The following is a 111,992-nucleotide window of genomic DNA, read 5'->3' on the forward strand; positions in this document are numbered from 1 at the left end:
TCTGCAGCTACCACCTGCAGGAGGCGGGCGCCACGCCGGTCCAGGAGATCGCGTACGCGATGTCCACCGCGATCGCGGTTCTCGATGCCGTACGCGACTCAGGGCAGGTCCCCGCCGAGAAGTTCGGGGACGTCGTGGCCCGTATCTCCTTCTTCGTGAACGCGGGTGTCCGCTTCGTCGAGGAGATGTGCAAGATGCGGGCGTTCGGGCGGATCTGGGACCAGGTCACGCGCGAGCGGTACGGCATCGAGAACCCCAAGCAGCGCCGCTTCCGGTACGGCGTCCAGGTCAACTCCCTCGGTCTGACCGAGGCGCAGCCGGAGAACAACGTCCAGCGGATCGTGCTGGAGATGCTGGCGGTCACCCTCTCCAAGGACGCCCGCGCGCGTGCCGTGCAGCTGCCGGCCTGGAACGAGGCGCTGGGGCTCCCCCGGCCCTGGGACCAGCAGTGGAGCCTGCGCATCCAGCAGGTCCTCGCCCATGAGAGCGATCTGCTGGAGTACGAGGACATCTTCGAGGGCTCGAAGGTCATCGAGGCGAAGGTCGCGCAGCTCGTCGAGGACTCCCTCGCCGAGATCGACCGGATCCAGGAGATGGGCGGCGCGATGGCCGCCGTCGAGTCCGGCTACCTCAAGTCGCAGCTGGTCGCCTCGCACGCCGAGCGCCGGGCGCGGATCGAGTCCGGCCAGGAGAAGATCGTCGGCGTCAACGTCTTCGAGACGACCGAGCCGAACCCGCTGACGGCCGACCTGGACACCGCGATCCAGACGGTCGACCCGGCGGTCGAGGCGAAGGTCATCGCCTCGCTCCAGCACTGGCGCGACACCCGCTACCAGCCGCCCTTCAACCACCCGCGCCCGTGCAAGGCGCTGGAGAAGCTGAAGGAGGCCGCGAAGGGCACCGCCAACCTCATGGAGGCCACCCTGGAGTGCGCCCGCGCCGGTGTCACCACCGGCGAGTGGGCCGGGGCGCTGCGCGAGGTGTTCGGCGAGTTCCGCGCCCCGACAGGCGTGTCCTCGGCGCCTGTTGCGATCCCGGCCGAGGCGGGCTCCGCGCTCAGCGAGGTGCGCCGCAAGGTGGAGCTGACCGCCCAGGAGATGGGCGTGGGCAAGCTGCGCTTCCTGGTCGGCAAGCCGGGCCTGGACGGGCACTCCAACGGCGCCGAGCAGATCGCGGTGCGCGCGCGTGACGCCGGCTTCGAGGTGGTCTACCAGGGCATCCGGCTCACCCCGGAGCAGATCGTGGACGCGGCCCTCGCCGAGGACGTGCACGCGGTGGGCCTGTCGATCCTGTCCGGGTCGCACGCCCAGCTGGTGCCGGACGTCCTGGAGCGCCTGCGTGTGGCCGGTGCCACAGATATACCGGTGATCGCAGGTGGCATCATCCCGAACGGTGACGCCGACCAGCTGAAGGAAGCCGGAGTGGCCGCCGTCTTCACCCCGAAGGACTTCGACATCACCGGGATCATCGGCCGCATCGTCGACGAGATCCGGAAAGCGAACAAGCTCGACCCTCTGGAGGTCCCCGCATGACCACGGTCAACCGCCTTCGCCCCCGGCGTTCCTGCCTGGCGGTACCGGGCTCGAACCCGCGCTTCCTGGAGAAGGCCCAGGGCCTCCCCGCCGACCAGGTCTTCCTCGACCTGGAGGACGCCTGCGCCCCGCTCGCCAAGCCCGAGGCGCGGCACACCATCGTCAAGTTCCTCAACGAGGGCGACTGGACGGGCAAGACGCGCGTGGTCCGCGTGAACGACTGGACGACCGAGTGGACGTACCGCGATGTCGTCACGGTCGTCGAGGGCGCCGGCCAGAACCTCGACTGCATCATGCTGCCGAAGGTGCAGACGGCCCAGCAGGTCGTCGCCCTCGACCTGCTGCTGACGCAGATCGAGAAGACGATGGGCTTCGAGGTCGGCAAGATCGGCATCGAGGCGCAGATCGAGAACGCGCAGGGCCTGAACAACGTCAACGAGATCGCGCAGGCCTCCCAGCGCGTCGAGACGATCATCTTCGGCCCGGCCGACTTCATGGCGTCGATCAACATGAAGTCCCTGGTCGTGGGCGAGCAGCCGCCCGGCTACCCGGCGGACGCCTACCACTACATCCTGATGAAGATCCTGATGGCCGCCCGCGCCAACAACCTCCAGGCGATCGACGGTCCCTACCTCCAGATCCGCAACGTCGAGGGCTACCGCGCGGTCGCCCAGCGCGCCGCCGCGCTCGGCTTCGACGGCAAGTGGGTGCTGCACCCGGGCCAGGTCGAGGCGTCGAACGAGATCTTCTCGCCGTCGCAGGAGGACTTCGACCACGCCGAGCTGATCCTGGACGCGTACGACTACTACACGTCCGAGGCGGGCGGCAAGAAGGGCTCCGCGATGCTCGGCGACGAGATGATCGACGAGGCCAGCCGCAAGATGGCCCTGGTCATCTCCGGCAAGGGACGCGCCGCCGGCATGCAGCGCACCAGCAAGTTCGAGATCCCGGAGGCGTAAGGCCATGCAGTTCGGACGCACCTACGAGGAGTTTGAGGTCGGGGCGACGTACAAGCACTGGCCGGGAAAGACGGTCACGGAGTACGACGACCACCTGTTCTGTCTCCTCACCATGAACCACCACCCGCTCCACATGGACACCAACTATGCGGAGAAGACGACGGACTTCGGCAAGAACGTCGTCGTCGGGAACTACATCTACTCGCTGCTGCTGGGCATGAGCGTGCCGGACATCTCCGGCAAGGCGATCGCCAACCTGGAGATCGAGTCGCTCAGGCACGTGGCGCCGACCTTCCACGGCGACACGATCTACGGCCAGACGACCGTGCTCGACAAGTGGCCGTCGAAGTCGAAGAACGACCGCGGCATCGTCTACGTCGAGACCAAGGGCTACAAGCAGGACGGCACGCTGGTGTGCGTCTTCCGCCGCAAGGTGATGGTGCCCACCGAGACGTACATCAAGGAGCGCGGCGGCGAGCAGCCGGGCCGCCCGGAACTTCAGGAGGGCTGACCCATGGCACGCCTTGCGCAGACCGCGGGTCTGACGGACGTCCAGCAGGAGATCCTCGCCACCGTCCGCGACTTCGTGGACAAGGAGATCATCCCGGTCGCCACCGAGCTGGAGCACCGCGACGAGTACCCGCAGCAGATCGTCGACGGCCTGAAGGAACTCGGCCTCTTCGGTCTGATGATCCCCGAGGAGTACGGGGGCCTGGGCGAGTCGCTGCTCACCTACGCCCTGTGCGTGGAGGAGATCGCCCGCGGCTGGATGTCGGTGTCCGGCATCATCAACACGCACTTCATCGTGGCGTACATGCTCAAGCAGCACGGCACGCAGGAGCAGAAGGACCACTTCCTGCCCCGGATGGCGGCCGGCGACATCCGCGGCGCCTTCTCGATGTCCGAGCCGGGCCTGGGCTCCGATGTGTCGGCCATCACGTCGAAGGCGGTGAAGGACGGCGAGGAGTACGTCCTCAACGGCCAGAAGATGTGGCTGACGAACGGCGGCACCTCGTCTCTGGTGGCCGTCCTGGTCCGAAGTGACGAAGGACACCCCGAGGGCACGGCCCCGCACAAGTCGATGACGACCTTCCTCGTGGAGAAGGAGCCGGGCTTCGGCGAGGTCCGTCCCGGCCTCACGATCCCCGGCAAGATCGACAAGATGGGCTACAAGGGCGTCGACACGACCGAGCTCATCATGGACAACCTGCGGATTCCGGCCGATCGGGTGCTCGGCGGGGTCACCGGACGAGGTTTTTACCAAATGATGGACGGGGTCGAGGTCGGCCGCGTCAATGTCGCGGCACGTGGCTGCGGCGTCGCTCAGCGTGCGTTCGAGCTCGGTGTCCAGTACGCCCAGCAGCGTCACACTTTCGGCAAGGCGATCGCCCAGCACCAGGCGATCCAGTTCAAGCTGGCCGAGATGGCTACCAAGGTCGAGGCCGCGCATGCGATGATGGTGAACGCAGCGCGCAAAAAGGACTCCGGGGAACGAAACGACCTCGAAGCAGGGATGGCGAAGTACCTCGCCTCCGAGTACTGCAAGGAGGTCGTCGAGGATGCCTTCCGGATCCACGGCGGCTACGGCTTCTCCAAGGAGTACGAGATCGAGCGCCTCTACCGTGAGGCCCCGATGCTGCTCATCGGTGAAGGTACCGCCGAGATCCAGAAAATGATCATCGGCCGCAGGCTGCTCGAAGAGTATCGATTCCAGGGCTGATTGTCCGGATACGGGGTGTTTTCTTCGCGAAGAAGATCACACCCCGTCATTACCCTTCGGCCGCCGACTCGGCTTCCTGGCTTACCCAGTTGCGGCTCTTAACCGCTACGATCGCCGGAAAGCCGCCGTCCCCCCTCATGCGCGGCATCATCCGCTACGAAGGTCATCCATGCCCCACAGCCAAACCTCTGCACCACGCGACAGCCGAGTCGGCGTACGCCTCGCGCGCGGAGCATCGCCGTGGCTTCTCCCGACCGTCGCCACCGCAGCACTCAGCCTGGTCCGGGCGCGCCGCTCCGGTGCCGCCAAGGCCGTCGCCGTGCCCGCCACCGCTCTCGCGGCGGGCATGCTGTGGTTCTTCCGCGACCCCGAGCGCGAGATCGCTACGGGCCGGGTCATCTCCCCCGCCGACGGTGTGGTGCAGAGCATCATGCCGTGGAAGGACGGGCGGACCCGTGTCGCGATCTTCATGAGCCCGCTCAACGTCCACGTCAACCGCGCCCCCCTCGCGGGCACGGTGACGTCGGTCGAGCACATCCCGGGCGGCTTCGTTCCCGCTTTCAACAAGGAGAGCGAGAACAACGAGCGGGTCGTCTGGCACTTCGACACCGAGCTCGGCGACATCGAGATGATCCAGATCGCCGGCGCGGTGGCCCGTCGCATCGTCCCCTACATCCCTGAGGGCACGAAGGTCGAGCAGGGTGACCGCATCGGTCTGATCCGTTTCGGCTCGCGCGTCGACATCTACCTCCCGGAGGGCGTGGAGGTGGCGGTCGAGGTCGGTCAGAAGACCGTGGCTGGGGTGACTCGCATTGACCGTGATTGACCCGGAGACCCAGACCGGGTGGGTGCCCGAGGCCGAGGAGGCGGACGAGGAGGAGATGCCTCTCTCGCTCCGCCTCTCGATAGCGGACACCCTCACCCTGGGCAACGCCACGTGCGGCTTCATGGCGGTGTACTTCACCACCACCGGCATCCTGATCCCGCACCTCACCGGCAGCCAGGAGACCGGCATGGCCCGCCACAGCGCGGCCACGGCGGTCATCCTGATGCTCTGCGCGGCGGTCTTCGACCTGTTCGACGGTCTGGTGGCGAGGAAGCTCCGTTCCTCCCCCATGGGCGCCGAGCTGGACAACCTGTCGGACCTGATCAGCTTCGGTCTGGCCCCGGCGTACTTCGTCCTCGTCTACGGCATGGTGGCGGACGACGCGCACCAGCGGGTGGCCGCGGTCGGCGCGATCGTGGTCCTGCTGGCCGTGGTGCTGCGCCTGGCGAGATTCTCGTGCGTGACGATGAAGGACGGCATGTTCCAGGGCATGCCCTCGCCCTTCGGCGCGCTGACCGTGGTCTCGATCGTCCTGCTCGAGCTCCCCTTCGTGGCGACGCTCCTGGCGATCCTGGGCACGGCGTGGCTGATGGTGAGCCGCGTGGAGTACCCCAAGCCGCGCGGCCGCCTCGCGGTGGCGATGCTGTCCTGGATCGTCCTCAGCATGGGGTTGCTGACTGCCTGGGCCTTCGACGCCCCCAGCGGCCAGCTCCTCCTGCAGACCGGCTGCGCCCTGCAGCTCGTCACGGGCGCGGTCATCCCGCTGTTCGCCACGGCCCGCCGGGTGAACAACTTCCGCGACAACCGGCGCGAGGCACGGGCGGCGCAGCTGCCGTAGTCCTGCGGACCGGCTGTACGACGCCGAAGGGGCCCGAGCTTGAGATCAAGCTCGGGCCCCTTCGCGTGGGCGCCCGGCGGACTCCTGCGGGACCGCGCCCGCCCTCCCGGGCCGTTGCCCGGCCGCTTGGCTCACTCCTGCGGGCAGCGCCCGTTGTCGAGCGTTCTCGGCCCACTCCTGCGGACAGCGCCCGTTGTCGGGCGTTCTCGGCCCACTCCTGCGGCAGCGCCCGTTGTCGGGCTTTTCAGCCCACTCATGTGGGCGGTGGGTGGGCATAGGTCGGGGGTCCAGGGGGGCGGAGCCCCCTGGGGGCTCAGGTGAGGAAGTCGTGGGCGATGGACTCGGCGACGGTTTCGAGGATCGGGCCGGCCTCCGCGATGCACTTGGCCACGTCCGGCTCGACCTCGGTCAGGGGGTACGCCCTGCGGATACCGGCGCGGCCCAGCACCTCGGGGGCGAGGGCGAGGCGCCCGCACACCGCGACGACCTCCTTGTCCGCGGCCCGGGCAGCGGCGGCGACACCCGCGGGCGCCTTGCCGTGGAGGGTCTGCTCGTCCAGCGAGCCCTCCCCGGTGATGACGAGGGTCGCCCGCTCCAGCGCCGGCGCGAACCCCAGCACGTCCAGCATGACCTCGATGCCGGGCCGGAACCGCGCCCCGACGAGCATGGCCCCGTAGCCGATGCCGCCCGCGGCACCCGCCCCGGGCGCCTCGGCGAACTCGGCGGCCCGCGGACCGACCGCCGCCCCGAGCACCTCGGCGAAGTGCGCGAGGGCCGCGTCCAGCGTGGCCACGTCCTCCGGCGAGGCCCCCTTCTGCGGGCCGTACACCGCGGGCGCGCCCTTCGGCCCGGTCAGCGGGTTGTCGACGTCGCTGGCGAGCACCAGCTCCACCTCGGTCAGCCGCGGGTCCAGCCCCGACAGATCGGCGGAGGCCAGCGAGGCGAGCCCGCCGCCGCCGGGCGGCACCGGCTCACCGGACGCGTCCAGGAAGCGTGCGCCCAGCGCGGCCAGCATCCCGGCCCCGCCGTCCGTGGTCGCGCTGCCGCCGACGCCGAACACGATCGTACGGGCGCCCGCGTCCAGCGCGGCCTTCAGCAGCTCGCCCGAGCCGTACGTGGACGCCGTGAGCGGCGCGAAGACGCCCTCCGGCAGCCGCTGCAGCCCGCTCGCCTCGGCCATCTCCACCACGGCGGTGCCCTCGCGCAGCGCGAACGCGGCCGTCACCTCGTCGCCGAGCGGCCCTGAGACCCGTACGACACGACGTTCGAACCCGGCCGCGACGGCCGCGGCCACCGTTCCGTCGCCGCCGTCGGCCACCGGGAGCGCCTCGACCTCCAGGCCGGGCACGACCCGCCGCAGCCCGGCGGTCACCCGCTCGGCGACCTGCACGGCCGTCAGCGACCCCTTGAACTTGTCCGCGGCCACGAGCACCCTGTGGGTGCCCTCCAGTGCAGCGTCAGCCACCTTGCAATCCCCTTGCTCTCCGAGCCTTGCGCACGTCAAGGCAGTCGCGCCGCTGTGACCATAACCTCAAGGCCCGGCCGCCGTCATGCCCCTTCCCAGAGGGTGGAACCCGCGCGAGCACCCTCGCAAACGGGGTAGACCTTCAGGCATGACCGCTGTGGGCACCCTCCCGGACCTCGCCGACCGCATCCATGGGGGCTGGCTCGGCCGGATCGCGGGCAACATGCTCGGCAAGCCGGTCGAACTGGGCGAGGTGTGGACCCGCGACCGGATCGACCGGTATCTCCGCGAGGCCGACGCGCTCCCGCTCACCGACTATCTGCCCGAGCCCGTCGCCGAGACCGACACCCTGGCGCTGCGCCCCGAGTGGCGGCAGTGCCTGCGCGGCCGCATCCACGGCAGCTGCCGCGACGACGACGTCGACTACGCGATCCTCGGCCTGCACCTGCTGGAGCGGCACGGCTTCGGCTTCAGCACCGAGCAGGTCGGCGACCTGTGGCTGCTGTCGCTGCCGTACCTCCAGACGTTCACCGCCGAGCGGGCGGCCTACCGCAACCTGGCCAACGGCCTGCGGCCGCCGCTCACCGCGACCTTCGACAACCCGTACCAGGAATGGATCGGCGCCCTGATCCGCGCCGACGTCTACGGCTGGACCTGCCCGGGCCGGCCGAGCCGGGCGGCCTCGCTGGCCCGCCGGGACGCGGTGCTGTCCCACACCGGCAACGGCGTCTACGGCGCCATGTGGGCGGCCGCCCTGATCTCCGCGGCGTTCACCGCGCCGAGCGTGCGGGACGCGGTCGACCAGGCCCTCGCCGTGATCCCCGGCGGCAGCCGGCTCGCCCGGACCGTGCGCCGTGTGACCTCGCTGCACGAGAGCGGCCTGTCCTGGGAGGACACCCTGGACACGCTCACCGAGGAGACCGCGGGGCTCGGCTGGATCCACACGGTCCCGAACGCGGCCGTGCTCACCGCGGGCCTCCTGTACGGCGCCGGCGACTTCACCCGCACCATCGCCCTCACCGTGCGAGGCGGCCTCGACACCGACTCCAACGGCGCGACGGCCGGCTCGGTGGCGGGCGTGCTCACCGGGGCACAGGCCATCCCCGCGCACTGGAAGGACCCGCTGGAGGACACCGTACGCACCGCGGTGTTCGGCTTCGACGGCGTACGCATCAGTGAGCTGGCGGAGCGCACCCTGCGCCTGGCGGAGACCGGCGACTAGCGCATCTCCCCGTACTGCGCCCCCGTGCGCCCGCCGCGCAGGCCGCCCGGGCCGCGGCGGCCTGGTTACCCTTCCGGGATGACCACTGCTGACTTCGCCGCGTACATCGCGAGCCTGCCGAAGGTCCTGGCCGGTGCCGCCGCCCTGTTCCGGGACGCGCAGGGCCGTGTCCTGCTCGTCGAGCCGAACTACCGGGAGGGCTGGGCCCTGCCGGGCGGCACGATCGAGTCCGACGCCGGGGAGACCCCGCGCCAGGGCGCCCGGCGGGAGACAGCCGAGGAGATCGGCCTGGACCGCGAGCTCGGGCGGCTGCTGGCGGTGGACTGGTCGAGCGGTCCGGGGCGGCCACCGCTGGTGGCGTACCTCTACGACGGTGGCGTGCTCGGCGAGGACGACCTCAAGGCCATCCGGCTCCAGGAGGAGGAACTGCTGTCGTGGCGGCTGGTCCCCCGTGAGGACCTCACCGACCACCTCCTGGACAACCTCGGCCGACGCGTCCTGGCCGCCCTGGACGTCCTGGAGTCCGGCTCCGGCCCGGTCGAGCTGGAGAACGGCCGCCCGGCGGGCTGACCGTCAGCCGTCCTCGCGGGGCCGCATGTCCCGGTCGTGCACCATCTCGTCCCGCTCCACGACCCTGGCCTCGGTACGGTGCCCGCGCTGGATGTAGTCCCGCACCACCAGCTCCACGGCATCCTGCGGACTGCCCACGCCCGAAAGCACCATGACCTCCACGACGAGTTCGGCATCCAGCGACACATTGACCTTGGCCATGCCCGGACGCTAGCAGTCGCGCCCGGCCGGCCACAGCGAAATCCCTCGCCGCCCTCCACCGCCCCGCCCTACGCTCGGTCCCATGAGCAAGCCCCTCGTCGCGATCCTCAGCGGTGCCGGTATCAGCACGGACTCCGGCATCCCCGACTACCGCGGGCCGAACGGCCTGTGGCGCAGGGATCCGGAGGCCGAGAAGCTCGTGACGTACGAGTACTACATGGGCGACCCGGAGATCCGGCGCAGGTCGTGGCAGATGCGGCGGAAGAACCGGACGCTCGCGGCCGAGCCGAATGCCGCCCACCGGGCGGTGGCCGAGCTGGAGCGGGCCGGGGTGCCGGTGCGGGTGATCACGCAGAACGTGGACGGGCTGCACCAGCTGGCCGGGATGCCCGCGCGCAAGGTGCTCGAACTGCACGGCAGCGCCCGCAGCGTCGTCTGTACGGCGTGCCACGCACGCGGGCCGATGGAGGACGCCCTCGCCCGGGTCGAGGCCGGTGAACAGGACCCGTCCTGCCTGCTGTGCGGAGGCATCCTCAAGTCCGCGACGGTGATGTTCGGCGAGCGCCTCGACCCCGTCGTCCTCGGCGAGGCCCTCTCCATCGCCAAGGCCTGCCAGGTGTTCTTCGCCGTCGGCACCACCCTCCAGGTCCAGCCCGCCGCCGCCCTCGCCGGCGTCGCCGCCGACCATGGCGCGCGCCTGGTCATCGTCAACGCCGAGCCCACGCCGTACGACGAACTGGCCGACGAGGTCGTACGCGAACCGATCGGCACAGCCCTGCCGCGCCTGCTGCGCGACCTCGTCGAGGCCCGGAACCACTAGACGCGCGCCGCCTCCGTGGGTGCCGGGTACGGCTTCTGGAAGGTGAACGCCTCGGGGGTCGGGCCGTGTTCGCGGACCATGGCGACGCGGTCCATCGCCTCGGCGACCGTGGGGACGTGGCCGGCCGGGACCCACCACATGGCCTGGTGGGCCTGGCCCATGCGGTGGAACCACTCGCGGCGGCGGCTGAGCATCCGCAGGTGCTCGGTGTGGTACGTGAAGCCGCGCAGGGCCTCGACCGACTCCCAGACCGAGCAGTTGATGAGGAGCAGGGCGTCCTCGCCGTCGGGGCGCACGGCGGTTGCGCCCACGCCGTCGTCGTCGACCATGCGCCAGACGAATCCGGGGCTGCGGTCGGCGAGGGCGTTGATCTCCGGGAGTTGGGCGACGAAGTCCGCCAACTCGGGGCTGTCCAGCGGGGCGACGATACGGCCGATGTTGACCTGGGCCAGGTGATGCTCAGTCATGGACACAGCATGGCCCGGGCCCACTTCTATAGTCAATGGTTTTTGTTTTTAGAGTTGCCGGGGCTCTTGGTCAGGGCCACGCAGCAGCCGCCCGGGCAGGGGTCCATCGCCGGGGACCACTCCTCGGGTGCCAGGCCCTGGATGAGCGCCAGGTTCATGCCGCAGATCAGGGCGGGGAAGTCCTTGGCCAGCGTGTGGAAGGGGCAGTTGCGCAGCCGCAGCGTCTCGCCGTCCCGGAAGGGCTCGTAGCCGCGGGCCCGCAGCGCCGCCTCCATGTCGTCGGCCCGGACGTCCGGCAGGGCCGCGCCCGCCGCCTTCGCCGCGGCCTGCAACTCGCGGTCCAGCCCGGCGTCCTCCAGCACCTCGGCGAGGAGCCGGCCGACCGTGTCGTACGACCGTGGCGGCACGGAGACGGCGTGCTCCCCCTCGGCACGCCGGTAGACCTTGGCCGGCCTGCCCGCGCCGGGTCCCGTACGGCCGGACAGCCGCCGGAAGTCGACGGCCAGCAGGCCGGCCTCGACCAGCTTGTCCAGGTGGAAGGCGGCCAGCGACCGGGACACCCCGGCCGCCTCCGCGGCCGCGTCCCGGCCCACCTCCTCCGGGGCGGCGGCGACGTAGCGGTAGAGCCGGCGGCGCAGGGGGTCGCTCAGCACACCGAGCACGTCGAACGTGGAGTCTTCGTCAGTCACATGCCGACTCTATGACCAATGAGGTTTGAGAAACACGGGCCGCGGGTTCCGGGGCTACTCCCCGGGGAGTAGCCCCGGAACCCGCGGCCGTACGACGCGGTGGTGCGGGTGGGCGCGGCAGGGTGGGGGCCTCCGACCGCCGCCCTGCCCTCGGGAGCCCTCATGACCGCAGTCACCGCGTACGCCGCCGGCCGGACGGCAGCCCGGCCCGTGGAGCGGGTCTGCTACGCGGTCGGCGCCCTGCTGACGCTCGCCGGGGCCGTGCACTTCGGGGTGTGGCTGGTGGACGGCGGCGCCTGGGACGGGCCGGTGTCGTGGCGGAAGCCGACGACGTTCGGGCTGTCCTTCGGGCTGACGCTGGTCTCCGTGGTGTGGGTGACCTCGTATCTGCGGATGCCGGAGCGGAGGAGGCGGTGGCTGCTCGGCGTCTTCGCGGCGGACTGTGTGGTGGAGGTCGGCGGGATCACGCTCCAGGCGTGGCGGGGTGTGCCCTCGCACTTCAACCGGGAGTCGGCGTTCGACTCGGCCGTGTCGACGGTGCTCGCCGTCGGCGGGGTGGTGCTGGTCGTCGTGCTGTCGGTGTTCGCCGTAAGGGCCTTCCGGGGCGACCCGGCGTCCGCGGCGAGCATGCGGTGGGCGCAGCGGGCGGGCTGGGCGACGATGGTCGTCGCGCTGGCATCGGGCGCGGCGATGATCGCCCGGGGGGTCGTCGAGTCCAACGCGGTAGGGCAGGAGGCCGCTTATGCAGCGGGCGGCTTCCTGAAGCCCGTGCACGCGGTGAGCATGCACGGGGTGCTGGTGCTGCCGCTCCTGGCGTGGGCGCTGTCGCGGGTGCGGTGGCCGGAGGAGCGGCGGGTGCGGGTCGTCGCGGCGGTGTCGGGGGCGTACGCGGTGGCCGTCGTCGTGGCGCTGGTGGTGTCGCTGACGGAGATGTGAGGCCCCTCCGAGGGATGTGAGGCCCCCTCCACGGGAGGCCCCCTCTAGAAGAGGGCTGTTCCCCGCTCGAAGTCCAGCAGGCGCTGCTTGCGGTCCAGGCCGCCGCCGTAGCCGGTGAGGCTGCCGTCGGCGCCGACGACGCGATGGCAGGGGACGATGATGCCGACGGGGTTCTTGCCATTGGCGAGACCGACCGCGCGGGAGGCCTGGGGATTGCCGAGGGCGTCGGCGAGTTGGCCGTAGGTGCGGGTCTCGCCGTAGGGGATGCGGGTGAGCCGCTCCCAGACGCTGCGCTGGAACGGGGTTCCGTGCAGGCGCAGTTCGAGGGTGAACTCCTTCAACTCGCCGTCGAAGTAGGCCTGGAGCTGTTCCTCGGCCTCGCCGAACCGGGCGTCGTCGCGCGGGCCGAAGGTCTCCTCGTCGGGGCGGTGGCGCTGGGCGGTCATGTAGAGGCCGCACAGGACGCCGTCGTCGGCCACGAGGGTGAGCGGGCCGTAGGGGCTGTCGATGACGGTGTGCTGCTTGTTCATGAGTGGCGTCCTCATACCGGAAGGAAGTTGATCGGGTGGCTGTCGGTCGCCCACAGGTACTGCACGGCGTAGGCGCGCCAGGGCCGCCAGGCGGCCGCGCGGGCGGTGAGGGCGGCCGGGGTGGAGGGCAGGCCCAGCTCCTGGGCGGCGCGGCGGATGCCGAGGTCGGTGGGGAGGAAGGCGTCGGGGTCTCCGAGGGCGCGCATGGCGATGACGTCGACGGTCCAGGGGCCGAAACCGGGCAGAGCCAGGAGCCGGGCGCGCGCCTCGGCCCAGTCGCTCTCCACGCCCAGGTGCAGCTCGCCCGAGGCGAGTTGGCCGACCAGCGTGGTGAACGTCGTACGGCGGGTGCGGGGCATGGCCAGCGACTCGGGGTCGACAGCGGCGAGCGCCTCGGGCGTCGGGAAGAGACGGGTGAGACCGCCCTCGGGGTCCTCGACCGGGTCGCCGTACGCGGTGACCAGGCGGGCTGCGTGGGTGCGGGCGGCCGCGGTGGAGACCTGCTGGCCCAGCACGGCCCGGACGGCGAACTCGGCCTCGTCGACCGTGCGCGGCACGCGGCGGCCGGGCGCCTTGTCCACCAGGGGCGCGAGCAGCGGGTCGGCGCGCAGTTGGTCGTCCACGGCGACCGGGTCGGCGTCCAGGTCGAGCATCCGGCGGCAGCGGCTGATCGCGACGGGCAGGTCGCGCAGGTCGCCGAGGGTGAGCCGGCAGGCGATGTGGTCGGGTTCGGGCCGCAGGGCCACGATGCCGTGGCCGTACGGCAGCCGCAGCGTGCGGCGGTAGGCGCCGTCCCGCCACTCCTCCACTCCGGGTACGGCGGTGGCGGCGAGGTGGCCGAAGAGGTTGTCGGGGTTCAGGGGGGCGCGGAACGGCAGCCGCAGGGTGAGGACGCCCGGTGTGTTCTGCGGGCTGTTGCGGGGTGCGCGGGCGCGCAGGTCGGTCGGGGTGAGGGCGAAGACCTCACGGACGGTGTCGTTGAACGTGCGGATGGAGGCGAAGCCGGCGGCGAACGCGATGTCCGCCATGGGCAGTCGGGTCGTCTCGATGAGCAGCCGGGCGGTCTGCGCGCGCTGGGCGCGGGCGAGGGCCAGCGGGCCCGCGCCCAGCTCGGCGAGCAGCTGGCGTTCGATCTGCCGGGTGCTGTAGCCGAGCCGGGCGGCGAGGCCTGGGACGCCCTCGCGGTCGACGGTGCCGTCGGCGATCAGGCGCATGGCGCGGGCCACCAGGTCGGCGCGCTGGTTCCACTCCGGGGAGCCGGGGCTGGTGTCCGGGCGGCAGCGCTTGCAGGCCCGGAAACCGGCCTGCTGGCAGGCGGCCGCGCTCGGGTGGAAGGTCATGTTCTCGGGCTTGGGCGGCACCACCGGGCAGCTGGGCCGGCAGTAGATCCGGGTGGTCAGGACCGCGGTGAAGAACCAGCCGTCGAACCGCGCGTCCTTGGACTGGACGGCCCGTACGCAGTGGTCCCGGTCGGTGTGCATCCCCTTCAGCATGCGTCCAGCATCGGGTACGCACACCGAAGGGGCTGGCGAGAATCCGACATCAACCTCGGCTGTCCTGCGGTCGCCCGGATCGCCAGGCGGACTCGCGCAGCAGCCGCAGCCCGTTCAGGCCGACCAGCACGGTCGATCCCTCGTGCCCGGCGACGCCCAGCGGCAGCGGCAGGTGTCCGACCAGGTCCCACACGACGAGGACGGTGATGAAGGTGCCCGCGATCACCAGGTTCTGCCGCACCAGGCGGCGGGCCTCACGGGAGAGCCGTATGACGGCCGGTACGGCGGTCAGCTCGTCCCGCACGATCACCGCGTCCGCCGTCTCCAGCGCCAGGTCGGACCCGGCCCGCCCCATCGCGACGCCGGAGTGCGCGGCGGCGAGAGCGGGGGCGTCGTTCACCCCGTCCCCGACGAACAGCACCTTGCGGCCGGCCTGTTCGAGGCCGCGTACGACGTCCACCTTGCCGTCGGGCAGCAGCCCGGCGCGCACATCGGTGAGGCCGGTGGCCTCGGCGACGCGTGCGGCGGTGGCCTCGTTGTCGCCGGTCAGCAGGAGAGGCGCGGCGCCGGTGAGCGCGGCCAGCTCGGCGGTGGTCGCTGCGGCGTCCGGCCGCAGCCGGTCGCTGAGCGCGAGGGTCCCGACGAGGACCCCGTCGCGCTCGACCCGGACGACGGTGACACCGCCGGGGTGCCCGGAGGGGCCGGGGGTCCCCGGGCGGCACCCGGGACCGGCCGCGTCGGCACCGGAGAGGCCCGGCGTTCCGGACTCGGCCCCGGCGGCACCTGACTGGGCAGGGGTCCCGGGCACGACCTCGGCAGCACCCGACGGGCCAGAGGCCCCGGGCACGACGCCGACGGCACCCGACGGGCCAGAGGCCCCGGGCACGACGCCGACGGCACCCGACTGGGCAGGGGTCCCGGGCACGACCTCAGCAGCGCCCGACGGGCCAGAGGCCTGCCCGCCCCCGGCACCCGCCGAGCCAAGGGCGCCAGGCCCACCCCCGGCACCCGACGGCCCAGAGGACCCGGGCAGGACCCCGGCGCCGGCCGCCTGGATATCGGCCGGCGCCCCGAAGGCCCTCCCGTCAGCTCGCGTCCCACGCCGCAGGCCGTCCTCCTCCACCTCGGCGGCTCGCCCCACGGTCACCTTCCGGCCCCCGACCGTGGCGGTGACGCCGACCCCGGGGACGGCGTTGAAGTCCTCCGCGGCAGCGACCGGCAGGCCCCTTCCCCGGGCCGCCGACACGATCGCGCGGGCCAGCGGATGTTCGCTGGAGTGCTCGGCCGCGGCGGCGAGGGCGAGGAGGGCGTCGGTGTCGAGGCCGGAGTCCGGCAGGGGTCGTACGCCGGTCACCTCGGGGACGCCTTCGGTGAGGGTGCCGGTCTTGTCGAGGGCGGCCGTGTCGATCTCGCCGAGGCGTTCCATGGCGACGGCGGACTTGACCAGGACGCCGTGGCGGCCGGCGTTGGCGATGGCGGACAGCAGCGGCGGCATGGTGGCGAGGACGACCGCGCAGGGCGAGGCGACGATCATGAAGGTCATGGCGCGCAGCAGGGCGTCGGTCACGGACGCGCCGAAGGCGAGCGGCACCGCGAAGACGGCCAGGGTCGCGGCGACCACGCCCACGGCGTAGCGCTGCTCGACCTTCTCGATGAACAGCTGGGTCGGCGCCTTGGTGCGGGACGCCTCCTCCACCAGCGTGACGATCCGGGCGATGACCGAGTCGGCGGGGTCGCGCTCGACGCGGACGCGCAGGGCGCCGGTGCCGTTGAGGGTGCCGGCGAACACCTCGTCGCCGGGGCGCTTGACCACGGGGAGGGGTTCGCCGGTGATGGTGGCCTGGTCGGCCTCGCTCACGCCGTCGAGGACCGTGCCGTCCGCGCCGATGCGCTCGCCCGGGCGGATCAACAGGACGTCACCCACGGCCAGTTCGGCCGTCGCGACGGTCTCCTCCCCCTCGGCGGTCAGCCGGGTCGCCCGGCTCGGCGCGAGGTCGAGCAGGCCGCGCACGGAGTCGGCGGTGCGGGCGGTGGCCAGGGCCTCCAGGGCACCGGAGGTGGCGAAGATGACGATCAGCAGGGCCCCGTCGAGGACCTGTCCGATCGCGGCCGCGCCGAGCGCCGCGACGATCATCAGCAGGTCGACGTCGAGCGTCTTCTCGCGCAGGGCCCGCAGCCCTTCCAGGGCGGGCTCCCAGCCGCCGGTGACGTACGCGACGGCGTACAGGGGCGCATGGGCCCAGGCGGGGGCGCCGCCGAGGTCCAGGGTCAGGGCCGCGAGGAACGCCAGCAGCGAGGCGAGCGCCCAGCGGGCCTCGGGCAGGGCGAGGACGCGTGTGCGGCGGCGCGGCGGGGTCGCGGCGGGGCGGGCGGGGGCCGGTCGGGAGGTGAGGGTCGCTGACACGGCGCCCACCATACAGGAACACATGAAGACTCATTCATCTGTTCATGTGAGGTGAGTAGGATACGGCCATGGGTCATGGAGCCGTCACCACCACCGCCACGGACCGCGTACGCCTGGACGCGGACAACGTCGCCAAGGTGGCCACCACGCTCCAGGCCCTGTCCACGCCCTCCCGGCTGCTGATCCTGGCCCGGCTGCGCGAAGGCCCGCTGCCCGCCACGGAGTTGGCCGCCGAGGTCGGCATGGAGCAGTCCGCCTGCTCCCACCAGCTGCGCCTGCTGCGCAACCTCGGCCTGGTCGTCGGCGAACGCCGCGGCCGCTCGGTCGTCTACGCCCTGCACGACCACCACGTCGCCGAACTGCTCGACCAGGCCGTCTACCACGTCGAGCACCTGCGCCTCGGCCTCAGCGACACGCAGGACTGACGCCGGCCCTTCCCGGTGCGGGGTCAGACCGTCCGTTCCTGGTGACTGGCCAGCGCCCAGATCACGAACACGTCGATCGCCATCATGATCACGGCCCAGACGGGCGCGTACGGCAGGAAGAGGAACTGGGCGACCAGGCTCAGCGAGGCGAAGAGGATGCCGGCGAACCGGGCCCAGGGCGCCGCCTTGAGCAGCCCCGCTCCGGTGGCGGCCACCAGCGCGCCCAGGATGATGTGGATCCAGCCCCAGCCGGTGAGGTCCAACTCGTAGACGTAGGAGCCGATCCGGGCGTACACGTCGTCGTCGGCGACGGCGGCGATGCCCTGGAGGACGGCGAGGACGCCGTTGCAGAGCATCAGGATGGCGGCGAACAGGACGCCGCCGGACACCCACGGGTCGGGCTCGCCGGGACCTGCGGCCCGCTGCCCCTTGGGTCTGCTCCAGGCGGTGCCGATCTCGCTGTCCGGGCGTCCGCCGGGCTGTGCTGACTGGTGACTCATGGTGCGGTCCCTTCTCTGGGGTGCGGGTGCGGGTGCGGGGCTTCCTCGGCCAGGAAGTCGACGAGGCTCAGCGCGAAGAGCAGCGCGAGCGCCAGGCCGACGACCACCCAGCCCGTCGGGTACGGCCACAGCGCGTAGGCGAGCACCGCGCCTGCGACGAGCAGCCAGGTGATCCAGGTGCGGAAGCGGTGCGCGAACGGGCCCACCGGGCCGGTGCGCAGGCCCAGCCGGTCGGCCGTGCCGCGCGCCGCGCCGATCCCGGAGTGCCAGATCTGCCGCGCACCGCCCGCCCAGCGGCCCGGCCCGGACAGCCAGGCGGCGATCGCGATCACCACGCCCAGCGCCATGACCGTCCGTACGGCGGCCCGCAGATAGCGGATCAGCGTGTCGTACACGGACCCGGCGGCCGGCCGGGACACCCCGGAGGGCAGGGCGTCGAGGTAGACGCCGCGGAACACGGTCAGGGCGACGCCGAGGACCAGCGCGGCGAAGGCGAGGCACAGGGCGGCGTTGATCAGGGTCCTGCGGCGGTGGGCGGCGAGCAGCACTCCGGCCGCGATCAGCAGCACCGCGAGGACGGGCAGCCAGAAACCGGCCAGCCGCAGCAGCCGGACGTACGTCCTGATCTTGCCGATGTCCTCGGACTCGACGACGGTGAGCCGGGCGTGGAGCTCGGGAATCCGTCCGGCCACCGTCAGGCCGGAGTCCACGAGCCGCCGTTTGACCTGTTCCACGACCGGCCCGAGGTCCACGCTCACCGTGTCGTCGTCGAGCGTCACCGTGCCGTCGCCGCCGCCCGTCAGCGCCTCGTCGACGGCGCCGTGGATCCTGCGGTTGGCCTCGGTCCAGATCCGTTCGAAGGCGTCCGAGGCGACGACGGCCCGCGCCTTGTCGTGCACGAAGCTGCGGACCGCGCTCTCCAGGGAGGGCCCGAGCCTGCCGAGGGCCTCGGTCACCAGGGGGCGGTCGCCGGGCGCCACGCTCTGCAGGAGCGCGGGCAGGTCGAGGTGGTGCATCACGGCGCCGGTCACCGCGTCGGCGGCGGCGTTCTGCACGTCCCGGTCCTTGGCGAGCGGCGCGACCGTGTCGACGTACCGGTCGGTGTCGCCGACCAGGTCCGCACTCCACGCGGCCACCAGGCTCAGCGGGGCCAGCACACAGCCGAGGACGATCAGCAGGGCGGCGGCGAGGGACCGCAGCCGGTGGCGGGGCGGGCGCGCGGCACGCAGCGCGCGTTCGGCGTTCTCGGCCCGTGCAGCGTGCTCGGCGCGCTCGGCCTCCAGCACCGCGACCCGGGCCCTGAGCCGTTCCAGCTCGCTCGGCCCGGCCCGGGCGGCGTCGTCCGCCATGGCCGTCCCTCCTCGCGCCGGGATCCGCCCGACGCAAGCAAGGACACCCCGTCCGGGGCGCGGCGGCGAGCAGGGCGGGGCCGCTCGGGTGAACCCGGACGGACGGCCCCGCCCTGACTCACATGTTGATCATGTGACCGGCCAGGCCGTGGACGGCCTCCTTGACGGCCTCGCCCAGGGTCGGGTGGGCGTGGACGTTGCGGGCGACCTCGTGGACGGTGAGGTCCCACTGCTGGGCCAGGGTCAGCTCGGGCAGCAGCTCGGTGACGTCGGGGCCGATGAGATGGCCGCCGATCAGCTCGCCGTACTTGGCGTCGCTGATCAGCTTGACGAAGCCGACCGTGTCGCCGAGGCCGTGCGACTTGCCGTTGGCGGTGAACGGGAACTTGGCGACCTTCACGTCGTAGCCCAGTTCACGGGCCTGCGCCTCGGTGTAGCCGAAGCTGGCGATCTGCGGCTGGCAGTAGGTGGCGCGCGGGATCATCGCGTAGTCGAGCTCCATCGTCTCGGCGTCCGCGAGCGTCTCGGCGGCGATCACGCCCATCGCCTCGGCGGTGTGCGCGAGCATCAGCTTGGCCGTCACGTCACCGATGGCGTAGATGTGCGGGACGGACGTACGGCAGCGGCCGTCGACGTCGATCGCGCCGCGCTCGGTGAGGCGTACGCCGGTCTTGTCCAGGCCGTAGCCGTCGACGTTGGGCGCGAAGCCGATCGCCTGGAGCACCTTGTCGGCCTCCAGCACCTGCTGGGCGCCGTCCTTGCCGGTGACGGTGACGCGCACCTTGGGACCGGACTCGTCGATGGCGTCGACCCGGGTGGAGGTGAGCACGTCGATGCCCAGCTTGCGGTACTGCTTGGCCAGTTCGGCGGAGACCTCGGCGTCCTCCAGCGGAGCCATCCGGTCGAGGAACTCGACGACGGTGACCTTCACGCCGTAGTTGTGCAGGACGTAGGCGAACTCGATGCCGATGGCGCCGGCGCCCGCGATCACGATCGACTCGGGCAGGTCGTCGGCCAGGATCTGCTCCTCGTACGTCACCACCCGCGCGCTGCGCTTGGTGCCCGGGAGCAGCTTCGGCGTGGCGCCGGTGGCGATGATGCAGTTCTCGAACCCGATGGTGCGGGTGTTGCCGTCGTAGTCGGCGACCTGGAGGGTGTTCGCGTCGAGGAAGGTGCCCCGGCCGTCGAACTCCGTGATCTTGTTCTTCTTCATCAGGTAGTGGACGCCCTTGACCCGGCCGTCCGCGACCTTGCGGCTGCGGTTGAACGCCTCGCCGTAGTCGAAGGAGACCGTGCCGTCCACCTTGATGCCGAAGGTCTTCGCCTCGCGGGTGACGATGTGCGCCAGCTCGGCGTTGCGCAGCAGGGCCTTGGTGGGGATGCAGCCGACGTTCAGACAGACGCCGCCCCAGTACTTCTCCTCCACGACGGCGACTTTCTTGCCGAGCTGCGCGGCCCGCACGGCCGCGACGTACCCGCCGGGGCCGGCGCCGAGTACCACGACGTCGAAGTGCTCGTCCTGCTCGTCCATGGGTGGTCCTCTTCGGTGACGTAGGAGCGGTGCGCAACAGATTGTTTCGCCCGGTCGGGCTCACCGCCACCGAGCCCCACCAAAGGTGATCACCCTCTCATCCGTGATCGGCGCCGCTCAGTGGTTCGGGTGAGCCCGGCTGATGTCCGCGAGTGCGGAGCGCGGGTCGTCGGTGGCGGCGAGGTCGCCGAGGCTGATCACCCCGACCGGGCAGCCGCCGTGCTCGACGACGGGCAGCCGGCGCACCGCGTGGCGGCGCATCAGCTCCGCGGCGCGGTCGGTGGTGTCGTCGGGCGTGAGCGTCACGACGGGCGGCCGGGTGCACACCGCGCCGACGGCGGTGGCCGCCGGGTCACGGCCCTCGGCGACGACCCGGACCGTGATGTCACGGTCGGTCAGCACCCCGAACAGGTCGCAGTCGTACGCCACCAGCACATCGCCGATGTCCTGCTCACGCATCACCTGCGCGGCCCGCGCCACCGTGGTCATCGGTTCGACGGCGGCGGCGCCGGGCGACATCACGTCCCTTATCTGCCGGGTCATGGGGCACCTCCCGGGTTTCGTACGGCGGTCCGCGGCGGGGTCGGTCCGGGATGCCCGGGGTCGCCTCGCTTCTCACGCGGGCCGGGTTTCCCGGGCGGGCGCACTCACACGCGGGGCGGTGACCGCAGCGGGGCGGCCTTGGTCCGGCCCGGGAAGCCGGCCGTAGAGTGGGGGCGGGCCGTGACTGGCGCTGGGGTGGAGCACCACCGGGGAGCGGCCCGGCCGTCGGAGGCCGAAGCCGTGCGCCTGGGCGATCCCGCCGAGCACCAGGAGCCCGCGTGAGCAGCTCGCCCTCCCCGGATGTGCCCGTCCTTCTCGATGACGTCGTCCGCTCCGCCGAACGGCTGTGCGCGACCGCCGCCCGCCTCGACGAGACGCGGCTGCGTGCCCCGTCCCGGCTCACGGGCTGGACCCGGGCCGACGTCCTCGCGCATGTGGCCCGCAGCGCCGACGCGTACGTCCGGCTGCTGGACGCGGCGCGGACCGGCGGCACCACGGCCCGGGCGGACGCCGCCGCACTGGCCGAGGCCCAGGACAAGGCGGCCGCGCTGCCCGCCGACGCGCTGGCCGGTGATCTGCGCGCCAGTCTGGACCGGTTCACCGGGCGGGCGCGGGCGATGCCCGGCCCGGCCTGGGACGCCATGGTCACCGCGCTCGCGGGCTGGCCGCACCCCGCCTGGTTCACCCTCGTGCGCTGCCTGCGCGAGCTGGAGACCCACCACGTCGACCTCGGCACCGGGTACGGCACGTCCGACTGGCCCACGTCCTACGTCACCTGGGCTCTCGGCGACACGCTGGCCGCCCTGGCCGGCCGGGGCTTCCCTCTCGCGTCCGTCGAGGCGGTCGACCTGGGCCGCATCTGGACGCTGTCCCCGCACGGGCCCGACCTCGCCGCTCCGGGGCACGTCCTGCTGGGCTGGCTGAGCGGGCGTACCCGCGCGGCCGACCTGGGCGTGAGCGGCCCGCTGCCCGAGCCGCCGAAGTGGCCGCTGCCCCCGATGCCGGGGTGGTGACAGGAGCTACGGCCGTGTCCCCCGCACCGCCCACGCACCTACGGCCGTGTCCCCCGCACCGCCCACGCGCGTGCCGTCAGCGCCACCGCACCCTGCCCGTCGGCCCCGACGCTCGCTGCCAGCGCGTCGCGTACGCGGTCGCGTGCGGGCGGGTCGAGGGAGGCGACGTAGGCCGGTGCGGGGCCCTGTCCGGCGAGGAACGGCTCCCACAGGTCGGCGAACCCGGCGAACTCCGTCGGCACCTCGATGCCGGTGACCGCCACCTGGGCGAGGCCGGCCCGCGTCCACACGTCCCGCAGGGCCTCCGGGCGGCACCCGGCGAAGCGCCGGCCCTCGTCCAGGGCGGCCGCGGCGGGGTCCGCGCCGACGGCGGCGTCCCAGAAGCGGCGCAGCAGGCCCATGCCCTCGGCGTAGTCCCAGACGTACGCCGCGACCGTCCCGCCCGGCCGGACCGCCCGGGCCGTCGCGGCCACGGCGGCCACCGGCTCCGGCAGGAAGTTCAGCACCAGCCCGGACACCGCCACGTCGAAGGCCCCCTCCCGCACCGGCAACGCCGTCGCGTCCCCGACCACGAACCGGGCCACCCCGCCCCGCGCCGCGGCGACGAACGCCTCCGACCGGTCCACGCCCAGCACCAGCCGCGGCCGGCTCCGCTCGGCCACGACCCCCGACAGCACCCCCGTACCGCACCCCACGTCCAGCCACCGCAGCCCGTCCCCGACCCCGCACCAGGGCAGGAACTCCCGCGCCACGAGCCTGCTCCAGCGCCCCATGTACCGCTCGTAGGCGCCCGCGCCCGTCCACATGCCGACCTGCCGCTGCCGCGTGCCCATGGCTCCACGATCCTCCGGCCGGCCACGTCGCGCGACCGGCTCGCGTCGGCGGCCGCGTCGACGTCCGCGTCAGCGGAGCTGCGCGGCGAACGCCTCGTAGGCCGGCTCGTCGAAGAGGACGAACCTGACCTCCTCGACCGCCGTGTCGGTGGCCCGTACGGTGCTCACCGCGATCCGGGCCGCGTCGTCCATCGGCCACCCGTAGATGCCGGCGGAGACGGCGGGGAACGCGACGGTGCGGGCGCCCAGTTCGTCGGCGACGCGCAAGGACTCGCGGTAGCAGGAGGCGAGCAGGGCCGAGCGGTCCTCGTCGTGGCTGTAGCGGGGGCCGACCGTGTGGATGACCCACTGGGCGTCGAGGTTCCCGGCGGTGGTGGCGACGGCCCGGCCGGTGGGGAGGCCCTTGCCGAGGTGGCCGGCGCGCAGGCGGCGGCAGTCCTCCAGGATGGCGGGGCCGCCGCGGCGGTGGATGGCGCCGTCGACGCCTCCGCCGCCCAGCAGGGAGGAGTTGGCCGCGTTGACGATGGCGTCGGCTCTCTGCCGGGTGATGTCTCCCTGGACGAGGGTGATGGTGGTCATGCTGATCAGCCTTCCATGGGCCCGGGCTCAGCCCTGCCGCAGTCGTCTCCAGACCGCCTTCGCCGCGTTGTGCCCCGACATGCCGTGCACGCCGGGGCCCGGCGGGGTGGCCGAGGAGCAGATGAACACGGCCGGGTGCGGGGTGCGGTACGGCGACAGGGACAGCCGGGGACGCAGCAGGGTCTGCAGGCCGGTGAACGCGCCGGTGGCGATGTCGCCGCCGACGTAGTTGGCGTTGCGGGCGGCGAGTTCGGGCGGCCCTGCGATGGCGCGGGCGAGGACGCGGTCGCGGAACCCCGGGGCGAAGCGCTCCAGTTGGCGCTCGACGGCGTCGGTGAGGTCGCCGGTCCAGCCGTTCGGGACATGTCCGTACGCCCAGAAGACATGCTTGCCGTCGGGCGCCCGGGTGGGGTCGACGACGCTGGGCTGGACAGTGATCAGGAACGGCACTTCCGGCGCACGCCCCTCGCGGGAGGCGGCACGCAGGGCGGTGTCGATCTCCGCACTGGTCGCGCCGACCTGCACGGTGCCCGCGCTGCGGGCCTCCTTCGCGGTCCACGGCACCGGCCCGTCGAGGGCGTAGTCGAGCTTGAAGACGGCGGCGCCGTAGCGGTAGCGGTCGTACAGGCCGCCGAGGCCGGCGATACGGGCGAGGGCGGTGGGCGAGGTGTCGAAGACGTACGCGCGCGCGGGCGGCAGGTCGTCCAGGCGCTTGACCTGGTAGTCGGTGTGGACGGTGCCGCCGTGGGCCCGGAACAGGGAGGCGAGCGCGTCGGAGATCGACTGGCTGCCGCCCTCGGCGACGGGCCAGCCGCGGGCGTGCGCGGCGAGCGCGAAGACCAGGCCGATCGCGCCGGTCGCCAGGCCGTTCAGCGGGGCGATGACATGGGCGACGAGCCCGGCGAAGAGGGCCTTGGCGCGCTCGTCGTGGAAGCGGCGGGTCAGCCAGGTGGAGGGCGGCAGGCCCAGCAGGCCGAAGCGGGCGAGGGTGACGGGGTCGCGCGGGAGCGCGGTCAGCGGCAGGGACATGAAGTCGCGGACGAGGGCGTCCCAGCGCGGCAGGAAGGGCTCGACCAGTCTGCGGTAGGCGCCGGCGTCGCGCGGGCCGAAGGAGGCGGCCGTCTCGGCGACGGACCGGGACAGCACGGCGGCGGTGCCGTCGTCGAAGGGGTGGGCCATGGGCAGGTCGGCGTGCAGCCAGCGCAGCCCGTGGTCCTGAAGCGGCAGGGCGCGGAACGCGGGTGAGTTGATGCCGAGCGGGTGGGCGGCCGAGCACGGGTCGTGGCGGAAGCCGGGCAGGGTCAGTTCCTCGGTGCGGGCTCCCCCGCCGACGGTGTCGCGCGCCTCGAACAGGGCCACGGAGAAACCGCGGCGGGCCAGCTCGACAGCGGCCGTGAGCCCGTTGGGCCCCGCTCCCACCACGACCGCATCGAACATGGTCGGCACCTTCGGACTCCTTCGTCAGCCGATGGCCTCTGGGGTCAGGATATGCCGCGGCACCGACAACACCCGCTCCTGGAAGGCCTCCTCACCCAACGGGCCTGTACTCCCTGGGGTCAGGCCGTCCCCGACAGCAGGCCCAGCACGCGCCGGGCCGTGGCCGCGTCCCTGGCCGCGGTGAAGGGCAGGGAGTTGCCGCCCGTGATGCGGAAGGGCTCGCCGGTCAGCGTGAGGTGGGCGCCGCCCGCCTCCTCGACCAGCAGCAGGCCCGCCGCGTGGTCCCAGGCCGCCTCCCAGGAGAAGGCGGTGGCGTCCAACTCGCCTCGCGCGACGGCCAGATACTCCAGGCCCGCCGAGCCGCACGCGCGCGGGGCGACCCCATCGGTCCACAGGCCGAGCAGGGCGTGCTTCTGCTCGTCGGTGGTGTAGTCGGGGTGGGAGGTGGCGACCTGGAGGTCACGGCCCGGGGTGGGCGGTCCTGCGTACAGGCGCTCGCCGTCGAGGAAGGCGCCCTGGCCCCGTATCGCCGTGGCCAGTTGGCCGCGGACGGGTGCGTACGTCCAGGAGGCGAGCAGCACGCCGTGCCGGGCGAGGGCGATCAGGGTGCAGAATCCGTCCTCGCCGTGCACGAACTGCCGGGTGCCGTCGACGGGGTCGACGATCCAGACCGGGGCGTCGCCTCTGATCGCCTCGTACGACGCGGGGTTGGCGTGCACGGCCTCCTCGCCGACGACGACGGAGCCGGGCAGCAGGGCGCACAGCGCCTCGGTGAGATACAGCTCGGCCTTGCGGTCGGCGTCCGTCACCAGGTCGTGCGGGCCGTTCTTCTGGTCGATCTCGTGCGCGGCGAGCTGACGGAAGCGGGGCAGGATCTCGGCGTCGGCCGCCGCACGGACGGCCTCCTCCACGTCGGCCGAGTGGCGGGCGAGAAACTCGTCGATGGTTTCCGTGTCTTCGATCATGCCTCCATGAGATCACGCGCCACTGACAATCCCCACCCGGGCCGTGCACACCGGGCGGAACCGGGATGAACAGCGGGTGACCGCGCTCAGCGCCCCACCGCGTACCCCTGCATCCCGCGCGGGTTCGCCGCCGCCGACAGCACGCCCGTCTCCGGGGCCCGGGCGACCGCGCACAGCCGCCCCTCCGACCAGGCGTCGCCGACCGTGACGTCGTGCCCGCGCCGCCGCAGCCCGGCCACGACCTCCTCGGGCGTCCGGGACTCCACGGTCAGGCTGCCCGGGCGCATCCCGCGCGGGTAGAAGGAGCCGGGGAAGGAGTCGTTGTGCCAGTTCGGGGCGTCGATCGCGCCCTGCAGGTCGAGACCGCCGCGCACCGGCGGGCGCAGGGCCGCGGCGAGGAAGAAGTGCAGCTGCCACTGGTCCTGCTGGTCGCCGCCGGGCGTGCCGAACGCCAGCACCGGCACGCCGTCGCGCAGCGCGAGGGACGGGGTGAGGGTGGTGCGGGGGCGGCGGCCGGGCGTGAGGGAGTTCGGCAGGCCCTCCTCCAGCCAGGCCATCTGCAGCCGGGTGCCGAGCGGGAAGCCCAGCTCGGGCACGACGGGGTTGGACTGGAGCCAGCCGCCGCTGGGCGTGGCCGCGACCATGTTGCCCCAGCGGTCGACGACGTCCAGGTGGCAGGTGTCGCCCCGGGTTCCTCCGTCGGCGCCGACCCGCGGCTCCCCCGGCACGGGTGAGGTGGAGGGCCCCGCGACGGTGGGTTCGCCGACGCCCAGGGCGTCCATCGGGCCGGGCCCGGAAGGGACCGAAGCGGCCACGCGCGCGTGGTCGGGCAGCAGCGGACCGCGCCCGCCCGGGCTCCCCGGCCGCAGCTCGTACGACGCCGTGTCGCCGATCAGCTTCCGCCGCCCGGCGTTGTACGACTCCGACAGCAGCTCGGCGACCGGCACCTCGGCCGCGTCGCCGTACCAGGCCTCCCGGTCGGCCATGGCGAGCTTGCAGCCCTCGACGAGCAGGTGCACGTACTCGGCGGACCCGTACGCGGGCAGCTCAGGCGGAAGCAGGGCGAGCTGCTGGAGCAGGACCGGGCCCTGGCTCCAGGGGCCCGCCTTGCACAGGGTCCAGCCGTTCCAGTCGTACGTCACCGGCGTCTCGTAGGTCGCCGACCAGCCGGCGAGGTCGGCGGCCGTGAGGGTGCCGGTGTGGTGCGTGCCGCTGGTGTCGAGGGTGGGCCGGGCGGACTGCCGCAGGAGCGCCTCGGCGATGAAGCCGGTGCGCCACACCTCCCGGGCGGCGTCGATGCGTGCCTCCCGGTCCCCGGCGCCGGCGGTCTCGGCGAGCAGGCGCTTCCAGGTGGCGGCGAGGGCGGGGTTGCGCAGCAGCCGGCCGGGGCGCGGTGCCTCGCCGTCCGGCAGATAGACCTCCGCCGACGACGTCCACTCGGTCTCGAACAGCTCGCGTACGGTCTCGACGGTGGCGCCGACGTTCTCCACGGGCGCGTGCCCGTGCTCGGCGTACCCGACGGCGTACTTCAGCACCTCGGCGAGGTCCTTGGTGCCGTGGTCGCGCAGCAGCAGCAGCCAGGCGTCGAAGGCGCCGGGCACGGCCGCGGCGAGCGGGCCGGTGCCGGGCACGAGGTCGAGCCCGAGCCCCCGGTAGTGCGCGACGGACGCCCCCGCCGGGGCCACGCCCTGCCCGCACAGCACCCGCACCTCACCGCCCGCCGGGGCCAGCAGGATCGGTACCTCCCCCGCGGGGCCGTTGAGGTGCGGCTCGACGACGTGCAGCACGAACGCCCCCGCCACCACCGCGTCGAAGGCGTTGCCGCCGTCCTCCAGCACGGCCATCGCCGACTGCGAGGCCAGATAGTGCGTGCTGGACACCATGCCGAAGGTGCCCTGGAGGGTGGGACGCGTGGTGAACACGGGCGGACTCCTCGGGGATGGCGACGACGGCTCGTGTGATCGTAAGTGCCCACGCGTCGGCGGCGGCAGCCCACCGAGGGGACATAACGGGGCACAAGGGCCGTCGGCCGTTCGCCCCCGTCACCGCCTGCGTACGGAGCGAGTTGGCACTTTCGCCCCACTGCCAGTCGTGTGACACTGGCGTCCCCCTGTCCGCAGTGCGGACTGCTTCCGCACCGTCCCCCACGAAAAGTGCGCCCGTGCGTTCTCTTCCTCTGCCGCTCGCCCTCACCGCACGTCTGACGCCCGTCGCCGTCCTCGCCTGCGCGGGGTGGGCCCTCGCGTCCGGCCCCGAGACCCCGTCGGCCGCGCAGGACGCGCCGCGCCAGGAGACAGGCAGACAGTCGGCGTCCGGCCCCTCGACGACGGCCGCGCCGAAGACGTACGGCGCCGCCCCCGCGCCCTGCACGAGCCTGGGGAAGAAGACGATCGGCTCGCTGGTGCCCGGCGCGAAGACGGCCGGCAAGGAGATACCGTCCTCCGACTCCGACGAGCGCCGCACCTGTTCGTGGAACGCGCTGGACGGCTACGACTACCGCTGGCTGGACGTGTCCTTCGAGGTCATGGACTCGGACGCGGCGGCGGAGAAGTCGTACAAGGAGCGCGTCGCGGACCGCGACGGAGGTGGCGAGGTCCCCGGTCTGGGTGACGCCGCCTACTCGGTCGTGAACCTCACCACCGAGGACGACCAGGAGACCCGCGAGGGCGTGGTGCTGGCCCGGTCCGACAACGCGCTGGTGATCGTCACCTACAACGGCAGCGACTTCGAGTCGAAGCAGGCCCCGAGCACGGACGAGATCAACAAGGGCGCCATCAAGGCCGCCAAGGAGGCGATGGCCACGCTGGAGGACGGCGGCAGCGCCTGATCCGTCCTCCAACAGGCCTGCGTCATACGGTGGTTCGGTCCCGGGTGCCCGTCGTCGCGGTCAGCAGCAGATACAGCAGCAGCGAGGTGCCCAGGCCCACCGCCCAGCCGTAGTCGGCGAGGGGCTCCAGCGCCGGGACGGGCCGGCCGTCGAGGATCGGCTCGAAGCTCGCTCCGCCGATCGCGAGGACCCCGCCCGTCAGGAACGCCACGACGGCCCGCCAGTTCCAGCCGCCCCGGTACCAGTAGCGCCCGCCCTCGCGGTACAGGTCGACGAGGTCGAGGCGGCCGCGGCGCAGGATCCAGTAGTCGGCGATGAGGATGCCGGCGACCGTGCCGAGCAGCCCGCCGACCAGGCCGAGCCAGGTGAAGATGTAGCCCTGCGGATCGGAGTACAGCTTCCAGGGGAAGATCAGCACGCCGAGGACACAGGTCGCGAGGGCTCCGGCGCGGAAACTGATCCTTCTGGGCGCGATGTTGGAGAAGTCGAAGGCCGGGGAGACCAGGTTCGCGGCCACGTTCACCGACAGCGTCGCGACCAGCACGGTCACCAACGCGTACAGCAGACCCACCTCGTTGTCGGTGCGGGCGGCCAACTGCACCGGGTCCCAGACGGGTTCGCCGTACACCGCCTGCGAGCCGGAGGTGACGAGCACCGACAGGAAAGCGAACAGCGTCATCGTGGTGGGCAGACCCAGGGCCTGTCCCCAGGTCTGGGCCTTCTGGCTCCTGCCGTAGCGGGTGAAGTCGGGGATGTTCAGCGACAGCGTGGACCAGAAGCCGATCATGCCCATCAGGGCGGGCCAGAACAGCTTCCAGAAGTCGCCGCCCCAGCCCAGCTTCGACGGCTGGTCGAACAGCGGGCCGAGACCGCCCGCCCTGCTGCTCATCCACCACAGCATCACGAACGCGCCGACCAGCACGAACGGCGCCGCCCAGTTCTCGAAGCGGCGGATCGTCTCCATGCCGCGGTAGATGATCGCCACCTGGAGCGCCCAGAAGATCGCGAACGACAGCCACATCGTCCAGGCGTAGCCGCCGACCTTCCCGGCGTCCGTCCAGCCCGAGCCGATCAGCTTCCCGGCCAGGAAGTAGATCGCCTCCCCGCCGATCCAGGTCTGGATGCCGAACCAGCCGCACGCCACCAACGCCCGCACCACAGCGGGCAGGTTGGCGCCGCGGATGCCGAAGGAGGCGCGTGCGAACACCGGGAACGGGATGCCGTACTTCGGTCCCGCGTGCCCGGTCAGCAGCATCGGGACGAGCACGATCACATTGGCGAGGGCGATGGTCAGCACCGCCTGCTTCCAGTCCATGCCGACGGCGATCAGACCGGAGGCGAGCGTCCAGGAGGCGGTGTTGTGGGCCATGCCGACCCACAGCGCGGAGAAGTTGTACGTCGTCCAGGTGCGGCCCGCCACGGGAACCGGGAGCAGGTCCTCGTTGGCGTAGGGGCCGCTCGGCTGCGGGGCGTCCGGCGCGATCTCCACGCGCCCGTCGGGGAGGGTGACCTGGGCGGTCGGGGGTATGGCGGAGGGAGCGGTGTCGGTCATGGGCAGGCCAATCGAACGAGGTGGGACGGGAGAGGCCGTGCGGGCACGAGCCCCTCCCCGGGACGGCGGGGAGGGGTGACCAGGGGGAGTTGTCGTGCGGGTTCAGCCGTTGAGCGCGGGGATGACCTGCGAGCCGTACGCGTCGATCACGGCCTCCTGCGCGTCGTGCATGTCGTAGACCGCGAACTGGTCGACGCCCAGCTCGCGCAGTGCCTTCAGCTTCTCGACATGGCGCTCGGCGGGGCCGATCAGACAGAACCGGTCGACGATCTCGTCCGGCACGAACTGGGTGTCGGGGTTCCCGGCGCGTCCGTGGTGGGAGTAGTCGTAGCCCTGCCGGGCCTTGATGTACGCGGTGAGTTCGTCGGGGACCTGCGCGGAGTGCTCGCCGTACTTGGCGACCAGGTCGGCCACGTGGTTGCCGACCATGCCGCCGAACCAACGGCACTGGTCGCGGGCGTGGCCGAGCGCCTCGGGCGAGTCGTCGGCGGTGACGTAGGCGGGCGCGGCGACGCAGATCGTCACCTCGTCGGGGTCGCGCCCGGCGTCCGCCGCGGCCGCCTTCACGGCCTTGACCATGTACTCGGTGAGGTAGAGGTCGGCGAGCTGGAGGATGAACCCGTCGGCCTCCTCGCCGGTCATCTTCAGCGCCTTCGGCCCGTACGCGGCCATCCACACGGGCAGTTCGGCGCCCGGCCTGATCCACGGGAACCTGACGACCGTGCCGCCGCCGAGGTCGGCCTCCTCGCCGCGTCCGAGTGCGCGGATGACCTTCATGGCGTCGCTGATCCGGGCCAGGGTGTTGGGCTTGCGGCCGGCCACGCGCATCGCGGAGTCGCCGCGGCCGATGCCGCAGACCGTGCGGTTGCCGAACATGTCGTTGAGGGTGGCGAAGGTGGAGGCGGTGACCTCCCAGGTGCGGGTGCCCGGGTTGGTCACCATCGTGCCGACCTTCAGCTTGGTGGTGTTCGCCAGGATCTGGCTGTAGATCACGAACGGCTCCTGCCAGAGCACGGCGGAGTCGAAGGTCCAGCCGTACCGGAAGCCGTTGCGCTCGGCGCGCTTCATCAGGCTCACGACCCGCGAGGCGGGCGGGTCGGTCTGCAGGACGAGTCCGAAGTCCATGGGCACCGCTCCTAGTTGAGGTACTGACAGGTGGAGCGGGGGGTGTAGACGCCGTGCCCGGCACGGCCCGTGTACTCCCGCTCGGTGATGACCGGCACACCCCGCGAGAGCACCGTCTCCACCCGGCCGGTCAGCCGCTTGCCCTCGTACGCCGAGTAGTCGACGTTCATGTGGTGCGTCTCGGCGGACACGACCTGCTCGGCGTGCGGGTCGTAGATCACGACGTCGGCGTCGGCGCCCGGCGCGATGGTGCCCTTCTTCGGGTACATGCCGAACATCCGGGCCGGGGTCGCGCAGGCGATCTCGATCCAGCGACGGCGCGAGATGTGCCCGTCGACGACGGCCTGGTGGAGGAGGTCCATCCGGTTCTCCACGCCCGGCAGACCGTTGGGGATCTTCGAGAAGTCGCCCCGGCCCAGCTCCTTCTGGCCGACGAAGCAGAAGGGGCAGTGGTCGGTGGAGACGACCTGGAGGTCGTTGGTGCGCAGGCCCCGCCACAGCTTGGCCTGGTGCTCGCGCGGGCGCAGCGGGGTGCTGCACACGTACTTGGCACCCTCGAAGTCCGGTTCGGCGAGGTTGTCCGTGGACAGGAACAGGTACTGGGGGCAGGTCTCGCCGAAGACGTTCAGGCCTTCGTCGCGCGCCTTGGCCAGTTCGGCGACCGCCTCCATCGCCGAGACGTGCACGACGTAGAGAGGTGCGCCGGCCACCTGGGCCAGCCTGATGGCCCGGTGCGTGGCCTCGGCCTCCAGGAGCGCCTTGCGGACCTCGCCGTGGTAGCGGGGGTCGGTCTCGCCGCGGGCCAGGGCCTGTTCGACGAGAACGTCGATCGCGATGCCGTTCTCGGCGTGCATCATGATCAGGCCGCCGTTCTCGGCGGAGCGCTGCATGGCGCGCAGGATCTGGCCGTCGTCGCTGTAGAAGACGCCCGGATATGCCATGAACTGCTTGAAGGACGTGACGCCTTCCTCCACGAGGAGGTCCATCTCCTTGAGCGTCTCCTGGTTCACATCGGAGACGATCATGTGGAAGCCGTAGTCGATCGCGCAGTTGCCCTCCGCCTTGGCGTGCCAGGCGTCCAGGCCCTCGCGGAGGCCCTGGCCGACGCTCTGTACGGCGAAGTCGACGATCGTGGTCGTGCCGCCGTGCGCTGCCGCGCGGGTGCCTGTTTCGAAGGTGTCGGAGGCTGAGGTGCCGCCGAAGGGGAGCTCCATGTGGGTGTGGACGTCGACGCCGCCGGGGATGACGTACTTTCCTGTGGCGTCGAGGGTGGTTTCCGCCGAGAATGCCTCCGCTGCGGGGGTACCGGATGCTGCGAGGGCGGCGATGCGGCTGTCCTCGATCAGGACGTCGGCGTGGATTTCGTCCGAGGCCGTGATGACGAGGCCTCCGCGGATGACGGTACGGGTACTCATGCTGCGTCGCTCCTCGCAGTGTCGACGTGCCGGTTGTCTGTGGCTGGTCGCGCAGTTCCCCGCGCCCCTGGGGCGCTGCCCCTCAGGGCGCTGTCAGGGGGCCGTACGCTCCCGGTGCGCGGTCCCTGTAGAACTGCCAGCGGTCCCTGACCTCCCTCAGCTTGGCCATGTCCAGGTCCCTGACGACGAGTTCGGGCTCCTTGTCGCCGGCCACCTCGCCGACGAACTGGGCCTCGGGGTCGACGAAGTAGCTCGTGCCGTAGAAGTCGTTGTCGCCGTACTCCTCCACCCCGACCCGGTTGATCGCGCCGACGAAATACTCGTTGGCGACGGCCGCGGCGGGCTGCTCCAGTTGCCAGAGGTAGCCGGACAGGCCGCGTGAGGTGGCCGACGGGTTGAAGACGAGCTCGGCGCCCGCGAGGCCCAGGGCCCGCCAGCCCTCCGGGAAGTGGCGGTCGTAGCAGATGTAGACGCCGATGCGGCCCACGGCCGTGTCGAAGACGGGCCAGCCGCTGTTCCCGGGGCGGAAGTAGAACTTCTCCCAGAAGCCACGCACCTGCGGGATGTGGGTCTTGCGGTACTTGCCGAGGTAGGAGCCGTCCGCGTCGATCACGGCGGCGGTGTTGTAGAGGACGCCGGGCTGCTCCTCCTCGTACATGGGCAGGACGAGGACGATGCCCAGCTCCTTCGCGAGGGCCTGGAAGCGGCGGACGATCGGGCCCTCGGGGATCTGCTCGGCGTACTCGTAGAAGGCCGGGTCCTGGACCTGGCAGAAGTACGGTCCGTAGAACAGCTCCTGGAAGCAGAGGACTTGGGCACCCTGCGCGGCCGCGTCTCGGGCCGCCTGCTCGTGCACCTGGACCATCGACTCCTTGTCGCCGGTCCAGGCGGTCTGGAACACGGCGGCGCGGATCACTCGGCTCATCGGGACCTCCGGTAGCTCGGTGTGCGGTGAGCCTAGAAAGTCCGCGCGGCTGCTTTGAGTTGCACCGTGTCACGTCTGCGGGGGTGCGGCGTGGCACCGTGTCACCCTTGACCGACCCCATGTTTCACCACCGTTTTCCCAGGTCGTCGCATGTTTCACCCCTGTTGCGCGTCATGCGCGAGGAGCGCGATGTGCACCGAGGCCGCCTGCTCGAAGTCGTCGAGGTCGACGCCGAGGCGGCTCTGTATGGCCTCCAGCCGACGGTAGAGCGCGGGCCGGGAGACATGATGGAGCTGTGCGGTACGGGACTTGTTGCGGCCCGTCGCCAAGTACGTGCGCAGCACGGCGAGGAGGTCGTCGTCGGCCGCACGCAGCAGGCCGTCCAACTCCCGCTCCGCGAAGGACTGCACGTGCGGGTCGTCGCGCAGCAGCCGGACCAGACCGCGCAGGTGGACGTCCTTCAGGCGGACGACCGTCGGCAGTTCGAGGACGGCGGTGGAGTCGGCGACCGCGTCGGCCACGTGCCGCGCCTCCCGCAGCCCCGCCGGTACGCCGTCCCAGTCGGGGCGTGCCGCGGCGGCGGCCACGACGGGCGTCGGGCCCTCCTGCCGCAGCCGGGACGCGAAGTGGCCGGTGAGGGCGTCGGCGTCCTGGTCGCGGGCGAGGCTGAGCAGCACGGCCGTGGCCTCGTCGGCGAGTTCGGCGACCAGACCCGGCAGCCCGGTCAGCCGCAGCACCCGCTCCAGCCGGTCCGGGCGTGCCCCACGCACCACGAGCGGCACGAACGTCCGCCGGTTCACGGGCAGTCCGGCGGCCCGCGCCCGCGGCAGCAGCTGCCGTGCCGGTACGACGCCGGAGACCAGGTCGGTGAGCAGGCCCTGCGCCGACTGTTCCTCCCAGGTGGCCGCTCCGCCGAGCATGCGGTGCAGGACGAGGGCCTCGGCGGCCCGGTCGGCGAGGAGGCGCCCGGCGGAGGTGTCGCCGCGGAAGCCGCACAGCACGATCCGGCCCCACCGCTCGCCGCGTCCGCCCAGTTCGGCGCGGATCCAGCCGTCGCCCTCGCTGCCGCCGGCCTGCCGGGCGATACGTTCCCAGTCGCGCAGGACGTCGTCCACGGCGGGCCGCTCCCCCGCGGTGGCCAGGACCCGGTGGGCGAGGTTGGTGACGACGACGGGGCAGCCGCTGTGCTGGGCGACCTCGTCGAGCAGCCGCTGCAGCGGGGCGCCCGCGGTGATGAGGCCGGTGAGCGCGGTGCGCACGGTCTCGGAGAGGCTGACGGCGGCGAACTTCCGCCGCACGAGCCGGGACTGCACCTCCTCGGTCAGCTCAGCGAAGGGGAAGGGCCGGTGCAGGACGACCAGGGGCAGCCCGCAGCGCTCGGCGGCGCGGCGCATCACGTCCGGTGGGGAGGGGAAGGCGCGGCCGAGTCCGAGGACCACGGCCGCGGCCTCCGCGCGGTGCAGGGAGCGGATGTACTCGGCCTGCTTGTGCTCGTCCCCGGCGAGCAGCACGCCGGTGGTGAGGACCATCTCGCCGCCGCTGAGCATCACCCCGACGTCGGCGGCCTCGGCGACGTGCACCCAGCGCACGGGCCGGTCGAGATGGCCCGCCCCGGCCACCACCTCGGGCTCTCCGGCGAGCACCCGCTCCAGGCCGAGCACCTGGCGGACCGACAGGGCGGGCTCCAGGGATTCCAGGGATTCCGGGGCGGTGGTCATGGCGGCGCTCCCTCGACTCACATGGGTGCTGCGGGATGCTCCCGTGGGGGCCTACGAGATGCTCCCGATGGGGGCTACAGGACGCTTCTCAGCGCCCGTTCGAGGATCGCGGCGCCCTCCTCGGCCTCCGCGACGGTCAGGGAGAGCGGTGGGGCGATCCGCAGCGCGCTGGTGTTGTGGCCGCCGCCCTTGCCGATCAGCAGCCCGCCCTCACGGGCCGCCTCCAGCACGGCCGCCGCGGCCTTGGGGTCGGCCTCGTCGGTGCCGGGCCGCACCAGCTCGACGCCGATCATCAGGCCACGCCCGCGGACCTCCCGTACGGCCGGCAGCTGCGCGGCGACGGCCCTCAGCCGTTCGATGAGCAGTCCGCCGACCCGGCGGGCATTGCCCTGGAGGTCGTGTTCGAGCAGGTAGTTGAGGTTGGCGAGACCGGCCGCCATGGTGATCTGCGTGCCGCCGAAGGTGGAGATGCTGTTGGCGTCCAGGCAGTTCATGATCTCGGAGCGGGCGATGACGCCGCCGATGGACATGCCGTTGCCGATGCCCTTGGCGAAGGTGACGATGTCCGGCGGCCCGGACTGCCCGTGCGCCTGCCAGCCCCAGAAGTGCTCGCCGGTTCGGCCCCAGCCGGTCTGCACCTCGTCCGCGATCCACAGCGTGCCCTGCTCGGCGAGCACCTCGCGGAAGGCGGCGTAGAGGCCGTCGGGCGGGGAGGTGAAGCCGCCGACGCCCTGGATCGGCTCGGCGATCAGCGCGGCGGGCGGGCGGGTGTGACCGAGCAGGTCCTTCAGGTCCTCGACGCAGGCGGCGACGAAGTCGTTGTCGGACAGCTCCGCGTACGGTCCCCGGGTGCGCACGCCGCCGTGGACGTACAGCGTCTGCAGCGGGGACAGCGAGGTCGGCGACCAGCCGCGGTTGCCGGTGATGCCGACCGCGCTGAAGGAACGGCCGTGGTAGCTGTTGCGCATCGCCAGGATCGTGTTGCTGCGCCGGTACGTCGTGGCGAGCAGCAGGGCGGTGTCGTTGGCCTCGGTGCCGGAGGTGGTGAAGAAGACGCGGGCGTCCGGGATGCCGCTCAAGTGGGCGACCCGCTCGGCGAGTTCGACCATCGGCCGGTTGAGGTAGAGCGTGGAGGAGTGGATGATCCGACCCGCCTGCTCGCTGACGGCCTTGGTGACCTCGGGCAGCGCGTGCGCGGTCATGGTGGTGAGGATGCCGCCGAAGAAGTCCAGGTAGCGGTTGCCGCCGGCGTCCCAGACGTAGCGGCCCTCGCCGTGGGTGATCTCCAGCGGGTCGTCGTAGTAGAGGGCGAGCCAGTCCGGGAGCACGGCGCGGTGGCGGCCCAGCAGGTCCTTGGTCACGGCTGCACCAGTCCTTCGTAGGCGTCGGGGCGGCGGTCGCGGTAGAAGGCCCACGTCTTCCGCACTTCCTCGATCTGGCCGAAGTCGAGGTCGCGGACGACGAGTTCCTCCTTGGTGTCGCTGGCGGGCTCGCCGACGAACTGCCCGCGCGGGTCGACGAAGTAGCTCGTGCCGTAGAAGTCGTTGTCGCCGTACTCCTCCACCCCGACCCGGTTGATCGCGGCGACGAAGTACTCGTTCGCGACGGCCGCGGCGGGCTGTTCCAGGCGCCACAGGTAGGAGGACAGTCCACGATGGGTGGCGGAGGGGTTGTAGACCAACTGGGCGCCGTTGAGGCCCAGTTGCCGCCAGCCCTCCGGGAAGTGGCGGTCGTAGCAGATGTAGACGCCGACCTTGCCGACGGCCGTGTCGAAGACGGGCCAGCCCAGGTTGCCGGGCTTGAAGTAGTACTTCTCCCAGAAGCCCTTGACCTGGGGGATGTGGTGCTTGCGGTACTTGCCGAGGTAGGTGCCGTCGGCGTCGATCACGGCCGCGGTGTTGTAGTAGAAGCCGGACTGCTCGATCTCGAACACGGGCACGACGACGACCATGCCCGTCTCGCGCGCGAGGTCCTGCATCCGGCGCACGGTCGGCCCGTCGGGGACCGGCTCGGCCCAGCGGTAGTGCTCGGGTTCCTGGACCTGGCAGAAGTAGGGGCTGTTGAAGACCTCCTGGAAGCCGATGACCTTGGCTCCCTGCCGGGCGGCCTCGCGGGCGTGCTCCTCGTGTTTCGCCACCATGGACTCGGTGTCGCCGGTCCAGGTGGCCTGGACCAGAGCGGCACGGACGACGTTCGCCATGAGCTGCTCCTTCGACGGGACGTCAGCGCCTCTACGCACGTAGAACAGGGCGTAGAGGGATGAACGTATGCCTCCCCGGGGACCTTGCCAAGACCATTGTCGTCAACGCGTGGCGTCGCCCGTGTTTCCCACTCCCGTGGGTGAGTCCCGGGACGGGAGAGCGAGCGGGGCGACGGCTCATGCGCCACAGGAGGCTCAGGCGCTTCAGGCGCCTCAGGCACTCTCAGGCGCTTAATCCCGCGACGCGCAGGGCGTGCAGCAGGTCCCAGTACCGCTCGTCGGACACGCCCTGGGCGGCCTCCAGCAGCAGCGGGACCAGGGTCCGCGGGTCGGCCTGCGCGCTGCGGGCGGCCTCCTCGGGGGTGCGGACCCGGACGTACGCGTCGAGCAGCGCGCGTACGTCCGCCCGCCGGCCCTCCGCCTCCAGCGCGGCCACCGCCTGTCCGATCTCCCCGGCCGGCCGCACCACGCCCTGCCGCAGGATCTGTCGTCCGTCGGCGTCCCGGCCGGCCGCGACCAGCGCGTCCGCCGCGGCGACCAGCCGGTCGGCGGGCAGCGAGGCCGCCTCCCACAGCAGGGTCGCCCAGTCCGCGGCCAGCCCGGCCCGCTCCAGCTCGGCGGCGAGCAGCGGGAACCGGGCGGCGGGCCAGTACGCCGCCTCCGCCAGCACCGCGTGCGCCTCCCCGCTGCGCCCCTCGCCCCGCAGCCGCTCCAGCGCGTCCACGACCGCGGCGACCTCGGCCCGCGCCCCCTCGTCGACCGCCACGTGCGCCCGCGGCGCCTCCTCGGCCGCCCCGGCGAACCGGGCTCCCCTGGGCGTACGACCGCCCCTGCCCGGCGGCGCCGGCACCTCCGGCATCCCGGCGCCCGGCAACGCCACGGGCGCGGCCGCCTCCTCCTCGTCCATCCCGGCGAACCGGGCACCGCCGCGCCGGCGCTTGCGGGGTTTGGGGGCCGGGGTCGGGGCGGGGGCGTGCCGAGCGGTGGGGGCCGGCTCCCCCGGACCCTCGTAAGCCAGAGGGTTCGGCGCCTGCGGGAGGGGGGCACCGCCCTCCAGGCCGGCGCCCACTTCGGCACCACGGAAGGCGTCACCGGGGCCCTCCAAGCCGGGCCCCGCCTCTGCTCCACGGAAGGCATCACCGCGACCCCCCAAGCCGGGCCCCGCCTCGGCTCCACGGAAGGTGCCTCGCGCCTCCAGGCCGGGATCAGCGGCGGCAGGCTCCACGGCCGCGACCTGCGGAGAGACCCGGAACCCCGCCCCCTGTGCGGCAGACGGCAGCGCGTCCGCGTCCAGCCGGTCCAGCTCGGCCATCCGCTGGCCGAGTTCCGTACGGCGCGCCGTCGCGCGGGTGTGGTCGTCGCGGGCCCAGGCGAGGTCGACGCGCAGGGCGTCGGCGGTCTCGCCGGCGGGGGTGGCGGCGAGGGCGTGGTGCAGGGCGGTGAGGCGTTCGGCGGCGTACTTCTGTTCGCGGAGCATGACGTCGAGCCGGTCACGCAGGGCGTCGCGGCCGCCGGGGCGGCGGTCGTAGGCCCGTAGTGCGGCCGCGTGCAGGGAGGCCGCGCGCTGCTTCTCCTCGGCCGCGAAGGCGGGGCCGCACTCGGCGGCGAGATCCTGGAGCAGCGACTCCACCACGTCCCAGGGCGGCACCTCACGGCCGTCGAGGCAGGCCTGCATGCCCTCGGGGTCGCGCTGCCAGAACACCCCGCACCAGCCCGCGCTCTGGTCGAGACGCGCCAGCAGGCCGTCCAGGTAGTTCGCGAACTCCCTTACCCGAACCGGGAGTTGTTCCACTGTCATCGCCACGACCCCCGCAAGACCGGAGTGTTCCGGCTAGGTAGCGAACACCAGCTGTGTTACGCCCCGGCTACAGGGAGTTTTCGACGGAGGCGCAGGAGCCTCAGACGGCACGGCGCACGACGGTGACACCGGACGGGGGGACTCACACGGGCACGAGCGCGCAGCGCACGACCAGCTCGTCCATCGACAGACCCAGCGCACGCGCCAGCGCCGCCACGGTGAAGAACGCCGGGGTCGGCGCCCGCCCGGTCTCGATCTTGCGGAGCGTCTCGGCGGAGATCCCGGCCTGCGCCGCGATCTCCGGCATGCTGCGGTCGCCGCGGGCCGCGCGCAGCAACAGCCCGAGGCGCTCGCCGCGTTCACGTTCTTCGGGGGTCAGTGGGGTGCGCACCATGCGCCCATTCTAATACCGCTCCCCCGCGCCGACCCCCATTCAAATACCGGTATAGTAATTGGCATGGTGGAACTGAAGACGGACTCCTCGATCGACGCGATGCACGCCGCGGGCCAGGTCGTCGCCCGCGCCCTGACGGCCGTACGGGAGGCCGCCGACGTGGGCGTGTCCCTGCTGGAGCTGGACGAGGTGGCGCGTGACGTGTTGCGCGAGGCGGGCGCGACCTCGCCCTTCCTGGGCTATCGGCCCTCCTTCGCGCCGACCCCCTTCCCCTCGGTGATCTGCGCCTCGGTCAACGACGCGATCGTGCACGGCATCCCGACCGCGTACCGGCTGCGCGACGGCGACCTCCTCTCCGTCGACTGCGGCGCGGTGCTGGACGGCTGGGCCGGCGACTCGGCGCTCACCCTCACCGTGGGCACGCCCCGCCCGGCGGACCTGCGGCTGATCGAGACCGCCGAGCGCGCCCTCACGGCCGGCATCGACGCCGCCGTCGTCGGCAACCGCATCGGCGACATCGCGTACGCCATCGGCTCGGTGTGCCGCGCGGCCGGCTACGGCATCCCGGACGGGTTCGGCGGTCACGGCATCGGCCGCCGTATGCACGAGGACCCGGGCGTCCCCAACGAGGGCCGTCCCGGCCGCGGCATGAAGCTGCGCCACGGCATGGCCCTCGCCATCGAGCCGATGCTGATCGCCTCCGGCCGCGACGACTACCACGCCGCCGCCGACGGCTGGACGCTGAAGACGAACGACGGCTCGCGCGCCGCCCACGCCGAACACACCGTCGCGATCACGGACTCGGGGCCTCGGATTCTCACAGCCCGCTGAGCCCGACGGCACGCGCTCCCGTCCAGCCTCTGGAGGTGCCCCGGGTCCCCGTTCGTGCGAAGGTGTTCTACGAACGCGGCCAGGTGTAACCGGCTTCCGGCATGGTTACCCGACTCCGGCACGTCGATCAGCGAGGGCGACCCTGCCCGCGCAGGGACGCCGGATGGGAACGCCATGACCAGCGGTTTCAGCGGCCCGGAGGGCTACGACGCCTTCGGAGAGTTCCTCGCCCGCTTCTTCGGCGGACCCCGCCCCGGTCCCCGGCAGATCAACATCGGACAGCTGCTCAGTCAGCCGGCCCGCGAGCTGGTGCGGGGCGCCGCCCAGTACGCCGCCGAGCACGGCAGCCGCGATCTGGACACCCAGCATCTGCTGCGCGCGGCCCTGTCGGCGGAGCCGACCCGGAGTCTGCTCAGCCGGGCGGGTGCCGACCCCGACGAGCTGGCCTCGGAGATCGACGAGCGCTCAGGCCCGGCCGTGCACCAGGCGGCCGAGGCGCCGCCGCCGACCTCGCTGTCCCTCACCCCGGCCGCCAAGCGGGCGCTCCTCGACGCGCATGAGCTGGCCCGGTCGCGGGGGGCCGGGCACATCGGCCCGGAGCATGTGCTCAGCGCGCTGGCCGCCAACCCCGACTCGGCCGCCGGGCACATCCTCAACGCGGCCCACTTCGCCCCCGGCGCCGTACCGCCCGAGGCCCCCGAGGCCGCGCCGCCGCGCGCGGAGCGGCAGCGCAGCACGGGCACGCCGACGCTCGACAAGTACGGGCGCGATCTGACCGAGCAGGCCCGGCAGGGCCGCATCGACCCGGTCATCGGGCGGGACACCGAGATCGAGCAGACCGTCGAGGTGCTGTCCCGGCGCGGCAAGAACAACCCCGTCCTGATCGGCGACGCGGGGGTCGGCAAGACCGCCATCGTGGAGGGCCTGGCCCAGCGGATCGCGGACGGCGACGTGCCGGACATCCTGATCGGCCGCCGCGTGGTGGCGCTGGACCTGGCGGGTGTGGTGGCCGGCACCCGCTACCGGGGCGACTTCGAGGAGCGGCTGAACTCCATCGTCGAGGAGATCCGCGCCCACTCCGACCGGCTGATCGTCTTCATCGACGAGCTGCACACCGTCGTCGGCGCGGGCGGCGGCGGGGAGGGCGGCTCGATGGACGCGGGCAACATCCTCAAGCCCGCCCTGGCGCGCGGCGAGCTGCACGTGGTGGGGGCCACGACCCTGGAGGAGTTCCGGCGCATCGAGAAGGACGCCGCGCTGGCCCGCCGCTTCCAGCCGATCCTGGTGCCCGAGCCGACCCCCGAGGACGCGCTGGAGATCCTGCGCGGCCTGCGCGACCGCTACGAGGCCCACCACCAGGTCCGCTACACCGACGAGGCGCTGGACGCGGCCGTGGAGCTGTCCGACCGGTATCTCACCGACCGCCGCCTGCCCGACAAGGCGATCGACCTGATCGACCAGGCCGGTGCCCGGGTCCGGCTGCGCGCCCGCACCAAGGGCACGGACGTACGGGCCATGGAGCGCGAGGCCGAGCAGCTGAGCCGGGACAAGGACCAGGCCGTCGCCGACGAGAGTTACGAGGAGGCCATGCGGCTGCGCGACCGGATCGGTGAGCTCAAGCAGCGCATCGCCGAGGTCAGCGGCAGCGAGGCGGCCGACGAGGGCCTGCATCTGGAGGTCACCGCGGAGGCCGTCGCCGAGGTGGTGTCCCGGCAGACCGGCATCCCGGTGAGCCGGCTCACCGAGGAGGAGAAGGACCGCCTCCTCGGTCTGGAGGACCATCTCCACCAGCGGGTCGTCGGACAGGACGAGGCCGTGCGGGTGGTCTCCGACGCGGTGCTGCGCTCCCGGGCGGGCCTGGCGAGTCCGGACCGGCCCATCGGCAGCTTCCTCTTCCTCGGGCCGACCGGCGTCGGCAAGACCGAGCTGGCCAGGGCGCTGGCGGAGGCGCTGTTCGGCAGCGAGGACCGTATGGTGCGCCTGGACATGAGCGAGTACCAGGAGCGGCACACCGTCTCCCGCCTGGTCGGCGCGCCGCCCGGATACGTCGGCCACGAGGAGGCCGGGCAGCTCACCGAGGTCGTCCGCCGTCACCCGTACTCGCTGCTGCTCCTGGACGAGGTGGAGAAGGCGCACCCGGACGTCTTCAACATCCTGCTCCAGGTCCTCGACGACGGCCGGCTCACCGACTCCCAGGGCCGCACGGTCGACTTCACCAACACCGTCATCGTGATGACCAGCAACCTCGGCTCGGATGCGATCATCCGCGGTGGCGGCGGTATCGGCTTCGGGTCCGGAGACGACGGCGAGGCCGCCGAGGAGGCGCGCCGCGAACGCATGCTGCGCCCGCTGCGCGAGCACTTCCGCCCCGAGTTCCTCAACCGCATCGACGAGATCGTGGTCTTCCGGCAGCTGTCGTCGGATCAGTTGCACCAGATCACCAACCTGCTGCTGGAGCAGACCAAGCGGCTGGTGCACGCGCAGGGCGTGGAGATCGGCTTCACCGACGCGGCCGTCGACTGGCTGTCCCGGCAGGGCTTCCAGCCGGAGTACGGCGCCCGCCCGCTGCGCCGCACCATCCAGCGTGAGGTCGACAACCGCCTGTCGCGGCTGCTGCTCGACGGCAAGGTCACCGAGGGCGACCGGGTGACGGTGGACGCGACGGACGGACGCCTGGACTTCCGCACCGAGGCCGGGCCCCAGGAGACACCCGGCCTCGCCTAGGGGGCGGGGCCTCATTCAGGGCGCGGGGCCTCGTTCAGGGCGCGGGCCTGACCACCATCGCCGAGCCGCCGCCCCGCCGTACCGTCTCCGCGGCTGCCAGCCACTTGCCGCCCGGCAGGCGCTGCACGCCGGTCGCCGCGCCGATCTCCGGGTTGAGCCGGAACCCGTGCCCGATCGCCTCCAGCTCCGCCCGCAACGGGCTGTCGTACAGGCCGGGTTCGAGCTCGGTGGTGGTCTGGTTGCGCTGGCTGGCGCGCGGCGCGGCGATCGCGTCGACGAGCGGCAGACCGCGGTCGAGGAACCCGGTCAGGGTCTGCAGCACGGTGGTGATGATGGTGGCGCCGCCGGGCGAACCGACCGCCACGACGGGCTGGTCGTGCCGGTCGAGCACGATGGTCGGGGACATCGAGGAGCGCGGGCGTTTGCCGGGGCCCGGCAGGTTCGGGTCGTGCACGGCCGGGTTGGCGGGCGCGAAGGAGAAGTCGGTGAGCTCGTTGTTGAGGATGAAGCCACGGCCCGGCACCGTGATGCCGCTGCCACCGGTCTGCTCGATGGTGAGGGTGTACGAGACGACGTTGCCCCACTTGTCGGCCACCGTGAGGTGGGTGGTGCTGTCGCCCTCGTAGGTGGTCGGGGCCGCCGTGCCGCTCGCGTCGCAGGGCGCCGGGTCACGCGGGTCGCCCGGCGCGAGCGGGCTGGTGAGCACGGCGTCGTCCTTGATCAGGCACGCCCGCGAGTCGGCGTACCGCTGGGAGAGCAGTTCCTTCGCCGGTACGTCCTCGAAGGCCGGGTCGCCGACCCAGCGCCCGCGGTCGGCGAAGGCGATCCGGCCGGCCTCGATGTAGCGGTGCAGATACCGCGCCTGGCTCGCCCGCGAAAGGTCGCTGTTCTCCAGGATGTTGAGGGCCTCGCCGACGGTGGTGCCGCCCGAGGAGGAGGGGGCCATGGAGTAGACGCCTAGGCCGCGGTACGACGTCCTGGTCGGCGCCTGGTGTTTGGCGCGGTACGCCCTCAGGTCCTCGGCGGTCAGGTCGCCCGGGCGGGCGTTCCAGCCCGAAGCCGGGTCCACGGGCGGGTGGTTGACGGTGTCGACGATGTCCCGGGCGAGGGCGCCCCGGTACAACGTGCCCTTGCGGCCGAGTTCGGCGTAGGTGCGGGCCAGGTCGGGATTCTTGAACGTGGAGCCCACGACGGGGAGTTGGCCGCCCGGCAGGAACAGCTCGGCCGTGTCCGGGAAGTAGCGGAAGCGGGTCTCGTTGGCGGCGGTCTGCGCGCGGAAGGTGGCGTCGACGGTGAAGCCGTCCCGCGCGAGCCGCTCGGCGGGCTTCAGCAGCGGGGCGAGCGGCCTGCTGCCCCACCGCCGCAGCGCCTGCTGCCAGGTGGCCGGGGTGCCCGGGACACCGACCGAGAGCCCGCTGCTGACGGCCTCGGCGAAGGGCAGGGGCTTGCCGTTCTCCAGGAACAGGTCCGGCCCGGCGCTCAGCGGCGCGGTCTCACGGCCGTCGATGGTGTGCACGGTGCGGGACTTGGCGTCGTAGTAGACGAAGTAGCCGCCTCCGCCGATCCCGGCGGAGTAGGGCTCGGTCACCCCGAGCGCGGCGGCGGTGGCGACGGCCGCGTCGACGGCGTTGCCGCCCATGCGGAGCACCTCGATTCCGGCGGCCGAGGCGTCCGCGTCGACGCTGGCGACGGCGCCGCCGTATCCGACGGCGACGGGCACCTTCTCGGCCGCGGGGTTCTTCGCGGCGGGTGGGGCGGCCGCTCCCACCGACACGACGGCGGCCGAGACCGCAAGGACCGTCAGTTTCCGTACGACAGGGCGACGCATCCGCACCTCCAGTCGGAGAGACCGTCCGGGCAGCCTATGCCAACACCATGGCCATGTCAGTCACGTACGATGCGCGCCCATGAATGACGACGTGCGCAACATCGTTCTCGGGGTGGTGGCGGCCGGTATCAGTGCCGCGCTGGGCTGGTTGTCCCGCACCTACCTGTGGCGGCGCAAGCTGCGCCGCAAGCAGCGGTTCCTGGGGTTGCCGGAGAACGCGGACTCACTGCTCGTCGTCAACCGCGATCCGGCCGCGTCCGAACCGGCCGTCCACCGCTTCGACGTGTTCGCCCTGGTGGAGCTCGCCGCGCTGATCAAGGACTGCGGGGCGCATGTGCAGATCGTCACGCAGGACATGGCGCCGCCGGGCTTCGGCGAGCGGACGGAGTTCTGTGTGGGAGGGCCGGGCTCCAACCGCCGTATGACCGCGCACATGGCGGCCATGCTGCCGGGTGTGCGGGTCAACGTGGATCCGGAGCCCGGGCCGGACCGCGGCGCCTTCCAGATAGGCGCCGAGCGCTACCGCCTGGAGACGGGTCGCACCGAGTACGTGCTGCTGGCCCGGCTGACGGACGAGCAGAACCCCGCGGCGCGGCCGGTGTTCCTCTTCTGCGGCCAGCGCGCCATCACCAACCAGGCCGCGACCCGCTATCTCGCCCGCCACCACGAGCGTCTGTCCCGCAAGTACGGCACGGGTTCCTTCGTGCTGCTGCTGAAGGTGGTCAACTCGCACGCGTACGGCCCGGATGTGGTCGAGCTGGTCGCGGATGTGACGCGGGCGGCGCAGGCGCCGCTGCCGGCGGCCCGCACCTCTCACCGGGCCTCCTGAGATTGTTACTCGTACGTAACTTACCGACGGGTTACCACCGGTAATCGGCCGAGGTTACCGTCGGGTCACTTTGCACTGACACGAGTGAGGAGTGACCCATGGATCAAAGGGGCGCGAAGCGCCTTCGAACAGGGTGGCGGTGGGAGACGGGCGGGCCCCACCGCAAGGCACTGCGTACGTCCACCGTGGGCGCCGTCTCGGCGGCCCTGCTCGCGGCCGGCGCCCTCGGCCTCGCCCCCGCCTCGCAGGCCGCCCCGAACCCGGTCCGGTTCGTCGACATCTCCGGCGACGGCGGAACCGTCCTGAAGGCGAACGTCGTCACGCCCACGGGCGCCGACGGCAGCCGCCGCTACCCGCTCGTCGTGCTGCCCACCAGCTGGGGCCTGCCCCAGATCGAGTACCTGGCCCCCGCTCAGAAACTCGCCGACTCCGGCTATGTGGTCGTCACCTACAACGTACGCGGCTTCTGGCAGTCGGGCGGTGAGATAGAAGTCGCCGGGCCACCGGACGTGGCCGACGCCTCCCGGGTCATCGACTGGGCGCTCGCCAACACCCCCGCGGACCCCGCCCACATCGGCATGGCGGGCGTCTCCTACGGCGCCGGGATCAGCCTGCTTACGGCCGCGCACGACCCGCGGGTGAAGGCGGTCGCCGCCCTCAGCGGCTGGGCCGACCTGATCGACTCCATCTACGGCGGCCGCACCCAGCATCTGCAGGCCGCCGCCCTGCTCGACGGCGCGGGCACGCTCACCGGCCGCCCCGGCCCGGAACTCCGGCAGATCTTCAAGGACTTCTACGCCTCGAATCTGGAACGCGAGCCCGACATGATCGCCTGGGGCAAGAAGCGCTCCCCCGAGACCTACGTCGACCGGATCAACGCCAACGGCACGGCCGTGATGCTCGCCAACGCCTGGGGCGACAGCATCTTCCCGCCCGGCCAGTACGCCGACTTCTACGAGAAGCTGACGGGCCCCAAGCGGCTCCAGCTGCGCCCCGGCGACCACGCCACCGCCGAGCTGACGGGCCTGTTCGGGCTGCCCAACGACGTGTGGACCGACACCGGCCGCTGGTTCGACCACCACCTCAAGGGCGCCGACAACGGCGTCGAGCGCGAGGCGCCGGTGCGGCTGAAGTCCCGTACGGGCGGGGCCTACGAGGGCTACCCGGACTGGAAGTCGGTGGCGGCGACCGACCGGAAGATCGCCCTCGCGGGCACCGAGACCATCCACACCAACGTGGACTCGGGCGCGAACGGCGGCACTGTCTTCCTGTCCAGCATCCTCGACCAGGTCGCCCAGCTCCCGCCGGTGGCGTCGATCCCGCTGCTCCCCCGCCGCTGGGCCGCCGTATGGCAGTCGGAGCGGTATCCGACGGCCCAGCACATCCGCGGCACGGCCCGGCTGCACACGACGCTGACGGCGACCAAGGAGAGCGGAACCCTCGTCGCGTACCTGTACGACGTGGGCCCGCTCGGCCTCGGCAAGCTGGTCGGCCACGCGCCGTACACCTTCCACGGGCGCACCCCCGGGAAGCCGTTCGGCGTCGACCTGGAGGTGTTCTCCACGGCCTACGACGTCCCGGCAGGGCACCGACTGGCCCTGGTCGTCGACACGGTCGACCCGCTCTACATCGAGCACAACCCGTCCGGCGCGCAGCTGACCTTCTCCTCGCCGGCGAACGACCCGTCATATCTGACGGTCCCGCTGCGCGAGCAGTGATCTCCGGCTGCCGCCGGCCGGGTCTGGCTCTTGTGACTGCTGCCCCCTACGGTCGAGGGGCCGTGGGGGGTTCCCCACCCGGCAGCAGCGTCCCTGGTCCGGAGACGACCGTGACCACCGGCTCCGCAGGCACGAAGGTCAAATCGTAGTCGAGGTCCGGAACGGGGCGTCGCCCGGTGGGGTGCATCCCGGGCCCGGCGACGCCGGTGGGTGTGGTAGGAGGCGTCCGGTCTCAGTGCTTGAGGATCTTGGACAGGAAGTCCTTGGCGCGGTCGCTGTGCGGGTTGTCGAAGAACTGGTCCGGGCTGCGGTCCTCCACGATCCGGCCGTCGGCCATGAACACCACGCGGTTGGCGGCGGAGCGGGCGAAGCCCATCTCGTGGGTGACGACGACCATCGTCATGCCTTCCTGGGCCAGTTGCCGCATGACCTCCAGGACCTCGTTGATCATCTCCGGGTCCAGCGCGGAGGTGGGCTCGTCGAACAGCAGGGCCTTGGGGTCCATGGCGAGGGCGCGGGCGATGGCCACGCGCTGCTGCTGGCCGCCGGAGAGCTGGGCGGGGTACTTGTCGGCCTGGTTGGCGACGCCGACGCGCTCCAGCAGTTCGCGTGAACGCCGGTCGGCGTCTTCCTTCTTGCGCTTTCTGACCTTGATCTGGCCGAGCGAGACGTTCTGCAGGACCGTCTTGTGCGCGAACAGGTTGAAGGACTGGAAGACCATGCCGACGTCGGCGCGCAGCGCCGCGAGCGCCTTGCCCTCGGCGGGCAGGGGCTTGCCGTCCAGGAGGATGGTGCCGGTTTCGACCGGCTCCAGTCTGTTGATCGCTCTGCACAGCGTGGACTTGCCCGACCCGGACGGGCCGATGACCACCACCACCTCCCCCTTGCCGACAGCGAGGTCGATGTCCTGAAGGACATGCAGGTCACCGAAGTGCTTGTTCACTTGACGCAGTTCGATCAACGGATCGACAGCCATTCCCAGCCCCACTCACTCTCAGCCGTGCCGTGGCTGCCGCAACCTATCCACCGGGGAAAGGGGTTGACGAACGACACGCACTTTTCGGGCATTAGCCGTATAACCGTCTCAGGCCTCCGCGACTTCGGCGTAGACCTGCGACAGCTCCGGCACACCGCTCGACGCCCACTCCTGCCCCGCCGTCACCACATCGACCTCACGGCCGGAAGCCAGCCGGACCACCGGCTGCCCGTCCGGCCACAGGGCCCAGGCGGCGCCGGGCACCGTCCGGACGATCACCGTGCCCAGATACAGACCGGCGTCGTTGCCGAGCCACGGCAGGGTCTCCTCGTCGTCCCGCCAGCGCGGCACGACCTGGTCCAGCGCCTCCAACGAGGCCTCGGTGTCGTCGAGTCGCACCCCCGCCTCGGCCGCCTGCGAGCGCAGCAGCTCGCACTCGGACAGCAGCGCGGCGATCCCTTTCGGATCGGGCGCGCCGTGTTTCTTCTGCCGGTGGCCGAGGAACGGGATGTTCATACGCCCAGCCTGGCACCGACACCGGCTTGCGCACCACAGGCGCGCGGGGCACCTCTTGCGGGTGAAGTTCCACGGCTGCCGTCCCTTGGGATTGACGGTCACTCACCGTCTCCCTAGCTTCACTTTGCGCCGCTAACGTCGCAGTGCGCCGCTCCTCAGCACAGCGGCCGGTTCGCCTCACCCACACCGGGAGGATCGGTTGATACGCCAGGGATGCCGGATCTTCTCAGCTGCCGTCCTGATCGTGATCGCCACCGCGCTGTCACCGACCGCGCCACAGGCCACCGCCGGGCAGCTCGCACGGCCGCTCGAGCGACTGTTCGACAACACCGCCGTCAGCGACGACTCCCAGCCCGACTCGGCCGACTTCGACGGCTGGGGCGCCTCGCTGTCGGCCCAGGACCTCGCCGCGGCGGGCTGGACACCGGGCCGCACGATCACCGTGCAGGGCGCCCGGCTGACCCTGCCGCGCCGCACGCCGGGCGAACCCGACAACGTACGGGCCACCGGGGAGTCGGTGCGCGTCACCGGGCGCGGGGACGCGCTGGCCTTCCTGGTCGCGGGCACGGGCCCGGACGCGAGCGGCACCGGCCGGGTCGACTACGCGGACGGCATGAGCTCCGCGTACCGGCTCACCGCACCCGACTGGCGCACCGGCCCGCTCGCCACCAAGGCCGTCGCCCTGCCGCACGTCAACACGCCCGACGGGCAACTCGCCGAGAAGGCACGGCTGTACGTCGTGACGGTGCCGATCGCCGCGGACCGCACGGTCTCGTCGGTACGGCTGCCGCGGGCAGCCGGTCTGCATGTCTTCGCGCTGTCCGTGCGGCCCGTGGCGAAGGGCTGGACCGGCACCTGGGCGGCCGCGACCTCCGGTCATCCGGCCGTGGGGCCGTGGACCGACCGCACACTGCGCCTGGTGGTGCACACCTCGGCGGGCGGACCGCGGCTGAGGCTGCGCTTCGACAACACCTTCGCCTCGACGCCGGTCGGGATCTCGTCCGCGACGGTGGCCGTGCAGGCGCGGGGCGCCGCGGCCGTGGACACGCCGGTGCCGGTGACCTTCCGGGGCGCGGCGGGCACCTCGATCGCCGCCGGCGCCCAGACGTACAGCGACCCCCTCTACTTCCCCCTGCCCGCGGACAGCAATCTGCTCGTCAGCTTCCGGCTGACCGGCACCGTCAGCGCGCTGCCCGTGCACCGGTTCGCCAACCAGCGGTCGTACGTGAGCCGGCCCGGCGACCATACGACCGACCCCTCCGCGGCGGCGTACACCGGGGGGATCAGCTACTGGCCGCTGCTGGCCGGCGTGGACGTGGGCGGCGGGCCGGGGTCCGTGGTGCTGCTCGGCGACTCGATCACCGACGGCAGCCGTTCCACCGTGGACGCCAACCGGCGCTGGCCCGACCTGCTCTCCGACCGGCTCCATGCGCAGGACGCCGTCCCCCGCTACGGGATGGTCAACCAGGGGATCTCGTCCAACCGTGTCGTCTCCGACGGCTACCCCGGCGACGGGACCTCGGCGGTCCAGACCGGGGTCAGCGCCCTCAACCGCCTCGACCGGGACGTGTTCGCGCAGACCTCGGCGCGGACGGTCGTCGTCTTCGAGGGGGTCAACGACCTGAGGTTCGGCGCCGACGCCGAGCAGGTCGCCGCCGGCCTGCGCGAGATCGCCGAACGCGCCCGCGCGCGGGGGCTCAGGGTCCTGGCGGCCACGATCCTGCCCTGCGGGGGCAACATCCTGTGCACACCGGCCGTCGAGGCCGAGCGGGCCGAGCTGAACGCGTGGCTGCGCAGCGGTGGCGACGGATTCGACGCCCTGTTCGACTTCGACGCCGCCCTGCGCGACCCCGCGGACCCCACCCGGATGCTGCCCGCCTACGACGGCGGGGACCATCTGCACCCCAACGACGCGGGCATGGCCGCCATGGCGCGGGCGGTGGACCTGGAGGCGCTCTGAGACCGGTGTCCTACACGTCCAGGTCCACGACCACCGGCGCGTGGTCCGAGGCGCCCTTGCCCTTGCGCTCCTCGCGGTCGACGTAGGCGTCGGTGACGGCCTTGGCGAAGGGGTCGTTGCCGTAGACCAGGTCGATGCGCATGCCGCGGTTCTTGGGGAAGCAGAGCTGGCGGTAGTCCCAGTACGTGAAGGGGTGCTCGTACTTCAGGGGGCGGGGCACCACGTCGTTCAGGCCCGCCTCGCGCAGGGAGGCCAGGGCGGCGCGCTCGGCCGGGGTGACGTGGGTGGCGCCCTCGAAGGCGGCCGGGTCGAAGACGTCGTCGTCCGTCGGCGCCACGTTGTAGTCGCCGAGGATCGCGAAGGGGCGGCTGCCGCCCGCGTCCCCGGCGACGGCGGCCTTGAGGGCCTCGAACCACTGGAGCTTGTACGCGTAGTGCGGGTGCTCCACCTCGCGGCCGTTCGGCACGTACACCGACCAGACGCGGACCGGGCCGCAGGTCGCCGAGATGGCCCGCGGCTCGACCAGGCCGTCGAAGCCGGGGTCTCCGGGCAGGCCCTTGACCACGTCCTCGATGCCTACGCGGGAGAGCACCGCCACGCCGTTCCACCTGCCGGTGGCGTGGACCGCCGACTCGTAGCCCAGCTCGCGCAGCTGCTCCGACGGGAACTGCTCCTCGGAGACCTTGGCCTCCTGAAGGCACAGCACGTCGGTGCCGCTGCTCTCCAGCCAGGCCAGGAGCCTGGGCAGGCGGGCGGTGATCGAGTTCACGTTCCAGGTCGCGATACGCATGCCTCACAACCTACCCGGAGGGTCTGACAACGCCCCTCTCAGCTCTCAGACGCCCTTCTCAGCTCTCAGACGTCGGCGGAGGCGCCCGGGGTCAGCCGCAGATGGTCGGTGCCGCCGAGGGCGCCGATCTGACGGTCGTAGATCGGGCGGGCGAGATCGGTGAGCAGGGCGTCGTGGATGTCGTACGCCCGCTGCGGCTTCACCTCGCGGACGTAGTCGATGACCTCGGAGATCTTGCTCCAGGGCGCCATGACCGGGAGCATCAGCGTCTCCACCTCGTGGTCCGGCACCGTCAGGGCGTCGCCGGGGTGGAAGACACGGCCGTCGTCGATCAGATAGCCGACGTTCGTGATGCGCGGGATGTCCGGGTGGATCACGGCGTGCAGCTCGCCGTGCACCTGGACGTCGAAGCCCGCCGCGGTGAAGGTGTCGCCGTGGCCGACGGTGTGCACCCGGCCCGGGAAGGCGGCCGAGATCTGGTCGGCGACCGCCTTCAGGGTCCAGATCTCGGCAGCCGGGTTGGCCTCCAGCGCGGCGCGCAGCCGTCCCTCGTCGAAGTGGTCGGGGTGCTCGTGCGTGACGAGCAGCGCCTCCGCGCCGAGCGCGGCGTCCTCCTCCGTGAAGCCGCCCGGGTCGAGGACGAGCACGCGGCCGTCCTTCTCCAGGCGGACACAGGCGTGTGACATCTTCGTGAGCCTCATGGTCCCCCATCCTGCCGCGTGGAGGGGGTCCCTTGCTCGCTCCCGCCGGGAGGCCCGGCTCACTCCGGCAGGGTCGTCTCCTCGCGGATGACCTGTTGCGCGACCCGGAAGGCGCTGCTCGCGGCGGGCATGCCGCAGTAGACGGCCGCCTGCATCAGGACCTCCTTGATCTCCGCCGGGGTGAGGCCGTTGCGCAGGGCGGCGCGGGTGTGGACGGCGAGTTCCTCCAGGTGCCCGCCGGCGACGAGCGCGGTGAGCGTGACGCAGCTGCGGGTACGCCGGTCCAGACCGGGCCGGTCCCAGATCGCGCCCCAGGTGTAGCGGGTGAGGAAGTCCTGGAAGTCGGCGGAGAAGTCGTCGGCCTGCTCCAGGACACCGTCGACGTGCGCGTCGCCGAGCACCTCGCGGCGCACCTTGATCCCCACCTCGTAGGCGTCGGCGCCGGCCTCGGCCTCGGGCTGGGCCGCGGCCGGGGCGATCTCGGCGATGGGCGCGATCGGGGCGGGCGCCACGACGGCCATCGGCTGGACCGGGGCGGCGACCGGCACGGGAACCGGCACCGGGCCGGTGCCCATGTCGTGGGCGGGCTGCCAGGCGGTGGAGAAGTGCCGGACGAGCAGGTCGGTGACGGCCGCGGGCTGCTCCACGGGCACCAGGTGCGAGGCGCCCGGTACGACGGCCAGCCGCGCGTCGGGAATGCCGGCGACCAGCGTGCGCGCCTCCGCGGGGCCGGTGACCTGGTCCTCGGAGCCGACCAGGACGAGCGTCGGCACGCCGACCCGGGTCAGCTCGGGGCGTACGTCGAACGCGGCGAGGGCCTCGCAGGCGGCGATGTAGCAGCCGGGGTCCGTGGTGCGGACCATCTGCACCGCCCAGTCGGTGATCGCGGGCTGCGCGGCGGCGAATCCGGAGGTGAACCAGCGGTCGGGCGCGGTACGGGCGATGGGGTCCAGGCCGTTCGTCCGCACGATCACCCCGCGCTGGCGGAACTCGTCCGCCGTGCCGAACCGCGGCGAGGCCGCGATCAGCGCGAGGGACGCCAGCCGCTCGGGGTGGCGCAGGGCCAGCTCGATGCCGACGGCCCCGCCGAGCGCACAGCCGGCGTACCCGAACCGCTGCACACCGAGCCCGTCCAGCGTGGCCAGCAGCCGCGCGGTGAGGTCGGCGACCGAGCCCGCCGGGTACGCGGGAGCGCCGCCGTGCCCCGGCAGGTCGAACCGGAAGACCCGCCACTGCCGGGTCAGCTCGGGGACCTGACGGTCCCACATGTGCCACGTCGTCCCGAGGGAGGGGCCCAGGATGAGCACCGGTGCGTCGTCGGGGCCGTCGAGGCGGTACTGCAGGGCAGGGGTGTTCGTTTCACTCACCGCTCCACGCTAACCGCAGCCCTCCGGCGCCGGGGCGTGGGGCCCCGAAGCTGCGCAAGGAGCTGCGTGGGATCACCGGGGAACCCTCACATTCCGTCCACGTGCGGAGGTGGGTTCGGTCATATGTCGGAGAGTGTGCCTATGCCGGTGAGGGCGCCGACCGGGTCGTGGTCGGGGGTGCCGCGGGGCCACCAGTCGTCGGCGCCGGGATCGGACTCGTAGGCGTACCAGAAGCCGTCGCGGCCCAGGCGCAGTTGGAGGTGGCCTCGGGGGTGGGTGAGGCGGTTGCGGTACGGGCGGAAGGCCGGCAGGTCGGCGGCCAGCAGGAGGGGACGCGCGCGGTCGAAACGACCGGCCGGCGGGTCCCAGGGCTCTTCCAGTACGGCGAGCCCGGCCGGGCCGCCCTGCCGCCAGGCGGCGACCGCGCGGGCCAAATCGGCCGGGGTGCGGCCCGCGGCGGAGGCGAGCGAGGCGTACAGGGCGCGGCTGCCGGCGGTCAGTCCGGAGCCGGGACGGCCCGCGGCGAGGCGTACCGCGTCCTGCCACAGCGTCAGTTCGGCGATCGGGTCATGCCCGGTGACGAGCAGCGCGTGAGCGCGGGCCGCGGCGTCGGTGGCCAAGTGGTCCAGCGCGAACGGGTCCGGCCCGCCCGGCGCGGCCGGGTACGCCGGGGGTTGCTCGGGGTGCGCGGGGGCGGGCGCAGGCAAGGGCAGCGGCGACCGCTCCCGACCGGCGAGCACCTCGCTCGCGCGTACGCCTGGCAGCGGGGCCGGTGGGTGTTCCTGCGCGGCCCGGGCCGCTCGGGTCGCGTTACGGCGGGACAGCTCGTCCAGCAGCGCCCGTTCGCCCCTTCCTCGCAGCAGAAGCAGCACGAACGGGTCGGCGTCCAGCAGCCGGGCCGTCTGGTAGCACAGCGCCGCCGCGTGCTTGCAGGGGTGGCCTCGGTCCGGGCAACTGCAGTGCGGTTCCAGCTCCCCCGGCCCGGGCAGCAGCGGCACGGCGCCCTCCGCGAGGGACGGAGGCAGCTCCTTGTCGAGCAACGCCGCGATGTGCGCGGGCCGCTCCGCCGCCGCGTCCAGGAACCTCTCCCAGTCGGTGTCGTCCAGCGTCCGCAGACGCACCTGCACACGGTACGGCCGCGGCCGGCTGCCTCGCACATACGCCAGCACGTGCCCGGGCGTCACCGTGATCGCGTCCACATGCCCCTGCTCGGCATACCCGCGCCCCCGCACCAACCGCTTCACATCCAGCGCCCCTTCCTCCAGCGCGGCCACCCAGGCATTGCCCCACCAGGTCTCGGCGAAGTCGCCTTCCGTGGGGCGTGCGCTGAAGGCGGGGAAGGTGCGGCGCAGGTCGGTGTCGCGGTGGGGCGCGGCCATGGATCGGGGCGTGGTGGCTACGGGGAGCGTAGTGGGGTGCGTCGTCGAGGGCTGAGGACGGTGGGCAGGCGCCGCGTCCAGGACGGGGTCGGCCTGTGGTGTGAGGCGCGGGCGACGGGGTGCCTCGGCCTGGAACGGGGCTTCGCTTCGGGACGGCGCAAGGTCTCGGGACGGCTCCGGGTCTCGGTCCGGCTCCGGGGATCGGGGCGGGGCTTCGCCTCGGGACGACTGCTCGGGGTCTCGCGACGGCTTCGGGTCTCGCGGCTGCTCGGGGTCTCGCAACGGCTTCGGGTCTGGCGACGGCTTCGGGTCTCGGGGCGGCTCCGGACTTCTGGACGGCATCGGGCCCCAGGGGGACGGCTCCCGGTCTCGGGACGGGGCTTCGCCTCGGGACGCCTGCTCCAGGTCTCGCGACGACTTCGGGCCTGGCGACGGCTCCGGGCCTCGGCGCGGCTCCGGACTTCCGGACGGCATCGGGCCCCGGGACGGCTCCCGGTCTCGGGACGGGGCTTCGCCTCGGGACGCCTGCTCCAGGTCTCGCGACGGCTCCAGGTCCGGCGACGGCTTTGGGCCTCGGGGCGACTCCCGGCCTCGGGACAGCTCCGAGCCCCGGGACAGCTCCCGGCCCATACGGTCGTCCTCCCCCGCAACGTCCTCGCCCGGCCATGCCTCGTCGCGCGCTGCCCGGGCTGCGCGCAGTGCCGCGCGGGCGGCGTCGGCGGGGCGGGGGCCGGTGTGGGGGCCGTGTGCTGTGGGCTCCTCCGTGCGCTGGGCTGCGTCGGTAGCGGGCGCGGCCTCCGGGGCGGGCTTCTCTTCGGGCTCGGGCAGGCCGCGCCGTAGTGCGGCGCGGGCGGCGTCGGCGGGGCCGGACCGGGCGTCCTCGGGGGGTACTCGGACCGCCGGGGTCCGTCGACGAGCTCGCCCGGCCTCCGGCTCGGGGCTCCCCCGCTTCAGGGCGGCGTGCAGCGCGCGGCGGGCCTCGTCCGCAGGGCCGGGCTGGGTGTCCGAGGCCGGAGGCAGCTTGTCGTCCTGGTGCTCCTCAGGCCGTTCCTCCGTCATGACGTCCTCCGGAGGGAGACCAGGTCGGACAGTTCGCGGTCGGAGAGTTCGGTCAGGGCCGATTCGCCGGAGCCGAGGATGGCGTCGGCGAGGGCGCGTTTGGAGGCGAGCATCTCGGCGATGCGGTCCTCCACCGTGCCTTCGGTGATGAGGCGGTGGACCTGCACGGGCTGGGTCTGGCCGATGCGGTAGGCGCGGTCGGTGGCCTGTTCCTCCACGGCGGGGTTCCACCAGCGGTCGAAGTGGACGACGTGGCCCGCGCGGGTGAGGTTCAGGCCGGTGCCGGCGGCCTTCAGGGACAGCACCAGGACCGGAGTCTCCCCGCTCTGGAAGCGGTCCACCATGTGCTCGCGCTCCAGGACAGGCGTGCCGCCGTGAAGGAGGTCGACCGGGATCGCGCGGCCGGCGAGGTGGGAGGTGATCAGGCGGGCCATGCCGACGTACTGGGTGAAGACCAGCGCCGAGCCGTCCTCGGAGAGCAGCGTGTCCAACAGCTCGTCCAGCAGCGCGAGTTTGCCGGAGCGGGCGGCCAGGCCTTCCGCGTTGCCGTGGGCCTCCTTGAGGTAGAGCGCCGGGTGGTCGCAGATCTGCTTCAGCGCGCCGAGCAGTTTCAGGACCAGGCCCCGCCTGGCGATGCCCTGCGCCGTCTCGATGGCGAGCATCGACTCGCGGACCACGGCCTCGTACAGCGCGGCCTGTTCGCGGGTGAGCGGGACCGGGTGGTCGGTCTCCGTCTTCGGGGGCAGTTCGGGGACGATCCCCGGGTCGGATTTCTTGCGGCGCAGCAGGAAGGGGCGCACCAGGCGGGCCAGCCGCTGCACCGCCTCCTCGTCCTCCCCGGTCTCCACCGCACGCGCGTGCCGGGCGCGGAAGGACTTCAGGGGCCCCAGCAGGCCGGGGGTCGTCCAGTCGAGCAGGGCCCACAGTTCGGAGAGGTTGTTCTCCACGGGCGTGCCCGTGAGGGCCACGCGCGCGGGGGTCGGGATGGTGCGCAGTGCCTTCGCGGTGGCCGAGTAGGGGTTCTTCACATGCTGGGCCTCGTCGGCGACGACCATGCCCCAGCGCTGCTCGGCGAGGGTCGCGGCGGCCGAGCGCATGGTGCCGTAGGTGGTGAGGACGAAGCCCGCGTCGAGGCCGTCGAGGCTGCGCTCGGCGCCGTGGAAGCGGCGGACGGGGACGCCGGGGGCGAAGCGGGTGATCTCCCGCTGCCAGTTGCCGAGCAGCGAGGCGGGGCAGACCACCAGGGTCGGTTCGGGGCGGGCGCGCTTGAGGTGGAGCGCGATGACGGTGACGGTCTTGCCGAGGCCCATGTCGTCGGCGAGGCAGCCGCCGAGGCCGAGCGAGGTCATGAGGTCGAGCCAGGCCAGGCCGCGGAGCTGGTAGTCGCGGAGGGTGGCGGCCAGTCCGGCGGGCGGTTCGGCGGGGCGTACGCCGGCCGTCAGACGGTCGCGCAGGGCGGCCAGCGCCCCGACGGGGACGGCCTCGACGGTCTCGCCGTCGACCTCCGCGGTGCCGGTGAGCGCCACCGAGAGCGCGTCGACGGGGTCGAGCAGGCCCAGTTCGCGCTTGCGGGCCTTGCGGACGAGGGCGGGGTCCACCAGCACCCACTGGTCGCGCAGCCGGACGATCGGGCGGTGGGTCTCGGCGAGCACGTCCATCTCGGCGTCGCTGAGCGGGTCGCCGCCGATCGCGAGCTGCCAGCGGAAGCGGAGCAGTTCCTCGCTGTCGAAGAAGCCGGTGCCGTCGGTCGCCGAGCCGGGCGCGGGCCGCACCACCGCGGCGGCGGTGAGGTCGCGTGCGAGGTCGCGGGGCCAGTGGACGGCGACTCCCGCCGCGGCGAGCCGGGTGGCGGCGACCCCGAGCAGATCGCCCAGCTCCTCCTCGGACAGGGCGAGGACGTCCGGCACGTCCTGCTCGGCGAGCCGGTCCAGCGGCGGCCAGACCCGGGCCGCGCGGCGGACGGCGAGGGCGGCGTCCACACGCGCGCGTGGCCCGAACGCCCCGTCGGCCTCCCCCGCCCACAGCGCGGTCGCGTCGGCGACCAGGGTGGGGTCGGCGAGGCTGTGCACCTGCACGATCGCGGCCCCCGCACGCCGGAGGCGCTCGCCTGTATCCCCGCCCTCGGCCGCGTCGCCGCCGTCGAAGATGTCGTACGCCGACAGGTCCAGCCGTAGGGAGATGCGGACGCCCGCGTCCATGCCGGCGGCGACCTCCGCGGCCCAGTCGTGGGCGGCGGGCAGATGCTGGGGGCGGCGGTCGGCGAAGGGCCGGCCGCAGGCGTGCGGGGCGGCCGGGGTGCGGGGCAGGGTGTCCGCGACCGCGTCGAGGAAGGCGCGCATCAGCGCTTCCGGCTCGGGCAGCCGGACCGGGCCCGGTCCCGGCAGCGGGACGGCATGCCCTTCGTAGGGCAGGGCCGCGGCGACCGCGCGCAGGTGCGCGATGTCATCCGGGTCGAGGGGCCCGGCACGCCAGGCGTCGTGTCCGGAGGGGGTGAGGCCGGGGAGCAGACGGCCGCGGGCGGTGAGCCGCAGCGCGTGCAGGGCGGCCGCGCCCCAGCAGGCGGTGGCGGGATGCGCGGCGGGGTCTCGCCGGGCCCGTACGAGCAGGGGCAGGGCCTGGTCGAGCGGCAGGCTGAGCGCGGGGGTGCTTGCGCGGCGCACGCCCTTGCCGTGGGGGCGGACGACGGTCAGCTCGGTGCGGCCGTCGGAGCTCGACACCGGCTCGCCCTCGGGGTCCCAGAAGGCGATGCGGCCCTCGCGCGGGAGGGGGGCGGGGAGGAAGACGGCCGCCAGGTGGAGGGGGACGGACGGGGCTGTGCCCGCGGTCGTCGCGCTGCCGCTCATACGTCCTGCCACCTCCCGCCCGTCGTGTCGGCTCATTCGTCTTCGACTCTACGGGCGGGGTCTGACAATCGGCCCCGAAGACCGTCCGAGGCCGGTCCCGGGACCGGTCCGGGACCGTCCGGTCAGGGCGTCGTACGAGAGACGACGTACACGAACGGGTTGTTCGGCTCCGACAGGTTCACCATCACGTCCTGCGTGGGCGCGGGCTTCTTCTGCTCGTGGACGAGGCCGTACCAGGCTCCGGGCCCGCTGAAGTCCCAGCCGGTGATCCGCTGGTCGCGGGCGCTGATGGTGATGTCGCCGCGCTTGAGCTGGGCCCGGCTGGCGCCCATGTTCCGCAGGAACTCGTCGAGGTTGACATTGGGCGCCTGGAACTGGACGTAGAGACGGCTGGTCTTCCAGTTGTTCGTCTCGTAGTGGGCGACCTTGACGGACGGGTGCGGGATGGGCACCTGGTAGAGGCGGCGCTGGACCTTGGAGGGCCAGTCCTCGGTCAGGCCGCGCGCCGAGTAGCGCGCCTCCTTGTCCTTGCCGCTGTCGCGGCTCTGTGCGGCGGAGATCATCAGGTAGCCGGCCGGGATGCCGATGAGCAGCACGATGATCAGCAGGGTGAGCGCCCGTCGGCGGCGCATGTGGCGGCGGTCCTCCGTGTCGTGGGCCCGGTCGTCCTCGGGCGGGCCGGGCTGGTGCGGCAGAGAGCCCGTCACAGCGACTCCTCGGAGCGGCGGGTGGCGGCGAACCGCTCGTAGCGCTCGTACCGCTCCACGCGGCGGCGCTTGGCGCGCCGGAAGCGGCGCGCGACGAGGCGGGCGAGGTCGGCGGCGCCGACCATGCCGGCCTCGGGGCCGAGCTGGGCGCGCACGATCCGGGCCTCGGGGCGGTAGCCGCGGCCGGTGAGGTGTCGCTTGAACGCCTCCCGCGCGGGGCCGATCAGCAGGTCGTCGGCGGCCGAGACGCCGCCGCCGATCACGAAGCAGGAGGGGTCGAGGGCGGCCGCGAGGTTGGCGATGCCGACGCCGAGCCACTGGCCGATGTCCTGGAGCAGCTCGATGCACATGGCGTCGCCCTCGCGGGCCAGCTCGGTGATCATCGGGCCGGAGATGTCGCCGACCTGCCCCTTGACGTGCTCGATGATCCCGTACGCCACCGGGGAGTCGGCCGCGGCCAGTTCCTTGGCCTCTCTGACCAGTGCGTTTCCTGAGCTGTACTGCTCCCAGCAGCCGCGGTTGCCGCACGGGCAGCGGTGGCCGCCGGGCACGACCTGCATATGGCCGAACTCGCCGGCGACGCCGTACTTGCCGCGCTTGACCTGGCCGTCCTCCAGGATCGCGCCGCCGATGCCGGTGCCGAGGGTGATCATGACCAGGTGGTCCTCGCCGCGGCCGGCGCCGAAGCGCCACTCGGCCCAGGCGGCGGTGTTCGCGTCGTTGTCGACGAGGACGGGGACCGCGAGGCGTCCGGCGATGCGGTCGCGCAGCGGCTCGTTGCGCCAGGACAGGTGCGGGGCGAAGAGGACGCGGTTGCGGTCGGCGTCGACCCAGCCTGCGGCGCCGATGCCGACGGCGTGCACGTCGTGCCGGTCGGACAGGTCCAGGACGAGCTCGACGATGGTGTCCTCGACGACCTTGGGGCTCTTGGACTTGTCCGGGGTCTCGGTGCGGACCTTCTCCAGGATGTTGCCGTCGGCGTCGACCACGCCCGCCATCACCTTGGTGCCGCCGATGTCGATGCCCACGGTCGGCACGCGGGGTGCCGTCAGGTGTGAGCGGCGTTCCCTGGTGCCGACCGTGCGCAGTACGGGCGCGCGGCGGGAGCCGATGGGGGCGGTGAGGTCGCGGTAGGTGCTCATCAGGTGCGATTCTGCCGTACGGGTGCGCTGCGCGGCGTACGCAACAGCAATGGGGTGGCTCGTCTCATACGGCGTCTGCTGGTTGTTTGTGGTTGATCGCGCAGTTCCCCGCGCCCCTAACCACGTTGCAGTTCGTGGCGTAGAGCGTCGAGGTCCGAGCCGCCTGCCATCTGCTGTGTCAGCTCGTCGAGGGTGATCTGGTCGCGGGTGTAGTTGCCCACCATCGTGCCCCTCTTCAGGAGGACGAAGCGGTCTCCCACCAGGTACGCGTGGTGGGGGTTATGGGTGATCAACACAACACCCAGGCCCTCGTCGCGGGCTGCGGCCACATATTTCAGGACTACACCCGACTGCTTCACGCCCAGGGCGGCTGTGGGCTCGTCCAGGATCAGGACCTTCGCGCCGAAGTGGACCGCGCGCGCGATGGCGACGCACTGGCGTTCGCCGCCGGAGAGGGTGCCGATGGGCTGGTCGACGTCGCGGAGGTCGATGCCCATGCGCAGGAGTTCGGCGTGGGTGGTGCGGCGCATGTGGTCGATGTCCATGCGCTTGAAGGGGCCGACGCCCTTGCGCGGCTCGGAGCCGAGGAAGAAGTTGCGCCAGACCGGCATGAGGGGGACGACCGCGAGGTCCTGGTAGACGGTGGCGATGCCGCGGTCCAGGGCCTCGCGCGGGGAGGAGAGCTTCGTCTCCTCGCCGTCGAGGCGCAGGGTGCCGCCGTCGTGCTGGTGCAGACCCGCGATGATCTTGATGAGGGTGGACTTGCCCGCGCCGTTGTCGCCGAGGACGCAGGTGATCTCCCCGGCGTTTACCTCCAGGGAGACGCCTTCGAGGGCGCGGATGTTGCCGTAGTGCTTGCTGACGTCGGTCAGCTCGACGAGTGTCACTTGGTGGCCTCCGCGCGCTTGCGGACCCAGGCGTTGAGCAGGGTCGCGAGGAGCAGCATCGCTCCGAGGAAGAACTTGAACCAGTCCGGGTTCCACTCGGCGAAGACGATGCCCTTGCTGGTCATGCCGAAGATGAACGCGCCGACCGCCGAGCCGACCGCGCTGCCGTAGCCGCCGGTGATCAGGCAGCCGCCGATGACGGCCGCGATGATGTAGATCAGCTCGTTGCCCACGCCCTCGCCGGACTGGACGACGTCGAACGAGAAGAGCAGGTGCTGGCCGGCGATCCAGGCGCCGAAGGCGACGCCCATGTAGAGGCCGATCTTGGTCTTGTTCACGGGGACGCCGACCGCGCGGGCCGCGTCCCTGTTGCCGCCGACCGCGAAGATCCAGTTGCCCATACGGGTGCGCAGCAGGATCCAGGAGGCGACGGCGACCAGGCCGAACCACCACAGGATGGTGACCTTGAAGTCGACGTCGCCGATGGTGAGTGTGGAGGCGAAGACGTCGCGGGCCGTGGGGAAGCCCTCCATGTCGGCGATCGTCTTGGTGGAGACCGTGCCGTCGATCAGCTTGGTGAAGCCGAGGTTCATGCCGGTCAGCATCAGGAAGGTGCCCAGCGTGATGATGAAGCTGGGCAGCTTGGTGCGGGTGAGCATGAAGCCGTTGAACGCGCCGATGGCGAGGGTGGCGACCAGGGAGACGCCGACGCCGACCCAGACGTTCGCGGTCATCTGGTAGCTGAACATCGACGAGATCAGCGCGGAGGACGTGACGAGGACGCCCGCGGACAGGTCGAACTCGCCGCCGATCATCAGCAGCGCCACCGGGACGGCCATGATGCCGATGGTCGAGGACGCGTACAGGACGGTGCTGAGGCTGGAGGCCTGCAGGAAGCTGTCGGCGGCGATCGCGAAGAAGACGAAGACGGCGATGGCGCCGACGACCGAGCCGAGCTCGGGGCGGCCGAGCAGCTTCTTCAGCGGCGAGGTGTGCAGCAGCCGTTCGTCGGTGGTCGTGGCGCTCATCGGGTGCCCCGCTTCGTGTACTCCTCGAGCGCGGACGCCTGGTCCTTGGTGATGATCTGCGGGCCGGTCAGGACCGGCTTGCCGCCGCCGAGCACGTCGGCGTTGTAGCGGTAGAGCCAGAGCAGGTCGATGGCCTGGTAGCCCTGGAGGTAGGGCTGCTGGTCGACGGCGAAGCCGAGGGTGCCGTCCTTGAGGCCGGCGGCGACCTTGGCGTTGAGGTCGAAGGTGTCGATCTCGGCGTCGCTGCCGGCGTCCTGCTTGGCCTTCACGGCGGTGTCGGCGAAGGGGGCGCCGAGGGTGACGACCGCGTCGATGTCCTTGTCGGCCTGGAGCTTGGCCTCGATCGCGGACTGCACGTCGGGCATGTTGGTGCCGGTGACGTAGAGGTTCTGGACGTCGCCGTCGAAGGTCTCCTTCACGCCGGCGCAGCGCTGTTCGTGGCCGACGTTGCCCTGTTCGTGCAGGACGCAGACGGCCTTCTTGCGGCCGCGCGCGTTGAGCTCCTCGCCGACGGCCTGGCCGGCGATGGTCTCGTCCTGGCCGATGTGGGTGAGGGCGCCGAAGGCCTTGGACTCGGCGGAGCCGGAGTTGACGGTGATCACCGGGATGCCGGCCTTCACGGCACGGGCCACGGCGGCCTTCATGGCGTCGGGCTTGGCGAGGGTGACGATGATGCCGTCGACCTTCTTGTCGACGGCCGCGTCCACGAGCTGGGCCTGCTGCTGCGCCTCGTCGTCGTGGGAGTACAGGAAGTTGATGTTGTCCTTGGCGGCGGCCTCCTTGGCGCCGCTCTGGACGATGTCCCAGAAGGTGTCGCCATCGCCCGAGTGGGTGATCATCGCGAAGGTCCAGCGGGGAGTGGACACCGCCGCCCTGCCCCGTTCGGCCGCGGCCTTGCGGGCGTCCTCGGCGCGCTTGCCGCCGGTGCTGCTGCACGCCACCAGGGACACGCTGAGTGCCCCCGCCAACGCGATCCCTGCCCAGGTCCGAAACCGTGCCACGAGGCCGTGCCCTTCTTGCCGTGTTCTGCCGTACGCGGAGCCGGCGATCCCGCCGACCCCAAACGCCCCAGTATCGAACACAGGGATCGTGCCCGTCGCGACCGGGGAGCGCGAGTCGGTCGCATTGTCCGGACATTGCGACGTGCAGTGGCGGGGAAAGGGGCGGGGAAGTGGCGGGAAATCGATGGCCGAGCGGGGCTCAGGGGCGCACGAGGAGCTGGAACTCGAAGGAGTACCGCGTGGCGCGGTAGGTGTGGTTGCCGTGCTCGACGGGGCGGCCGGTGTCGTCGAAGGTGGTGCGCTGCATGGTGAGGAGGGGGGCGCCCTCGGGCTCGGAGAGGCGCTCCGCCTCGGGGGCGGTGGCGGCACGGGCGCCGATGGACTGGCGGGCGCTGTGCAGGGTGATGCCGGCGGCGCGCATCAGGCGGTAGAGGCCGGTGGACTCCAGATGGTCGGTGTCCAGGTCCAGCAGGCCGGTCGGCAGGTGGTTGCAGAGGTACGCCATCGGCTCGCCGTGGGCCAGACGCAGGCGTTCCACGCGGTGCACGTCGCTCCCCTCCGGGACGCCGAGGGCCGCCGCGATCTCCGGCGAGGCCGGGACGAGCGTGTTGACCAGGACCTTCGTCGCGGGGCGCTGGCCTGCCGCCTCCAGGTCGTCGTAGAGGCTGCTGAGTTCCAGCGGGCGCTTGACCTGGCTGTGCACGACCTGGGTGCCGACCCCGCGGCGGCGTACCAGCAGGCCCTTGTCGACCAGGGACTGGATGGCCTGGCGGACCGTGGGACGGGACAGCCCCAGCCGGGCGGCGAGGTCGATCTCGTTGCCCAGCAGGCTGCCTGGGGTGAGCGTTCCGTGCTCGATGGCGGCCTCCAGCTGCTGGGACAGCTGGAAGTACAACGGCACCGGCGAGCTCCGGTCCACACTGAGCTCGAGTCGCACGGTCGGGTCAACTTCTGGTTTCGGCACGGCCCGAGCGTAGCTCCGTGACGGGTTGACGGGAAGTTGTGTAGTCCGGTTGTCCGGACATACGGATTGACAGATGGCCGGTCCGCCCTCACCTTGATTCCATGCGCATCGGGGTCATCGGTACGGGCCGCATCGGCACCTTCCATGCCAACACGCTGAGCCGTCATCGTGACGTCGGGTCCCTGATCCTCACGGACGTGGATCCCGTACGGGCGCAGGAGCTGGCGCACCGGCTGGGCGAGACGGCGGCACCCGGTGTGGACGAGATCTTCAAGTGGGGCGTGGACGCGGTGGTGATCACGGCGGCGACCTCCGCGCACGCCGAGCTGATCGGGCGGGCCGCCCGTTCGGGCCTGCCGGTGTTCTGCGAGAAGCCCATCGCGCTGGATCTGCCGGGCACCCTGCAGGCGATCTCCGAGGTGGAGACGGCCGGGACCGCGCTGCAGATGGGGTTCCAGCGGCGCTTCGACATCGGCTACACCGGTGCGCGCGAGGCCGTACGGTCCGGGCGCCTGGGGCGGCTGCACACCGTGCGGGCCATCACCTCCGACCAGGCGCCGCCGCCCGCCGCCTATCTGCCGCTGTCGGGCGGGCTGTACCGGGACACCCTCATCCATGACTTCGACGCCGTGCGCTGGGTGACCGGCCATGAGGTCGTCGATGTGTTCGCGGCGGGGTCAGACGCCGGGCCCGGGATGTTCCGCGAGGCCGGTGACATCGACACGGCCGCGGTGGTGCTCACCCTGGACGACGGCACCCTGGCCAGCGCGACGGCGACCCGGCTGAACGGCGCCGGCTACGACGTCCGTATGGAACTGGCCGGTGAGCGGGACCAGATCACCGTCGGCCTGGACGACCGTACGCCGATCGCCTCCACCGAGCCGACCGGGCCGCCCGCCGCGTCCAAGCCCTGGACCGGCTTCCTGGAGCGCTTCGGGCCCGCCTACGAGGCCGAGCTCGCCGCGTTCATCGAGGTGGTGCGCGGCGAGCGGGCCAACCCCTGCGACGGCCGCGAGGCCTTGCAGGCCCTGCGGATCGCCGAGGCCTGCGAGCTGTCGCGGCGCGAGCGAAGACCGGTGAGGCTGGGCGAGATCCCGGGCGGGCGGGACCTGGGGGCCTGAGTCCCCGGTCCGGCCGCGTCCGGTGCGCCGACCTTGCCCTCACAAGGCCGCGGCCGTGCCTCACACGCCCCCGGCCTTGCCTCACACGCCCCCGGCTCGGCCCCCGCTCACGACGACGTCCCGGCCGACAGCACCGTGCCCTGGGCCACCGCGCACAGTGTTTCCTTGCCGTCCTCCGCGAGCGTCAGCAGGTCGCAGCGGACGACGGCCTGGCGGCGGCCGGAGTGCACGACCTGCGCGGTCGCCCGCAGGGTGTGTCCGAGCGCCGGGCGGACGTACTGGATGGAGAAGCCGGAGGTCAGGACAGCCGGGCCGAGGGCGCTGCCCGCGGCGAAGGTGATCGCGTTGTCCGCGGCGTAGGACAGGACGCCGCCGTGCACGAAGCCGTTCTGCTGGTGGAGTTCCTCGCGGATGTCCAGCTCCAGGACCGCCTCTCCGTCGCCGAAGGCGCTGATCCGGGTGCCGAGGAGTCTGCTGAACGGCTGGGCGGCCAGGGCCTGTCGGGCCGTGTCCAGGTCCAGCTCCGCGGGAAGGGAGGGTGCGGTCATGCTGTGGGACTCCTTGGGGGTCATGGGGAAGGTGATCGCCGGCGCACTCGTCGGCGCACTCACCAGCGCACGGGCAGGCTGCGCATGCCGCGCATCAGCATGCCCGGCAGCCAGTCGCCGGACGGGCCGTCCAGGGCGAGGTCCGGGGCGCGCTCCAGCAGGGACCGTATCGCCGTACGGCCCTCCAGGCGGGCCAGCGGGGCGCCGAGGCAGAAGTGGATGCCGTGGCCGAAGGCGACATGGCCGCGCGGGTCGCGGCGTATGTCGAAGCGGTCCGGGTCGGCGTAGCGCTCCGGGTCGCGGTCGGCGGCGGTGAGGCCGACCAGCACCGACTCCCCCTGCGCTATCGGCACCCCGGCGATCTCCATCGGCTCGGCCGCGAACCGGAACGTGGCCGCCTCCACCGGGCCCTCCCAGCGCAGCATCTCCTCGATCGCGCCGTCGAGCAGGCCCATGTCGGCGCGCAGGGCGGCCAGTTGACCGGGGTGGGTGAGCAGGGCGTGCACGCCGTTGGCGATGAGGTTGACGGTCGTCTCGTGGCCGGCGATGAGCAGCAGATAGGCCATGCCGCGCAGTTCGCCCACGGAGAGCCGGTCGCCGTCCTCGGCGGTGGTGCGGATCAGGTCGCTGAGCAGGTCGTCGCTCGGGCCGCTGTTCTGCTTGTCCGCGATGAGCTCGGTGAGGTACTCGGCGAGGCGCACCACCGCGTCGTACTCGCTGCCGGAACTGCTGGGGGCCACGACCTCGGTCGATATCTTGCGGAAGGCGGCACGGTCCATCTCGGGCACGCCGAGCAGCTCGCAGATGACGGTGATGGGCAGCGGGAAGGCGAAGGACTCGACGAGGTCGGCGCGGCCGTGCGGCAGCATCGCGTCGAGCAGCTCGTCGGTGATCTGCTGCACGCGCGGGCGCAGTTGCTCGACGCGGCGCGGGGTGAAGGCGCGGGTGACCAGGGAGCGCAGGCGGGTGTGGTCGGGCGGGTCGACGCTCAGCAGATACTTGCCGATGTGCTCCTCGTCGAGGAACGTCATGCCGAGCTTGGCGGGGTCCTTGGCCAGCCGGGGGTCGGCGAGCGCCGCGCGCGCCTCCTCGTAGCCGACGACCAGCCAGGTCTCGTGCTCGGGTCCCGCGCCCGGTGGCCGCACCCGGTGCACCGGCCCGCGGGCGCGCAGCTCGGCGTAGACCGGGTGCGGGTCGGTGCGGAACGCGTCCCCGTACTGCCCCAGGTCGATCACCTCGGTCATGGACCCACCCCCTTGTGACCTCTTTCGTCCTCACCCCGCACAACGCACGGGAGTCCGCGTCAGTGCCCGCTCCGCCGATCTTCCTCGGTCTCCGTCAGGCCCGCGTCGTAGGCGAGGAGGGCGATCTGGACGCGGTTGTTGAGGTCGAGCTTGGCGAGAATGCGGGAGACGTGCGTCTTGACGGTGGCGACGCTCATGAACAGGCCCGCGGCGATCTCGGCGTTGGACCGGCCGTGGCCGACGGCGACGGCGACCTCGCGCTCGCGGTCGTTGAGCTGGGCGATGCGGTCACGCGCGCGTGCGCGCCGGGTGTCGGCGGCGGAGCCGGCCGTGTGACCGGCCGCGTGGGCCATCAACTGCCGGGTGACGGTGGGCGACAGGACGGGGTCGCCGGCCGCGACCTTGCGGACCGCGGCGACGATCTCGGCGGGCGGGGTGTCCTTCAGGACGAACCCGGCGGCACCCGCGCGCAGGGCGCGCAGCACCTGTTCGTCGGCGTGGAAGGTCGTCAGGACGACCACCTGCGGGGCGCCTTCGCGGCCGCGCAGCCGCTCGGTCGCGGTCAGGCCGTCCATGGCCGGCATCCGGATGTCCATCAGGACGACGTCCGGGCGGGTGCGCTCCACCAGCGCCTCGACCTCGGTGCCGTCGGCGGCCTCGCCCACGATCTCGATGTCCGGGGAGCCGCCCATCATGAAGGACAGCCCGGTGCGCACCAGGGGGTCGTCGTCGACGAGGAGCACCTTGATAGCGGTCATGGGGCTACGAAATCACGGCCGCGCGGCGGTGCGTGCGGAGTCGGCGCGGCTGAACGGGATCCACTGCGTGGGTGCGGGTCGTGCGGGATCGCTCGCGCAGCAGCCCCGCGCCCTTGGGACACCGTCGCACCGTGATGCCCACGCCCTTGAGGAACGCCGTCGCACTGTAACGCCCCCCCTTGGGGACCCGCCATCGCACCGCAACGCCCGCCCCCTTGAGGACACACCACCGCACCGCAACGCCCGCCCCCTTGAGGACACACCACCGCACCGCAACGCCCGCCCCCTTGAGGACACACCACCGCACCGCAACGCCCGCCCCCTTGAGGACACACCACCGCACCGCAACGCCCGCCCCCTTGAGGACACACCACCGCACCGCAACGCCCGCCCCCCTTGGGGACCCGCCGTCCCACCGCAACGCCGCCCCTTTGAGCAAACCCCGCCGCACCGTGCCCCCGCCCCCTGGGGACACGCCCTCGCACCACGACAAGGGCCGCACGGCTCACCCCCACGGCAGCCACCCCCGCACCTCGAAGCCGCCCTGTGCCGTGGGTCCGTGCTCCAGGCGGCCGCCCGCCAGCGTGGCGCGTTCCGTGAGGCCGATGAGTCCCTGCCCGGAGCCGGGGACGGGCGGGACCTCGCCGTCGGGGGCGGGGTTGCGGACGACGACGGTCAGGCCGTCGCCCGGGGTGCCCGTGACGGTGACGGTGACCTCGGTGCCGGGGGCGTGCTTGCGGGCGTTGGTGAGGCACTCCTGGGCGATCCGGTAGGCGGTGCGGCCGACGGAGGCGGGCACGGCGGACGGGTCGGTGATCTGCTGGGCGAGCGTGACCTTCATGCCCGCTTCCCGGGACTCGGCGACGAGCGTGTCCAGCGCGGCCAGCGTCGGCTGGGGGCGCCCGTTCTCGTCGGGCTCGCCCGCCCGCAGCACGCCGATGATCTCGCGCAGGTCCTGCAGGGCGTCGTGCGCGCTCTCCCGGATGACGCCGGCCGCGCGGGCGACCTCGTCACGGGGCGCGTCCGGGCGGAACTCCAGCGCCCCGGCGTGCACGCTGAGCAGGGTCAGCCGGTGCGCGAGCACGTCGTGCATCTCCCGGGCGATGGCCTCCCGCGCGAGGCGCTGGGCCTGCTCGGCCCGCAGCCGCGCCTCGGTCTCGGCCCGGCGGGCCCGGTCGCGCAGGCTCAGCATGAGCTGCCGCTTGGAGCGTACGAGCAGACCGCAGCTGATGACCGCGACCGTGATCACCAGGCTGAACGCCACGGCCACCAGATACGGCAGGCCCGGCTCGGGCCGCAGCCAGTAGTAGAGCGGCTGCAACGCGAGACTGGCGCCGCCGATCCAGGCGACGTAGCGGAAGGGCCGGTGCACGGCGAGGGTGAAGACGGCGATCAGGCAGGCGCCGCCGGAAGTGGCCGACAGCAGTCCGACGGGGAGCAGGGCGACGGCCAGGCCGACCGGCCACCGCCGGCGCAGCCACACCGCGGCGCAGGCCAGGGCGCCGAGCCACTGGTCGAGGGCGGCGATGCCCCGGGGCAGATGCTCGTCGGGCAGGCCGTCGGCGGCCAGCAGGCCGATGCCGACGGCCAGCAGGAAGCAGCTGAAGTCGACGAGCCAGTCGCGCGCGGTGCGGCGGGGGCGGCGTCCCGGCCGTACGGCGTCGGGGTCCAGCTCATGGATGACGGCGGACGGGAACAGCCACCGGCGTCCCTCGAACGCCGGCCCCGTCGGCCCCGTGGTCTGCGTACCGTCACCCTTCACGGTGACCAAATCTACGCAGGCGCGGCCCCCGTCACCGCCCCGCGCGGGCGGGCGTCGACTTAAGTCGCACGATCGCCGTCCTTCGGCGCCACGACCGTCCGTGACCGGCGACTTCCGTCGGTGGTGTCTCGCCCCGCGGCCGATGTGCGTGGGGGGTCCGCGGGGCGAGAGTCGGGTGCATGAAACAGGTGCTGGAAGTGCTCGGCTTGCTCGCCCTGGTGCAGGGCGTCCTCGGTCTGCTGCACGAGTGGGTCCACTGGGACGTGGGCCTGGTGCGGCGACTCGGGTTCCTCGACGGCTACGAGATCTACGCGAGTGTCGCCCTGGTCGTGCTGGCGTTCGCGCTGTTCGCCGCAGCGGAGAGCCGGAAGCCCGGGTGAACGCCACCCGGGCTCCGGCGTCCTCGCGCGGTCAGCAGTCGTAGTCGATCAGGTCGAACGTCGCGTAGTGGTCCGCGGTGTAGTAGTCCTCCTGGTAGTCCTGCCCGGTGACGATCCGGCGGGCGCCACGGGTGGAGACGTTGGGGGTCTTCACCGTGTACTCGTGGTAGTAGCCGGTCGTGTGCGAGGGCAGGACGCCCTCGCGGTTGTAGAAGACGGAGCCGTCCTGGGAGTACGGGAAGGGTCCGCCCTGCTCGATCAGGCGCAGGGTGTCGTACGCCTGGGAGGGCAGGTCGCCGTAGCAGATGCTGCCGACCGCTGTGGGGGCGGCGGTGGCGGCGGTGGCGGAGACGGTGCCGCCCACGAGGACGGCGGACACAAGAGCCGCGGCGGCGCCGAGGCGGGTGATTCGTGGGGGGAATCTCATGACGTCATGATGACGCGCGTAGAGCGTGGCATGTCAATGACAAGTAGGCAGAATTTCCCGGCTCGTCCCCTGAGTTTTCGGGGAGTTAACCTGCCGACCGGCGCCCCCACGCCGTCCCCACGAGCACCAGTGCCCCGCCCAGCAGACCGAGCGCGCCGAGCCGTTCGCCGCCCAGGGCGATGCCGGCCGCGGCCGCCCACAGCGGCTCGGTGCCGAGCAGCAGGCTGACCCGGGACGGGGAGGTGCGGCGCACGGCCCACATCTGCACGAAGAAGGCGAACAGCGTGCACAGGGCCGACAGGAACAACAGCCCGGCCCACTCCCGCGCCCCGAAGTCGGCCGCGGTGGCCCACGGGGTGGTGTCCGACCCGGTCGACAGCAGTGCGAACACCACGACCGCGGTGCCGAGCTGGACCGTCGTCAGCGGCAGCGCGCCCGCTTTCTGTACGTGCTTCAGCCGCGCCATGACCAGCACGTGCACGGTCCGCGCGAGGGCGGCGAGCAGCATCAGCAGGTCCCCGGCGGCGGGGCGGGTGAAGCCGCCGCCCTGGGTCAGCAGGACGACGCCGAGCACGGAGAGGGCCGCCGCGCCGAGGAAGGCCCGCGCGGGGCGGGTGCGGGTGACGGCGGCCTCGGCGAGCGGGGTGAAGATCATGGTGAGGCTGATGATCAGGCCCGCGTTGGTCGCCGACGTGTGCACGACACCGTACGTCTCCAGCAGGAAGATGCCGCTCAGGATCAGGCCGAGCAGTCCGGCGCCGCGCCACTGCGCGGGCCCGAGCGCGCGCAGGCCCCGCCAGGAGGCGAGCACCAGCGCCGGCAGGACGAGGGCGAACCTCAGCACCAGCACGGCCAGGACCGTGCGCGCGGTGGTGATGTCCTTGGCGGCGAGGTAGCTCCCGCCCCAGACGGCCGCGACCAGCAGCAGCGGCAGATCGGTGAGCCAGGCGCGGCGGGGCGCAAGGGGGCGGGGTACGGCGATCGTCGACACGGCGGCTGCGGCTCCCGGTCTCCAGCGGGCGGACGCCCTTCCCGTGCCGACGGGCGGTCGTCCTTCCCGACTCCAGTGAGTAGGCATGCGTGGAGACGGCGGCGGCTCGCACGGGGAGGGTCACCGTACCGGGGCCGGTGATCTTTCGGCCAGGCCTTTCCGGTGGACGGACGCGGCCTCAGGCCTCCTCGGGCAGCGCGTACGAGCCGTAGGTCGGGGTGCCCGCACGGTCGTAGGTCTGGATGGTGACACCCGTCGAGGTGACGCGGCCCGCTGTGTGGCGGAAGGCCGTCGGGACGGCGCCCTGCTGGAAGAGGCGGCGGCCGGCGCCGAGGACGACCGGGAAGGTGAGGAGGTGGAGGGTGTCGACGAGGCCGAGGTCGAGGAGGGAGGCGACGAGGGCGCCGCTGCCGTGGATCTGGATCTCGCCCTCGGTGCGCTCCTTCAGGGAGGTGACCTCCTTGGCGAGGTCGCCGCGCAGGACGGTGGTGCCGGCCCAGCCGGGGTCGTCGGCGAGCGTCGAGGAGGCGACGTACTTCGGCAGGCTGTTCAGCGGGCCCGCGATCGGGTCGGCCGGGTCGGTCATCTTCGGCCAGTAGGAGGCGAAGATGTCGTAGGTGTGGCGGCCGAGGAGGAACGCGGCCGGGCGGCTGAAGACCTCGGTGACGAAGCCGCCGAAGTCGTCGTCGGCGTACGGCACGGTCCAGCCGCCCTGTTCGAAGCCGTCGCGGGTGTCCTCCTCGGGACCGCCGGGCGCCTGGTAGACGCCGTCGAGGGTGACGAAGATCTGAGAGACGAGCTTGCCCATGGCGAGCGCCTTCTTCCGGGTGCGGGGTCTGCTGTTCATCAGGGCAGACCCCGCCGGCACCCGCAACTCATCGGTCGCTCGCGCCGATCACCCCGCGTTCGTCGAGAAGAGGCCTCCCGTCGGGCCCTGCTTGTCCCCGCCCTGGGCCTTCTTCAGGGCGTTGGCCAGGCCCTCGATGGTGAGGGACTGCAGGATCACGCGGCCGTTGCCCTCGAGCGTGGCCAGGGACAGGCCCTCGCCGCCGAGCACGGCGTTCATCACGCCCTGGCGGTTGAGGCCGCCCACGCGCTGGACGCCGTACTGGATGCCCTCCTCGAAGGCGACGACGCAGCCGGTGTCGACCTCGATCCGGCCGCCGAAGTCGGCGGGGTTGAGGTCGATGAAGTTGCCCGCGCCGGCGATGATCACGGTGCCGCGGCCGGTGAACTTCTCCAGGATGAAGCCCTCGCCGCCCTTCATGCCGGTGCGGCCGCCCTGGAAGGCGATGCCGAAGTCGACGGTCGACTCGGCGGCGACGAAGGCGTCCTTCTCGGCGAACCACGCGCGCGTGCCGTCCAGCTCCAGCGCCCGCATCTCGCCCGGGAGCACGCCCGCGAAGGCGACCGTGCCCTCGCCGCTCTGCGAGGTGAAGTACTGGAAGGCCAGGGACTCGCCCGCCAGCACGCGCTGGCCGACCTGCATCGCGGTGCCCATCGCCTGGCGCAGCAGGCCGCCCATACCTCCGGAGGATCCCGAGCCGCCGCTCTGCTGCCCCGCCTCGTTCGACGGGCCCGTCAGACGGGTCTCCATCGTCACGTTCGACGTCTTGAACAGGAACTTGCCCGCCTCGCAGTACACGGTCTGGCCCGGGGCGAGGTTCACGACCGCCATCTGCATGGCGTTGCCGACGATTTCTTGCTGAAGAGTCACGTGGGGAGAACGCGCCGCCGGATGTGCGAGTTCCGCGCCCCTCGGACTCTCTGAGGTCGGGCGGCGTGCCCCCTGGAGTCGATGTCCGATCGCCGCCAGCCTTCCTGGCCTCGGGCCGCTGAGATGGACGTATGACAACGACGAACGAAGCACCCCTGACCAGCACCGACACCCCCCTGAACGGCAAGGTGGCCCTCGTCACCGGCGGCAGCCGGGGCATCGGCGCGGCGACCGCGCTGCGGCTGGCCCGGGCCGGGGCCGATGTGGCGCTGACCTATGTGAACGGCAAGGACACGGCGGACGACGTCGTACGGGCGATCGAGGCGCTGGGGCGCCGGGCGGTGGCGCTGCGGGCGGACGCCGGGGACGCGGCGGAGGCGGCCGGGGCCGTGCACGGGGCGGCCGACGCCCTGGGCCGGTTCGACGTGCTGGTGAACAACGCGGGCCTGGGCGTCCTCGGGCCGCTGGCCGACCTCGGCCTCGCCGACGTGGACCGGGTCCTCGCGGTGAATGTGCGCGGGGTGTTCCTGGCCTGTCAGGCGGCCGCCGCGCGGATGCCGGACGGCGGGCGGATCATCACGATCGGCACCTGCATGACCCAGCGGGTGCCCGGGCCCGGCGGAACGCTGTACACGACCGGCAAGGCGGCCCTGACCGGTCTCACCAAGGCGCTCGCGCGCGAGCTCGGCCCGCGCGGGATCACCGCGAACGTGGTGCACCCGGGCCCGACCGACACCGACATGAACCCGGCCGACGGGCCGTACGCGGCCGGCCAGGCCGCCATGACCGCGCTCGGCCGCTTCGGCACCGCCGACGAGGTGGCGGCGATGGTGACCTACCTGGCCGGACCGGACGCCGCATACGTCACGGGCGCCGAGTTCTCGGTCGACGGCGGCCACGCCGCGTGAGCCGCTCGACGCGGAGGCCCTGAAAAGAGGCGGGGCGCACCAGTGCTGTCCAGGCCGGTGCGCCCCGCAGCCATCCGCGGACTCAGCCGCCGAGCTCCTGGTGGCGGGCCGCCAGGGCGTTCGTGCCGGAGTCCGTCAGGGAGCCGAACAGGCGCAGGCGGGAGATGCCACCGTCCGGGAAGATGTCCACGCGCGCGTGGGTGCCGACGGCGGGGGCCGGCAGGACGAAGCGGTGGTTGGTGTCGGGCTGGAGGCGGGTGCGCGGGACGACCTCGGTCCACTCGCCGTCCTCGCCGTCCTTGACGGAGACGGACGCCCAGCCGGCGCTGTTGCCCTTCAGGTAGGCCGTGTCGATCTCGACGGCCCGGATCTGCGACTGGGCGACCAGGCGGTAGCGGATCCAGTCGTTGCCCTGGTCGCGGCGGCGCCGGGTCTCCCAGCCGTCGTCCATCTTGCGGGAGCGGCCCGGCTGGATGGTGTTGGTGGCCGGAGAGTAGAAGAGGTTGGAGGCGTCCTCGACCTGGCCGCCGTTCTCCAGCGCGACCACGTCGAAGGTTCCCAGCACCGACAGCCAGGCGGGGTCGGGCACGACCTCGCCGTACACGCGCAGGCGGGCGATGCCGCCGTCGGGGTGCTGGTTGACGCGCAGGTGGGTGAAGCGCTGCTCCGCGGATACGGCGAAGCCGTTGGCCGCGTGGCCGCCGACCGCGGTGCGCGGGACGAGGGTCGTCCACTTGACGTCGTCGCCCAGCAGCTCCTCCGGCGAGGGGGAACCCGGTACCGAGGTGCCCTCGATGGACACGGCCTGCGGGTAGTTGCCGCGGAAGTGGGCGGTGTCGACGACGATGCCGCGGATCACGCCGGGCGCGCCGAGCCGGACCAGCGCCCAGTCGTGGTCCTCGGCGGTCGGCCACGGGTGCTCGGCGGAGACACCGCGGCGGCGCCGGGTCTCCCAGCCGTCCATGATCTTGCCCTTGTGGCCGAAGTGCTCCGGGTCGAACTCGGCGCGCTCGGGCACCAGCAGGTTCTCCCGCTGGGCGAAGAACTCGTCGTTGGCGGCGATGACCCCGGCCCCGAGCTGCCGGTCGGCGAGGTTGGCGTACTGGGTGAAGGGGAAGTCGGCGGTGCGGTAGTCCGCGTACGGGTCGCCGCCTCCGTAGGGGTTCGCGTCGCCGGTGAAGCTGGGTATCGCCGTCACAGTGATCAGGTCTGCCTTTCGAAGCTCGATGGGTGGGTTCAGTGGGCGCGGGTGAGGAGGCGGCCCTTCGGCTCGGTGAACTCGCCGTCGGCGACGATGCGCTCGCCCCGCAGCCAGGTGGACTTCACGACGCCGTACAGCGTCTTCCCGGCGTACGCGGTGACGCGGTTGCGGTGCTGGAGGGCGGCCGGGTCGACGGTGAAGGTCTCGTCCGGGGCGAGGACGGCGAAGTCGGCGTCCCGGCCGGCCTCGATGGCGCCCTTCTGCGTCAGACCCGCCAGTTCGGAGGTGCGCGCGGACATCCAGCGCACCACGTCCTCCAGGCCGTACCCGCGCTCGCGGGCCTCGGTCCATACGGCGGCCAGGCTGAGCTGGAGGCCGGAGATGCCGCCCCACGCGGTGGCGAAGTCCTCGGTCTTCAGGTCGACCGTGGAGGGCGAGTGGTCGGTGACCACGCAGTCGATGGTGCCGTCCGCGAGGGCCTGCCACAGCAGGTCCCGGTTGGCGCCCTCGCGGATGGGCGGGCAGCACTTGAACTCGCTCGCGCCGTCGGGGACTTCCTCGGCGGTCAGGGTGAGGTAGTGCGGGCAGGTCTCGACCGTGATGCGGACGCCCTCGGCCCTGGCCTCGGCGATCAGCGGCAGCGCGTCGGAGGAGGACAGGTGCAGGACGTGCACGCGCGCGTTCAGCCGCTTCGCCTGGGCGATCAGCTGGGCGATGGCGGTGTCCTCGGCGTCGCGCGGCCGGCTGGCGAGGAAGTCGGCGTACTTGGGGCCGCCGTGCTGCGGGGCCGCCGCCAGGTGGTGCGGGTCCTCGGCGTGCACGATCAGCAGTCCGTCGAAGGAGGCGATCTCGGCGAGGGACTGGGCGAGCTGGTCCTGGTCCAGGTGCGGGAACTCCTCCACGCCGGACGGCGACAGGAACGCCTTGAAGCCGAAGACGCCGGACTCGTGCAGCGGACGCAGGTCCTTGACGTTGTCGGGCAGAGCACCGCCCCAGAAGCCGACGTCGATGTGCGCCTTCTCCCGGGCCACGTCCTGCTTCACCCGCAGGTTCTCCACGGTCGTGGTCGGGGGCAGGGAGTTGAGCGGCATGTCGACCAGGGTCGTGATGCCGCCGGCCGCCGCCGCGCGCGTGGCGGTCCAGAAGCCCTCCCACTCGGTGCGGCCGGGGTCGTTGACGTGCACGTGCGTGTCGACCAGCCCGGGCAGCAGGACGTGGTCGCCGAGGTCCTCCAGCCGGGCACCGGCCGGTACGGGCGCGCCGTACGGCAGTACGGCGGTGATCCGGCCGTCGGCCACCGCGACGGACGCCGCGCGCGTCCCCTCGGGCGTGATGACGCGCGTCGAGCGCAGCACCAGTTCAGCGTCGGACACCCGGACCCCTCTCTGCCGCGTCGGATCCCGTCCGCGTTCACATCGGCGTAACGGAATTCAACGTTCTGTTGAAGCTGCTGTTGAGGGAGTCTTCACTCCCGCCAGAGCGTCGTCAAGAGCACACTTCTCCACAGTGCACCCGGAAGCGCCCCTCCTGGACGTTTCCACAAAGCGGAAATACAATTCCGTCACGCAGAACGTAGCTACGCACAAGCGGGGAGTCAACCGAGTGCCGGGTAGGCTTCTGCCCTCCCGCCAGCCCCGAAAGGAACGCGCCGTGCCGACGTCCAGCGCCAGCACCACCGACTCCGCCAAATCCGCCACCGGCGGGGTCCAGTCCCTCGAGCGCGCCTTCGACCTCCTGGAGCGGATGGCGGACGCCGGCGGTGAGGTCGGGCTGAGCGAGCTCTCGGCCAGCAGCGGGCTGCCGCTGCCGACCATCCACCGCCTCATGCGCACCCTCGTGGCCTGCGGATACGTCCGTCAGCAGTCGAACCGCCGGTACGCGCTCGGGCCGCGGCTGATCCGCCTCGGGGAGTCGGCGTCCCGGCTGCTCGGCACCTGGGCCCGGCCCTACCTCGCCCGGCTGGTCGAGGAGACCGGTGAGACGGCGAACATGGCGCTGCTGGACGGCGACGAGATCGTGTACGTGGCGCAGGTGCCGTCCAAGCACTCCATGCGGATGTTCACCGAGGTCGGGCGCCGGGTGCTGCCGCACTCCACCGGCGTGGGCAAGGCGCTGCTGGCGTACACGCCTGCGGAGGAGGTGCGGGCGCTGCTGGCCCGTACCGGGATGCCGGCCGCGACGGAGAAGACCATCACCACGCCCGAGGGGTTCCTCGCCGCGCTGGAGGATGTGCGGCGGATGGGGTACGCCGTGGACGACAACGAGCAGGAGATCGGGGTGCGGTGCCTCGCGGTGTCCGTGCCGGACTCTCCCACCGCGGCGGCCATCTCCATCTCCGGGCCTGCGGGGCGGGTGACCGAGGAGGTCACCGAGCGGATCGTGCCGGTGCTGCAGCAGGTCGCCGCGGAGCTGTCTCAGGCGCTTGTGAGTTCTGGGGCCTGATTTTTCGCCCTCTGCGGGGGGGTGCTCCTGCGCGATCGCGGCCACCAGTGATTCGTGGTTGCTCGCGCAGCCCCCGCGCCCCTAATTCCCCCCAGGTCCGCCGAACAGTTCCACCGCGTCCCTCACCTCCGCCAGGCCCCTCGCCAACGCGCTCACCGAGCCGATCGCGCCCGCGATCAGCAGCAGGGAGCTGCGCATGCGGGGGATCTCGGGGATGCCGTAGGTCGTCATCGCGGCCAGGGCAGCCAGTTCGTCCTCGGCGATGGCGCGGTCGGGGAAGTCGGCCGGGTGGGCGGCCAGTTCGCGGCGCAGGCGGGACACGGCCGTCCGCAGGCCGGTCACTCTGGGGTCCTCGCCGCTGTCGGTCACCGGTCTCTGCCCTAAGCTCCGCAACACAGTCCTCCCCCTCGCCCGCCCGCTCCCGGCGGTTCGCGGGTCAGTAAACGCCACCCCGTGCGCGGTCCGCCAGCGATCGACGCGAAATTCCGCCCTGCCGGGCGCCCCGGGATTGACGCGGCGTCAGGTATGCAGGACGTATGAGCGAACCGATCGAGGACCCCGTCGCCGGACTCGTGCTCGCCGCGGGTGGCGGACGCCGGCTCGGCGGGCGCCCCAAGGCCCTGCTGACGCATCGCGGGCGGCCTCTGGTGGAGCACGCCGTCGCGGCGCTGCGCGCGGCCGGCTGCACGCGCGTGCACGTGGTGCTGGGGGCGAGCGCCGGCGCCGTACGCGAGCGCGCGGAGCTCGCCGGGTGCGTGCTGGTGGAGAACCCGGAGTGGGAACAGGGGATGGGTTCGTCCCTGCGGGCCGGGCTGGAGTCGCTCGGCGCCACCGGGGCGCGGGCCGCCCTCGTCACGCTCGTCGACCAGCCGGGGATCGGCGCCGCCGCGATGGCCCGGGTGCGGGCCGCCCACCGCGACGAGGACTCGCTCGTCGCGGCCTCCTACGACGGCGTGCGCGGGCATCCCGTGCTGTTCGGCGCCGCGCACTGGGCCGGCATCGCGCAGAGCGCCTCCGGCGACCAGGGAGCCCGCACCTACCTGCGGGAACACGCGCGGGAGGTCACGCTGGTGGAGTGTTCCGACGTGGCCGAGGCCTATGACATCGACACCGAGGCGGACCTGGGCCACCTTGAGTGAACGGGGTGGCACCCTGCGCCACCTTGCCTCGACTCAGAGAATCTCGACATCAACAAACCATTGAAGTTCCACGATGAGGAAACTACTATCCACTGCTCAGAAGCACTCGACCGCACAGCGGGTGCGAATTCTCCTATTCGTCCCTCCAGGCACCCGGTGCCACCGCTGAAGGAAGTGACCGCTCATGTCCGCACCAGCGCCGTCTCCGCTGGCCATCGTCGATGCCGAGCCCCTGCCCCGGCAGGAGGAGGTCCTCACCGATGCGGCGCTCGCCTTCGTGGCCGAGCTGCACCGACGGTTCACGCCGCGGCGTGACGAGCTCCTCGCCCGCCGAGCGGAGCGCCGCGCCGAGATCGCCCGCACCTCCACGCTCGACTTCCTCCCGGAGACCGCCGCGATCCGCACGGACGACTCCTGGAAGGTGGCCCCGGCCCCCGCCGCGCTGAACGACCGCCGGGTCGAGATCACCGGCCCCACCGACCGCAAGATGACCATCAACGCCCTCAACTCGGGCGCCAGGGTCTGGCTCGCGGACTTCGAGGACGCCTCCGCGCCCACCTGGGAGAACGTCGTCACCGGTCAGCTCAACCTGATCGACGCCTACACCCGCAGCATCGACTTCACGGACCCGAAGTCCGGCAAGTCGTATGCGCTCAAGGCCCAGGACGAACTCGCCACCGTCGTCATGCGGCCCCGCGGCTGGCATCTGAACGAGCGCCACCTCCAGGTCGACGGACGCCCCGTCCCCGGCGCCTTCGTCGACTTCGGCCTGTACTTCTTCCACAACGCCCAGCGCCTGCTGGACCTCGGCAAGGGCCCGTACTTCTATCTGCCGAAGACCGAGTCGCACCTGGAGGCCCGCCTCTGGAACGACGTGTTCGTCTTCGCGCAGGACTACGTCGGCATCCCGCAGGGCACCGTCCGCGCCACCGTGCTGATCGAGACGATCACGGCGGCGTACGAGATGGAGGAGATCCTCTACGAACTGCGCGACCACGCCTCGGGGTTGAACGCGGGCCGCTGGGACTACCTGTTCTCCATCGTGAAGAACTTCCGTGACGGCGGCGCCAAGTTCGTGCTGCCGGACCGCAACGCGGTGACGATGACGGCCCCGTTCATGCGCGCGTACACCGAACTCCTCGTGCGCACCTGCCACAAGCGCGGCGCGCACGCCATCGGCGGCATGGCGGCGTTCATCCCGTCCCGCCGTGACGCAGAGGTCAACAAGGTGGCCTTCGAGAAGGTCCGCGCCGACAAGGACCGGGAGGCCGGTGACGGCTTCGACGGCTCCTGGGTCGCCCACCCCGACCTGGTCCCGATCGCCATGGAGTCCTTCGACAAGGTGCTCGGCGACAAGCCGAACCAGAAGGACCGGCTGCGCGAGGACGTCCGGGTCGAGGCGGAGGACCTCATCGCCATCGACTCGCTCGACGCCAAGCCCACGTACAACGGCCTGGTCAACGCCGTGCAGGTCGGCATCCGTTACATCGAGGCCTGGCTGCGCGGGCTCGGCGCGGTCGCCATCTTCAACCTGATGGAGGACGCGGCCACCGCCGAGATCTCCCGCTCGCAGATCTGGCAGTGGATCAACGCCGGCGTCGAGTTCGAGAACGGCGAGAAGGCCACGCCCGAGCTGGCCCGGAAGGTCGCCGCCGAGGAGCTCGCGAACATCCGCGCGGAGATCGGCGAGGAGGCCTTCGCGGCCGGCCACTGGCAGCAGGCGCACGACCTGCTCCTGGAGGTCTCCCTCGACGCGGACTACGCGGACTTCCTGACGCTGCCCGCGTACGAGCAGCTCAAGGGCTGACGTCCCCCTTCGGGAGCCTCTCCGAGTGGCCCAGGGTCTTTCCCGGGGCCACTCGGTCGCGTACGGCCCGCTTCACCGCCGTCGGCTCGGGGAAGCCGTGCTCGCGGCGGTCCCAGACCACGTCGTCGCCCACCCGCACGACGAACACCCCGCCCGTGCCGGGCTTGAGCGCCAGCTCGTCCAGCTCGGCCTCGAAGGTGGTCAGCAGCTCCTGCGCCAGCCAGGCCGCGCGCGGCAGCCAGCGGCACTGGGTGCAGTACTCGATCTCGACACGGCCACTCATCCGAGGTGCACCGACCAATCCTGTTCGGCCGCGGGCTTGCCGTGCAGGTCGGGGACCTGCTTGAGCCACGCGGGGCGTCCTCGCTGATTCTTCGCGGCCCGCTGCGCGTCCTCGGCGGCGAGCTCCTCCCGGCTGGGGAAGTCGGTGGGCAGCCACTGCCGCGACGCCCGCACGCGCGCATGGAGGTAGGCCACATACGCCTCGCGCGCCGCGTCGGGCGTGGCGAACTCGCCGTCCGTGAGCCAGGCGTCCGGCACCTCGGCGACGATCCCCCGCAGCAGCTCCTCGGTCACCTTCGGCGCGAGTTCGGCATCGGCCGCGCGCACGTCGGGGCCGTAGTGGCCGAGGGCGTGGTGGCGGAAGTCGTACACCTTGGCGGGGTCCACGCCGTCCCAGCGGTGGTGGAAGACGAGGGCGGCTCCGTGGTCGATGAGCCACAGCCGCGGCGGTACGGTGCCCAGCGTCGGCCAGACCATCAGGTTGGAGCTGTGGACCGTACGGTCGACGTTGACGGTCAGCGCGTCCAACCAGACGATCCGGCCCGCCTCCAGCGGGTCCACGGGGAAGACCTTCGCGATCTCGGGCGTGAAGTCGCGCGCGCCCGGCAGATAGTCCATGCCGAGGTTGACCCCCGCGCTGGCCCCGTGCAGCTCGCGCACCTCCTGATGCGGCTCGTGCGCGGCGACGGCCGGGTCGAAGTGCACCAGCACCAGCTCGGGGAACCGCAGCCCGAGGGCCCGGGCCAGCTCCCCGACGATCACCTCGGCGACCAGCGCCTTGCGGCCCTGCGCGGAGCCGGTGAACTTCACGACGTAGGTGCCCAGGTCGTCGGCCTCCACGACTCCGGGCACGGAGCCGCCGGACCGCAGGGGGGTCACGTATCGAACAGCAGTCACGTCGCGCAGCACACCGGCCAGGGTAGTTCAGCGTCGCGGGGCCGCCGGTGCGGGAGGCGGCACCGGCGGCCCCGCGGCGCCCGGGCGGTCACATGCCGTGCGTCGGCATGTCCTGGGTGCACACGACGTGGATGACCAGATCGGCGGGTTCGATCCGCGTGGGCGTGCGGTCGGAGTAGGGGCGCGGGTGCTGCGGCTCCACGTACTGGCCCTTGCGCACGGCGACGATCCAGCCGTTCGCGTTGTCGTTGGGGCGGCTCTCGAGGAGGTCGGCGGGTTCCTGGATGAGGCGGCCGTCCTTGCCGGCCCTGACGGTGAAGCCACCGCTGTAGGCGTTGAAGGGCGCGGGGCAGATGAGCTGGTGGGGGCGGCCGTCGGCGCCGCCGCGGATCACCTTGCCGGTGATGTGGATCGGTGGCTGGGGCGGGTCCGCCACGGCCAGGGCGGTGGCCGGGGTGACGCAGGTGCCGAGCAGGGTCACGGTGGCCGCGGCGGCCGCGAGTACGGCCGGAGTCGTGCGCATGGCAGGGGTCCTCCTTGGAGCGGGGACAGGGAAGTGGGGCCATTGCTAGCAGCGCGGCGATCGAGGTCCCGCCGGACACGCAGGGTGAAACCCCAACGGGCCATGCCGAATCGTTCCGCTCGGACACCAGCTCCGAAATCGCTACGGTGTGTGATCTACTCACCCCATTCAGTCACCCTGCGTGGTCACCCGGCGTTGGCCGGGTGGCTGCCATGCGCTCTTAAGGAGCCTGATGTCCCGCAGAGGGAGATGGGCACTCGCGGTCGGCTGTGCCGCGATCGCACTGTCCGCCACCGCGCCCGCCGGCGCCTCCGTCCCGTCCGCCCGCTCGAAGCCGTCCCCGGCCTATGAGTCGCCCGTCCGGCCGGGCGGGCTCCGCATCACCGACGAACAGGTCCGCGCGGAGGTCCGACCCGCCGAGGTCGAGGCCCTCGGCCAGAAGGCCGCCGAACAGCTGGCCCGCGACCGCATCGGCATGCAGGCCATGGACCACGGCTATCCGCAGCCCATGCGGACCCGCAGCTTCAACCGGCACACCGCAACGCAGAAAGAGATCAACGCGGCGTTCGACCCCGCCAGTTGGGGCAAGTTCACCGAGTACTTCCCCAGCCCCGACTTCGGTGACCACGTCGCCCTGCTGCCCACCGGCAAGGTCCTGCTGTTCTCCTTCGAGCCCGTCGAGGACAGCCCGAACAAGGAAACCGCGCCGACCATGGTCACCGGCGGGCGGAACGCCGGGCGCGCCTACGTCTGGGACCCGAAGGAGGGCACCAAGGCCTCCGCCTTCAAGGCCGTGCCGCCGCCCGTCGTGAACATGGACGACGGCACGAACGAGCCCCGTCCCGCGCCGGTCTTCTGCGCCGGGCACTCCTACCTGCCCAACGGCATGGTGGGCATCTTCGGCGGCAACCTCGGCGGCAACAACGGCACCGGCGCGCACCTGGCCCTGGTCTTCGACCCGTGGAAGGAGACCTGGCTCCAGCAGCAGGACATGGGCGAGGGCCGCTGGTACCCGAGCGTGGTCACCGGCGCCGACGGCCGGCAGTTCATCACCTCCGGCCACGGCGACATCGGCTGGGGCGTCCTGTCCAAGTCGATCGAACGCTTCCCGGCCAAGGGCACGCCCGTCTCCCTCGACCCGGAGACCAAGCCCCGCGGCCAGTCGCTCGACAAGTGGCCCGTCAAGGCCGAGTTCACGGTCGACTACCCGCACCTGTTCTCGCTGCGCGACGGCCTGATCTACGGCTTCGGGCGCAACTACGACGAGCAGTACGTCTTCGACCCGCAGGCGGAGACCAGCCGCAAGCTGCCCAACCGCCCCGACGGCGGCATGCGCAACTACGGCTCCGCCGTCGCCCTGCCCAACGGCACCGACGGCCCGGACTCCGTGCTGGTCCTCGGCGGCAACCGCAACGACCCCAACACCTACAAGTTCTCCGGCGGGCGCTGGACCAAGGACACCCCGCGCGCCTTCGGCCGCACCCAGGACGACACGCTCATCCTTCCCGACGGCAAGCTGTTCACCGTCAACGGCGGCTACGACATCCGCGACTACGGCAACGGGCCGTACAACCCCAACGCCGACGAGAAGTACCGGCAGATCGAGCTGCGCGACGACAGCGGGCAGTGGCGCCTCGGCCCGGTCCAGCGGCTGCCGCGCGCCTACCACTCCAACGCGGTGCTGCTGCCCGACGGCCGCATCATGATCACCGGCGACGAGCTCCAGCAGATCGCCAACGACCCGGACATCAAGTCCGACATGAACGGCACCATCGAGATCTACGAGCCGGCGTACCTGCACCAGGGCGACCGGCCGACGCTGTCCGGCGTGCCGACGGGCCCGCAGGGGTACGCCGCGAACCTGCGCGTCAGCACCAGCACTCCGGAGCGGGTCAGCCGGGCCGTCCTGATGGCCCCCATCACCTCCACCCACTCGGTGGACACCAGCCAGCGGCGGCTCGAACTGCCCATCACCAGCCGGGCCGGCAACAAGCTCGTGCTGCGCACTCCGGCCTCGGCCAATGAAGCGCCCCCCGGCTACTACCTGCTCTTCCTGCTCGACGACCAGGGCGTGCCCAGCACCGCCCAGTGGGTGCAGCTGCGCCCGGGCGCCTGACCCCGCCTCTCCCCAGTCCGTCCCGACACCCCAAGGGAGACACATGCCCGCTCAGCTCACGCTGCGCGACAGCACCGAGATCCAGGGCGACATCCTGGCCGGTTTCAAGAAGGACAACGTGTCCTTGCTCCTCCTGCAGTTCGGCGATGTCACCGCCGCCCGCTCCTGGCTGGAGGACCTCGTCCCGCAGATCGCCACCACCCAGCAGGTCGCCGACTTCAACCGCCGGTTCAGCGAGGCCCGGCGCAACTCGATGGGCGACGACCCCAAGCACCTCAAGGCCACCTGGCTGGGGCTCGCGCTCACCCATCCCGGACTCCAGTTCTTCACCGGCAAGGAGAAGGTCTTCGAGTCCGTCCCCGGCGGGAGCACCGTCGAGGCGTTCGTCCAGGGCGCGGCCGACCGGGCGCTGGCCCTGGGCGACACCGACGACAGCGACCCGAAGAACTGGCTGTTCGGCTACGACCACTCCCGCACCGTGCACGCCGTCCTGACGGTCGCCTCCGACACCGAGGAGGACCTCAGGAACGAGCTGGCCCGGCAGCGTGAGGCCGCCTCCCGGGCCGGGGCGGTCGTGGTCTTCCAGCAGGACGGGGCCACGCTGCCCGGCGACGCCGCCGGCAAGGAGCACTTCGGCTTCAAGGACGGCGTCAGCGAACCGGGCGTGCGGGGCTTCGAGGAGGAGGACCCGGCCCGCCCCGGCTATGTGCTGGGCAGCCCCGGCACCCGGCTGATCTCCGCCGACAAGTTCGTCGTGGACGCGGCCGGTGACGGCAAGCGGCCCGCCGGTGTGCCGCCCTGGATGCGCAACGGCTCCTTCCAGGTCTTCCGCCGCCTCCACCAGGACGTGCCCGGCTGGTGGGCGCAGGTCGCCGCCGAGCTCAAGCGGCTCAAGGCGGCCAAGGCGGTCGACGAGCGGACCTCCCAGGAGTGGCTCGCCGCCCGCCTGGTGGGCCGCTGGCCGTCCGGGGCCTCGATCGCCAACTGCCCGATGAAGCCGGCCGGGAAGCCGGAGCCCGCGCCGGACAACGACATCACGTTCAAGGACGACCCCGACGGTCTGGTCACCCCGCTCTTCTCCCACCTGCGCAAGACCAACCCGCGCGACGGTCTGGTCGACGGGGGCGAGCTCGTCGACGAGAAGTTCATGGACGAGCGGCGCATGATCCGCCGCGGCATCCCCTACGGCCGGCCCTTCAACCCGACCCAGGGCGAAGGAGGCGGCGCCGACGACCCGCGCGGGCTCGTCTTCGTCTGTTACCAGGCCGACCTGGTGCGGCAGTTCGAGTTCGTCCAGGCCGACTGGGTCAACGACCCCGACTTCCCGCACGACCGCCCGAACCGGCCCGGCCCCGACCCGATGGTGAGCGGGCAGCTGACGGACGTGAACGACGGCAAGGTCAGCTTCGAGAGCCGCAACGCGGCGGGCGAGCGGCAGACCACCACGCTCGGCTTCCGCCCCTTCGTGCGGACCGAGGGCTCGGTGTACGCCTTCAGCCCCTCCCTCAGCACCCTGCGCGGTCTCGCCCAGGGGCGCCTGGAGGGCGAGGGATCGATCACGCCCGTGCCGGATCCCCAGGCGCGGCCCGTCGACGCGGTGCTCCCCCATCCCGAGCACCCGGACCGGTACCTCGCCTTCCAGGGCGGCAAGGTGGTCCCGCTCACCTCCTCCGTGCGCGGCGGGGACGCCTCCCTCGCCGCGGACGGTGCGGCCGCGAAGCCGCTGTCCTTCTGGGACGACCTGCACGACCTCAAGCGCGTCGACGCCGCCTGGCCCGTCCCGGACCGGCAGGAGGTCAACGGGGAGTCCAGCCACTGGCTGTTCTTCACCGGCGAGGACGGCGGGCAGTACTACCGTCACATCCTTGTCGATCGGCAGGAGCCTCCGAGGATCAGGCCGGACGGCAACCGGGCGAGGCCGCTCAGCCAGTGGAGCTCGTTCGGTGCCGCACCCGAACCCGTCACCCACGTCGACGCGGTGCTGCCGATCCCCGACCAGCAGCCCGCCGGTGACGGCCGGTTCTACTACTGGCTGTTCCACACCACGCCCTCGGGCCAGCGGTACCGGATCATCTCCCTGCAGGCGGGGGGTTACCGGGACCGCCGCGAGACCGACGACAGCGCCGTCGCCCTGTGGACCTCCCTGAACGGGGTGGAGCACGTCGACGCCGTCCAGCCCGTCCCGGGCCGGCAGCCGGGCAGCGCCCAGAACTGGTACTGGGTCTTCCACGGGAACAAGTACCGGGTGATCAGCGTGGCCGACGGCTCGGCGCACCACGACGCCGTCGTCCACCCGGACCGCTCGCTCACGGGCTGATCCCGCCCGACCGCGCAGGCCCCCGGGAACCCGCCCCGGGGGCCTGCCGGTGTTCGGCTCGGTCGCCGGTGGCCAGCGGGTTGGGCAGGGGCCGGTAGCGGGCGTCGGCGCCGTCCGCGCCGGTCCAGCGCAGCAGCAGGTTGGTCTTGCCGGGCAGGGTGGGTGCGGAAAGCAGGGCGGTGACCTCCGGCAGGTCCTGGCGTTCGTGGCGGGCGAGCTCATGGCGTACGGCGGGCCAGGGGTCGAGGCCCGGGTGCCGTTCGGCGAGGGCCTCGGCGAGCTCGATCAGGTGGTTGACGACCAGGCAGTACACCAGCCGCTCCCAACCGGCCGCCCGCTCCACGTCGGGCAGCAGCTTGACGCCCTCGGCGTCACGGAACAGGGCCTGCACGGGAAGACCGTCGCTGTCGACCGCGACGAGGGTGTTCTGCAGGTGCGCCTCCAGGACGACGCCGTGGTCGGCGAACGCCGACAGCGCCGGGGGCACGACCGCCCGCAGATAGGCCTCCCACCAGGCGGCCGGGTCCAGGGCGCGGCCCGGCGGGCTGCCCTCGAAGCCCTCCACCAGGCCGGCCGCGAGCAGCGGGGTCGCGCCGGGCAGGAGCCGGCCGGTGAAGCCGTCGCGGACCAGGACGGCCAGCTCCTCGAAGGCGAAGCGAGCGGTGCGGTAGCCGCGGTCGCCGAGCCAGGCGGCGCCGTGCGGGGACCGGGCGAAGGCGCGGGCGGCCGCCTCGTCCGTGCGGCGCAGCTTCAGCAGGTCGTGGCGCCACAGCCGGCGGATGTCGTTGGTGATGCGCACGTCCAGGCTGAACTTCAGGAACAGGTCGTGCTCGGGGGTGTACAGCGTGCGGATCGCGGCCGTCGGCCACAGCGGGAAGCCGGTCGTGCCGAGCCGGATCAACCGGCCGTCGGCGAAGGCGGGCGCCAGCTCGCGGGCGGTGAGGTCCAGCTGCCAGGGGTGCGCGGGCAGCAGCCGGTAGCCGGGCGGAGCCTGCCCCAGCGCGTCCAGCGCCGTGGTGTCGCCCTCCTCCATGACCTCGTCCTCGCGCAGCCCGAGCAGCACCACGGGGAAACGGGCGTAGGCCTCCGGGGCGTACGGCAGCCAGGCCGCCGCGGGGGCGCCACCGCGCGCCTTGGGGGCCGGGTGGTGCGGGTGGCCGGTGACCAAGGACTGCTCGGAGCGCAGGTAGAGGTCGTCCGGCGGGGTGGCACGCGTGCGTGCGGCGAGCAGCGCGGCGACGGCGTCGCGGCTGTCGGCCATCTCGGCGGGCAGCTCGTGGTTGGAGCGGCCCGTGTGCCGGGTCAGCTCCTCGGCGACGAGTTTCACCAGCCCGGAGTGGTCGAGCCGGTGCCAGCCGCCGCGGGTGCGCACCTCGGGGTCGGCGGGCCGCCGGGTGCCGCGCACCCGCAGCAGGCGGTCCACGCCGGGCAGCCGGTACACGGACCATCCGTCGGCGTCCTCCCGCGGCAGCGGCCGGGCCACCTCACGCAGCAGGCAGTTCAGCAGCGGCGCGGCCGCGCAGGCGTCGGCTCGCGCGGTGACGTCGTCGCTGTGTGCGGCGTCGTCGCCGGCGGGCTGGGGCAGGAGGTCCACGCGTTCCACTCGTTCCCTACGGTGCTGTTCGGGCGGGGACGATCAGTATCGCTGCCGTCACGCCCCGCCGCGGACCGTCGTACGCTCACCTCTCCAGGTACCTGAGGAGCCCGAACCGTGCACCGACCCCCCACCGCCGGGGCCGCCGAGACCGCGACGGCCGCCGAGCTGGCCGCCGTACGCCCCGGTCTGCTGCCCCGGTTCACCGCCGAACTGCCCGGTGCCCGTGCGGCGGTGCTGACCCGGCTGTGGCGCGCGCTCACCCATGAGCCGCTGCCGTGGCTGGAGCGCCGTGAGCCGGGCACGCTGCGGCTGCGTGACGGCCGCGTGCTGAGCGGTCCTGCGCCGGACCCGTACGCGACGGACGCGTACGTCACCGTCGTGACGCTGGACGGGGCGTCGTACGACGATCCGGCGCGGCTGACGACGGCGCTCGGCGTGCCGCACGGCAGCTCGCTGGCCGCCGAACTGGACCACAGCGCGGTGTCGTTGGCGCTGTCGCGGGCGAACCAGCCCCCTGTGGAGGCGACGTGGCCGGTGAGCGACTGGGCGTGGGAGCGGCGGGTCGTGGACGGGCATCCGTATCACCCCAACTGCCGTTCCCGGCCCGGCTTCTCGGTGGCCGACCAGCTCGCCTACGCGCCGGAGCACGCGCCCGAGGTGCGGCTGGGGCTGATGCCGGTGCCGGCCGGGCAGTGTCTGGTGTCCGGTGACTGGCCCGCCGAACTGCGCGACGGGGAGCGGCTGTTGATCCCGGTGCATCCCTGGCAGGCGACGCACGTGCTCAAGCAGATGGGCGAGCCGGGGCCCCTGGCGCGGCCGTTGATGTCGTTGCGCACGCTGGAGCTGCTGCCCGGTGGGCCGCATGTCAAGACGTCGCTGAGCGCCCGGCTGACGTCCTCGGTGCGGGACATCTCGGTCGGCTCGATCGCCGCCTCGGCGGTGCTGTCGTCCTTCGGCGAGGCTCTCGCGGCGCGCACCGGGGGCCTGCTGCATGTCACCCGCACCCTGGGCGCGGCGACGGCCGACTCCCCCGACCTCGCGGCGATGCTGCGCGAGTCGCCGCGGGCGTACGCGGGGCCCGGCGAGCATGTGGTGCCGGTGGCGGCGCTGCCCACGACGGAGCTGCCCGGTGACCCGGCGTGGCTGGCCGGTTTCGCGCGGCTGGCGCTCGGGGTCGGGCTGCGGATGCTGGAGCTGGGCGTGGCGCTGGAGGCGCACGGGCAGAACCTGCTGGTGGTGCTGTCGGCGGACGGTCTGCCGCTGCGGCTGGTCTACCGGGACCTGGCCGACATAAGGGTGAGCCCGGCGCGGCTGGCCGCCCACGGCGTCCCGCTGCCCGCGGGCATGCCGGAGCGGATCCTGACCGACGACGTCACGGCGCTGCGCCGTAAGCTGTTCGGCTCGCTGGTGGCGGGTGCGCTGGCGGGGACGGCGGGGTCCGGGCGGGCGCTCGGGGCGGTGCTGGCGGCGGCCGTACCGGATCTGCCGAGCGGCCCGGACCTCGCCGCGCTGACGGACGAGCCGCTGCCCACGAAGGCGCTGACGCTGATGCGGCTGTCGCCGGGGACGCCGGGCGACCAGTGGACGGTGCTGCCCAATCCGCTGGCGCACACCCCGCTTTGAAGACCGGCGCCCCCGGTCAATAAGATCCGCCGATGATCACAAGAAAACGGCTGGCGTCAGGCGTGTGCGTCCTGTTCGCCGCCCTGGCCGCCGGGATCGCCGTCCCGGCCGGGGCCGTCGCCGACGAGACCACGGCCACCGCGCCGAAGGTGAACCTGGTCCTGGACGTGAGCGGTTCGATGCGGGCCCGGGACATCGACGGCCAGTCGCGGATGGCCGCGGCGAAGCAGGCGTTCAACGAGGTGCTCGACGCCACCCCGGAAGAGGTGCTGCTGGGCATCCGCACGCTCGGCGCGAACTACCCCGGCGACGACCAGAAGCGAGGCTGCAAGGACACCGCCCAGCTCTACCCGGTCGGCCCGCTGGACCGCACCGAGGCCAAGACGGCGGTCGCGACCCTGACGCCCACCGGCTGGACCCCGATCGGCCCGGCGCTGCTGAAGGCGGCCGACGACCTCGACGGCGGCACCGGCTCCAAGCGCATCGTGCTGATCAGCGACGGCGAGGACACCTGCGCCCCGCTCGACCCGTGCGAGGTGGCCCGCGAGATCGCCGCCCGCGGTATCGGGCTGACCATCGACACGCTCGGCCTGGTGCCCAACGCCAAGATGCGGCAGCAGCTCAGCTGCATCGCCGAGGCGACCGGCGGCTCGTACACATCGGTGGAGCACACCGAGGAACTCGCCGACAAGGTCAACCAGTTGGTGGACCGGGCGGCCGACCCGGTGGTGACGCCGGTGGCCACCGAGGGCGCCGAGGCGTGCGCGAAGGCACCCGTGCTGAAGTCCGGGCTGTACACCGACCGCGTCGAGTTCGGGCAGCAGCGCTGGTACCGGGTGGACGTCGAGCCGGGCCGGGAGCTGCGCGCCTCGGTGAGCGTGGCCGCGGACCGGGCGGTGGCCCCGTCGTACGGCGTGCTGCTGCGGGCCGTGACCGTGCACGGCCGGGAGATCGTACGCGGTGAGGCCGCGGGCGACGGCCGTACGGATGTGATCTCGACGGGCCTGAGGTATCCGAAGGCGGACGACGACGAGGCGCCGACCGAGGGCGTGTGCCTGCAGGTGACGCACTCCTTCGCGGCCGCGTCGGGCGTCGAGACCACGCCCGGTCTGCCGCTGGAGCTGACCGTGGACGTCGTCGACGGCCCCGGTGACTCCGACGACGTGGCCTCCTTCGGCCTCGGGCGCGGCTGGTGGCTGCTGGGCGCGCTGATCCTGACCGGGTTCGTGGCCGGTCTGCTGTGGGGCTGGCTGTCGCGCTGGCGGGTCGCGGTCTGGAGGACCAACTGATGCGTATCGCAAGGATGCTGGGCGCGGCGCTGCTGCTGCCGCTGCTGACAGCCGCGCCCGCCGCCGCGGACTCGACGCCGTCCGCGAGCCCGTCCGAGGACTCCGGCGCCCCCACCGAGGCGGGCACCTCGTTCCGTACGGCGACCGAGATCGACCAGGGCCAGACCGCCACGGCGAGCGGCTCCACCGGTGACTACCTGTACTGGTCCTTCCCGGCGGACGCCGGGCAGCGGCCGACCGTACGGGCCACCGTGAAGCTGCCCGACACGCATGCCGCCGAGACCTGGCAGATCGACGTCTACGACGGTCTGCGCCGCCGCCAGTCCTGCCAGTACGGCATGCAGACCCGCACGGCCGCCGCGGACGCCTCGTCCGTGGAGCTGGCGTGTGTCCTGCGCACGGTGCGTGCCTGGTCCGAGCCGTGGGCCAACGACCCGCTGCCGGGCACCTACTACGTCCGCCTGACCGCCGTCGGCCTGGGCACGGCCGACCGGGGTCTGCCGGTGAACGCGGAAGTCCGGGTCGAGTCCAAGGACATCGGCGGTGCGGCGGCGGTGGACGGCTCGCTGGGTGAGCCGCTGGTGCCGGGTGTCGCGATGACTTCCGCGGAGGACGACGAGGACTCCGCGGTGCTGTCCGCCATCGACCCCGACGACGGCTGGTCCTCCGGCTGGTGGTCCGACCGCTGGGTCTGGACGGCCCTGGGCGGCGTGCTGGCCGCGCTCGCGGGGATCGGCGGCTACCGGCTGACCAGGGGCTCGGGCCGCCCCTCGCACGTGCCGCCGGGCGTCTGACGCCCTGGCCCGAGGCCCACCACGTACGGCCGTACGCGGTGGGCCTTCTCCTCTCACGGCCAGGGGGCCGGGTCAGCCCGTGTCCGTGTGCCGCTTAGGCTTCTGCTCCGGTCGATCCACGGTTGACCAGGGACTTCGGGGGACGAGGGGAGAGCGGGGCGATGGACGGCGCGAGCGAGGTGTTCCGGCCGCTCGAGGCGGACGATCCGGCCGAGGTGGGCGGCTATCGCCTCACCGCCCGGCTCGGTGCCGGCGGCATGGGGCGGGTGTACCTGTCGTACACGCCGGGCGGGCGTCTCGTGGCGATCAAGGTGGTCCGGCCGGAGCTGGCGCACGATCCGGACTTCCGGCGGCGGTTCCGCCGCGAGGTGGAGGCGGCCCGCCGGGTCCGGGGCGCCTACACCGCCGAGCTGATCGACGCCGACAGCGACGGCGTACCGCCCTGGCTGGCCACCCTGTACGTGCCCGGCCCCTCCCTCACGGAGGCGGTCGCCCGGGGCGGGCCGCTGTCCGTGCCCGCGGTGTTGTGGCTGATGGCGGGAGTGGCCGAGGCGCTCCAGGCGATCCACGCCGAGGGGATCGTGCATCGCGACCTCAAGCCGTCGAACGTGCTGCTGGCCGACGACGGCCCGCGGGTGATCGACTTCGGTATCTCCCTGGCCGCCGACCTCACCTCGTACACCGCCACCGGCGCGGCCGTCGGCACGCCGCATTTCATGGCTCCCGAGCAGGCGACCGCCGGTGAGGTCACCCCGGCGACCGATGTCTTCGCGCTGGGGCAGACGGCCGCCTTCGCGGCGCTCGGCGAACCGCTGTACGGCTCCGGTTCCGCGCCGGGCGTGCTGTACCGCATCGTGCACGAGGAACCCGACCTGTCCCGGCTGCCCGAGCCGCTCCGCCCGCTGATCGCCCGCTGCCTGGCGGCCGACCCGCGGGAGCGGGCCACCCTGGCGGAGGTCCTGCGGTGGTGCCGGCAGCAGCTCGGCCCGGACGCCGGACCCGCCGTCTGGCGCGAGGTCCTGGGGCAGCGGCACACGCCCGCCACGCCTCCCACACCCGATCCCACCCTGCGGCTGCCCCGGCCGGCGCGGCTGCGCCGCCGGCGTACGGCGCTGATCACGGCCGCGGCCGTGACGGCGGCGGCGCTGCTGACGACGGGCCTGGCGTGGGTGACGTCGGACGCGGGGGACGGGTTCCGCGACTGGGTCGCGGGCGCGTCACCGACAGCCGGTCCTGAGGAGTCCGTACGGACCCCGGCGAGCGGCGGCGAAGGGGACCGGACTCGGCCTCCCCGCACGTCGTCCCAGCCCTCCCCGATCGCCTCCGGGCCGTCGGGAGCCGTCGCCTACACCTCCCTGTGGCTGGACGCGAAGAAATCGCTGAGCTTCGCCGAACCGGTGCAACGCCAGGACCGCGAGGGGGACATCCGCTTCGACTGCGCGGAGGTCGGCTGTTCCCTGGACAGCGATTCCAGCGTGTTCGTGCAGGTCTTCGGCGAGAACGCGGCTTCCCCGGAAGTGTGCCGCTTCATGCTCTCCGGCACCGACTCCGACTACCGCCACTGGCCGCTCGCCGCGGCGGCCAACGGCAGCCAGATCTGCGTCAGGCACCCCTCCGGCGAGATCGCCCTGCTGGTGATCCGGACCAAGTCGACCGCACTGCCCGAATCCGCCTTCATGCAGGTCGAGATGACCGTCTGGCCGAAGGCGGCCTAACCGCGGGCCACGGCCTGGCAGGGCCCCGCGGCCGGGCGACGGCCCGTGAAGAAGGCCCGCGGCGGCACACCCATCAGGGTGCGGAAGTCGGCCGTCATATGGGACTGGTCGTAGTAGCCGGTGTCGGCGGCCAGGTCGGCCCAGGTGCCGGTCGCCGCCCGGGCGAGGACATGGCGTACGCGGTTGATGCGGGCGTAGTGCTTGGGGGACAGTCCGACGCCGTCGGTGAACAGGTTGCGCAACTGCCGCTCGCTGACGGAGAGTCGGCGGGCGGTCTCCTGCACCTGTTCGCCGACGGACAGCGCGGCGACCCCGGCACGCAGCAGCTCGGCGCTGCGGGGCTGCTCGTCGGGCAGCAGCTCGGCCAGCCGCCGCGAGAGGTCCTCGGGTGCCGTGTCGGGCAGTACGTCCGCGAGCCGGCGCGCCGTCGCCCCGGGCAGCGCGTCCAGCGACACCACCCGGCCGACCAGGTCCACGGCCGGAACTCCGAGCAGCGGACGGGCCGTTCCGGGTGCCAGGCTGAGGCGTACGCAGGAGGCGGGGCGGTCGGTCGCGTGGTAGGAGGCGCGGGTGCGGGGGCCGACGACCAGGGCGTCGCGGCGGCCGTCGGGGCCGGTGCGCACGACCAGCTTCGCCGCCGGGTCGGGGACGAAGGTGTACGGCTCGCCGGGCACGTCGTCGGCCGCCGCGGTCGTCATGTCGGCGATCCACGGGCGCAGTTCGAGGGGCAGCGTCAGCGGCAGCGGTCGGTCGGCGACGGCGGTGGTCATGGCCCCACCGTATGCGCCCGGGGCGCCGGGCGGGGCACGGACGCCGTGCCGGAATTTCCTAGAGCGGCGGCGGACCGGCCCGGCACCTTTGTCGCATGATCCTCGTGACCGGTGCCACGGGCACCATCGGAAGTGAACTCGTACGACAGCTCGCCGCGCGGGGCGAGAAGGTGCGCGCCCTCACCCGCGACCCGGCGAAGGCCGACGTCCCCGCCGGAGTGGAGGTGGTCCGCGGCGACTACCTGGACCAGGAGTCGGTGCGGGCGGCGATGAGCGGGGTGACGGCGGCGTTCCTCGTGGGCGTGCCGGGCCCCGGCGCGCTGCACGACCCGGAGCTGGTGGCGGCGGCCCGCGCGGCCGGTGTGGGCCGGCTGGTGAAGCTGTCCGCGATCGCCACCGGCGACCCCGATCTGGGCCCCTCCGCGACCTGGCACCTGCCGGGCGAGCGGGCTCTGGCGGAGAGCGGCGCCGAGTGGACCGTGCTGCGCCCCTCGGTCTTCGCCTCCAACACGCTGAGCTGGGCGCATCCGATCGGCGCGGGCGAGCCCGTGCCCAACATGACCGGGGAGGCCCGGCAGGGCGTCGTTGACCCGCGTGACGTGTCGGAGGTCGCCGCGCGCGTGCTCGTCGAGCCGGGCCATACGGGACGGACGTACACCCTGACGGGTCCGGCGGCGATCGGCGTGCCCGAGCAGGCCGTCGTGCTCGGCGAGGTCCTCGGCCGGCCGGTCGCCACGCGGGAGCTGTCCACGGAGGAGTCCCGCGGCCTCCTGCGGGCCTGGGGGCTCGGCGAGGAGGCCGTCGAGGCGATCCTGGCCGGCAACGCGTACGTCCGGCAGGGCCGCAACGAGGTCGTCACCGACGACGTGCGCACGGTCCTCGGCCGTCCGGCGCGCAGTTACCGGGAGTGGGCCGAGGACCGGCGGGGGGCGTTCGGCGGAAGCGTGAGCTCCTAGAGGCCGAACAGCGCCGGGTCGGCCGCCAGTTCCTTGAACCGCTCGCGCGGGTCGTCGACGAGGCGGCGTGTCGTGAGGTCCAGCAGTCCGCCGACGGCCACGACCTCGGCGGCGAGGGTGCCGTCGGACGTGCGGATGCTCTGCCGGATCGTGAAGGTCTTGCCCTCGCTCCAGGCGAACTCGCAGCTCACCTCGACCTCGTCGCCGGCGAGCAGCTCGCGCTTGTAGCGGATGGTCGTCTCCAGGGCGACCGGGCCGACGCCCCGGGCCGCGAGGTCGGCCTGGCGGATGCCGGCGGCCTGGAGCAGCGCCCAGCGGGCGTGCTCGGCGTAGTTCAGATAGACGGCCTGGTTGAGGTGTCCCTGGACATCGGTCTCGTAGCCACGGACGGTCACCGGGACGGAGAACGGCTCGCTCACTGCTACCCCTCGTGGTGTTCGGCGCTGTGTGCTCTGCCGTTCGATCCTGTCACGGTCGTCACACGCGCCGCGGAGAGGCCAGCAGGTAGCGGGCCCGCGTACGCGGCTCGGTGTGCTCCCCGGTCTGCCAGCCCGCCCGCTCCAGCGTGGCCGCGCAGGCGCGCAGCGCCTCGGTGTCCGTCTCGTGCACCGCTACGGCGTCCGGCTGCGGGGTCGCCCGCACCCGGTACCCGGCGCCCTCCGGTCCGGCCGGGGGGTGTCCGGCCGCCTCCAGGGCGAGCGCGGCGGCCCGTACCAGATGCGTACGCTCCCAGCCGCAGGGCCGGTCCACGGCGCTGTCCGGGTTGGTCATCCGGCGCAGTTCGAGGAGCCCCTGCCAGGCGCTGTGCACCTCGCGGGTCCGGGCGGGCCCGGCGGCGGGGGGCTCCTCCTCGCCGCCGACGCGTGCGGCGAAGACGCCCTGGCCGGCGGGCGGCTCCGCCTGGGGAGAGGGCGCGGCCTCCTGGGGAGAGGGCGTCGCGGGCTCCTCCCGCAGCCGGTGCCCGGCCGGGGTGAGGAAGTGGTCGTGCGGCGGCCTCGGGTGCCGGAAGGCCAGCCCCCGCTTCACCAGCGCCGCTAGCTGGGCCTGCGTGCCCTTCAGCCGTCCGGTGACGGGATCGGCCGCCTCGACGACACGCCGCTGCGCTGCGGTGAGGGGTCGGCTCACGGGGCACACGCTCCTCTCGGGCTGCTACTGCCGGTACCCGCTCAGGAAGCGCCCGATCCGGCCGATCGCGGCCTCCAGGTCCTCCGCGTACGGGAGGGTGAGGATACGGAAGTGGTCGGGGGTCGGCCAGTTGAAGCCGGTTCCCTGGACGACCTGGATCTTCTCCCTCAGCAGGAGGTCGAGGACGAACTTCTCGTCGTCGTGGATCGGGTGCACCTTGGGGTCGATGCGCGGGAAGGCGTACAGCGCGCCCTTGGGCTTGACGCAGGACACGCCGGGGATCTCGTTGAGCTTCTCCCAGGCGACGTCGCGCTGCTCGCGCAACCGCCCGCCGGGAGCGGTGAGTTCATGGATCGACTGGCGGCCGCCGAGCGCGGCCTGGATGGCGTACTGGGCGGGCGCGTTGGCGCACAGGCGCATGGAGGCCAGCATGGTCAGGCCCTCCAGATAGTCCCGCGCGTGCTGCTTGGGGCCGGTGACCACGAGCCAGCCGGAGCGGAAGCCGGCCACCCGGTAGGTCTTGGACAGGCCGCAGAAGGTGAGGACCACGAGGTCCGGGGCGAGGGCGGCGGCCGAATGGTGCACGGCGTCGTCGTACAGGATCTGGTCGTAGATCTCGTCGGCGAAGACCATCAGGCCGTGCCGGCGGGCGAGGTCGAGGATGCCCTCGACGATCTCCTTGGGGTAGACGGCCCCGGTGGGGTTGTTGGGGTTGATGATCACGACCGCCTTCGTCCGGTCGGTGATCTTCGACTCCATGTCGGCCAGGTCCGGGTACCACTCGGCCTGTTCGTCGCACAGGTAGTGGACCGCCTTGCCGCCCGCGAGGGTGGTGACGGCCGTCCAGAGGGGGAAGTCGGGGGCGGGGATGAGGATCTCGTCGCCGTCCTCGATCAGCGCCTGTACGGCCATGGAGACCAGCTCGGAGACGCCGTTGCCGAGGAAGACGTCGTCGACGTCGACCTGGAGGCCGAGGGTCTGGTAGCGCTGGGCGACGGCGCGGCGGGCGGAGAGGATGCCGCGCGAGTCGGTGTAGCCGTGCGCCTTGGGGAGCATCCGGATCATGTCCTGGAGGATCTCCTCCGGGGCCTCGAAGCCGAACACCGCCGGGTTGCCGGTGTTCAGGCGCAGCACGCTGTGGCCCGCCTCCTCCAGCGCGTTGGCGTGCTCGATCACCGGGCCGCGGATCTCGTAGCAGACCTCGCTGAGCTTGTTCGACTGCCGGAACTCCATGGCGCCCCTCCAGATAACCAGTGTCACTTGGTTTTACCAAGTAGCAGCTTGGAAAGTCCAACAACTTGTCTAGACTGCGTCGCATGCCACCTCGTCGAAGCTACGACCAGTACTGCTCCGCCGCCCGCGCGCTGGACGCCGTCGGCGACCGCTGGACCCTGCTGATCGTGCGCGAACTCCTCGCCGGGCCCCGCCGCTACACGGACCTGCACGCCGACCTGCCAGGGGTCAGCACGGACGTCCTCGCCTCCCGGCTGAAGGACATGGAGCGCGACGGGCTGACGACGAGGCGCCGCCTGCCGCCACCCGGAGCGGCCTACGTCTACGAACTCACCCCCCGTGGCCGCGAGTTGCTGCCCGTCCTGCTCGCGCTCGGCGAGTGGGGGCGCGGCGAGCTGGGAGAGCGCAGGCCCACGGACGCCCTGCGCGCCCACTGGTTCGCGCTGCCGCTGCTGAACGCGCTGGAGGGCGAGGGACTCGTCGAAGTCCGCCTGGACGAGGGCGACTTCCACCTCCACGTCGGCGCCCAGGAGGGGCCGGTCTACGGTGACGGGCCCGCGCCTCGGGAGCCGGACGCGCGGCTGTCGATGGACGGGGAGACCTGTACGGCTCTGGCGCGCGGGGAGTTGAGCCTCGCCGAGGCGGTGCGTGCCGGGCGTGTCGAGGTCGCGGGGGACGGGGCGCTCGCCAAGTCCCTGCGGGAAAAGTGATCGTCTGACACAAGGCTCGAAGGCACCCCTGTGCAGGACGTCGGCCGGGGGCCACGCCATCGTCGCGCGGCCCCCGGCAGGGGTGTTAACTCACCGTCGGATTCAGTGCGCAGCGGCGATCTCCTCCCCCGCCTCCATCGGATGGGTCACGTCGTGGGCGTCGCCGCTCTTGCCGAGGTGGTTGAAGAGCATGTTGAGGACGACGGCGGTGACGCAGCCGGTCGAGATGCCGGAGTCGAGGACGATCTTCGCGGTCTCGGGGAAGGAGTGGTAGAACTCCGGCGCGGTGATCGGGATGATGCCGACGGCGAGGGAGACCGCGACGATCAGGACGTTGTTGTCCCGGTCGAGGCCGGCCCGCACCAGCGTCTGGATGCCGCTCGCGGCGACGGAGCCGAACAGGACGATGCCGGCGCCGCCGAGGACCGGGCGGGGCACGACCGCGATCAGTGAGGCGGCCATCGGGCACAGGCCCATCAGCACCAGGAAGGCGCCGCCGGTGGCGACGACGTACCGGCTGCGGATCTTCGTCATGGCGACGAGGCCGATGTTCTGCGCGAACGCGCTGCACATGAAGCCGTTGAACAGCGGGCTGATCGCCGAGCCGAGGGTGTCGGCGCGCAGTCCGGCCGCGATGGTCTTCTCGTCGGCGGGGCGTTCGACGATCTCACCGAGGGCCAGCATGTCGGCGGTCGACTCGGTCATCGACACGACCATCACCACGCACAGCGAGAGGATCGCGGCGAACTGGAACTGGGGCGCGCCGAAGTGGAACGGGGTCGGGAACCCGATGATGTCCGCGTCGCCGACGGGGCTGAAGTCGGTGACGCCGAACGGGATCGCGATGAGCGTGCCGGCGACCAGGCCGAGCAGGACGGCGATCTGCTTGACGAAGCCGCGGGTGAAGCGGCGCAGCAGCAGGACGATCAGCAGGGTGATGCCGGCGAGGGTGAGATAGGTCGTCGAACCGTAGTCCTCCGCGGCCGGGTTGGGACCCTGGGCCCAGCCGAAGGCGACCGGGAGCAGGGACACGCCGATCAGGGTGATGACGCTGCCGGTGACGACCGGCGGGAAGAAGCGGATCGCCTTGCTGAAGAAGGGCGCCGCGAAGAAGCCGAGCAGACCGGCGACGATCACCGCGCCGAAGATGATCGGCAGGGCGTCGGACTTGTCCTCGGTGGAGGCGACGATCGCGGTCATCGGGGCGACACCGGCGAAGGTGACGCCGTTGACGAACGGCAGCCGGGCGCCGATCTTCCAGATGCCGAGGGTCTGCAGGAAGGTGGCGAGGCCTGCTGTGAACAGACAGGCGCCGGTGAGGAAGGTCAGTTCGGTTGCGGTCAGGCCTATGGCCGCGCCGACGATGAGCGGTGGGGCGACGACCCCCGCGTACATGGCGGCCACGTGCTGAAGACCACTGGTCGCCATTTTCAGGGCGGGGAGTTTTTCGTCTACGGGATGGGCGGCCACGGCTGCTCCTCCAAACGGCTAACACGTCAGGGGCGACGTGGATTTCAGGGAGGTGGTGCGGGTGGTCGTGCGGGACCGTGACGGGGGGTGGCGACGGCGGTGAGCGGTGGGGTGCCAACGGCCTACGGCTCATGGCCTACGGCTTATGGCGGCAAGCGTCGGGCGTGACCGGCTCCAGGGCGTGTGCGTCGGGCACACGCCCCGGAGACGGCTCCCGTGGATCCCGCTCGGATCCACGGTCCCGGCCGGGAGCCGTCCCTCTCGGCCGGAGTTCTGGGGGGGGAGGATCAGCGCTGGGCGGCGATGCGCGCCAGGCGCTGGGCCTCCTCTCGGGTGGAGCGGGCGACGGCGTCCTCGTCGACGGTGAGCAGGCGGTTGCTGTCGACGATCTGCCGGCCGTTGACGAAGGAGGCGGTGACCGGGGCCGCGGCGCCGAAGACGAGCGCGGTCACCGGGTCGGCGATGGAGGCGTGGGCGAGGGTGTCCATCTTCCACAGCACGACGTCGGCGAGCTTGCCCACCTCCAGCGAGCCGATCTGCTCGGCACGGCCGAGGACCTGCGCGCCGCCGTAGGTGCCCAGGCGCAGGGCCTGGCGGGCGTTCAGCGCGGCCTCTCGGTGGGCGCCGAGGCGGTTGATCAGCAGGGCGTTGCGCAGCTCGGTGTGGAGTTCGCCGGACTCGTTGGAGGCGGTGCCGTCCACGCCGAGGCCGACCGGGACGCCCGACTTGAGCATGTCGGGGACGCGGGCGATGCCGGCCGCGAGGCGGGCGTTGGACGACGGGCAGTGCGCGACGCCGGTCTTCGTGCGGGCGAAGGCGGCGATGTCGGAGTCGTTCATGTGGACGCAGTGCGCCATCCACACGTCCTCGCCGAGCCAGCCGGTGGACTCGAAGTAGTCGGTGGGGCCCATGCCGAACAGCTCGTGGCAGAACTTCTCCTCCTCCACGGTCTCCGAGCCGTGGGTGTGCATCCGCACCCCGAGGCGGCGGGCCAGGTCGGCACCCTGGCGCATGAGTTCGGTGGAGACGGAGAAGGGGGAGCAGGGGGCGACGGCCACCTGGGTCATGGCGTCGAAGGAGGCGTCGTGGTGCTGCCTGACGGTCTCCTCGGTGGCGGCGAGCGCACCGTCGAGGGTCTCCACGGCGAAGTCCGGGGGCAGGCCGCCGTCCTTCTCGCTGCGGTCCATCGAGCCGCGGGCGAGGGTGAACCGTACGCCCATCTCGGCGGCGGCGCGGATGATCGCGCCGGACAGGTCGCCGGAGCCGTGCGGGAAGACGTAGTGGTGGTCCATGGCGGTGGTGACACCGCCGCGCGCCATCATCGCGAGGGAGCCCTGGGCGGCCGAGTAGCACATCTGCTCGTCGATGCGCGCCCACACCGGGTACAGCGCGACCAGCCAGTCGAACAGGTTGTGATCGGTGGCCATGCCCCGGGTGATCCACTGGTAGAAGTGGTGGTGGGTGTTGACCAGACCGGGCGTGGCCAGATGGCCGCTCGCGTCGATCCGGCGCACCACGTTCTCCAGGTCCGCGGGGGCCTTGCCCGCGCCGACCGACTCGATGCGGTTGCCGGCCAGGACCAGGTGTCCGGAGGCGTACTCGGTGTCGCCCGCGTCGACCGTGGCGATCGCGCAGTTCTCGATGACGATGCGCTCGGCTGCCGATGATGCCATGGAGCTTCCTTGTCTTTCAGTGGCGGCCCGTGGGCCGGGGTGTGGCCACGGGGGAGGGCACGGCAGGACCCTAGGAGGATTTGAGTGCCGGGGCGGTTCGGCCGCTCCGGGTGCCGAGGTGATGGAAGAACAGATTCAGTGATACGGCGACGAGCGCGCCGGCGCTGATACCTGAACCGAGCACGGTCTGCGCCCAGGCGGGGAAGTCGGCGTAGAAGGTGGGTGCCGCGAGCGGGATGATGCCCGCGCCGAGCGCGACGGCCACCAGGATGATGTTGGAGCTGTCGTCCAGGCCGGCTTCCGACAGGGTGCGGATGCCGCTGACGGCGATCGAGCCGAACAGGACGATGCCGGCGCCGCCGAGGACGGGCATGGGCACCAGGGAGACGACCGCGCCGAGCACCGGGAAGGCGCCGAGGACGATCAGGGTGGCGCCCGCGACGGCGACGACATAGCGGCTGCGCACCCGGGTCAGCGACACGACACCGACGTTCTGGGCGAAGGCCGAGGTGGGGAAGCCGCCGAAGACGGGGCCGAGCAGGGTGGCGATGCCGTCGGTGCGCAGGCCGCGGGTGATGGTGCGCGCGTCGGTGCGGCGGTCGCAGATCTCGCCGAGGGCGAGCATGCCCGCCGACGACTCGGTCATCAGCACCAGCATCACGATGCACAGCGACAGGATCGCCGCGGGCTGGAACTCCGGCGCGCCGAAGGCGAACGGCGCGGGCAGCGCGGCGACGGGCGCGGACTTCAGCCCGCTGAAGTCGGCCATCCCGAACGGGATCGCGGCGAGCGTGCCGAGGAGCAGCCCGAACAGCAGGGCGACCTGCTTGACGAAGCCCCTGCCGAAGCGCTGGATCAGCAGGATGACGGCGAGGGTGAACCCGGCGAGCGCCAGGTGGTGCATGGCGCCGAAGTCGGCGGCGGTCTCGTCGCCGCCCTGGGCCCAGCCGACCGGGACCGGCATCAGAGTCACCCCGATGAGGGTGATGACCACGCCGGTGACCAGGGGCGGGAAGAAGCGCAGCAGTCGCCCGAAGAACGGGCCGATCGCCAGGCAGAAGACACCGGCGACCATCACCGCGCCATAGATCGCGGGGAGCCCGCGGCCCGGGTCGTTGGTCTCGGCGATCGCCAGGATCGGGGCGATGCCGGCCGAGGAGGCGGCGTTGACGAACGGCAGCCGGTTGCCGATGAACCCCTTGACGCCGAGGGTCTGCAGGATGGTCGCGACACCCGCGATCAGCAGGGAGGCGGCGATCAGCCGGGTGCGGGCCGCGAGGTCGAGGCCGCAGGCCTGGCCGATGATGAGCGGAGGAGTGACCACGCCCGCGTACATCGCGGCGATGTGCTGGAGCGCGGCGGGGACGAGCCGCGAGGGGTGGAGCTTCTCGTCCACCGGGTGCACGGACGTGACGGCGTCCTGGTCGTGCACCGGCGGGGTGGAACAGGGGGCTTCGGCCGGCCCCGTTGCAGGCTGTGCCATGGTGTTCCCTCCGGTGTGGCGCGCCCCCGGGTCCGCTTCGGCGAGAAGGACCGGGGGCGCGCGTCCCGCGTCAGAGGTTGGTCATGTCGACCGGGATCTGGGCCTCGCAGCCGTCCCGCAGGATGGTGGCCTCGATCAGGCCGTAGGGACGGTCGGCGGCGAAGTAGACCTCGTTGTCGTTCTTGAGCCCGAACGGCTCCAGGTCCACCAGGAAGTGGTGCTTGTTCGGCAGCGAGAAGCGGACCTCGTCGATCTCGCTGCGGTTGTTGATGATGCGCGAACCCATCTGGTACAGGGTCTGCTGGAGGGAGAGCGAGTAGGTCTCGGCGAAGGCGTGCAGCATGTGCTTCTTCACCTGCTCGTAGGACTTCTCCCAGTTGGGCATCTTCTGCTCGTCGTCGGTCCAGTTGAACCGCCAGCGGCCGGAGACCTGGGTGGCCAGGATGCGGTCGTACGCCTCCTGGAGGGTCGTGTACTTGTCCTTGACGTAGCCCCAGAACTCGGAGTTGGTCGAGTTCATCACGATCAGGTCCTTGAGGCCGGAGACGACCTCCCACTTCTCACCGTCGTAGGTGATCTGGGTGACGCGGGTCTCCTGGCCCTTACGGACGAAGGAGTGCTTGACCTCGTCGGCGCCGATGAACTTGCTGTTGGCGTCGGAGGTCTCGATCCGCTCCCAGGCGTACTCCTCGATGCGGATGCGCGCCTGGTGGATCGGCTCCTGCGAGGTGACGAAGTGGCGGGCGAGGTGGATGCCGAACTGCTCGGCGGACTCGATGCCGTACTCCTTGGCGAACGCGTACACCGTGTTCTTGGTGGTGTCGGTCGGCAGGCAGTTGGCGTTCGAGCCGGAGTAGTGGACGTCGTCCATGTCGCCGCTCAGCGCCACGGACACATTGAGGTCCTTGATGTGATGGGTGGCGCCGTCCCGCGTGATCTTGACGACTCGGTTCTCGGCCTTGCCGTACTGGTTCTGTCCCAGAATGGTGGGCATCTAGCTAGCTCCCTCGGTAAACGGAGTAGCCGAACGGGTTGAGCAGCAGCGGCACGTGGTAGTGCTCGCCCGGCACGACGGCGAACGTGATCGCCACCTCCGGGAAGAACACACCGGTACCGCTGTCCCGATTCGCGGGGGCGTCCTGCTGCGCATCGGCTTGCTTCTTCGCAGATTCTGCAGTTCTTTCGAAGTACGCCTCGACCGCGAAGTCGAGCCGTACGTGGGTCGTCCCCTCCGGCAGGTCCGGAAGGTCCTTGCACCGGCCGTCCGCGTCGGTCGCGGAGCCGCCGAGCGCCTTCCAGTCCGCATCGCGGCCGCTACGGGCCGACAGCTGGACGGCGACGCCCGCGGCGGGACGTCCGACGGATGTGTCCAGGATGTGCGTGGACACGGAGGCGGTGGTGCTGGTGCTCATTCTCAGGCGTCCTCTTCGACGAGTCGGGCCAGTCGGATGCGGTTGATCTTGCCCAGCTCGGTGCGCACGGTCTCGCGCTCCTGCTCCGGCGAGTTGCCGATCCGCTCCTTGACCGCGTCCCGCATCTGCTCGCCGGTCCTGCCGGTGGCGCAGATGAGGAAGACATGGCCGAACTTCTCCTGGTAGGCCAGGTTCAGTTCGAGCATCTCCGCCTTGAGGTCCTCGGAGGCGCCGGCCATACCGCGCTGCTCGCGCGCCGAGGTGGGGTCGCCCGGCTTGGGGCGGCCGATCGGCGGGTGGCCGGCCATGGCCTCGGCGAGGTCCTCGGCGGTCAGCTCGGCCGTGGCGGCGTCGCTGGCGCGGTAGAGGTCCTCAGGGGTGGCGTACGGGCGGGCGGCGAGCAGCCGCCGGCCCCATGCCGTGGAGGCGCACGCCTCGTGGAGCGCGGCGGAGGCCGCGTGCTCCTCGAGCGCGTTGAACCGGGCCAGGCCCGGCGGCGTGGAAGTGGAAGTCACGGGAGCCTCCGTGGCCGGAAACGGCCTTCGTGCTGAACGGGCTGCGGATAGCTAACGCCCTCCGAAACGCCACGTCAACACTTTGTTGAAAATTCGGGGTTACGGACCCGGGTCCCCCGTGAAACGCCCCCTCATGACTCCCTCGTGGCTTCTTACGACTCCTTCTCGCGGTTCAGGTAGTTGTAGACGGTGAACCGGCTGACGCCCAGCGCCCCCGCCACCGTCTCCACGCCGTGCCGCACCGCGAAGGCACCCCGCGCCTCCAGCACCCGGACGACCTCCTGCTTGGCCTTGCGGTCCAGGTCGGCCAGCGGCTTGCCCCGCTTGCGCTCCATCGCGGCCAGGATGTGATCCAGGGAGTCCGCGAGCTGCGGCAGCCGTACGGCGACGACGTCGGCGCCCTCCCAGGCGAGCACGACATCGTCGGGGCCGGCCTCGTCCGGCGGCAGCAGCTCCCCGCCCATGGCGTCGACCAGCGGCTTGACCGCCGTGATGAACGGCTCGTCCCCGCTCACTCGGCACCCTCCGCGACCACGTTGACCTGCAGCGAGACCCGGGTGGCCCCGGCCTGGAGCGCCTTGCGCAGCAGCGCGTCCACGGCGCTCAGCACCGCGTCGGCACCCCCCTCCGCCGTGTTGCCGAAGGGACCGACGTCCACCTCGTCCAGCTCCGCGGCCTCGATCACCTCACGCGCGGCGAGCGCGTGCGCGGGCGCCTCGTCGAGGTCGAACGGCTCGGTCGTGAACTCCACTCTCAATCGCACGCGCCCAACCTAACGCCCCGCACGCGGGTTCCGGCAGCGGTTGCGGCCACCGGGCGACTGACCGGTCGGTCCGGGCGGCGGAAGGCGTCCCGGGAGTTCCCGCGACGGAACCGGGCCCGCGCGCCGTAGAGCGGATGACAGACAGTCCGCAGGGAGGGGTCGCACAGTGACAGGGCACAGGGTCGGCAGAGCGGTCAGAGGAGCCAGGGGTACGGCGGCGGCGGTCGTGGCGATGGCCGCGCTCACCGCCTCGCAGCCGCCGGGGGCGGTCCCGGCCAGGGCGGTCGCGCCGCCGCGCCAGGCACCGGCCGACGAGGGGCCGAGCGTGTCCGGCGACGCCCCCTACCGCAGGGACCTGCCCCCGCTGAACGTGGCCGAGCGGTCACCGAGGCCCGTCGCCGCGCTGCCCGCGAGCGTGTTCGCGGCCTACCGCCGCGCCGAGGCCGAGCTGGCCCGCACCGACCCCGGCTGCCGGCTGCGCTGGCAGCTCCTGGCCGCGATCGGCCAGGTCGAGTCCGGCCAGGCGGGCGGCGGCCGGGTGCGGCCCGACGGCACGACCGCGACCCCCATCCGCGGGCCACGCCTCGACGGCCGGGGCTTCGCCCTGATCGAGGACACCGACGACGGGGCCTACGACGGGGACACGGTGTACGACCGTGCCGTCGGGCCGATGCAGTTCATCCCGTCGACCTGGGCGTCCTGGGGCGCGGACGGCAACGCCGACGGCCGCGCCGACCCGCACAACGTCTACGACGCCGCCCTCGCCGCCGGCCGCTACCTCTGCGCGGGCGCCCGCGACCTGTCCGACCCGGCCGGCCTGGAGCAGGCGATCCTCGGCTACAACCGCTCGCGCGCCTATCTGCGCACGGTCCTGGCCTGGTACGGCTACTTCCTCGGCGGCCACCGGGTCGTCCCGGACGCGGGCCCGGCGGGCGCTTCCCGCACGTCCGAATCCCGCGCGCCGCAGCCCCGTACGTCCGCATCCCCCACGCCTTCCGCCCCCGCGACGTCGTCGCCCCCGGCCTCTCCTCGTACGGTGCCCAGCCCGGCGCCGTCCACAGAGCCCGAGCCGAGCACGCCCGCACCTCGCCCCACCCTGGCCTCACCGGCCCCCTCGGTACCCCTCGGCATCCCCACCGACGACGTCCTGCCCGACGTCCCTGAGCTGCCCGGAGGCCAGGAGGGACCGTTGCCGACTCGATAACCGCCGCCCCCTCCACAACCGCGGATACTCGGCGGTAATGTCGCCACCCGCCGGTCGGCACCGCACCCGACCGGTGGGTGAGCGCGAAGGGGCCCTCATGGCGACGACGGACCTGCCGACGAAGGCGGAGATTCAGGCCGCACACGACCGCTGGCAGACCATGTGGAGACACCGGGAGCAGTTGCTGAAGGTGGCCCGCCGCCGGTCGATGTCCCAGGAGGACGCCGAGGACGCCGTGCACGAGGCCATGCTGCGCGCCGCCGAACGCCCCGACCTGGACGACGACCGGCTCCCCGCCTGGCTGACCACGGTGACCATGCGGCTGTGCGTCGACCGGTACCGCCAGGTCAGCCGGGAGGCCGAGGTCCACCGCAGCCCGACCCTCCTCGCGCCCGGCCCGGTGCCGGTCGAGGAGGCCGTGTGCGACCGGGCCGAGGCGAGGTGGCTGGCCCGGCGCAGCGGGGAGCTGCCCGCCCGGCAGGCCGAGGCGCTGCGGCTGAAGTCCGAGGACCTGGACGTGAGTCAGGTCGCCGTCCGGATGGGGCTCAGCTACCGGACCGTGGAGTCCCTGCTGGCCCGGGCCCGCCGGACGCTGCGCAACTCGCTCGCCGGCACGCTGGGGCTCGCCCTGTTCCTCCTCGGGCGCGGCCGGCCCCGCCCGGGCGTGGTCGCCACGTCGGCGGCGGCGACCCTGGTGGTGGCCGGGTTCGCGCTGCTGCCCCACACCGGCCCCTGGGACCGGCAGGGCACGGCACCGTCCGAGGCGTCCGTCTCCCCCGCCCCCGAGGCGGCTCCGCGGGAGCGGCCGTACGGTGAGAGCGCGGGAGGCACCCCTGACGTGCGGCAGGCACCGGACGCGCGCCCGTCCTCGGCCCCGCGCACGATGGCGCGTGCCGGGGAGCAGCCGCTGCTTCCGCTGAGCGTGCCCTCGCTCGCCGTGCTGTCACCGACGGCGGGGCTTCCGACGGACGAGGTGCACGAGGTGGTGCCCCAGGTGCCGGGCGTCCCGGGCCTGCCCGAGGTGCCCGGTCTTTCGCCGCAGGGCGTCGCGCCCGCCCCCCCCGATGTGCCGGAGGTGCCGGAGCTCGTGGACGTACCGACCGCCGCAGAAGGCACGCAGATCCCAGACGCCCCGGCCGTCCCCGAGAGCCTCTCCGACCGGCTCCCGTAGAGCCTTCGGAAAAAAGTTCGCTTCCGCCGCGACGGACGCCCCGCCCCTCCCCGTAGAGCAGTCGAAAGGGCCGCTGCTGAAGGGTGGGACCGGATGGGTGTCGAGATCTGTGTGGAAGGGCTGACCAAGTCCTTCGGACACCAGGTCATCTGGCAGGACGTCTCGCTGACGCTGCCCGCCGGTGAGGTCTCCGTGCTGCTCGGGCCGTCCGGCACGGGCAAGTCGGTGTTCCTGAAGACGCTCGTCGGGCTGCTCAAGCCGGACCGGGGCTCGATCAAGGTGGCCGGCAAGGACATCACCAAGCTGCGCGAGCACGACCTGTACGAGGTGCGGAAGCTGTTCGGCGTGCTGTTCCAGGACGGCGCGCTGTTCGGGTCGATGAACCTGTACGACAACATCGCCTTCCCGTTGCGCGAGCACACCCGTAAGTCCGAGTCCGAGATCCGCCGGATCGTGCTCGAGAAGATGGACATGGTCGGCCTGATCGGCGCCGAGCGGAAGCTGCCCGGGGAGATCTCCGGTGGCATGCGCAAACGGGCCGGTCTGGCCCGGGCGCTGGTGCTCGACCCGGAGATCATCCTGTTCGACGAGCCGGACTCGGGCCTGGACCCGGTGCGCGTGGCCTACCTCAACCAGCTCATCGTCGACCTCAACGCGCAGATCGACGCGACCTTCCTGATCGTCACCCACGACATCGCCTCGGCCCGTCAGGTGCCGGACAACATCGGGCTGCTGTTCCGCCGCGAGCTGGTGATGTTCGGGCCGCGCGAGAAGCTGCTGAGGAGCGACGAACCGGTCGTACGGCAGTTCCTGAACGGCCGGATGCAGGGGCCGATCGGCATGGCGGAGGAGAAGGACGCCGCGCAGGTCGAGCAGGAGCTGAAGCAGATCGACGACACGGGCGCGCCGCCGGAGATGACCCCACGGCTGCTGCCCGGCCCCGGCATCACCCGGCCGCCCCGCTGGGAGGCGATCGCCCGGCGTGAGGCGGAGCCGAAGGCCGAGGAGGACGCATGAGCCTCTCCCCCACCGCCGCCCTGCGCCACTGCGGCGACCTCTTCGCGATGGCGCTGGACATCCTGCGAACGCTGCCCCGACGGCCGTTCCAGATAAGGGAGTTCATCCAGCAGGCCTGGTTCATCGCCTCGGTCACCATCCTCCCCACCGCCCTGGTGTCGATCCCCTTCGGCGCGGTGATCGCGCTGCAGATCGGCAGCCTGACCCGGCAGCTCGGCGCGCAGTCCTTCGCGGGGGCCGCCTCCGTGCTGGCCGTGCTGCGGGAGGCCTCGCCGATCGTGACCGCGCTGCTGATCGCGGGCGCGGGCGGCACGGCCATCTGCGCGGACCTCGGGGCACGGAAGATCCGCGAGGAGATCGACGCGATGCAGGTGCTCGGCATCGACCCCGTGCACCGGCTGGTGGTACCCCGGGTGCTGGCGTCGATGGTGGTCGCCGTGCTGCTCAACGGGCTGGTGTCGGTCGTCGGCGTGGCCGGCGGCTACTTCTTCAACGTCGTCCTTCAGGACGGCACCCCCGGCGCCTATCTGGCCTCCTTCACCACGCTCGCCCAGCTGCCCGACCTGTGGGCGGCCGAGGTGAAGGCGCTGGTGTTCGGGGCGATCGCGGCGATCGTCGCCTCGTACAAGGGACTGACGGCGAAGGGCGGCCCCAAGGGGGTGGGGGACGCCGTGAACCAGTCCGTGGTGATCACTTTCATGTTGCTGTTCGTGACGAACTTCGTGTTGACGGCCGTGTACTTCCAGGTCGTTCCGCAGAGGGGGTGAGCAGATGCTGCACAGACTTGAGGAGCTGGGCTCCCAACTCGTCTTCTACGGCCGCTCGTTGGCGTGGACCGGCCGTACCCTGCGCCGCTACAAGAAGGAGGTGCTGCGGCTGCTCGCCGAGGTGAGCTTCGGCCGGGGCGCGCTCGCGGTGGTGGGCGGCACGGTCGGGGTGATCGCGTTCCTGTCCTTCTTCACCGGCACCGAGGTGGGGCTCCAGGGCTACGCGGCCCTCAACCAGCTCGGCACGTCCAACTTCGTGGCGTTCCTGTCGGCGTACTTCAACACCCGGGAGATCGCCCCGCTGGTGGCCGGGCTCGCGCTGTCGGCGACGGTCGGGGCCGGGTTCACCGCGCAGCTCGGCGCGATGCGGATCAGCGAGGAGACGGACGCCCTGGAGGTGATGGGCGTGCCCTCGCTGCCCTTCCTGGTGACGACCCGGATGATCGCCGGGTTCGTGGCGGTGATCCCGCTGTACGTGGTGGGGCTGCTGTCCTCGTACTTCGCCGCGCGGACCATCACGACCGGCTACTACGGGCAGTCGGCGGGCACCTACGACCACTACTTCCAGCAGTATCTGCCGCCGGTCGACGTGTTCTGGTCGTTCGGCAAGGTGATCGTCTTCGCGGTGCTGATCATCCTGGTGCACTGCTACTACGGCTACTACGCGAGCGGCGGCCCGGCGGGCGTCGGGGTCGCGGTGGGCCGGGCGGTGCGCACGTCCATCGTCGCCGTGAACGTCGTGGACTTCTTCCTGTCCCTGGCGATCTGGGGCGCCGACACGACCGTACGGATCGCGGGGTGAAGGCGATGAGGCTCAGGTTGTACGGGGTCGCGTTCCTGGCCGTGCTGGCGCTGCTGCTGTCGCTCGCGGTGGCCGTCTACCAGCAGGCGTTCACCTCCGTCGTACGGGTCACCCTGGAGGCCGACTCGCTCGGCAACCAGCTGGAGCGGCGCGCGGACGTCAAGCTGCGCGGGCTGCTGGTCGGCGAGGTGCGCGAGGTGCGGGCGGACGGCGGCAAGGCCGTGCTCGACCTGGCGCTGCGGCCGGAGCACGTGGCGTACATCCCGGCGGAC

The 111,992-nt window shown here is 72.3% G+C and carries 104 protein-coding genes and 1 riboswitch (2 of these 105 running past the window's edge); of the genes, 38 read left to right on the forward strand and 66 right to left on the reverse strand.

Translation table 11 applies throughout. The features are described from left to right. From RKD23_RS08090 to pssA, 6 genes are all read left to right on the forward strand, one after another. On the forward strand, nucleotides 1-1,532 hold the 3' portion of the coding sequence (locus RKD23_RS08090) for a protein meaA (protein ID WP_424853041.1). Its footprint begins 517 nt before the window's first position; 1,532 of the gene's 2,049 nt are visible here — the last part of the coding sequence; its start codon lies off the left edge, out of view; it ends in the stop codon at nucleotides 1,530-1,532. Next, nucleotides 1,529-2,491 carry an HpcH/HpaI aldolase/citrate lyase family protein gene (locus RKD23_RS08095; protein ID WP_404032408.1) on the forward strand — a complete coding sequence of 321 codons (963 nt, stop codon included), beginning with the start codon at nucleotides 1,529-1,531 and terminating at the stop codon, nucleotides 2,489-2,491. Before RKD23_RS08090 ends, RKD23_RS08095 begins: the two co-directional genes overlap by 4 nt. Nucleotides 2,492-2,495: 4 nt before the next feature. Next, nucleotides 2,496-3,002 (forward strand): MaoC family dehydratase, encoded by a 507-nt coding sequence (locus tag RKD23_RS08100; protein ID WP_389077432.1) that lies wholly within the window; start codon nucleotides 2,496-2,498, stop codon nucleotides 3,000-3,002. A gap of 3 nt (nucleotides 3,003-3,005) precedes the next feature. Next, nucleotides 3,006-4,211, forward strand: coding sequence for an acyl-CoA dehydrogenase family protein (locus RKD23_RS08105; RefSeq protein WP_424853042.1), 1,206 nt, complete (start codon nucleotides 3,006-3,008; stop codon nucleotides 4,209-4,211). Between the two features lie 169 nt (nucleotides 4,212-4,380). Then, nucleotides 4,381-5,037 carry a phosphatidylserine decarboxylase gene (locus tag RKD23_RS08110; protein ID WP_404032414.1) on the forward strand — a complete coding sequence of 219 codons (657 nt, stop codon included), beginning with the start codon at nucleotides 4,381-4,383 and terminating at the stop codon, nucleotides 5,035-5,037. A 22-nt stretch (nucleotides 5,038-5,059) separates the two neighbouring features. Next, nucleotides 5,060-5,875 (forward strand): CDP-diacylglycerol--serine O-phosphatidyltransferase, encoded by an 816-nt coding sequence (gene pssA, locus RKD23_RS08115; RefSeq protein WP_424858194.1) that lies wholly within the window; start codon nucleotides 5,060-5,062, stop codon nucleotides 5,873-5,875. Nucleotides 5,876-6,188: 313 nt separating this feature from the next. Here the strand turns inward: pssA and RKD23_RS08120 are convergent, their stop codons facing one another. Next, nucleotides 6,189-7,325 (reverse strand): glycerate kinase, encoded by a 1,137-nt coding sequence (locus tag RKD23_RS08120; protein WP_424858195.1) that lies wholly within the window; start codon nucleotides 7,323-7,325, stop codon nucleotides 6,189-6,191. Nucleotides 7,326-7,488: 163 nt separating this feature from the next. On the opposite strand from RKD23_RS08120, the gene RKD23_RS08125 reads away from it, so the two are divergent. Further along, nucleotides 7,489-8,562, forward strand: a complete 1,074-nt coding sequence (locus RKD23_RS08125; RefSeq protein WP_424853043.1) for an ADP-ribosylglycohydrolase family protein — start codon at nucleotides 7,489-7,491, stop codon at nucleotides 8,560-8,562. A gap of 78 nt (nucleotides 8,563-8,640) precedes the next feature. Then, a complete protein-coding gene (locus tag RKD23_RS08130) occupies nucleotides 8,641-9,132 on the forward strand; it encodes an NUDIX domain-containing protein (RefSeq protein WP_424853044.1) in 492 nt (163 codons plus the stop codon). Nucleotides 9,133-9,135: 3 nt separating this feature from the next. Here RKD23_RS08130 and RKD23_RS08135 read toward each other — a convergent pair whose 3' ends face one another. Continuing rightward, complete coding sequence (locus RKD23_RS08135; RefSeq protein ID WP_404032422.1) at nucleotides 9,136-9,333, reverse strand: type II toxin-antitoxin system VapB family antitoxin; 198 nt, start codon at nucleotides 9,331-9,333, stop codon at nucleotides 9,136-9,138. Nucleotides 9,334-9,415: 82 nt separating this feature from the next. On the opposite strand from RKD23_RS08135, the gene RKD23_RS08140 reads away from it, so the two are divergent. After that, nucleotides 9,416-10,153 carry an SIR2 family NAD-dependent protein deacylase gene (locus RKD23_RS08140; protein WP_424853045.1) on the forward strand — a complete coding sequence of 246 codons (738 nt, stop codon included), beginning with the start codon at nucleotides 9,416-9,418 and terminating at the stop codon, nucleotides 10,151-10,153. Here RKD23_RS08140 and RKD23_RS08145 read toward each other — a convergent pair. Together RKD23_RS08145 and RKD23_RS08150 are read right to left on the reverse strand one after the other, a co-directional pair. After that, on the reverse strand, nucleotides 10,150-10,620 hold the full coding sequence (locus tag RKD23_RS08145) for a DUF3291 domain-containing protein (protein ID WP_424853046.1): 471 nt from the start codon (nucleotides 10,618-10,620) through the stop codon (nucleotides 10,150-10,152). The genes RKD23_RS08140 and RKD23_RS08145 overlap by 4 nt on opposite strands. 32 nt (nucleotides 10,621-10,652) lie before the next feature. Then, nucleotides 10,653-11,309, reverse strand: a complete 657-nt coding sequence (locus RKD23_RS08150; protein WP_424853047.1) for a helix-turn-helix transcriptional regulator — start codon at nucleotides 11,307-11,309, stop codon at nucleotides 10,653-10,655. Between the two features lie 162 nt (nucleotides 11,310-11,471). Between RKD23_RS08150 and RKD23_RS08155 the strand changes: the two genes are divergently transcribed. Then, nucleotides 11,472-12,245, forward strand: coding sequence for a hypothetical protein (locus RKD23_RS08155; RefSeq protein WP_424853048.1), 774 nt, complete (start codon nucleotides 11,472-11,474; stop codon nucleotides 12,243-12,245). A 44-nt stretch (nucleotides 12,246-12,289) separates the two neighbouring features. Here the strand turns inward: RKD23_RS08155 and RKD23_RS08160 are convergent, their stop codons facing one another. From RKD23_RS08160 to RKD23_RS08170, 3 genes are all read right to left on the reverse strand, one after another. Then, on the reverse strand, nucleotides 12,290-12,775 hold the full coding sequence (locus RKD23_RS08160; RefSeq protein WP_424853049.1) for a methylated-DNA--[protein]-cysteine S-methyltransferase: 486 nt from the start codon (nucleotides 12,773-12,775) through the stop codon (nucleotides 12,290-12,292). A gap of 11 nt (nucleotides 12,776-12,786) precedes the next feature. Further along, entirely contained in the window at nucleotides 12,787-14,256 is a 1,470-nt protein-coding gene (locus RKD23_RS08165; RefSeq protein ID WP_424858196.1) for an AlkA N-terminal domain-containing protein, read from the reverse strand. A 61-nt stretch (nucleotides 14,257-14,317) separates the two neighbouring features. Further along, nucleotides 14,318-16,672, reverse strand: a complete 2,355-nt coding sequence (locus tag RKD23_RS08170; protein WP_424853050.1) for a heavy metal translocating P-type ATPase — start codon at nucleotides 16,670-16,672, stop codon at nucleotides 14,318-14,320. A gap of 68 nt (nucleotides 16,673-16,740) precedes the next feature. Here RKD23_RS08170 and RKD23_RS08175 point away from each other — a divergent pair, with 68 nt between their 5' ends. Continuing rightward, nucleotides 16,741-17,097, forward strand: a complete 357-nt coding sequence (locus tag RKD23_RS08175) for an ArsR/SmtB family transcription factor (protein WP_424853051.1) — start codon at nucleotides 16,741-16,743, stop codon at nucleotides 17,095-17,097. 23 nt (nucleotides 17,098-17,120) lie between these two features. Here the strand turns inward: RKD23_RS08175 and RKD23_RS08180 are convergent, their stop codons facing one another. The 4 genes from RKD23_RS08180 to RKD23_RS08195 all read right to left on the reverse strand — a co-directional run bounded on the left by RKD23_RS08180 (nucleotide 17,121) and on the right by RKD23_RS08195 (nucleotide 21,020). Next, a complete protein-coding gene (locus tag RKD23_RS08180; protein ID WP_424853052.1) occupies nucleotides 17,121-17,597 on the reverse strand; it encodes a DUF7144 family membrane protein in 477 nt (158 codons plus the stop codon). Next, nucleotides 17,594-18,946 carry a hypothetical protein gene (locus RKD23_RS08185; RefSeq protein WP_424853053.1) on the reverse strand — a complete coding sequence of 451 codons (1,353 nt, stop codon included), beginning with the start codon at nucleotides 18,944-18,946 and terminating at the stop codon, nucleotides 17,594-17,596. The genes RKD23_RS08180 and RKD23_RS08185 overlap by 4 nt, the downstream gene beginning before the upstream one ends. A 118-nt stretch (nucleotides 18,947-19,064) precedes the next feature. After that, nucleotides 19,065-20,477: a dihydrolipoyl dehydrogenase gene (gene lpdA, locus RKD23_RS08190; protein WP_404032444.1), complete on the reverse strand. Its 1,413-nt coding sequence runs from the start codon at nucleotides 20,475-20,477 to the stop codon at nucleotides 19,065-19,067. Nucleotides 20,478-20,594: 117 nt separating this feature from the next. Further along, entirely contained in the window at nucleotides 20,595-21,020 is a 426-nt protein-coding gene (locus RKD23_RS08195) for a CBS domain-containing protein (protein WP_424853054.1), read from the reverse strand. Nucleotides 21,021-21,190: 170 nt separating this feature from the next. Continuing rightward, nucleotides 21,191-21,279, forward strand: a riboswitch (ZMP/ZTP riboswitch). A gap of 19 nt (nucleotides 21,280-21,298) precedes the next feature. Between RKD23_RS08195 and RKD23_RS08200 the strand changes: the two genes are divergently transcribed. After that, entirely contained in the window at nucleotides 21,299-22,033 is a 735-nt protein-coding gene (locus RKD23_RS08200; RefSeq protein WP_424853055.1) for a maleylpyruvate isomerase family mycothiol-dependent enzyme, read from the forward strand. Nucleotides 22,034-22,071: 38 nt separating this feature from the next. Here RKD23_RS08200 and RKD23_RS08205 read toward each other — a convergent pair whose 3' ends face one another. The 5 genes from RKD23_RS08205 to RKD23_RS08225 form a co-directional block, all read right to left on the reverse strand. Beyond that, nucleotides 22,072-22,866 (reverse strand): class I SAM-dependent methyltransferase, encoded by a 795-nt coding sequence (locus RKD23_RS08205; RefSeq protein WP_424853056.1) that lies wholly within the window; start codon nucleotides 22,864-22,866, stop codon nucleotides 22,072-22,074. Between the two features lie 69 nt (nucleotides 22,867-22,935). Then, nucleotides 22,936-23,445 (reverse strand): O-acetyl-ADP-ribose deacetylase, encoded by a 510-nt coding sequence (locus tag RKD23_RS08210; protein ID WP_424853057.1) that lies wholly within the window; start codon nucleotides 23,443-23,445, stop codon nucleotides 22,936-22,938. A 27-nt stretch (nucleotides 23,446-23,472) separates the two neighbouring features. Then, nucleotides 23,473-24,882, reverse strand: a complete 1,410-nt coding sequence (locus RKD23_RS08215) for a phytoene desaturase family protein (RefSeq protein WP_424853058.1) — start codon at nucleotides 24,880-24,882, stop codon at nucleotides 23,473-23,475. Nucleotides 24,883-25,001: 119 nt separating this feature from the next. Further along, the gene (locus RKD23_RS08220) at nucleotides 25,002-25,847 is read right to left on the reverse strand and encodes an inositol monophosphatase family protein (RefSeq protein WP_424853059.1); all 846 of its coding nucleotides are present in this window, start codon (nucleotides 25,845-25,847) and stop codon (nucleotides 25,002-25,004) included. Between the two features lie 86 nt (nucleotides 25,848-25,933). Then, nucleotides 25,934-27,769 (reverse strand): gamma-glutamyltransferase family protein, encoded by a 1,836-nt coding sequence (locus RKD23_RS08225; RefSeq protein ID WP_424853060.1) that lies wholly within the window; start codon nucleotides 27,767-27,769, stop codon nucleotides 25,934-25,936. A gap of 239 nt (nucleotides 27,770-28,008) precedes the next feature. On the opposite strand from RKD23_RS08225, the gene RKD23_RS08230 reads away from it, so the two are divergent. Beyond that, nucleotides 28,009-28,674, forward strand: a complete 666-nt coding sequence (locus RKD23_RS08230) for a hypothetical protein (protein ID WP_424853061.1) — start codon at nucleotides 28,009-28,011, stop codon at nucleotides 28,672-28,674. Between the two features lie 22 nt (nucleotides 28,675-28,696). On the opposite strand, the gene RKD23_RS08235 is transcribed toward RKD23_RS08230, so the two are convergent. The 9 genes from RKD23_RS08235 to RKD23_RS08275 form a co-directional block, all read right to left on the reverse strand. Then, entirely contained in the window at nucleotides 28,697-30,226 is a 1,530-nt protein-coding gene (locus RKD23_RS08235; protein ID WP_424853062.1) for an NCS1 family nucleobase:cation symporter-1, read from the reverse strand. 102 nt (nucleotides 30,227-30,328) lie between these two features. After that, nucleotides 30,329-31,351, reverse strand: a complete 1,023-nt coding sequence (locus tag RKD23_RS08240) for a TIGR03842 family LLM class F420-dependent oxidoreductase (RefSeq protein ID WP_424853063.1) — start codon at nucleotides 31,349-31,351, stop codon at nucleotides 30,329-30,331. Nucleotides 31,352-31,362: 11 nt separating this feature from the next. Then, nucleotides 31,363-32,766: a dihydropyrimidinase gene (gene hydA, locus RKD23_RS08245; protein WP_424853064.1), complete on the reverse strand. Its 1,404-nt coding sequence runs from the start codon at nucleotides 32,764-32,766 to the stop codon at nucleotides 31,363-31,365. Nucleotides 32,767-32,848: 82 nt separating this feature from the next. Then, nucleotides 32,849-33,691, reverse strand: coding sequence for a nitrilase-related carbon-nitrogen hydrolase (locus RKD23_RS08250; RefSeq protein ID WP_424853065.1), 843 nt, complete (start codon nucleotides 33,689-33,691; stop codon nucleotides 32,849-32,851). Between the two features lie 155 nt (nucleotides 33,692-33,846). Next, nucleotides 33,847-35,409, reverse strand: a complete 1,563-nt coding sequence (locus tag RKD23_RS08255; protein WP_424853066.1) for a PucR family transcriptional regulator — start codon at nucleotides 35,407-35,409, stop codon at nucleotides 33,847-33,849. Nucleotides 35,410-35,483: 74 nt separating this feature from the next. Next, the gene (locus RKD23_RS08260) at nucleotides 35,484-36,770 is read right to left on the reverse strand and encodes an aspartate aminotransferase family protein (RefSeq protein WP_424853067.1); all 1,287 of its coding nucleotides are present in this window, start codon (nucleotides 36,768-36,770) and stop codon (nucleotides 35,484-35,486) included. Then, entirely contained in the window at nucleotides 36,767-37,609 is an 843-nt protein-coding gene (locus RKD23_RS08265; protein ID WP_424853068.1) for a nitrilase-related carbon-nitrogen hydrolase, read from the reverse strand. Before RKD23_RS08265 ends, RKD23_RS08260 begins: the two co-directional genes overlap by 4 nt. A gap of 223 nt (nucleotides 37,610-37,832) precedes the next feature. After that, nucleotides 37,833-39,407 carry a hypothetical protein gene (locus RKD23_RS08270; protein ID WP_424853069.1) on the reverse strand — a complete coding sequence of 525 codons (1,575 nt, stop codon included), beginning with the start codon at nucleotides 39,405-39,407 and terminating at the stop codon, nucleotides 37,833-37,835. A 142-nt stretch (nucleotides 39,408-39,549) separates the two neighbouring features. After that, nucleotides 39,550-39,801: a helix-turn-helix domain-containing protein gene (locus RKD23_RS08275; protein WP_424853070.1), complete on the reverse strand. Its 252-nt coding sequence runs from the start codon at nucleotides 39,799-39,801 to the stop codon at nucleotides 39,550-39,552. Nucleotides 39,802-39,864: 63 nt separating this feature from the next. On the opposite strand from RKD23_RS08275, the gene map reads away from it, so the two are divergent. Together map and RKD23_RS08285 are read left to right on the forward strand one after the other, a co-directional pair. Next, nucleotides 39,865-40,632 (forward strand): type I methionyl aminopeptidase, encoded by a 768-nt coding sequence (gene map / locus RKD23_RS08280; protein ID WP_424853071.1) that lies wholly within the window; start codon nucleotides 39,865-39,867, stop codon nucleotides 40,630-40,632. A 174-nt stretch (nucleotides 40,633-40,806) separates the two neighbouring features. Beyond that, complete coding sequence (locus RKD23_RS08285) at nucleotides 40,807-43,356, forward strand: ATP-dependent Clp protease ATP-binding subunit (protein WP_424853072.1); 2,550 nt, start codon at nucleotides 40,807-40,809, stop codon at nucleotides 43,354-43,356. Between the two features lie 34 nt (nucleotides 43,357-43,390). Here RKD23_RS08285 and ggt read toward each other — a convergent pair whose 3' ends face one another. Then, a complete protein-coding gene (gene ggt / locus RKD23_RS08290) occupies nucleotides 43,391-45,184 on the reverse strand; it encodes a gamma-glutamyltransferase (protein ID WP_424853073.1) in 1,794 nt (597 codons plus the stop codon). Nucleotides 45,185-45,263: 79 nt separating this feature from the next. On the opposite strand from ggt, the gene RKD23_RS08295 reads away from it, so the two are divergent. Both RKD23_RS08295 and RKD23_RS08300 read left to right on the forward strand, forming a co-directional pair. Continuing rightward, nucleotides 45,264-46,013 (forward strand): hypothetical protein, encoded by a 750-nt coding sequence (locus tag RKD23_RS08295; protein ID WP_424853074.1) that lies wholly within the window; start codon nucleotides 45,264-45,266, stop codon nucleotides 46,011-46,013. Between the two features lie 98 nt (nucleotides 46,014-46,111). Continuing rightward, a complete protein-coding gene (locus RKD23_RS08300; RefSeq protein WP_424853075.1) occupies nucleotides 46,112-47,731 on the forward strand; it encodes an alpha/beta fold hydrolase in 1,620 nt (539 codons plus the stop codon). A gap of 232 nt (nucleotides 47,732-47,963) precedes the next feature. Here RKD23_RS08300 and RKD23_RS08305 read toward each other — a convergent pair whose 3' ends face one another. Together RKD23_RS08305 and RKD23_RS08310 are read right to left on the reverse strand one after the other, a co-directional pair. After that, complete coding sequence (locus tag RKD23_RS08305) at nucleotides 47,964-48,707, reverse strand: amino acid ABC transporter ATP-binding protein (protein ID WP_424853076.1); 744 nt, start codon at nucleotides 48,705-48,707, stop codon at nucleotides 47,964-47,966. 108 nt (nucleotides 48,708-48,815) lie between these two features. Continuing rightward, nucleotides 48,816-49,223: a DUF6278 family protein gene (locus tag RKD23_RS08310; RefSeq protein WP_424853077.1), complete on the reverse strand. Its 408-nt coding sequence runs from the start codon at nucleotides 49,221-49,223 to the stop codon at nucleotides 48,816-48,818. Nucleotides 49,224-49,467: 244 nt separating this feature from the next. Between RKD23_RS08310 and RKD23_RS08315 the strand changes: the two genes are divergently transcribed. Then, complete coding sequence (locus RKD23_RS08315) at nucleotides 49,468-51,183, forward strand: SGNH/GDSL hydrolase family protein (RefSeq protein WP_424853078.1); 1,716 nt, start codon at nucleotides 49,468-49,470, stop codon at nucleotides 51,181-51,183. 10 nt (nucleotides 51,184-51,193) lie between these two features. Here RKD23_RS08315 and RKD23_RS08320 read toward each other — a convergent pair whose 3' ends face one another. The 11 genes from RKD23_RS08320 to RKD23_RS08370 all read right to left on the reverse strand — a co-directional run bounded on the left by RKD23_RS08320 (nucleotide 51,194) and on the right by RKD23_RS08370 (nucleotide 65,024). After that, nucleotides 51,194-51,973: an exodeoxyribonuclease III gene (locus tag RKD23_RS08320; protein ID WP_424853079.1), complete on the reverse strand. Its 780-nt coding sequence runs from the start codon at nucleotides 51,971-51,973 to the stop codon at nucleotides 51,194-51,196. Nucleotides 51,974-52,038: 65 nt separating this feature from the next. Further along, on the reverse strand, nucleotides 52,039-52,674 hold the full coding sequence (locus RKD23_RS08325; RefSeq protein ID WP_424853080.1) for an MBL fold metallo-hydrolase: 636 nt from the start codon (nucleotides 52,672-52,674) through the stop codon (nucleotides 52,039-52,041). Between the two features lie 59 nt (nucleotides 52,675-52,733). Then, nucleotides 52,734-54,041: an alpha/beta fold hydrolase gene (locus tag RKD23_RS08330; protein WP_424853081.1), complete on the reverse strand. Its 1,308-nt coding sequence runs from the start codon at nucleotides 54,039-54,041 to the stop codon at nucleotides 52,734-52,736. Nucleotides 54,042-54,160: 119 nt separating this feature from the next. Then, nucleotides 54,161-55,420, reverse strand: coding sequence for an SWIM zinc finger family protein (locus RKD23_RS08335; RefSeq protein ID WP_424853082.1), 1,260 nt, complete (start codon nucleotides 55,418-55,420; stop codon nucleotides 54,161-54,163). 1,055 nt (nucleotides 55,421-56,475) lie between these two features. Continuing rightward, complete coding sequence (locus RKD23_RS08340; protein WP_424853083.1) at nucleotides 56,476-59,322, reverse strand: DEAD/DEAH box helicase; 2,847 nt, start codon at nucleotides 59,320-59,322, stop codon at nucleotides 56,476-56,478. 122 nt (nucleotides 59,323-59,444) lie between these two features. After that, nucleotides 59,445-60,029 (reverse strand): sugar kinase, encoded by a 585-nt coding sequence (locus RKD23_RS08345; protein WP_404032527.1) that lies wholly within the window; start codon nucleotides 60,027-60,029, stop codon nucleotides 59,445-59,447. Continuing rightward, the gene (locus tag RKD23_RS08350; RefSeq protein WP_424853084.1) at nucleotides 60,026-61,171 is read right to left on the reverse strand and encodes an ROK family glucokinase; all 1,146 of its coding nucleotides are present in this window, start codon (nucleotides 61,169-61,171) and stop codon (nucleotides 60,026-60,028) included. Before RKD23_RS08350 ends, RKD23_RS08345 begins: the two co-directional genes overlap by 4 nt. Nucleotides 61,172-61,287: 116 nt before the next feature. Beyond that, nucleotides 61,288-62,058, reverse strand: a complete 771-nt coding sequence (locus RKD23_RS08355; protein ID WP_424853085.1) for an ATP-binding cassette domain-containing protein — start codon at nucleotides 62,056-62,058, stop codon at nucleotides 61,288-61,290. Then, a complete protein-coding gene (locus RKD23_RS08360) occupies nucleotides 62,055-63,086 on the reverse strand; it encodes an ABC transporter permease (RefSeq protein ID WP_424853086.1) in 1,032 nt (343 codons plus the stop codon). The genes RKD23_RS08355 and RKD23_RS08360 overlap by 4 nt, the downstream gene beginning before the upstream one ends. After that, a complete protein-coding gene (locus RKD23_RS08365) occupies nucleotides 63,083-64,087 on the reverse strand; it encodes a sugar ABC transporter substrate-binding protein (protein ID WP_424853087.1) in 1,005 nt (334 codons plus the stop codon). The genes RKD23_RS08360 and RKD23_RS08365 overlap by 4 nt, the downstream gene beginning before the upstream one ends. A 199-nt stretch (nucleotides 64,088-64,286) precedes the next feature. Further along, the gene (locus RKD23_RS08370) at nucleotides 64,287-65,024 is read right to left on the reverse strand and encodes a GntR family transcriptional regulator (protein ID WP_424853088.1); all 738 of its coding nucleotides are present in this window, start codon (nucleotides 65,022-65,024) and stop codon (nucleotides 64,287-64,289) included. A 128-nt stretch (nucleotides 65,025-65,152) separates the two neighbouring features. Here RKD23_RS08370 and RKD23_RS08375 point away from each other — a divergent pair, with 128 nt between their 5' ends. Next, nucleotides 65,153-66,172, forward strand: coding sequence for a Gfo/Idh/MocA family oxidoreductase (locus RKD23_RS08375; protein WP_424853089.1), 1,020 nt, complete (start codon nucleotides 65,153-65,155; stop codon nucleotides 66,170-66,172). A gap of 107 nt (nucleotides 66,173-66,279) precedes the next feature. Here RKD23_RS08375 and RKD23_RS08380 read toward each other — a convergent pair whose 3' ends face one another. The 4 genes from RKD23_RS08380 to RKD23_RS08395 all read right to left on the reverse strand — a co-directional run bounded on the left by RKD23_RS08380 (nucleotide 66,280) and on the right by RKD23_RS08395 (nucleotide 70,484). Continuing rightward, entirely contained in the window at nucleotides 66,280-66,720 is a 441-nt protein-coding gene (locus RKD23_RS08380) for a PaaI family thioesterase (protein WP_424853090.1), read from the reverse strand. A 59-nt stretch (nucleotides 66,721-66,779) separates the two neighbouring features. Beyond that, nucleotides 66,780-67,964 (reverse strand): cytochrome P450 family protein, encoded by a 1,185-nt coding sequence (locus RKD23_RS08385; protein ID WP_424853091.1) that lies wholly within the window; start codon nucleotides 67,962-67,964, stop codon nucleotides 66,780-66,782. 59 nt (nucleotides 67,965-68,023) lie between these two features. Next, nucleotides 68,024-68,722 (reverse strand): response regulator transcription factor, encoded by a 699-nt coding sequence (locus RKD23_RS08390; RefSeq protein WP_424853092.1) that lies wholly within the window; start codon nucleotides 68,720-68,722, stop codon nucleotides 68,024-68,026. A gap of 505 nt (nucleotides 68,723-69,227) precedes the next feature. Beyond that, a complete protein-coding gene (locus RKD23_RS08395; RefSeq protein ID WP_424853093.1) occupies nucleotides 69,228-70,484 on the reverse strand; it encodes a sensor histidine kinase in 1,257 nt (418 codons plus the stop codon). A gap of 179 nt (nucleotides 70,485-70,663) precedes the next feature. Here RKD23_RS08395 and RKD23_RS08400 point away from each other — a divergent pair, with 179 nt between their 5' ends. Then, on the forward strand, nucleotides 70,664-70,864 hold the full coding sequence (locus tag RKD23_RS08400) for a hypothetical protein (RefSeq protein ID WP_404032559.1): 201 nt from the start codon (nucleotides 70,664-70,666) through the stop codon (nucleotides 70,862-70,864). Nucleotides 70,865-70,895: 31 nt separating this feature from the next. Here RKD23_RS08400 and RKD23_RS08405 read toward each other — a convergent pair whose 3' ends face one another. The 4 genes from RKD23_RS08405 to RKD23_RS08420 form a co-directional block, all read right to left on the reverse strand. Next, nucleotides 70,896-71,291 (reverse strand): ribonuclease domain-containing protein, encoded by a 396-nt coding sequence (locus tag RKD23_RS08405; protein WP_424853094.1) that lies wholly within the window; start codon nucleotides 71,289-71,291, stop codon nucleotides 70,896-70,898. An 85-nt stretch (nucleotides 71,292-71,376) separates the two neighbouring features. Next, nucleotides 71,377-72,282 (reverse strand): DMT family transporter, encoded by a 906-nt coding sequence (locus RKD23_RS08410; protein ID WP_424853095.1) that lies wholly within the window; start codon nucleotides 72,280-72,282, stop codon nucleotides 71,377-71,379. Between the two features lie 178 nt (nucleotides 72,283-72,460). Then, entirely contained in the window at nucleotides 72,461-73,090 is a 630-nt protein-coding gene (locus RKD23_RS08415; protein WP_424858197.1) for a dihydrofolate reductase family protein, read from the reverse strand. A gap of 87 nt (nucleotides 73,091-73,177) precedes the next feature. Next, complete coding sequence (locus RKD23_RS08420; RefSeq protein WP_424853096.1) at nucleotides 73,178-73,999, reverse strand: AIM24 family protein; 822 nt, start codon at nucleotides 73,997-73,999, stop codon at nucleotides 73,178-73,180. Nucleotides 74,000-74,130: 131 nt separating this feature from the next. On the opposite strand from RKD23_RS08420, the gene RKD23_RS08425 reads away from it, so the two are divergent. After that, nucleotides 74,131-74,907, forward strand: coding sequence for an SDR family oxidoreductase (locus tag RKD23_RS08425; RefSeq protein ID WP_424853097.1), 777 nt, complete (start codon nucleotides 74,131-74,133; stop codon nucleotides 74,905-74,907). A gap of 82 nt (nucleotides 74,908-74,989) precedes the next feature. On the opposite strand, the gene alc is transcribed toward RKD23_RS08425, so the two are convergent. Together alc and allB are read right to left on the reverse strand one after the other, a co-directional pair. Next, nucleotides 74,990-76,105: an allantoicase gene (gene alc, locus RKD23_RS08430; protein WP_424853098.1), complete on the reverse strand. Its 1,116-nt coding sequence runs from the start codon at nucleotides 76,103-76,105 to the stop codon at nucleotides 74,990-74,992. A 38-nt stretch (nucleotides 76,106-76,143) separates the two neighbouring features. Next, a complete protein-coding gene (allB, locus tag RKD23_RS08435; RefSeq protein WP_424853099.1) occupies nucleotides 76,144-77,481 on the reverse strand; it encodes an allantoinase AllB in 1,338 nt (445 codons plus the stop codon). 277 nt (nucleotides 77,482-77,758) lie between these two features. On the opposite strand from allB, the gene RKD23_RS08440 reads away from it, so the two are divergent. After that, entirely contained in the window at nucleotides 77,759-78,550 is a 792-nt protein-coding gene (locus RKD23_RS08440) for an IclR family transcriptional regulator (RefSeq protein WP_404032578.1), read from the forward strand. Between the two features lie 81 nt (nucleotides 78,551-78,631). On the opposite strand, the gene RKD23_RS08445 is transcribed toward RKD23_RS08440, so the two are convergent. After that, a complete protein-coding gene (locus tag RKD23_RS08445) occupies nucleotides 78,632-78,919 on the reverse strand; it encodes a DUF5955 family protein (RefSeq protein ID WP_424853100.1) in 288 nt (95 codons plus the stop codon). A 167-nt stretch (nucleotides 78,920-79,086) separates the two neighbouring features. Here RKD23_RS08445 and RKD23_RS08450 point away from each other — a divergent pair, with 167 nt between their 5' ends. After that, nucleotides 79,087-79,689 (forward strand): nucleotidyltransferase family protein, encoded by a 603-nt coding sequence (locus RKD23_RS08450; RefSeq protein ID WP_424853101.1) that lies wholly within the window; start codon nucleotides 79,087-79,089, stop codon nucleotides 79,687-79,689. A 184-nt stretch (nucleotides 79,690-79,873) separates the two neighbouring features. Further along, complete coding sequence (gene aceB / locus RKD23_RS08455) at nucleotides 79,874-81,496, forward strand: malate synthase A (RefSeq protein WP_424853102.1); 1,623 nt, start codon at nucleotides 79,874-79,876, stop codon at nucleotides 81,494-81,496. Here aceB and RKD23_RS08460 read toward each other — a convergent pair. The 3 genes from RKD23_RS08460 to RKD23_RS08470 form a co-directional block, all read right to left on the reverse strand. Beyond that, nucleotides 81,486-81,779, reverse strand: coding sequence for a SelT/SelW/SelH family protein (locus RKD23_RS08460; protein ID WP_424853103.1), 294 nt, complete (start codon nucleotides 81,777-81,779; stop codon nucleotides 81,486-81,488). The two genes, aceB and RKD23_RS08460, sit on opposite strands and share 11 nt — an antisense overlap. After that, entirely contained in the window at nucleotides 81,776-82,687 is a 912-nt protein-coding gene (locus tag RKD23_RS08465; RefSeq protein WP_424853104.1) for a HipA family kinase, read from the reverse strand. The genes RKD23_RS08460 and RKD23_RS08465 overlap by 4 nt, the downstream gene beginning before the upstream one ends. A gap of 76 nt (nucleotides 82,688-82,763) precedes the next feature. After that, on the reverse strand, nucleotides 82,764-83,198 hold the full coding sequence (locus tag RKD23_RS08470) for a hypothetical protein (RefSeq protein ID WP_424853105.1): 435 nt from the start codon (nucleotides 83,196-83,198) through the stop codon (nucleotides 82,764-82,766). A gap of 232 nt (nucleotides 83,199-83,430) precedes the next feature. Here RKD23_RS08470 and RKD23_RS08475 point away from each other — a divergent pair, with 232 nt between their 5' ends. Together RKD23_RS08475 and RKD23_RS08480 are read left to right on the forward strand one after the other, a co-directional pair. Next, nucleotides 83,431-85,314 (forward strand): galactose oxidase-like domain-containing protein, encoded by a 1,884-nt coding sequence (locus RKD23_RS08475; RefSeq protein ID WP_424853106.1) that lies wholly within the window; start codon nucleotides 83,431-83,433, stop codon nucleotides 85,312-85,314. Between the two features lie 43 nt (nucleotides 85,315-85,357). Next, nucleotides 85,358-87,631, forward strand: a complete 2,274-nt coding sequence (locus RKD23_RS08480) for a Dyp-type peroxidase (protein ID WP_424853107.1) — start codon at nucleotides 85,358-85,360, stop codon at nucleotides 87,629-87,631. Here RKD23_RS08480 and RKD23_RS08485 read toward each other — a convergent pair. Then, nucleotides 87,621-89,234, reverse strand: coding sequence for an IucA/IucC family protein (locus tag RKD23_RS08485; RefSeq protein WP_424853108.1), 1,614 nt, complete (start codon nucleotides 89,232-89,234; stop codon nucleotides 87,621-87,623). The two genes, RKD23_RS08480 and RKD23_RS08485, sit on opposite strands and share 11 nt — an antisense overlap. A gap of 108 nt (nucleotides 89,235-89,342) precedes the next feature. Here RKD23_RS08485 and RKD23_RS08490 point away from each other — a divergent pair, with 108 nt between their 5' ends. The 4 genes from RKD23_RS08490 to RKD23_RS08505 all read left to right on the forward strand — a co-directional run bounded on the left by RKD23_RS08490 (nucleotide 89,343) and on the right by RKD23_RS08505 (nucleotide 94,649). After that, nucleotides 89,343-90,851, forward strand: a complete 1,509-nt coding sequence (locus RKD23_RS08490; protein WP_424853109.1) for an IucA/IucC family protein — start codon at nucleotides 89,343-89,345, stop codon at nucleotides 90,849-90,851. Between the two features lie 32 nt (nucleotides 90,852-90,883). Beyond that, nucleotides 90,884-92,140 (forward strand): VWA domain-containing protein, encoded by a 1,257-nt coding sequence (locus tag RKD23_RS08495; protein ID WP_424853110.1) that lies wholly within the window; start codon nucleotides 90,884-90,886, stop codon nucleotides 92,138-92,140. Continuing rightward, nucleotides 92,140-92,934: a hypothetical protein gene (locus tag RKD23_RS08500; RefSeq protein ID WP_424853111.1), complete on the forward strand. Its 795-nt coding sequence runs from the start codon at nucleotides 92,140-92,142 to the stop codon at nucleotides 92,932-92,934. Before RKD23_RS08495 ends, RKD23_RS08500 begins: the two co-directional genes overlap by 1 nt. Nucleotides 92,935-93,095: 161 nt before the next feature. Further along, nucleotides 93,096-94,649: a serine/threonine-protein kinase gene (locus tag RKD23_RS08505; RefSeq protein ID WP_424853112.1), complete on the forward strand. Its 1,554-nt coding sequence runs from the start codon at nucleotides 93,096-93,098 to the stop codon at nucleotides 94,647-94,649. Here the strand turns inward: RKD23_RS08505 and RKD23_RS08510 are convergent. After that, a complete protein-coding gene (locus RKD23_RS08510) occupies nucleotides 94,646-95,419 on the reverse strand; it encodes a helix-turn-helix domain-containing protein (protein ID WP_424853113.1) in 774 nt (257 codons plus the stop codon). The two genes, RKD23_RS08505 and RKD23_RS08510, sit on opposite strands and share 4 nt — an antisense overlap. 95 nt (nucleotides 95,420-95,514) lie before the next feature. On the opposite strand from RKD23_RS08510, the gene RKD23_RS08515 reads away from it, so the two are divergent. After that, nucleotides 95,515-96,375, forward strand: a complete 861-nt coding sequence (locus RKD23_RS08515; protein ID WP_424853114.1) for an NAD(P)H-binding protein — start codon at nucleotides 95,515-95,517, stop codon at nucleotides 96,373-96,375. Here the strand turns inward: RKD23_RS08515 and RKD23_RS08520 are convergent. The 3 genes from RKD23_RS08520 to RKD23_RS08530 are packed head-to-tail and all read right to left on the reverse strand — an operon-like array spanning nucleotide 96,372 to nucleotide 98,733. Further along, nucleotides 96,372-96,794 (reverse strand): acyl-CoA thioesterase, encoded by a 423-nt coding sequence (locus tag RKD23_RS08520; protein ID WP_424853115.1) that lies wholly within the window; start codon nucleotides 96,792-96,794, stop codon nucleotides 96,372-96,374. The genes RKD23_RS08515 and RKD23_RS08520 overlap by 4 nt on opposite strands. A 58-nt stretch (nucleotides 96,795-96,852) precedes the next feature. Next, nucleotides 96,853-97,500, reverse strand: coding sequence for a hypothetical protein (locus RKD23_RS08525; protein WP_424853116.1), 648 nt, complete (start codon nucleotides 97,498-97,500; stop codon nucleotides 96,853-96,855). A 24-nt stretch (nucleotides 97,501-97,524) separates the two neighbouring features. Further along, a complete protein-coding gene (locus RKD23_RS08530) occupies nucleotides 97,525-98,733 on the reverse strand; it encodes a pyridoxal phosphate-dependent aminotransferase (protein ID WP_424853117.1) in 1,209 nt (402 codons plus the stop codon). An 83-nt stretch (nucleotides 98,734-98,816) separates the two neighbouring features. Between RKD23_RS08530 and RKD23_RS08535 the strand changes: the two genes are divergently transcribed. After that, nucleotides 98,817-99,443, forward strand: coding sequence for a winged helix-turn-helix transcriptional regulator (locus tag RKD23_RS08535; RefSeq protein ID WP_424853118.1), 627 nt, complete (start codon nucleotides 98,817-98,819; stop codon nucleotides 99,441-99,443). A gap of 102 nt (nucleotides 99,444-99,545) precedes the next feature. Here the strand turns inward: RKD23_RS08535 and RKD23_RS08540 are convergent, their stop codons facing one another. The 8 genes from RKD23_RS08540 to RKD23_RS08575 form a co-directional block, all read right to left on the reverse strand. Further along, nucleotides 99,546-100,913 carry a nucleobase:cation symporter-2 family protein gene (locus RKD23_RS08540; protein WP_424853119.1) on the reverse strand — a complete coding sequence of 456 codons (1,368 nt, stop codon included), beginning with the start codon at nucleotides 100,911-100,913 and terminating at the stop codon, nucleotides 99,546-99,548. A gap of 287 nt (nucleotides 100,914-101,200) precedes the next feature. Continuing rightward, a complete protein-coding gene (locus tag RKD23_RS08545; protein ID WP_424853120.1) occupies nucleotides 101,201-102,586 on the reverse strand; it encodes an 8-oxoguanine deaminase in 1,386 nt (461 codons plus the stop codon). Between the two features lie 70 nt (nucleotides 102,587-102,656). Further along, the gene (locus RKD23_RS08550) at nucleotides 102,657-104,069 is read right to left on the reverse strand and encodes a nucleobase:cation symporter-2 family protein (RefSeq protein WP_424853121.1); all 1,413 of its coding nucleotides are present in this window, start codon (nucleotides 104,067-104,069) and stop codon (nucleotides 102,657-102,659) included. Between the two features lie 70 nt (nucleotides 104,070-104,139). Beyond that, nucleotides 104,140-105,063, reverse strand: coding sequence for a factor-independent urate hydroxylase (gene pucL, locus RKD23_RS08555; protein WP_404032647.1), 924 nt, complete (start codon nucleotides 105,061-105,063; stop codon nucleotides 104,140-104,142). 4 nt (nucleotides 105,064-105,067) lie between these two features. Further along, entirely contained in the window at nucleotides 105,068-105,481 is a 414-nt protein-coding gene (uraH, locus tag RKD23_RS08560; protein WP_424853122.1) for a hydroxyisourate hydrolase, read from the reverse strand. Between the two features lie 2 nt (nucleotides 105,482-105,483). Continuing rightward, nucleotides 105,484-105,996: a 2-oxo-4-hydroxy-4-carboxy-5-ureidoimidazoline decarboxylase gene (gene uraD, locus RKD23_RS08565; RefSeq protein WP_424853123.1), complete on the reverse strand. Its 513-nt coding sequence runs from the start codon at nucleotides 105,994-105,996 to the stop codon at nucleotides 105,484-105,486. Between the two features lie 152 nt (nucleotides 105,997-106,148). Next, on the reverse strand, nucleotides 106,149-106,511 hold the full coding sequence (locus tag RKD23_RS08570) for a helix-turn-helix domain-containing protein (RefSeq protein WP_404032655.1): 363 nt from the start codon (nucleotides 106,509-106,511) through the stop codon (nucleotides 106,149-106,151). Continuing rightward, entirely contained in the window at nucleotides 106,508-106,759 is a 252-nt protein-coding gene (locus tag RKD23_RS08575; RefSeq protein WP_404032658.1) for a hypothetical protein, read from the reverse strand. The genes RKD23_RS08570 and RKD23_RS08575 overlap by 4 nt, the downstream gene beginning before the upstream one ends. A 166-nt stretch (nucleotides 106,760-106,925) precedes the next feature. Between RKD23_RS08575 and RKD23_RS08580 the strand changes: the two genes are divergently transcribed. The 6 genes from RKD23_RS08580 to RKD23_RS08605 form a co-directional block, all read left to right on the forward strand. Beyond that, nucleotides 106,926-107,963 (forward strand): lytic murein transglycosylase, encoded by a 1,038-nt coding sequence (locus RKD23_RS08580; protein WP_424853124.1) that lies wholly within the window; start codon nucleotides 106,926-106,928, stop codon nucleotides 107,961-107,963. 97 nt (nucleotides 107,964-108,060) lie between these two features. Next, nucleotides 108,061-109,134, forward strand: coding sequence for a sigma-70 family RNA polymerase sigma factor (locus RKD23_RS08585; RefSeq protein WP_424853125.1), 1,074 nt, complete (start codon nucleotides 108,061-108,063; stop codon nucleotides 109,132-109,134). A 93-nt stretch (nucleotides 109,135-109,227) separates the two neighbouring features. Further along, a complete protein-coding gene (locus RKD23_RS08590) occupies nucleotides 109,228-110,151 on the forward strand; it encodes an ABC transporter ATP-binding protein (protein WP_424853126.1) in 924 nt (307 codons plus the stop codon). Beyond that, nucleotides 110,148-110,918 (forward strand): MlaE family ABC transporter permease, encoded by a 771-nt coding sequence (locus RKD23_RS08595; RefSeq protein ID WP_424853127.1) that lies wholly within the window; start codon nucleotides 110,148-110,150, stop codon nucleotides 110,916-110,918. Before RKD23_RS08590 ends, RKD23_RS08595 begins: the two co-directional genes overlap by 4 nt. A gap of 4 nt (nucleotides 110,919-110,922) precedes the next feature. After that, nucleotides 110,923-111,720, forward strand: coding sequence for an MlaE family ABC transporter permease (locus RKD23_RS08600; protein WP_424853128.1), 798 nt, complete (start codon nucleotides 110,923-110,925; stop codon nucleotides 111,718-111,720). A 5-nt stretch (nucleotides 111,721-111,725) separates the two neighbouring features. Continuing rightward, nucleotides 111,726-111,992: the 5' portion of an MCE family protein gene (locus tag RKD23_RS08605; RefSeq protein ID WP_424853129.1), read on the forward strand. 966 nt of this gene lie beyond the right edge of the window; only the first 267 of its 1,233 coding nucleotides appear in the window; its start codon is at nucleotides 111,726-111,728; its stop codon lies beyond the right edge, outside the window.

Origin of the sequence: Streptomyces sp. SAI-170 (assembly GCF_049739565.1) — a bacterium.
Lineage (GTDB): Bacteria > Actinomycetota > Actinomycetes > Streptomycetales > Streptomycetaceae > Streptomyces.

What these genes read in the sequence shown, in the direction of transcription:
- RKD23_RS08600 (WP_424853128.1), top strand. Translation starts at nt 110,923, where the DNA reads ATGCTGCACAGACTTGAGGAGCTGGGCTCCCAACTCGTCTTCTACGGC.
- RKD23_RS08375 (WP_424853089.1), top strand. Translation starts at nt 65,153, where the DNA reads ATGCGCATCGGGGTCATCGGTACGGGCCGCATCGGCACCTTCCATGCC.
- RKD23_RS08320 (WP_424853079.1), bottom strand. Translation starts at nt 51,973, where the DNA reads ATGCGTATCGCGACCTGGAACGTGAACTCGATCACCGCCCGCCTGCCC.
- RKD23_RS08350 (WP_424853084.1), bottom strand. Translation starts at nt 61,171, where the DNA reads ATGAGCACCTACCGCGACCTCACCGCCCCCATCGGCTCCCGCCGCGCG.
- RKD23_RS08510 (WP_424853113.1), bottom strand. Translation starts at nt 95,419, where the DNA reads ATGACCACCGCCGTCGCCGACCGACCGCTGCCGCTGACGCTGCCCCTC.
- RKD23_RS08305 (WP_424853076.1), bottom strand. Translation starts at nt 48,707, where the DNA reads ATGGCTGTCGATCCGTTGATCGAACTGCGTCAAGTGAACAAGCACTTC.
- RKD23_RS08160 (WP_424853049.1), bottom strand. Translation starts at nt 12,775, where the DNA reads ATGAACAAGCAGCACACCGTCATCGACAGCCCCTACGGCCCGCTCACC.
- RKD23_RS08505 (WP_424853112.1), top strand. Translation starts at nt 93,096, where the DNA reads ATGGACGGCGCGAGCGAGGTGTTCCGGCCGCTCGAGGCGGACGATCCG.
- RKD23_RS08380 (WP_424853090.1), bottom strand. Translation starts at nt 66,720, where the DNA reads ATGACCGCACCCTCCCTTCCCGCGGAGCTGGACCTGGACACGGCCCGA.
- uraH (WP_424853122.1), bottom strand. Translation starts at nt 105,481, where the DNA reads ATGAGCACCAGCACCACCGCCTCCGTGTCCACGCACATCCTGGACACA.
- RKD23_RS08495 (WP_424853110.1), top strand. Translation starts at nt 90,884, where the DNA reads ATGATCACAAGAAAACGGCTGGCGTCAGGCGTGTGCGTCCTGTTCGCC.
- RKD23_RS08415 (WP_424858197.1), bottom strand. Translation starts at nt 73,090, where the DNA reads ATGGGCAAGCTCGTCTCTCAGATCTTCGTCACCCTCGACGGCGTCTAC.
- RKD23_RS08175 (WP_424853051.1), top strand. Translation starts at nt 16,741, where the DNA reads ATGGGTCATGGAGCCGTCACCACCACCGCCACGGACCGCGTACGCCTG.
- RKD23_RS08515 (WP_424853114.1), top strand. Translation starts at nt 95,515, where the DNA reads ATGATCCTCGTGACCGGTGCCACGGGCACCATCGGAAGTGAACTCGTA.
- RKD23_RS08530 (WP_424853117.1), bottom strand. Translation starts at nt 98,733, where the DNA reads ATGGAGTTCCGGCAGTCGAACAAGCTCAGCGAGGTCTGCTACGAGATC.
- RKD23_RS08110 (WP_404032414.1), top strand. Translation starts at nt 4,381, where the DNA reads ATGCCCCACAGCCAAACCTCTGCACCACGCGACAGCCGAGTCGGCGTA.
- RKD23_RS08140 (WP_424853045.1), top strand. Translation starts at nt 9,416, where the DNA reads ATGAGCAAGCCCCTCGTCGCGATCCTCAGCGGTGCCGGTATCAGCACG.
- RKD23_RS08340 (WP_424853083.1), bottom strand. Translation starts at nt 59,322, where the DNA reads ATGAGCGGCAGCGCGACGACCGCGGGCACAGCCCCGTCCGTCCCCCTC.
- RKD23_RS08255 (WP_424853066.1), bottom strand. Translation starts at nt 35,409, where the DNA reads ATGACCACCGCCCCGGAATCCCTGGAATCCCTGGAGCCCGCCCTGTCG.
- RKD23_RS08385 (WP_424853091.1), bottom strand. Translation starts at nt 67,964, where the DNA reads ATGACCGAGGTGATCGACCTGGGGCAGTACGGGGACGCGTTCCGCACC.
- RKD23_RS08460 (WP_424853103.1), bottom strand. Translation starts at nt 81,779, where the DNA reads ATGAGTGGCCGTGTCGAGATCGAGTACTGCACCCAGTGCCGCTGGCTG.
- pucL (WP_404032647.1), bottom strand. Translation starts at nt 105,063, where the DNA reads ATGCCCACCATTCTGGGACAGAACCAGTACGGCAAGGCCGAGAACCGA.
- RKD23_RS08215 (WP_424853058.1), bottom strand. Translation starts at nt 24,882, where the DNA reads ATGTTCGATGCGGTCGTGGTGGGAGCGGGGCCCAACGGGCTCACGGCC.
- RKD23_RS08585 (WP_424853125.1), top strand. Translation starts at nt 108,061, where the DNA reads ATGGCGACGACGGACCTGCCGACGAAGGCGGAGATTCAGGCCGCACAC.
- RKD23_RS08210 (WP_424853057.1), bottom strand. Translation starts at nt 23,445, where the DNA reads ATGACCACCATCACCCTCGTCCAGGGAGACATCACCCGGCAGAGAGCC.
- RKD23_RS08335 (WP_424853082.1), bottom strand. Translation starts at nt 55,420, where the DNA reads ATGGCCGCGCCCCACCGCGACACCGACCTGCGCCGCACCTTCCCCGCC.
- RKD23_RS08545 (WP_424853120.1), bottom strand. Translation starts at nt 102,586, where the DNA reads ATGGCATCATCGGCAGCCGAGCGCATCGTCATCGAGAACTGCGCGATC.
- RKD23_RS08470 (WP_424853105.1), bottom strand. Translation starts at nt 83,198, where the DNA reads ATGCGCACGACTCCGGCCGTACTCGCGGCCGCCGCGGCCACCGTGACC.
- RKD23_RS08405 (WP_424853094.1), bottom strand. Translation starts at nt 71,291, where the DNA reads ATGAGATTCCCCCCACGAATCACCCGCCTCGGCGCCGCCGCGGCTCTT.
- RKD23_RS08135 (WP_404032422.1), bottom strand. Translation starts at nt 9,333, where the DNA reads ATGGCCAAGGTCAATGTGTCGCTGGATGCCGAACTCGTCGTGGAGGTC.
- RKD23_RS08240 (WP_424853063.1), bottom strand. Translation starts at nt 31,351, where the DNA reads ATGGACTTCGGACTCGTCCTGCAGACCGACCCGCCCGCCTCGCGGGTC.
- RKD23_RS08480 (WP_424853107.1), top strand. Translation starts at nt 85,358, where the DNA reads ATGCCCGCTCAGCTCACGCTGCGCGACAGCACCGAGATCCAGGGCGAC.
- RKD23_RS08105 (WP_424853042.1), top strand. Translation starts at nt 3,006, where the DNA reads ATGGCACGCCTTGCGCAGACCGCGGGTCTGACGGACGTCCAGCAGGAG.
- RKD23_RS08500 (WP_424853111.1), top strand. Translation starts at nt 92,140, where the DNA reads ATGCGTATCGCAAGGATGCTGGGCGCGGCGCTGCTGCTGCCGCTGCTG.
- RKD23_RS08155 (WP_424853048.1), top strand. Translation starts at nt 11,472, where the DNA reads ATGACCGCAGTCACCGCGTACGCCGCCGGCCGGACGGCAGCCCGGCCC.
- RKD23_RS08145 (WP_424853046.1), bottom strand. Translation starts at nt 10,620, where the DNA reads ATGACTGAGCATCACCTGGCCCAGGTCAACATCGGCCGTATCGTCGCC.
- RKD23_RS08165 (WP_424858196.1), bottom strand. Translation starts at nt 14,256, where the DNA reads ATGCACACCGACCGGGACCACTGCGTACGGGCCGTCCAGTCCAAGGAC.
- lpdA (WP_404032444.1), bottom strand. Translation starts at nt 20,477, where the DNA reads ATGGACGAGCAGGACGAGCACTTCGACGTCGTGGTACTCGGCGCCGGC.
- RKD23_RS08450 (WP_424853101.1), top strand. Translation starts at nt 79,087, where the DNA reads ATGAGCGAACCGATCGAGGACCCCGTCGCCGGACTCGTGCTCGCCGCG.
- RKD23_RS08205 (WP_424853056.1), bottom strand. Translation starts at nt 22,866, where the DNA reads ATGGGCACGCGGCAGCGGCAGGTCGGCATGTGGACGGGCGCGGGCGCC.
- RKD23_RS08185 (WP_424853053.1), bottom strand. Translation starts at nt 18,946, where the DNA reads ATGGCGGACGACGCCGCCCGGGCCGGGCCGAGCGAGCTGGAACGGCTC.
- RKD23_RS08325 (WP_424853080.1), bottom strand. Translation starts at nt 52,674, where the DNA reads ATGAGGCTCACGAAGATGTCACACGCCTGTGTCCGCCTGGAGAAGGAC.
- RKD23_RS08100 (WP_389077432.1), top strand. Translation starts at nt 2,496, where the DNA reads ATGCAGTTCGGACGCACCTACGAGGAGTTTGAGGTCGGGGCGACGTAC.
- map (WP_424853071.1), top strand. Translation starts at nt 39,865, where the DNA reads ATGGTGGAACTGAAGACGGACTCCTCGATCGACGCGATGCACGCCGCG.
- RKD23_RS08535 (WP_424853118.1), top strand. Translation starts at nt 98,817, where the DNA reads ATGCCACCTCGTCGAAGCTACGACCAGTACTGCTCCGCCGCCCGCGCG.
- RKD23_RS08250 (WP_424853065.1), bottom strand. Translation starts at nt 33,691, where the DNA reads ATGAGCCGAGTGATCCGCGCCGCCGTGTTCCAGACCGCCTGGACCGGC.
- RKD23_RS08130 (WP_424853044.1), top strand. Translation starts at nt 8,641, where the DNA reads ATGACCACTGCTGACTTCGCCGCGTACATCGCGAGCCTGCCGAAGGTC.
- RKD23_RS08220 (WP_424853059.1), bottom strand. Translation starts at nt 25,847, where the DNA reads ATGATCGAAGACACGGAAACCATCGACGAGTTTCTCGCCCGCCACTCG.
- RKD23_RS08300 (WP_424853075.1), top strand. Translation starts at nt 46,112, where the DNA reads ATGGATCAAAGGGGCGCGAAGCGCCTTCGAACAGGGTGGCGGTGGGAG.
- RKD23_RS08475 (WP_424853106.1), top strand. Translation starts at nt 83,431, where the DNA reads ATGTCCCGCAGAGGGAGATGGGCACTCGCGGTCGGCTGTGCCGCGATC.
- RKD23_RS08235 (WP_424853062.1), bottom strand. Translation starts at nt 30,226, where the DNA reads ATGACCGACACCGCTCCCTCCGCCATACCCCCGACCGCCCAGGTCACC.
- RKD23_RS08310 (WP_424853077.1), bottom strand. Translation starts at nt 49,223, where the DNA reads ATGAACATCCCGTTCCTCGGCCACCGGCAGAAGAAACACGGCGCGCCC.
- RKD23_RS08125 (WP_424853043.1), top strand. Translation starts at nt 7,489, where the DNA reads ATGACCGCTGTGGGCACCCTCCCGGACCTCGCCGACCGCATCCATGGG.
- RKD23_RS08590 (WP_424853126.1), top strand. Translation starts at nt 109,228, where the DNA reads ATGGGTGTCGAGATCTGTGTGGAAGGGCTGACCAAGTCCTTCGGACAC.
- RKD23_RS08425 (WP_424853097.1), top strand. Translation starts at nt 74,131, where the DNA reads ATGACAACGACGAACGAAGCACCCCTGACCAGCACCGACACCCCCCTG.
- RKD23_RS08295 (WP_424853074.1), top strand. Translation starts at nt 45,264, where the DNA reads ATGAATGACGACGTGCGCAACATCGTTCTCGGGGTGGTGGCGGCCGGT.
- RKD23_RS08265 (WP_424853068.1), bottom strand. Translation starts at nt 37,609, where the DNA reads ATGGCGAACGTCGTCCGTGCCGCTCTGGTCCAGGCCACCTGGACCGGC.
- RKD23_RS08180 (WP_424853052.1), bottom strand. Translation starts at nt 17,597, where the DNA reads ATGAGTCACCAGTCAGCACAGCCCGGCGGACGCCCGGACAGCGAGATC.
- RKD23_RS08550 (WP_424853121.1), bottom strand. Translation starts at nt 104,069, where the DNA reads ATGGCACAGCCTGCAACGGGGCCGGCCGAAGCCCCCTGTTCCACCCCG.
- RKD23_RS08285 (WP_424853072.1), top strand. Translation starts at nt 40,807, where the DNA reads ATGACCAGCGGTTTCAGCGGCCCGGAGGGCTACGACGCCTTCGGAGAG.
- RKD23_RS08390 (WP_424853092.1), bottom strand. Translation starts at nt 68,722, where the DNA reads ATGACCGCTATCAAGGTGCTCCTCGTCGACGACGACCCCCTGGTGCGC.
- RKD23_RS08270 (WP_424853069.1), bottom strand. Translation starts at nt 39,407, where the DNA reads ATGACAGTGGAACAACTCCCGGTTCGGGTAAGGGAGTTCGCGAACTAC.
- RKD23_RS08275 (WP_424853070.1), bottom strand. Translation starts at nt 39,801, where the DNA reads ATGGTGCGCACCCCACTGACCCCCGAAGAACGTGAACGCGGCGAGCGC.
- RKD23_RS08360 (WP_424853086.1), bottom strand. Translation starts at nt 63,086, where the DNA reads ATGAGCGCCACGACCACCGACGAACGGCTGCTGCACACCTCGCCGCTG.
- RKD23_RS08195 (WP_424853054.1), bottom strand. Translation starts at nt 21,020, where the DNA reads ATGACCCGGCAGATAAGGGACGTGATGTCGCCCGGCGCCGCCGCCGTC.
- RKD23_RS08400 (WP_404032559.1), top strand. Translation starts at nt 70,664, where the DNA reads ATGAAACAGGTGCTGGAAGTGCTCGGCTTGCTCGCCCTGGTGCAGGGC.
- RKD23_RS08595 (WP_424853127.1), top strand. Translation starts at nt 110,148, where the DNA reads ATGAGCCTCTCCCCCACCGCCGCCCTGCGCCACTGCGGCGACCTCTTC.
- hydA (WP_424853064.1), bottom strand. Translation starts at nt 32,766, where the DNA reads ATGAGTACCCGTACCGTCATCCGCGGAGGCCTCGTCATCACGGCCTCG.
- ggt (WP_424853073.1), bottom strand. Translation starts at nt 45,184, where the DNA reads ATGCGTCGCCCTGTCGTACGGAAACTGACGGTCCTTGCGGTCTCGGCC.
- aceB (WP_424853102.1), top strand. Translation starts at nt 79,874, where the DNA reads ATGTCCGCACCAGCGCCGTCTCCGCTGGCCATCGTCGATGCCGAGCCC.
- RKD23_RS08095 (WP_404032408.1), top strand. Translation starts at nt 1,529, where the DNA reads ATGACCACGGTCAACCGCCTTCGCCCCCGGCGTTCCTGCCTGGCGGTA.